The 115,343-nt window shown below is 46.3% G+C and carries 97 protein-coding genes and 7 pseudogenes (2 of these 104 cut by a window edge); 29 read left to right on the forward strand and 75 right to left on the reverse strand.

Annotation, left to right across the window (positions count from 1 at the left end; genetic code table 11):
* A protein-coding gene (locus tag NST16_RS14000) for a glycosyltransferase family protein (protein ID WP_340887204.1) crosses the window boundary here: on the forward strand, positions 1-548 show its 3' portion. The gene continues 124 nt to the left of window position 1, outside the view; only the last 548 of its 672 coding nucleotides appear in the window; the start codon falls outside the window, past its left edge; its stop codon occupies positions 546-548.
* 104 nt (positions 549-652) lie between these two features.
* On the opposite strand, the gene NST16_RS20850 is transcribed toward NST16_RS14000, so the two are convergent.
* From NST16_RS20850 to NST16_RS14025, 4 genes are all read right to left on the reverse strand, one after another.
* Entirely contained in the window at positions 653-7,132 is a 6,480-nt protein-coding gene (locus NST16_RS20850; RefSeq protein WP_445684610.1) for an NTTRR-F1 domain, read from the reverse strand.
* A 308-nt stretch (positions 7,133-7,440) separates the two neighbouring features.
* Positions 7,441-8,877, reverse strand: a complete 1,437-nt coding sequence (locus NST16_RS14015; RefSeq protein WP_010333359.1) for an anion permease — start codon at positions 8,875-8,877, stop codon at positions 7,441-7,443.
* 124 nt (positions 8,878-9,001) lie between these two features.
* Positions 9,002-10,264, reverse strand: a complete 1,263-nt coding sequence (locus NST16_RS14020) for a pectate lyase (RefSeq protein ID WP_340887205.1) — start codon at positions 10,262-10,264, stop codon at positions 9,002-9,004.
* 198 nt (positions 10,265-10,462) lie between these two features.
* Positions 10,463-10,810 carry a general stress protein gene (locus NST16_RS14025; protein WP_010333357.1) on the reverse strand — a complete coding sequence of 116 codons (348 nt, stop codon included), beginning with the start codon at positions 10,808-10,810 and terminating at the stop codon, positions 10,463-10,465.
* A gap of 236 nt (positions 10,811-11,046) precedes the next feature.
* Between NST16_RS14025 and NST16_RS14030 the strand changes: the two genes are divergently transcribed.
* The 6 genes from NST16_RS14030 (at position 11,047) to NST16_RS14055 (ending at position 16,491) form a co-directional block, all read left to right on the forward strand.
* Positions 11,047-11,415 carry a DUF3212 family protein gene (locus NST16_RS14030; protein ID WP_010333356.1) on the forward strand — a complete coding sequence of 123 codons (369 nt, stop codon included), beginning with the start codon at positions 11,047-11,049 and terminating at the stop codon, positions 11,413-11,415.
* A gap of 118 nt (positions 11,416-11,533) precedes the next feature.
* Positions 11,534-12,484, forward strand: coding sequence for an ABC transporter substrate-binding protein (locus tag NST16_RS14035; RefSeq protein WP_340887206.1), 951 nt, complete (start codon positions 11,534-11,536; stop codon positions 12,482-12,484).
* A gap of 71 nt (positions 12,485-12,555) precedes the next feature.
* On the forward strand, positions 12,556-13,557 hold the full coding sequence (gene fecD, locus NST16_RS14040; protein WP_340887207.1) for a Fe(3+) dicitrate ABC transporter permease FecD: 1,002 nt from the start codon (positions 12,556-12,558) through the stop codon (positions 13,555-13,557).
* Positions 13,554-14,555 (forward strand): Fe(3+)-citrate ABC transporter permease YfmE, encoded by a 1,002-nt coding sequence (gene yfmE / locus NST16_RS14045; RefSeq protein ID WP_229148884.1) that lies wholly within the window; start codon positions 13,554-13,556, stop codon positions 14,553-14,555. The genes fecD and yfmE overlap by 4 nt, the downstream gene beginning before the upstream one ends.
* A gap of 12 nt (positions 14,556-14,567) precedes the next feature.
* Complete coding sequence (gene yfmF / locus NST16_RS14050; protein WP_010333352.1) at positions 14,568-15,365, forward strand: Fe(3+)-citrate ABC transporter ATP-binding protein YfmF; 798 nt, start codon at positions 14,568-14,570, stop codon at positions 15,363-15,365.
* Between the two features lie 106 nt (positions 15,366-15,471).
* Complete coding sequence (locus tag NST16_RS14055; protein ID WP_340887208.1) at positions 15,472-16,491, forward strand: NADP-dependent oxidoreductase; 1,020 nt, start codon at positions 15,472-15,474, stop codon at positions 16,489-16,491.
* A gap of 48 nt (positions 16,492-16,539) precedes the next feature.
* On the opposite strand, the gene NST16_RS14060 is transcribed toward NST16_RS14055, so the two are convergent.
* Together NST16_RS14060 and NST16_RS14065 are read right to left on the reverse strand one after the other, a co-directional pair.
* Positions 16,540-16,986 (reverse strand): GNAT family N-acetyltransferase, encoded by a 447-nt coding sequence (locus NST16_RS14060; RefSeq protein WP_340887209.1) that lies wholly within the window; start codon positions 16,984-16,986, stop codon positions 16,540-16,542.
* A 68-nt stretch (positions 16,987-17,054) separates the two neighbouring features.
* Entirely contained in the window at positions 17,055-18,188 is a 1,134-nt protein-coding gene (locus NST16_RS14065) for a DEAD/DEAH box helicase (RefSeq protein ID WP_268447735.1), read from the reverse strand.
* Between the two features lie 172 nt (positions 18,189-18,360).
* On the opposite strand from NST16_RS14065, the gene NST16_RS14070 reads away from it, so the two are divergent.
* Positions 18,361-19,917 (forward strand): ABC-F family ATP-binding cassette domain-containing protein, encoded by a 1,557-nt coding sequence (locus NST16_RS14070; RefSeq protein WP_168747177.1) that lies wholly within the window; start codon positions 18,361-18,363, stop codon positions 19,915-19,917.
* A gap of 118 nt (positions 19,918-20,035) precedes the next feature.
* On the opposite strand, the pseudogene NST16_RS14075 reads toward NST16_RS14070, so the two are convergent.
* Positions 20,036-20,189 (reverse strand): annotated as a pseudogene (locus NST16_RS14075) (hypothetical protein).
* A gap of 283 nt (positions 20,190-20,472) precedes the next feature.
* Here NST16_RS14075 and NST16_RS14080 point away from each other — a divergent pair.
* The gene (locus tag NST16_RS14080) at positions 20,473-21,018 is read left to right on the forward strand and encodes a GNAT family N-acetyltransferase (protein WP_268447736.1); all 546 of its coding nucleotides are present in this window, start codon (positions 20,473-20,475) and stop codon (positions 21,016-21,018) included.
* Positions 21,019-21,052: 34 nt separating this feature from the next.
* Here NST16_RS14080 and NST16_RS14085 read toward each other — a convergent pair whose 3' ends face one another.
* From NST16_RS14085 to yfmT, 6 genes and pseudogenes are all read right to left on the reverse strand, one after another.
* Complete coding sequence (locus NST16_RS14085; RefSeq protein WP_340887210.1) at positions 21,053-22,243, reverse strand: MFS transporter; 1,191 nt, start codon at positions 22,241-22,243, stop codon at positions 21,053-21,055.
* Positions 22,244-22,308: 65 nt separating this feature from the next.
* Positions 22,309-22,731, reverse strand: a complete 423-nt coding sequence (locus tag NST16_RS14090) for a MerR family transcriptional regulator (protein ID WP_095714401.1) — start codon at positions 22,729-22,731, stop codon at positions 22,309-22,311.
* A gap of 125 nt (positions 22,732-22,856) precedes the next feature.
* Positions 22,857-23,303 carry a YfmQ family protein gene (locus NST16_RS14095; protein ID WP_168747174.1) on the reverse strand — a complete coding sequence of 149 codons (447 nt, stop codon included), beginning with the start codon at positions 23,301-23,303 and terminating at the stop codon, positions 22,857-22,859.
* A 124-nt stretch (positions 23,304-23,427) separates the two neighbouring features.
* Positions 23,428-25,317, reverse strand: a complete 1,890-nt coding sequence (locus NST16_RS14100) for an ABC-F family ATP-binding cassette domain-containing protein (RefSeq protein WP_268447738.1) — start codon at positions 25,315-25,317, stop codon at positions 23,428-23,430.
* Between the two features lie 134 nt (positions 25,318-25,451).
* A pseudogene (locus tag NST16_RS20855) lies at positions 25,452-25,817 on the reverse strand (methyl-accepting chemotaxis protein); the annotation flags it as partial.
* 507 nt (positions 25,818-26,324) lie between these two features.
* A complete protein-coding gene (gene yfmT, locus NST16_RS14110) occupies positions 26,325-27,782 on the reverse strand; it encodes a benzaldehyde dehydrogenase (protein ID WP_010333340.1) in 1,458 nt (485 codons plus the stop codon).
* A 247-nt stretch (positions 27,783-28,029) separates the two neighbouring features.
* On the opposite strand from yfmT, the gene NST16_RS14115 reads away from it, so the two are divergent.
* The 3 genes from NST16_RS14115 (at position 28,030) to NST16_RS14125 (ending at position 31,575) form a co-directional block, all read left to right on the forward strand.
* Positions 28,030-29,415 carry an amino acid permease gene (locus NST16_RS14115; protein ID WP_010333339.1) on the forward strand — a complete coding sequence of 462 codons (1,386 nt, stop codon included), beginning with the start codon at positions 28,030-28,032 and terminating at the stop codon, positions 29,413-29,415.
* Between the two features lie 103 nt (positions 29,416-29,518).
* Entirely contained in the window at positions 29,519-30,229 is a 711-nt protein-coding gene (locus NST16_RS14120; RefSeq protein ID WP_268446579.1) for a YjjG family noncanonical pyrimidine nucleotidase, read from the forward strand.
* 113 nt (positions 30,230-30,342) lie between these two features.
* The gene (locus tag NST16_RS14125; protein WP_010333336.1) at positions 30,343-31,575 is read left to right on the forward strand and encodes an MFS transporter; all 1,233 of its coding nucleotides are present in this window, start codon (positions 30,343-30,345) and stop codon (positions 31,573-31,575) included.
* Between the two features lie 29 nt (positions 31,576-31,604).
* Here the strand turns inward: NST16_RS14125 and NST16_RS14130 are convergent, their stop codons facing one another.
* The 7 genes from NST16_RS14130 to NST16_RS14160 all read right to left on the reverse strand — a co-directional run bounded on the left by NST16_RS14130 (position 31,605) and on the right by NST16_RS14160 (position 42,220).
* Entirely contained in the window at positions 31,605-32,540 is a 936-nt protein-coding gene (locus NST16_RS14130) for a putative nucleotide-diphospho-sugar transferase (protein ID WP_326226327.1), read from the reverse strand.
* A 14-nt stretch (positions 32,541-32,554) separates the two neighbouring features.
* The gene (locus NST16_RS14135; RefSeq protein ID WP_010333334.1) at positions 32,555-33,718 is read right to left on the reverse strand and encodes a glycosyltransferase family 2 protein; all 1,164 of its coding nucleotides are present in this window, start codon (positions 33,716-33,718) and stop codon (positions 32,555-32,557) included.
* A gap of 28 nt (positions 33,719-33,746) precedes the next feature.
* Positions 33,747-34,658 (reverse strand): putative nucleotide-diphospho-sugar transferase, encoded by a 912-nt coding sequence (locus NST16_RS14140; protein ID WP_340887211.1) that lies wholly within the window; start codon positions 34,656-34,658, stop codon positions 33,747-33,749.
* Positions 34,659-34,680: 22 nt separating this feature from the next.
* Entirely contained in the window at positions 34,681-35,649 is a 969-nt protein-coding gene (locus NST16_RS14145) for a GDP-mannose 4,6-dehydratase (RefSeq protein ID WP_340887212.1), read from the reverse strand.
* 6 nt (positions 35,650-35,655) lie between these two features.
* Positions 35,656-36,420: a glucose-1-phosphate cytidylyltransferase gene (locus NST16_RS14150; protein ID WP_010333331.1), complete on the reverse strand. Its 765-nt coding sequence runs from the start codon at positions 36,418-36,420 to the stop codon at positions 35,656-35,658.
* A gap of 240 nt (positions 36,421-36,660) precedes the next feature.
* The gene (gene ltaS1, locus NST16_RS14155) at positions 36,661-38,580 is read right to left on the reverse strand and encodes a lipoteichoic acid synthase LtaS1 (protein WP_024120525.1); all 1,920 of its coding nucleotides are present in this window, start codon (positions 38,578-38,580) and stop codon (positions 36,661-36,663) included.
* A 451-nt stretch (positions 38,581-39,031) separates the two neighbouring features.
* Positions 39,032-42,220: a bifunctional cytochrome P450/NADPH--P450 reductase gene (locus NST16_RS14160; protein WP_340887213.1), complete on the reverse strand. Its 3,189-nt coding sequence runs from the start codon at positions 42,218-42,220 to the stop codon at positions 39,032-39,034.
* Between the two features lie 149 nt (positions 42,221-42,369).
* On the opposite strand from NST16_RS14160, the gene NST16_RS14165 reads away from it, so the two are divergent.
* A complete protein-coding gene (locus tag NST16_RS14165) occupies positions 42,370-43,440 on the forward strand; it encodes a DUF3900 domain-containing protein (RefSeq protein ID WP_229148847.1) in 1,071 nt (356 codons plus the stop codon).
* Between the two features lie 33 nt (positions 43,441-43,473).
* Here the strand turns inward: NST16_RS14165 and NST16_RS14170 are convergent, their stop codons facing one another.
* On the reverse strand, positions 43,474-44,583 hold the full coding sequence (locus NST16_RS14170; RefSeq protein WP_340887214.1) for an FAD-dependent oxidoreductase: 1,110 nt from the start codon (positions 44,581-44,583) through the stop codon (positions 43,474-43,476).
* Positions 44,584-44,744: 161 nt separating this feature from the next.
* On the opposite strand from NST16_RS14170, the gene NST16_RS14175 reads away from it, so the two are divergent.
* Complete coding sequence (locus NST16_RS14175) at positions 44,745-45,248, forward strand: MarR family winged helix-turn-helix transcriptional regulator (protein WP_010333324.1); 504 nt, start codon at positions 44,745-44,747, stop codon at positions 45,246-45,248.
* A 187-nt stretch (positions 45,249-45,435) separates the two neighbouring features.
* Here the strand turns inward: NST16_RS14175 and NST16_RS14180 are convergent, their stop codons facing one another.
* The 3 genes from NST16_RS14180 to NST16_RS14190 all read right to left on the reverse strand — a co-directional run bounded on the left by NST16_RS14180 (position 45,436) and on the right by NST16_RS14190 (position 47,388).
* On the reverse strand, positions 45,436-46,080 hold the full coding sequence (locus NST16_RS14180) for a Bax inhibitor-1/YccA family protein (protein WP_010333322.1): 645 nt from the start codon (positions 46,078-46,080) through the stop codon (positions 45,436-45,438).
* Positions 46,081-46,195: 115 nt separating this feature from the next.
* Entirely contained in the window at positions 46,196-46,363 is a 168-nt protein-coding gene (locus NST16_RS14185; protein ID WP_010333321.1) for a YezD family protein, read from the reverse strand.
* A gap of 155 nt (positions 46,364-46,518) precedes the next feature.
* On the reverse strand, positions 46,519-47,388 hold the full coding sequence (locus NST16_RS14190; protein WP_340887215.1) for an STAS domain-containing protein: 870 nt from the start codon (positions 47,386-47,388) through the stop codon (positions 46,519-46,521).
* Between the two features lie 196 nt (positions 47,389-47,584).
* Between NST16_RS14190 and NST16_RS14195 the strand changes: the two genes are divergently transcribed.
* The 3 genes and pseudogenes from NST16_RS14195 (at position 47,585) to hmoA (ending at position 48,949) form a co-directional block, all read left to right on the forward strand.
* Positions 47,585-48,139, forward strand: a complete 555-nt coding sequence (locus NST16_RS14195) for a hypothetical protein (RefSeq protein ID WP_340887216.1) — start codon at positions 47,585-47,587, stop codon at positions 48,137-48,139.
* 108 nt (positions 48,140-48,247) lie between these two features.
* Positions 48,248-48,512 (forward strand): annotated as a pseudogene (locus NST16_RS14200) (VOC family protein); the annotation flags it as partial.
* 113 nt (positions 48,513-48,625) lie between these two features.
* Complete coding sequence (gene hmoA, locus NST16_RS14205) at positions 48,626-48,949, forward strand: heme-degrading oxygenase HmoA (protein ID WP_340887217.1); 324 nt, start codon at positions 48,626-48,628, stop codon at positions 48,947-48,949.
* A 39-nt stretch (positions 48,950-48,988) separates the two neighbouring features.
* On the opposite strand, the gene NST16_RS14210 is transcribed toward hmoA, so the two are convergent.
* The 28 genes from NST16_RS14210 to NST16_RS14345 all read right to left on the reverse strand — a co-directional run bounded on the left by NST16_RS14210 (position 48,989) and on the right by NST16_RS14345 (position 79,753).
* On the reverse strand, positions 48,989-49,684 hold the full coding sequence (locus NST16_RS14210) for a DUF421 domain-containing protein (protein WP_010333316.1): 696 nt from the start codon (positions 49,682-49,684) through the stop codon (positions 48,989-48,991).
* Positions 49,685-49,760: 76 nt separating this feature from the next.
* A complete protein-coding gene (lplD, locus tag NST16_RS14215) occupies positions 49,761-51,104 on the reverse strand; it encodes an alpha-galacturonidase LplD (RefSeq protein WP_340887219.1) in 1,344 nt (447 codons plus the stop codon).
* Positions 51,105-51,112: 8 nt separating this feature from the next.
* The gene (locus tag NST16_RS14220; RefSeq protein WP_010333314.1) at positions 51,113-52,000 is read right to left on the reverse strand and encodes a carbohydrate ABC transporter permease; all 888 of its coding nucleotides are present in this window, start codon (positions 51,998-52,000) and stop codon (positions 51,113-51,115) included.
* A 12-nt stretch (positions 52,001-52,012) separates the two neighbouring features.
* Positions 52,013-52,969 (reverse strand): ABC transporter permease, encoded by a 957-nt coding sequence (locus tag NST16_RS14225; RefSeq protein ID WP_010333313.1) that lies wholly within the window; start codon positions 52,967-52,969, stop codon positions 52,013-52,015.
* 54 nt (positions 52,970-53,023) lie between these two features.
* Positions 53,024-54,532, reverse strand: coding sequence for an extracellular solute-binding protein (locus NST16_RS14230; protein WP_340887221.1), 1,509 nt, complete (start codon positions 54,530-54,532; stop codon positions 53,024-53,026).
* Positions 54,533-54,653: 121 nt separating this feature from the next.
* A complete protein-coding gene (locus tag NST16_RS14235) occupies positions 54,654-57,227 on the reverse strand; it encodes an exo-rhamnogalacturonan lyase family protein (protein WP_340887223.1) in 2,574 nt (857 codons plus the stop codon).
* 44 nt (positions 57,228-57,271) lie between these two features.
* Entirely contained in the window at positions 57,272-59,266 is a 1,995-nt protein-coding gene (locus tag NST16_RS14240) for a beta-galactosidase (RefSeq protein WP_340887225.1), read from the reverse strand.
* Between the two features lie 5 nt (positions 59,267-59,271).
* Positions 59,272-59,925 (reverse strand): rhamnogalacturonan acetylesterase, encoded by a 654-nt coding sequence (locus NST16_RS14245; RefSeq protein ID WP_326192372.1) that lies wholly within the window; start codon positions 59,923-59,925, stop codon positions 59,272-59,274.
* Positions 59,926-59,928: 3 nt separating this feature from the next.
* Positions 59,929-60,939 carry an L-glyceraldehyde 3-phosphate reductase gene (gene mgrA, locus NST16_RS14250; RefSeq protein ID WP_340887226.1) on the reverse strand — a complete coding sequence of 337 codons (1,011 nt, stop codon included), beginning with the start codon at positions 60,937-60,939 and terminating at the stop codon, positions 59,929-59,931.
* 9 nt (positions 60,940-60,948) lie between these two features.
* Positions 60,949-62,787 carry a rhamnogalacturonan lyase gene (locus tag NST16_RS14255; protein ID WP_340887228.1) on the reverse strand — a complete coding sequence of 613 codons (1,839 nt, stop codon included), beginning with the start codon at positions 62,785-62,787 and terminating at the stop codon, positions 60,949-60,951.
* Between the two features lie 49 nt (positions 62,788-62,836).
* Positions 62,837-64,681: a rhamnogalacturonan lyase gene (locus NST16_RS14260; RefSeq protein WP_445684595.1), complete on the reverse strand. Its 1,845-nt coding sequence runs from the start codon at positions 64,679-64,681 to the stop codon at positions 62,837-62,839.
* Positions 64,682-64,820: 139 nt separating this feature from the next.
* Positions 64,821-65,450 (reverse strand): YesL family protein, encoded by a 630-nt coding sequence (locus tag NST16_RS14265; RefSeq protein ID WP_168747151.1) that lies wholly within the window; start codon positions 65,448-65,450, stop codon positions 64,821-64,823.
* A complete protein-coding gene (locus NST16_RS14270; protein ID WP_326196909.1) occupies positions 65,447-66,109 on the reverse strand; it encodes a YesU family protein in 663 nt (220 codons plus the stop codon). The genes NST16_RS14265 and NST16_RS14270 overlap by 4 nt, the downstream gene beginning before the upstream one ends.
* Entirely contained in the window at positions 66,102-66,800 is a 699-nt protein-coding gene (locus NST16_RS14275; RefSeq protein ID WP_340887231.1) for a rhamnogalacturonan acetylesterase, read from the reverse strand. Before NST16_RS14275 ends, NST16_RS14270 begins: the two co-directional genes overlap by 8 nt.
* Before the next feature lie 13 nt (positions 66,801-66,813).
* Positions 66,814-69,099 carry an AraC family transcriptional regulator gene (locus tag NST16_RS14280; protein ID WP_340887233.1) on the reverse strand — a complete coding sequence of 762 codons (2,286 nt, stop codon included), beginning with the start codon at positions 69,097-69,099 and terminating at the stop codon, positions 66,814-66,816.
* A gap of 22 nt (positions 69,100-69,121) precedes the next feature.
* Complete coding sequence (gene yesR, locus NST16_RS14285) at positions 69,122-70,156, reverse strand: rhamnogalacturonyl hydrolase YesR (protein ID WP_286058909.1); 1,035 nt, start codon at positions 70,154-70,156, stop codon at positions 69,122-69,124.
* A 15-nt stretch (positions 70,157-70,171) separates the two neighbouring features.
* Positions 70,172-71,062, reverse strand: a complete 891-nt coding sequence (locus tag NST16_RS14290) for a carbohydrate ABC transporter permease (protein WP_010333300.1) — start codon at positions 71,060-71,062, stop codon at positions 70,172-70,174.
* 3 nt (positions 71,063-71,065) lie between these two features.
* Positions 71,066-71,995, reverse strand: a complete 930-nt coding sequence (locus NST16_RS14295) for a carbohydrate ABC transporter permease (RefSeq protein ID WP_026014675.1) — start codon at positions 71,993-71,995, stop codon at positions 71,066-71,068.
* Positions 71,992-73,275, reverse strand: a complete 1,284-nt coding sequence (locus tag NST16_RS14300; RefSeq protein WP_168747144.1) for an ABC transporter substrate-binding protein — start codon at positions 73,273-73,275, stop codon at positions 71,992-71,994. Before NST16_RS14300 ends, NST16_RS14295 begins: the two co-directional genes overlap by 4 nt.
* Positions 73,276-73,379: 104 nt before the next feature.
* Positions 73,380-74,495, reverse strand: a complete 1,116-nt coding sequence (locus NST16_RS14305) for a response regulator transcription factor (protein ID WP_340887236.1) — start codon at positions 74,493-74,495, stop codon at positions 73,380-73,382.
* Positions 74,495-76,228 carry a cache domain-containing sensor histidine kinase gene (locus NST16_RS14310; protein WP_340887238.1) on the reverse strand — a complete coding sequence of 578 codons (1,734 nt, stop codon included), beginning with the start codon at positions 76,226-76,228 and terminating at the stop codon, positions 74,495-74,497. The genes NST16_RS14305 and NST16_RS14310 overlap by 1 nt, the downstream gene beginning before the upstream one ends.
* The gene (locus tag NST16_RS14315; protein WP_326227719.1) at positions 76,225-76,854 is read right to left on the reverse strand and encodes a YesL family protein; all 630 of its coding nucleotides are present in this window, start codon (positions 76,852-76,854) and stop codon (positions 76,225-76,227) included. The genes NST16_RS14310 and NST16_RS14315 overlap by 4 nt, the downstream gene beginning before the upstream one ends.
* A gap of 114 nt (positions 76,855-76,968) precedes the next feature.
* The gene (locus NST16_RS14320) at positions 76,969-77,250 is read right to left on the reverse strand and encodes a YesK-like family protein (protein ID WP_168747140.1); all 282 of its coding nucleotides are present in this window, start codon (positions 77,248-77,250) and stop codon (positions 76,969-76,971) included.
* A gap of 52 nt (positions 77,251-77,302) precedes the next feature.
* A complete protein-coding gene (locus tag NST16_RS14325; protein ID WP_168747139.1) occupies positions 77,303-77,848 on the reverse strand; it encodes a GNAT family N-acetyltransferase in 546 nt (181 codons plus the stop codon).
* Between the two features lie 122 nt (positions 77,849-77,970).
* The gene (gene cotJC, locus NST16_RS14330; RefSeq protein ID WP_010333292.1) at positions 77,971-78,540 is read right to left on the reverse strand and encodes a spore coat protein CotJC; all 570 of its coding nucleotides are present in this window, start codon (positions 78,538-78,540) and stop codon (positions 77,971-77,973) included.
* A 14-nt stretch (positions 78,541-78,554) separates the two neighbouring features.
* Positions 78,555-78,818, reverse strand: a complete 264-nt coding sequence (cotJB, locus tag NST16_RS14335) for a spore coat protein CotJB (protein WP_268471450.1) — start codon at positions 78,816-78,818, stop codon at positions 78,555-78,557.
* The gene (cotJA, locus tag NST16_RS14340) at positions 78,802-79,050 is read right to left on the reverse strand and encodes a spore coat-associated protein CotJA (protein WP_010333290.1); all 249 of its coding nucleotides are present in this window, start codon (positions 79,048-79,050) and stop codon (positions 78,802-78,804) included. The genes cotJB and cotJA overlap by 17 nt, the downstream gene beginning before the upstream one ends.
* A 73-nt stretch (positions 79,051-79,123) precedes the next feature.
* Positions 79,124-79,753 (reverse strand): TetR/AcrR family transcriptional regulator, encoded by a 630-nt coding sequence (locus tag NST16_RS14345; RefSeq protein ID WP_326227720.1) that lies wholly within the window; start codon positions 79,751-79,753, stop codon positions 79,124-79,126.
* A 251-nt stretch (positions 79,754-80,004) separates the two neighbouring features.
* Here NST16_RS14345 and NST16_RS14350 point away from each other — a divergent pair, with 251 nt between their 5' ends.
* The gene (locus NST16_RS14350) at positions 80,005-80,988 is read left to right on the forward strand and encodes an amidohydrolase family protein (protein ID WP_340887245.1); all 984 of its coding nucleotides are present in this window, start codon (positions 80,005-80,007) and stop codon (positions 80,986-80,988) included.
* Between the two features lie 57 nt (positions 80,989-81,045).
* On the opposite strand, the gene NST16_RS14355 is transcribed toward NST16_RS14350, so the two are convergent.
* From NST16_RS14355 to NST16_RS14405, 11 genes and pseudogenes are all read right to left on the reverse strand, one after another.
* Complete coding sequence (locus NST16_RS14355) at positions 81,046-81,894, reverse strand: NmrA family NAD(P)-binding protein (RefSeq protein ID WP_340887246.1); 849 nt, start codon at positions 81,892-81,894, stop codon at positions 81,046-81,048.
* The gene (locus NST16_RS14360) at positions 81,891-82,343 is read right to left on the reverse strand and encodes a nuclear transport factor 2 family protein (protein WP_168747136.1); all 453 of its coding nucleotides are present in this window, start codon (positions 82,341-82,343) and stop codon (positions 81,891-81,893) included. The genes NST16_RS14355 and NST16_RS14360 overlap by 4 nt, the downstream gene beginning before the upstream one ends.
* An 81-nt stretch (positions 82,344-82,424) precedes the next feature.
* On the reverse strand, positions 82,425-83,006 hold the full coding sequence (locus NST16_RS14365; protein WP_340887248.1) for a TetR/AcrR family transcriptional regulator: 582 nt from the start codon (positions 83,004-83,006) through the stop codon (positions 82,425-82,427).
* 110 nt (positions 83,007-83,116) lie between these two features.
* Positions 83,117-83,503, reverse strand: coding sequence for a spore coat protein (locus NST16_RS14370; protein WP_340887249.1), 387 nt, complete (start codon positions 83,501-83,503; stop codon positions 83,117-83,119).
* A 136-nt stretch (positions 83,504-83,639) separates the two neighbouring features.
* A complete protein-coding gene (locus NST16_RS14375) occupies positions 83,640-84,359 on the reverse strand; it encodes a YebC/PmpR family DNA-binding transcriptional regulator (RefSeq protein ID WP_010333282.1) in 720 nt (239 codons plus the stop codon).
* 169 nt (positions 84,360-84,528) lie between these two features.
* Entirely contained in the window at positions 84,529-84,708 is a 180-nt protein-coding gene (locus NST16_RS14380; protein WP_106021538.1) for a phosphatase RapH inhibitor, read from the reverse strand.
* A complete protein-coding gene (locus NST16_RS14385) occupies positions 84,698-85,840 on the reverse strand; it encodes a Rap family tetratricopeptide repeat protein (RefSeq protein ID WP_340887252.1) in 1,143 nt (380 codons plus the stop codon). The genes NST16_RS14380 and NST16_RS14385 overlap by 11 nt, the downstream gene beginning before the upstream one ends.
* A gap of 200 nt (positions 85,841-86,040) precedes the next feature.
* Positions 86,041-86,367, reverse strand: coding sequence for a lysozyme inhibitor LprI family protein (locus NST16_RS14390; protein WP_010333280.1), 327 nt, complete (start codon positions 86,365-86,367; stop codon positions 86,041-86,043).
* Between the two features lie 346 nt (positions 86,368-86,713).
* Entirely contained in the window at positions 86,714-87,151 is a 438-nt protein-coding gene (locus NST16_RS14395) for a hypothetical protein (protein WP_010333279.1), read from the reverse strand.
* A gap of 212 nt (positions 87,152-87,363) precedes the next feature.
* Positions 87,364-87,819 (reverse strand): annotated as a pseudogene (locus NST16_RS14400) (hypothetical protein); the annotation flags it as partial.
* 125 nt (positions 87,820-87,944) lie between these two features.
* Positions 87,945-88,163 (reverse strand): toll/interleukin-1 receptor domain-containing protein, encoded by a 219-nt coding sequence (locus NST16_RS14405; protein ID WP_340887253.1) that lies wholly within the window; start codon positions 88,161-88,163, stop codon positions 87,945-87,947.
* Positions 88,164-89,073: 910 nt separating this feature from the next.
* On the opposite strand from NST16_RS14405, the gene NST16_RS14410 reads away from it, so the two are divergent.
* The gene (locus tag NST16_RS14410; protein ID WP_340887255.1) at positions 89,074-89,196 is read left to right on the forward strand and encodes a helix-turn-helix domain-containing protein; all 123 of its coding nucleotides are present in this window, start codon (positions 89,074-89,076) and stop codon (positions 89,194-89,196) included.
* A gap of 174 nt (positions 89,197-89,370) precedes the next feature.
* On the opposite strand, the gene NST16_RS14415 is transcribed toward NST16_RS14410, so the two are convergent.
* Complete coding sequence (locus NST16_RS14415) at positions 89,371-90,270, reverse strand: restriction endonuclease (RefSeq protein ID WP_340887257.1); 900 nt, start codon at positions 90,268-90,270, stop codon at positions 89,371-89,373.
* A gap of 438 nt (positions 90,271-90,708) precedes the next feature.
* Entirely contained in the window at positions 90,709-92,583 is a 1,875-nt protein-coding gene (locus NST16_RS14420) for an ATP-binding protein (RefSeq protein ID WP_340887258.1), read from the reverse strand.
* 359 nt (positions 92,584-92,942) lie between these two features.
* Between NST16_RS14420 and NST16_RS14425 the strand changes: the two genes are divergently transcribed.
* Positions 92,943-93,962 carry a DUF3427 domain-containing protein gene (locus tag NST16_RS14425; RefSeq protein ID WP_340887260.1) on the forward strand — a complete coding sequence of 340 codons (1,020 nt, stop codon included), beginning with the start codon at positions 92,943-92,945 and terminating at the stop codon, positions 93,960-93,962.
* A gap of 123 nt (positions 93,963-94,085) precedes the next feature.
* Here NST16_RS14425 and NST16_RS20860 read toward each other — a convergent pair.
* Together NST16_RS20860 and NST16_RS14430 are read right to left on the reverse strand one after the other, a co-directional pair.
* Positions 94,086-94,220 (reverse strand): annotated as a pseudogene (locus NST16_RS20860) (hypothetical protein); the annotation flags it as partial.
* 762 nt (positions 94,221-94,982) lie between these two features.
* Positions 94,983-95,306, reverse strand: a pseudogene (locus tag NST16_RS14430) (nucleotide pyrophosphohydrolase).
* Between the two features lie 224 nt (positions 95,307-95,530).
* On the opposite strand from NST16_RS14430, the gene NST16_RS20865 reads away from it, so the two are divergent.
* The 5 genes from NST16_RS20865 to NST16_RS14450 all read left to right on the forward strand — a co-directional run bounded on the left by NST16_RS20865 (position 95,531) and on the right by NST16_RS14450 (position 96,793).
* Entirely contained in the window at positions 95,531-95,788 is a 258-nt protein-coding gene (locus NST16_RS20865; protein ID WP_445684611.1) for a recombinase family protein, read from the forward strand.
* Entirely contained in the window at positions 95,766-96,011 is a 246-nt protein-coding gene (locus NST16_RS14435) for a recombinase family protein (protein WP_340887261.1), read from the forward strand. The genes NST16_RS20865 and NST16_RS14435 overlap by 23 nt, the downstream gene beginning before the upstream one ends.
* Positions 96,012-96,054: 43 nt before the next feature.
* Positions 96,055-96,297 (forward strand): recombinase family protein, encoded by a 243-nt coding sequence (locus NST16_RS14440; RefSeq protein WP_340887263.1) that lies wholly within the window; start codon positions 96,055-96,057, stop codon positions 96,295-96,297.
* Positions 96,236-96,442 (forward strand): recombinase zinc beta ribbon domain-containing protein, encoded by a 207-nt coding sequence (locus tag NST16_RS14445; RefSeq protein WP_340888373.1) that lies wholly within the window; start codon positions 96,236-96,238, stop codon positions 96,440-96,442. The genes NST16_RS14440 and NST16_RS14445 overlap by 62 nt, the downstream gene beginning before the upstream one ends.
* A gap of 183 nt (positions 96,443-96,625) precedes the next feature.
* Entirely contained in the window at positions 96,626-96,793 is a 168-nt protein-coding gene (locus NST16_RS14450; protein ID WP_340887265.1) for a DUF4368 domain-containing protein, read from the forward strand.
* 4 nt (positions 96,794-96,797) lie between these two features.
* Here the strand turns inward: NST16_RS14450 and rlmD are convergent, their stop codons facing one another.
* The 3 genes from rlmD to srfP all read right to left on the reverse strand — a co-directional run bounded on the left by rlmD (position 96,798) and on the right by srfP (position 102,454).
* On the reverse strand, positions 96,798-98,180 hold the full coding sequence (rlmD, locus tag NST16_RS14455) for a 23S rRNA (uracil(1939)-C(5))-methyltransferase RlmD (protein WP_340887266.1): 1,383 nt from the start codon (positions 98,178-98,180) through the stop codon (positions 96,798-96,800).
* 57 nt (positions 98,181-98,237) lie between these two features.
* The gene (locus tag NST16_RS14460; RefSeq protein WP_010333270.1) at positions 98,238-99,149 is read right to left on the reverse strand and encodes a diacylglycerol kinase; all 912 of its coding nucleotides are present in this window, start codon (positions 99,147-99,149) and stop codon (positions 98,238-98,240) included.
* Positions 99,150-99,301: 152 nt separating this feature from the next.
* A complete protein-coding gene (srfP, locus tag NST16_RS14465) occupies positions 99,302-102,454 on the reverse strand; it encodes a surfactin resistance protein SrfP (protein ID WP_340888374.1) in 3,153 nt (1,050 codons plus the stop codon).
* A 130-nt stretch (positions 102,455-102,584) separates the two neighbouring features.
* Here srfP and NST16_RS14470 point away from each other — a divergent pair.
* Positions 102,585-103,449 (forward strand): annotated as a pseudogene (locus NST16_RS14470) (TetR/AcrR family transcriptional regulator); the annotation flags it as partial.
* A 30-nt stretch (positions 103,450-103,479) separates the two neighbouring features.
* Here the strand turns inward: NST16_RS14470 and gatB are convergent.
* The 3 genes from gatB to gatC are packed head-to-tail and all read right to left on the reverse strand — an operon-like array spanning position 103,480 to position 106,687.
* Positions 103,480-104,910 (reverse strand): Asp-tRNA(Asn)/Glu-tRNA(Gln) amidotransferase subunit GatB, encoded by a 1,431-nt coding sequence (gatB, locus tag NST16_RS14475; RefSeq protein ID WP_340887268.1) that lies wholly within the window; start codon positions 104,908-104,910, stop codon positions 103,480-103,482.
* Between the two features lie 13 nt (positions 104,911-104,923).
* Positions 104,924-106,381 carry an Asp-tRNA(Asn)/Glu-tRNA(Gln) amidotransferase subunit GatA gene (gatA, locus tag NST16_RS14480; RefSeq protein ID WP_340887269.1) on the reverse strand — a complete coding sequence of 486 codons (1,458 nt, stop codon included), beginning with the start codon at positions 106,379-106,381 and terminating at the stop codon, positions 104,924-104,926.
* 15 nt (positions 106,382-106,396) lie between these two features.
* Positions 106,397-106,687: an Asp-tRNA(Asn)/Glu-tRNA(Gln) amidotransferase subunit GatC gene (gatC, locus tag NST16_RS14485; RefSeq protein ID WP_003219442.1), complete on the reverse strand. Its 291-nt coding sequence runs from the start codon at positions 106,685-106,687 to the stop codon at positions 106,397-106,399.
* Positions 106,688-107,099: 412 nt separating this feature from the next.
* Here gatC and opuE point away from each other — a divergent pair, with 412 nt between their 5' ends.
* The 3 genes from opuE (at position 107,100) to NST16_RS14500 (ending at position 110,871) form a co-directional block, all read left to right on the forward strand.
* Positions 107,100-108,578, forward strand: coding sequence for a proline transporter OpuE (gene opuE, locus NST16_RS14490; protein WP_326201110.1), 1,479 nt, complete (start codon positions 107,100-107,102; stop codon positions 108,576-108,578).
* A 105-nt stretch (positions 108,579-108,683) separates the two neighbouring features.
* A complete protein-coding gene (locus NST16_RS14495; protein ID WP_081720754.1) occupies positions 108,684-109,382 on the forward strand; it encodes an MgtC/SapB family protein in 699 nt (232 codons plus the stop codon).
* A 109-nt stretch (positions 109,383-109,491) separates the two neighbouring features.
* Positions 109,492-110,871 (forward strand): alkaline phosphatase, encoded by a 1,380-nt coding sequence (locus NST16_RS14500; protein ID WP_340887273.1) that lies wholly within the window; start codon positions 109,492-109,494, stop codon positions 110,869-110,871.
* Between the two features lie 68 nt (positions 110,872-110,939).
* On the opposite strand, the gene NST16_RS14505 is transcribed toward NST16_RS14500, so the two are convergent.
* Together NST16_RS14505 and NST16_RS14510 are read right to left on the reverse strand one after the other, a co-directional pair.
* Positions 110,940-111,941, reverse strand: coding sequence for a phosphotransferase enzyme family protein (locus NST16_RS14505; protein ID WP_340887275.1), 1,002 nt, complete (start codon positions 111,939-111,941; stop codon positions 110,940-110,942).
* Positions 111,934-115,343, reverse strand: the 3' portion of a protein-coding gene (locus NST16_RS14510; protein ID WP_340887276.1) for an HAD-IIIC family phosphatase. It continues 3,010 nt past the right edge of the window; 3,410 of the gene's 6,420 nt are visible here — the last part of the coding sequence; the start codon falls outside the window, past its right edge; it ends in the stop codon at positions 111,934-111,936. The genes NST16_RS14505 and NST16_RS14510 overlap by 8 nt, the downstream gene beginning before the upstream one ends.

The raw sequence follows: 115,343 nt of genomic DNA on the forward strand, positions 1-115,343 counted from the left end.
TAATCGATATCCGAAAGGCTGACAGTATGACCTCCGGCTACCAGGCGGCAATGCATCAGTCAGACGCAAAATATAAAGTGTATGTACATCAGGATACATTTATCATCAATCGTTCATTTATTTACGATATCCTGCATGTCTTTCAGCAGAACGATGCGCTTGGCATGATAGGCGTCATAGGAGCTGAAGAAGTGCCGCAAAGCGGAATTTGGTGGGAGGCTTCTAAAAAAGCGGGAAAAGTCATTGAATATCGCAGTACGTATAGCTATTTGTCGTTTGATGAGATAGACGAGACCGTAAAAACAGTTGAAGCATTAGACGGTTTATTGCTGGCCACCCAGTACGATCTCCCGTGGCGGAAAGAGATCTTTGACGGCTGGCATTTGTATGATACTTCGCAATGCTTTGAGTTCAGGAAAAAGGGGTATTTGGTCGGCATCCCCCATCAGAAAGAGCCATGGGTCATACATGCATGCGGCAATGAGTTTGATTCTGACCAGTATTCTGATTACCTTGAAAAATTTTTGAGGGAGTACTTTCAAACATGATAAGTCTTCCATTGAGCACAACAAGAAACCTACTTTTTTATAAAGTAGGTTTCTTGTTTCATATGCTTGAATTTTAAAAAAGAAGTGACTCTCATTCTCTATTATTAAGGGAACCTAATAGCATTTATATCTAGGTTTAGTGCGGAGCTGCCACTCACATTACTTACTGTGGTAAAAATTATCCTAACCTCATAAGAAGTCGTGCCTGTGACTGTTGTAGCATCTACATACGTTGTAGCCATTGGAAATCTTGACGTAATGGCAACATTAACATTTCTTTGGACGGCGCGTGTGTCTATCAATACTCCGTTTCTATAAATTCTGGTTTGGAAAGTAAAGTTCGAGTTAGCTGTCGTTGTCACATCAACAGAAATGGCAAGATCTAATTTTATTAATTGGCCAGCGACTGTTGGCAGACTTAAAGTTCCAATTGACGTTTCAGTACCGTTAACAGCAACTGTAACTGGGCCTGCTACCTCATTGTAAAACAGCTGCGGATTTGCCCCGGTTGGTCCCGTTGATCCCGTTGGTCCGGTTGATCCCGTTGGACCGGTTACTCCTGTTGCACCTGTTGATCCCGTTGATCCGGTTGGTCCCGTTGATCCGGTTGATCCTGTTGGTCCTGTTTCTCCCGTTGATCCGGTTGATCCTGTTGCACCGGTCGGTCCTGTTTCTCCCGTTGATCCGGTTATTCCGGTTGCACCCGTCGCTCCTGTTGATCCCGTGACTCCCGTTGATCCTGTTGGTCCGGTTTCTCCTGTTGCTCCTGTTGATCCCGTCGCTCCTGTTGATCCCGTCGCTCCTGTTGATCCCGTCGCTCCTGTTGATCCCGTTGATCCTGTTGTTCCGGTTGCACCTGTTGGTCCTGTTGATCCCGTGACTCCCGTTGATCCGGTTGGTCCGGTTTCTCCTGTTGCACCTGTTGATCCCGTCGCTCCTGTTGATCCCGTCGCTCCTGTTGATCCCGTCGCTCCTGTTGATCCCGTCGCTCCTGTTGATCCCGTCGCTCCTGTTGATCCCGTCGCTCCTGTTGATCCCGTTGATCCGGTTGGTCCTGTTTCTCCCGTTGATCCGGTTGGTCCCGTTGATCCGGTTGTTCCAGTTGATCCCGTGACTCCCGTTGCTCCAGTTGTTCCAGTTGATCCCGTTGATCCGGTTGCACCTGTTGATCCCGTTGATCCGGTTGGTCCCGTTGATCCGGTTACTCCGGTTGGTCCCGTTGATCCGGTTGATCCCGTTGGACCGGTTTCTCCTGTTGCACCTGTTGATCCTGTTGGTCCTGTTTCTCCCGTTGATCCGGTTACTCCGGTTGGACCGGTTGATCCGGTTGATCCCGTCGCTCCTGTTGATCCGGTTACTCCGGTTGATCCCGTCGCTCCTGTTGATCCAGTGACTCCCGTTGATCCGGTTGGTCCGGTTGATCCTGTTGCTCCTGTTTCTCCCGTTGGTCCAGTTACTCCGGTTGGTCCGGTTGGTCCAGTTACTCCGGTTGGTCCGGTTGGACCTGTTGCTCCGGTTGATCCTGTTGCTCCTGTTGATCCCGTCGCTCCTGTTGATCCCGTTGATCCGGTTGATCCGGTTACTCCTGTTGCTCCGGTTACTCCGGTTGCACCTGTTGATCCCGTCGCTCCCGTTGATCCGGTTGATCCCGTCGCTCCCGTTGATCCGGTTGATCCCGTTGCTCCTGTTGTTCCGGTTGATCCCGTTGGACCGGTTTCTCCTGTTGCACCTGTTGATCCTGTTGGTCCTGTTTCTCCCGTTGATCCCGTTGATCCGGTTGGTCCCGTTGATCCGGTTACTCCGGTTGGTCCCGTTGATCCGGTTGATCCCGTTGGACCGGTTTCTCCTGTTGCACCTGTTGATCCTGTTGGTCCTGTTTCTCCCGTTGATCCGGTTACTCCGGTTGGACCGGTTGATCCGGTTGATCCCGTCGCTCCTGTTGATCCGGTTACTCCGGTTGATCCCGTCGCTCCTGTTGATCCAGTGACTCCCGTTGATCCGGTTGGTCCGGTTGATCCTGTTGCTCCTGTTTCTCCCGTTGGTCCAGTTACTCCGGTTGGTCCGGTTGGTCCAGTTACTCCGGTTGGTCCGGTTGGACCTGTTGCTCCGGTTGATCCTGTTGCTCCTGTTGATCCCGTCGCTCCTGTTGATCCCGTTGATCCGGTTGATCCGGTTACTCCTGTTGCTCCGGTTACTCCGGTTGCACCTGTTGATCCCGTCGCTCCCGTTGATCCGGTTGATCCCGTCGCTCCCGTTGATCCGGTTGATCCCGTTGCTCCTGTTGTTCCGGTTGATCCCGTTGGACCGGTTTCTCCTGTTGCACCTGTTGATCCTGTTGGTCCTGTTTCTCCCGTTGATCCCGTTGATCCGGTTACTCCTGTTGGACCGGTTGATCCGGTTGATCCTGTTGATCCGGTTACTCCGGTTGGTCCCGTTGCTCCGGTTGATCCTGTTGCACCTGTTGATCCTGTTGATCCTGTTGATCCCGTGACTCCCGTTGGACCTGTTGGTCCTGTTTCTCCCGTTGATCCGGTTACTCCGGTTGCACCTGTTGATCCCGTTGCCCCCGTTGACCCCGTTGCTCCAGTTTCTCCCGTCACTCCGGTTACTCCGGTCGCTCCCATTGATCCTGTTGCACCTGTTGATCCCGTCGCTCCTGTTGGTCCGGTTGATCCTGTTGCACCTGTTGATCCGGTTGATCCTGTTGATCCGGTTGCACCTGTTGATCCGGTTACTCCGGTTGGACCGGTTGATCCGGTTGATCCCGTTGATCCGGTTGATCCAGTCGCTCCCGTTGATCCTGTTGGACCTGTTGATCCCGTTGATCCTGTTGATCCCGTTGATCCTGTTGATCCCGTTGATCCTGTTGGTCCGGTTTCTCCTGTTGCTCCGGTTTCTCCTGTTGCACCTGTTGATCCCGTCGCTCCTGTTGATCCAGTGACTCCCGTTGATCCGGTTGGTCCCGTTGATCCGGTTGATCCGGTTGATCCTGTTGGTCCTGTTTCTCCCGTTGATCCGGTTGATCCTGTTGGTCCTGTTTCTCCCGTTGATCCGGTTATTCCGGTTGCACCCGTCGCTCCTGTTGATCCCGTGACTCCCGTTGATCCTGTTGGTCCGGTTTCTCCTGTTGCTCCTGTTGATCCCGTCGCTCCTGTTGATCCCGTCGCTCCTGTTGATCCCGTCGCTCCTGTTGATCCCGTTGATCCTGTTGTTCCGGTTGCACCTGTTGGTCCTGTTGATCCCGTGACTCCCGTTGATCCTGTTGGTCCTGTTTCTCCCGTTGATCCGGTTGATCCTGTTGCACCGGTCGGTCCTGTTTCTCCCGTTGATCCGGTTATTCCGGTTGCACCCGTCGCTCCTGTTGATCCCGTGACTCCCGTTGATCCTGTTGGTCCGGTTTCTCCTGTTGCTCCTGTTGATCCCGTCGCTCCTGTTGATCCCGTCGCTCCTGTTGATCCCGTCGCTCCTGTTGATCCCGTTGATCCTGTTGTTCCGGTTGCACCTGTTGGTCCTGTTGATCCCGTGACTCCCGTTGATCCTGTTGGTCCGGTTTCTCCTGTTGCACCTGTTGATCCCGTCGCTCCTGTTGATCCCGTCGCTCCTGTTGATCCCGTCGCTCCTGTTGATCCCGTCGCTCCTGTTGATCCCGTTGATCCGGTTGGTCCTGTTTCTCCCGTTGATCCGGTTGGTCCCGTTGATCCGGTTGTTCCAGTTGATCCCGTGACTCCCGTTGCTCCAGTTGTTCCAGTTGATCCCGTTGATCCGGTTGCACCTGTTGATCCCGTTGATCCGGTTGGTCCCGTTGATCCGGTTACTCCGGTTGGTCCCGTTGATCCGGTTGATCCCGTTGGACCGGTTTCTCCTGTTGCACCTGTTGATCCTGTTGGTCCTGTTTCTCCCGTTGATCCGGTTACTCCGGTTGGTCCGGTTGATCCGGTTGATCCCGTCGCTCCTGTTGATCCGGTTACTCCGGTTGATCCCGTCGCTCCTGTTGATCCAGTGACTCCCGTTGATCCGGTTGGTCCGGTTGATCCTGTTGCTCCTGTTTCTCCCGTTGGTCCAGTTACTCCGGTTGGTCCGGTTGGTCCAGTTACTCCGGTTGGTCCGGTTGGACCTGTTGCTCCGGTTGATCCTGTTGCTCCTGTTGATCCCGTCGCTCCTGTTGATCCCGTTGATCCGGTTGATCCGGTTACTCCTGTTGCTCCGGTTACTCCGGTTGCACCTGTTGATCCCGTCGCTCCCGTTGATCCGGTTGATCCCGTCGCTCCCGTTGATCCGGTTGATCCCGTTGCTCCTGTTGTTCCGGTTGATCCCGTTGGACCGGTTTCTCCTGTTGCACCTGTTGATCCTGTTGGTCCTGTTTCTCCCGTTGATCCCGTTGATCCGGTTACTCCTGTTGGACCGGTTGATCCGGTTGATCCGGTTACTCCGGTTGGTCCCGTTGCTCCGGTTGATCCAGTCGCTCCCGTTGATCCGGTTGGACCTGTTGATCCCGTTGATCCTGTTGATCCCGTTGATCCTGTTGATCCCGTTGATCCTGTTGGTCCGGTTTCTCCTGTTGCTCCGGTTTCTCCTGTTGCACCTGTTGATCCCGTCGCTCCTGTTGATCCAGTGACTCCCGTTGATCCGGTTGGTCCCGTTGATCCGGTTGATCCTGTTGGTCCTGTTTCTCCCGTTGATCCGGTTGATCCTGTTGCACCGGTCGGTCCTGTTTCTCCCGTTGATCCGGTTATTCCGGTTGCACCCGTCGCTCCTGTTGATCCCGTGACTCCCGTTGATCCTGTTGGACCTGTTGATCCCGTGACTCCCGTTGGACCGGTTGATCCCGTTGATCCGGTTGCTCCTGTTGCTCCTGTTGATCCCGTCGCTCCGGTTGATCCCGTGACCCCCGTTGCTCCGGTTGGTCCGGTTGGTCCGGTTGCTCCTGTTGCACCTGTTGATCCCGTGACTCCCGTTGCTCCGGTTGGTCCGGTTTCTCCCGTTGGTCCGGTTACTCCGGTTGGTCCCGTTGATCCTGTTGATCCTGTTGCACCTGTTGATCCCGTCGCTCCTGTTGCTCCGGTTGGTCCGGTTTCTCCCGTTGCTCCGGTTACTCCTGTTGCACCTGTTGGTCCTGTTAATCCCGTGACTCCCGTTGGACCTGTTGGTCCGGTTTCTCCTGTTGCACCTGTTGATCCCGTCGCTCCTGTTGATCCAGTGACTCCCGTTGCTCCGGTTGATCCTGTTGATCCTGTTTCTCCCGTTGGTCCAGTTACTCCGGTTGGTCCTGTTGATCCGGTTGATCCTGTTGCACCTGTTGATCCCGTCGCTCCTGTTGATCCAGTGACTCCCGTTGCTCCGGTTGGTCCTGTTGATCCCGTGACTCCGGTTGGTCCGGTTGATCCGGTTGATCCAGTCGCTCCCGTTGATCCTGTTGGACCTGTTGATCCAGTCGCTCCCGTTGATCCTGTTGGACCTGTTGATCCCGTGACTCCCGTTGGACCGGTTGATCCCGTTGATCCGGTTGCTCCTGTTGCTCCTGTTGATCCCGTCGCTCCGGTTGATCCCGTGACCCCCGTTGCTCCGGTTGGTCCGGTTGGTCCGGTTGCTCCTGTTGCACCTGTTGATCCCGTGACTCCCGTTGCTCCGGTTGGTCCGGTTTCTCCCGTTGGTCCGGTTACTCCGGTTGGTCCCGTTGATCCTGTTGATCCTGTTGCACCTGTTGATCCCGTCGCTCCTGTTGCTCCGGTTGGTCCGGTTTCTCCCGTTGGTCCGGTTACTCCGGTTGGTCCCGTTGATCCTGTTGATCCTGTTGCACCTGTTGATCCCGTCGCTCCTGTTGATCCCGTTTCTCCGGTTAGTCCAGTGACTCCCGTTACTCCGGTTGATCCCGTTGATCCTGTTGGTCCGGTTGATCCGGTTGATCCCGTTGACCCCGTTGCTCCAGTTTCTCCCGTCGCTCCCGTTGATCCGGTTGCACCCGTCGCTCCTGTTGATCCCGTGACTCCCGTTGATCCGGTTGCACCTGTTGGACCGGTTGATCCCGTGACTCCCGTTGATCCGGTTGCACCTGTTGGACCGGTTGATCCTGTTGCACCTGTTGGCCCGGTCGGTCCTGTTGCACCTGTTGGCCCGGTCGGTCCAATCCCCCCAGCAGACTCTATTAAAGAAACATCATCAATTAGAACAGACCCAAAAGTAGTTTTACTTATTACCACTACTGCGTTTACTGCTTCAGCGGGGGTTTCAATTGTTCTATATATTTCATTCCATGTATTAAATGAGACATTTGGCAATTTTCCAGTAGCAATGATAAATTTCTGTCCGCCTTCAATTTGTTCTCCTTCACTGTTAACGAATAAAATTTGTATAGTGACTTGAGGACTTGGATTGTTCCCCGTTTTCCCAAGCGAAACAGTGAATATAAGAGATTGTCCAGAAACGACAGGCACGATCTGCCCTAAAAAAGCATAAGGCTGGCTGCTGATAAACTGTGCGGAATAGCTTCCAGAATGGGCAAAAGTATTAATAACGGACGTATTTGCAAAAGCCCACCCCGTCAGATTGCCGGTTTCAAAACCTCCATTTACAATCACATTATTCACCCTACATCATTCCCCGCCCTCTTTTCTTAGTTCCAGCTATTATATGCAGGAAAACTATCATCGGTCTGTAAGGTCACTAGCAAAAATAAAAAAAGGTGATTGTCCCTGCATCACCTTTTTTCACTGTATTTGCGGAAAACCTGTTGCATGAAAAACACGAATTGCCGCATCTAAGCTAGATATGCTGAAAGTACGCCGGACATTTCTCACTAGGTTAAGCAATCCTGCCATTCATCATCTGTTACTCACGCCCTGAAGTAATGCGATCAAACATAAAAAAAGGCAGACCGCGTCTGCCTTTTTTCTTTCTACCATATCCCTAATAATTTCCACCATAACCCGCCGATCACAAGCCATGTGACAATATGAACGATCGACAGGATAAATCCGATAGACCACCATTTGCCTTGCGAAATGTAGCCTGCTCCGAAGAAGACCGGAGCCGCTCCAGAACCGTAGTGGGTTGTTGACCCGAACAGATTGCTGAAGAATGCGAGGCTCAGCGCTGCTAAAAGCGGCGGTGCCCCCGCTGCCACGACCACAGCCAAAAATGCTGAATACATCGCACTGATGTGAGCCGTCGCACTTGCAAAGAAGTAGTGAGAGTAATAATACACAACAATTAAAATTAAAAATGCCACAATCCAAGAGAATCCTGATACAGATGATTTCATGGCGTTGCTGAACCAAGAAACCATGCCTAATTCATTCAGAAAGTTGGCCAGCATAACGAGCGCCGCAAACCAAGTGAGCGTATCCCAAGCGCCCTGTTCTTTCTTGATATCATCCCAAGTCAGAACCTGTGATAATAAAAGAACTGACAACCCAATCAATGCGGTTGTGGTTGCGTCGATGTTGAAGCTGCCGCCAAAAATCCAAAGAACAAGCACTAAAAGAAACACAATAACCATAGAAAGCTCTGATTTTTTAAATGGTCCCATTTCTTTCAGTTTTTCGGTTGCGATTTTCGCTGCGTCCGGTGTTTCTTTAATTTCCGGCGGATACAGCTTGTAAATCACAAGCGGCGTGATGATTAAACTTACAAGTCCCGGAACAATCGCGGCAATTGCCCAGCTTGTCCATGTTAAGTCCACCCCTGCGACATCATGGGCCAGCTTGGCAATCAGCGGGTTTGCCGCCATCGCCGTCAGGAACATAGCAGATGTAATCAAGTTTCCCTGAAAACCGGTTTTTAATAAGAAAGCACCGATTTTTCTTTCTGTTCCATCTGCCGGGCTTGATCCGAATGTTTCGGATAATGATCTGATAATAGGAAATATAATGCCTCCTGCACGCGCCGTATTACTTGGAATAGCAGGTGATAATATTAAATCACTGAACAGCAGTGAATAAGAAAGTCCAAGGGTTTTCTTCCCGAATTTCTGAACGAATACATACGAAATTCTCGCACCTAGTCCGGTCTTGATAAATCCCCGGGAAATAAAGAATGCGATGACGATAAGCCAGATGGTCTTATTCCCGAATCCGCTTAATGTATCCTCAATTGATAATGTTCCAGTTAGTGCAGTAACCGCCAATGCAAAAATTGCAATTGCACCCATTGGCAAGGGCTTGGAGATAAAGCCGATAATTGTCGCGACGAAAATCGCAAACAAATGCCATGCTTTAGGTTCAAGTCCGGACGGAGCGGGAATAAACCAGATGATTAGTCCCACAGCGACAGTAATAAGCAATGGAACAAGCTTAACTGCTGACTGTTTTCCTGCGTCTTTTTCTGAAGCCATAAATAGGTCTCCTCCTATATACTTGTTTTCCGATCCCCTTTCCCATTCTACTCCTTAACTAAGTTAATAAACATTTTAATTAATTAAAAAACACAAAGGTGAGCACCTTTGTGTTTTTTTCTAATTAATTTAGTTTACCCGCGCCTGCTTGAGATGTAACATTTGATTTCACATTGGCGGAAGCATCAATTGTTCCGTGCAGAGATGGCGTCCATCCGACAGAGGAGCTCAGCCCGTTTGCAGCCGATGCGTTGATCTGCGTACCGTTCAGCAGTGTGCCGGAATCATATAAGGCCGTTCCTCCGCTGAATACGCTGATCGTTTTAGCAGCGGTCAATCCCGGAACGTCAATGGCATTGTTTTGTGCGTAAATTTTAGATGATTTTCCGATTCCCCAGGCATAGCTGAAAGCATAACTGGAAGAGCTTGTACTGCCTTCATAATAGTTGTTGTAAACGTGTACCTGTCCAAAACGGACTCTCGGTGCGCGCTGAACGATATTTTTGTAGCGGTTGTGATGCAGTGTGATTTTTAATTTGCCGTCATCAGAAGTTTTGCTGTCGCTTGATCCAAAAATGGAGCTTTTATCATGATCGTGATAGAAGTTATAAGACATTGTAATGTAGTTAGCGCCGTTAGAGGCATCAGTTTGGCCGTCATGGTGCTGATATTCTCTTCCAAAATATTTTGGAGAGGTGCTGTCTGGACGGGAACCGTCATTAAATGTACAGTGATCGATCCATACATGTGTACCGCCGTTTATTGTGATGTTGTCATATTGTGAGTTCCAGTTTCCTGAACTTCCGTCAGTCGGATCCCATTGCGGAAAATAGTCGTATGCGTCTTGGAATTCGATATTGCGGATAATGACGTTATCGCTCTTGATCTGGAAGTTTCCGCCCAGAATTTTAGCATTTGACCCTGAACCGACGATCGTCGTATTTGCAGGGATGTCCACCATCACGCGTGCTTTTTGGTTTTTCTGTGAGCGTGCTCTGGCCTCTTCCTGTGTTCCGGAAGGTTCTTTTTTTCCCCATGTGCTTGGGTCATAGGCCTTCAAATATTTGTTCAGATCGTACTCTGGATCTTTATAATCATTCAGACCAAGCGGCTTCAGATTGTCATCGACATTCATGTCAATCGTTCCCTTGATATAAATGATTTTTGGCGTTGTGTTTGTGTCCTTGCCCAAAGCTGAAACGAGCTGATTCCTGTTGCTGACTGTGTACACGTGGGATGACGAGGCTTTTGATCCGCCTGTTGTGCCGGTCGAGTAGGCTCCCCAGCCATCATTCGATCCTAACGTCTGATGGCCCAAATCCGCTGCGTTCGCCCCAACCGGAGTCAAACCTAATAACAAAGCCGTAGCTAACATCACTTTTTTCATTCAGTATGAACCCCCATTTTCTATTTTGTGAGAATTTGTTCCATTTTCTCACAAAAATATAATAGCAAATTCATGGACATCCATAACCGAAAATGTACCGCCTATTATTGCGGTATCCTGCAAAAAAACACCGCAAAGACCGCAAAAATAAAAAACCCCCAAAGGACGATAATCGCCTTTTGGGGTTACAATCCTGCATTATGCCCAAGATTTTACTTTTTCGTTGTCTGTCACAAAGAGAAGGACTTTCCCTTCATCGAGCCGTTTTTCAAACTGAGCCGCTTCGTCTTCTGAAAAACCGATTTCATGAATTTTATTGCGAAGCTCGTCCCCTTTTTTGTTAAACATGTTCCCTACCGCGTGTTTGAAACCTGTTTCTTTGGCTCCGATCGTGTTGGCATTGGTGTTGTCTGCCAGTCGTTCCGTTCTGTCATCGTCGTGAGTTAAGACGTATACATCCTCTTTTGCGACACCCATTTGCTGTAGTTTTTCTACATCCTTCATGAGCTGTTCGTCGTTTGTATATTCTCTTACAACTGGTTTCATTTCTAATTCCTCCTTCATCATTTCTATGTTATGTTTATACCCGATCCTGTTTCTATGAAACAGCATCCAGAGCATTAGGCATAAAAACAGGAAGAATGGTAGTAGATATTTATTTTCTGATCATGGTAAAGTGATAGGAACATAGTATTTTCAGAATAGTCTTAAATCAAAACCGCTGCACGGAGTGTCCGATTTTGAATCGCCATCTTTATCCGTACAAGCAGGAGGTATGTCCAATGCAATACTTTTCACCAAAACAGCAATACAATGCGTGGGTTGTGAGTGATTTAGTAAAACAGGTCTTCCATCAGCGTGTCGGCTATTCAGCAGGCATTCATCAGCTTGCCATCTTCGCCGAGAAAACATTTCACATCGATATTGACTTTGTTTTCTCTATTGTTATGAATATCGGAGACATTGAATTTGCGATCTCTGAAGAAATAGAAAAAAAATTGTCCGGCTATCTCAGCGTTCTCCTTCCCCATGTCAGCAGAGATATGCTTGAAGCCTCTAAAGCCAACGCCAGTTCGTTTTTATCCCACAGACACGGCGATGCTGTGTACGATTTATTTGTGCCAGATGACGCTTACATCAAAAAAACATAAAGCAGAGGGCTTCTGTTTCTTTATTTAAAAAATATTGACATAGAAAGCCATACTATTATAGTGTTTATTTGTGATAATGATTCTCATTATTAAATTCAGAAAAAAAGGAAGAAAACAAATGCGCACCTATCCTAATAAGTTTATTGCCATCATCAGTGTTTTATTAATCGCTTGTTTCCTTATATCCGGCTGTTCATCAAGTCAGGATAACAGCGGCAGTAAAGCCGGAAGCAAATCTAAGGATTCAAGAGTCATTCAGCACGAAGACGGGAAAACAACAGTGACCGGCACACCTAAAAGAGTCGTTGTGCTTGAGCTTTCATTCCTGGATGCTGTCTACAATCTCGGCATCACGCCGGTCGGCATCGCCGATGACAACAAAAAAGACATGATTCAAAAGCTGGTTGGCAGCTCGATTGATTATACATCAGTAGGCACGCGAAGCGAACCGAATCTTGAGGTCATCAGCTCCTTGAAGCCTGATTTAATCATCGCTGACGCTGAACGCCATAAAAACATTTACAAACAGCTGAAACAAATTGCGCCGACCGTTGAATTAAAAAGCCGGGAAGCGACTTATGATGAAACAATGGACAGCTTCAAAACCATTTCTAAAGCATTAAATAAAGAAAAAGAAGGAAAAGAAAAACTCGCCGACCATACAAAGGTCATTAACGGTCTGAAAGCGGAGCTTCCGAAAGATGAAGACCGCAGCATCGTTCTCGGAGTGGCAAGAGCCGATTCCTTCCAGCTTCATACGTCATCTTCTTATGACGGAGAAATCTTCAGCATGCTCGGCTTTACGCACGCCGTGAAGTCAGATAACGCGTATCAAGAGGTCAGCCTCGAGCAGTTAAGCAAAATCGATCCTGATATTTTGTTTATTTCAGCCAACGAGGGTCAAACAATCGTAGATGAGTGGAAAAAGAATCCGCTCTGGAAAAACCTAAAAGCGGTGAAAAACGGACAAATCTACGATGCAGACCGCGACATTTGGACAAGATTCAGAGGAATCAAATCCAGTGAAACAAGCGCCAAAGACGTGCTCAAAAAAGTGTATAATAAGTAGGACAAAAGAGAAGCGAGGAGAATCCTTGCTTCTTCGTTTTTGCAAACAGACGCAGTAAGGAAGTGAGACTGTTGTATTACTCAGCCAAACGGCGCTCATCATCAAGATTAATGGTTTTTATCATTGCACTGATCATCCTTATTTTCGGGCTTGGGCTGAATCTCTCAGTAGGCGCCTCAGACATCGGCATCATTGATGCTTTGACATATCTTTTTGTATGGGACGGATCAAAAGAACAGCTTATCATCTCTACTCTTCGCCTCCCTCGCACATTAATCGGTGTTTTCGTCGGCGCCAGCCTGGCTGTAGCTGGGGTGCTGATGCAGGCCATGACAAGAAACCCTCTGGCTTCACCTCAAATTTTCGGTGTGAATGCGGGTGCATCGCTGTTTGTCGTTGCTTCTCTCGTCATTCTGCCGGCATCGTCCTACTCATCGGTCGTGTTTGCTTTTGCAGGTGCGGCGGCAGGCGGCGCAATTGTGTATATGATTGCCTCTTCCGGTGGAATGACACCTGTCAAACTGGCACTGTCTGGAATGGCGGTGCATTTGTTCCTGTCCTCCATGACACAGGCGATTATTATTTTAAATGAGTCGGGAGAGGATGTGCTGTATTGGATGACGGGTGCGATTGACGGCAGCAACTGGCAGGACGTCATGACCATTGCCCCGTTTTCTGTCATCGGCATCGGGCTTGCCCTTGTGTTTTCAGGTCCCGTTTCTGTTCTCGGACTTGGTGATGAAACGGCAAAAGGACTCGGGCAAAACATGAATGGCATGCGGATTCTGATCAGCTTTATCATTTTAATTCTTTCCGGCGCTTCTGTGGCGGTTGCCGGCCCAATCGGCTTTGTCGGGCTGCTCGTCCCGCATATCGTCCGCAAGCTGATCGGAGAAAATTACAAGTATGTGCTGCCGTTTTCGGCGCTGTTCGGCGCCATCTTATTGGTGTTCGCAGATGTCCTGGCCAGATGGATTGCATTCCCTTATGAATCCCCGGTCGGCATTGTCACCGCCATTATCGGCACACCATTTTTCTTATATTTAGCAAGGAAAGGGCGAAATCTGAAATGAAGAAATCAACCAGAAAACAAAAACGCCCCTTGCTGGCCATCCTCATATTGGCTGTCATCTTGCTAGTGCTGTCCGTGATCAGCATCGGCTTCGGGGCATTGTATATTTCACCTGATGCGGTGGTTACGAATTTGTTAGGGATGGATCATTCCTTCGAGTTTATTATTCAGCAGTACCGGCTCCCCCGCATTATACTGGCGATTTTGGCAGGCGCCGGACTGGCCGCTGCCGGAGCCATTTTGCAGGGTGTCATCCGAAATCCCCTTGCGTCTCCTGACGTTGTCGGAATTTCAAAAGGGTCCGGACTGGCCGCCATGGCCGTTATTCTCATTTTCCCTGAGTCTCCGGTCTACGTGCTGCCGTTCTCCGCATTTGCCGGAGCAGCCATTATTGCGGTAATATTATTAATGATAGCCCGCAAAAAAAGCATTCAGCCTTCTTCCTTGGCTTTATCAGGTATTGCCTTAGGCGCGGTCTGCCACGCCGGCATGCAATATATGATGGTCAAATTTCCGGGGGACGTCAATGCAGCGCTCATTTGGCTGACAGGCAGCCTCTGGGGGAGAAACTGGGAAGAAGTCAAGCTCCTTGCGCCATGGCTTCTTGTCCTTTTGCCGATTGTCTGCATCCTCATTCCGAAGCTGGATTTGATGTCACTCGGAGATGAGCTAGCGCAGGGTCTCGGCGAAAACGCAAACAGGCTGAGATTCATTCTGATTTTCACCGCAGTTGCGCTGGCTGGGAGCTGTGTAGCCGTCGTCGGATCAATCGGTTTTATCGGGCTGCTCGCTCCGCATATCGCCAGAAGGCTTGCCGGAGAAAAAGCTAAATATTTACTGCCTGCATCGGCATTAATCGGTGCTATTATATTACTAATCGCAGATACATTAGGACGCGGCATCATGCCTCCGGTTGAGATACCAGCCGGCATATTGACAGCTGTGATCGGCGCGCCTTATTTTTTATATTTATTGAAATTCGAAGCGAGGAAACAGTAGGGAGAGGATACCATGGGAAAACTGGCTGCAGACCAGCTCACTCTTTCATATGACAGCACAGTGATTATTGACGGAGTCGATTTAAAGATTGAAGAAGGAAAGATCACTGTGCTCATCGGCGCCAACGGCTGCGGAAAATCAACAATCCTCAAATCGCTTGCCAGGCTGATGGCTCCAAAAAGCGGCACGGTTCTATTAGAAGGAAAAGATATTCATCGCCAGCCGTCCAAAGAAGTGGCTAAAAAGCTGGCGATTCTTCCTCAGTCTCCTCAGGCGCCAGAAGGATTGACGGTACAGGAACTATGCTATTTCGGCAGACATCCTCATAAAAAACTGTTATCCAAGCATACGCAAGAGGATCACGATATGGTAGAGTGGGCGCTTGACGCAACCGGGATGAATGAGCTGAAGGATCGGACACTTGATGCCCTTTCAGGCGGTCAAAGACAAAGAGCCTGGATTTCCATGGCGCTTGCACAAGGCACTGATTTGCTCTTGCTCGATGAACCGACCACTTACTTGGACATTTCTCACCAAATTGAGGTGCTGGAGCTGCTGAAAAAGCTGAACCGGGATCATGGGCGCACAGTTGTCATGGTGCTTCACGACTTAAACCAAGCCGCTCAATATGCTGACTATCTGATCAGCGTACTGGACGGAAAAATCTACAATGCCGGAACACCGGAAGACGTCTTTACCCAGCCGTTTTTCCGGGAAGTCTTCGGCTTGGAATGCTGCATCATGAGAAGCCCGATCGACCAGAAGCCGATGTGCCTGCCGATGGGACTGTGCCCGAAACTACGGACGTGATGGAAAAGGAGAGGAAACCCTCTCCTTTTTTTTATGCGGCTTACTTTTTGTATTTCATCACTTGTCCGTGTTACATTGGTGTCAATCAAATGATAGGAGGATGAATATGACAACAGCTCAACAGCAGATTCAATTAGCCAGACGTCCGCAAGGGGTGCCTGTTCACGAAGACTTCCGCTTTGAAACGATATCCGTTCCTGAGCCGAGGCAAGGTGAGGTGCTTGTCAAAACACTCTATGTGTCAGTCGATCCTTACATGCGCGGGCGAATGCAAGACACGAAGTCATATGTAGAGCCATTTGCCTTAGACGAAGCGCTGTCAGGCGGTGTCATTGCTGAAGTCGTGTCAGACGGAGATAAGCTCAAACAAGGTGAAATCGTCATCGGAAACCTGAACTGGCAGGAATATTCCGCTGTCAGCGAGTCCGCCGTGCGAAAAATTGATACAAGTCTCGCTCCTGCTTCAGCGTATCTCGGCATTTTAGGAATGACCGGTTTGACGGCTTATTTTGGCCTATTGGACATCGGCCGCCCGAAGGAAGGCGAAACCGTGGTTGTCTCCGGAGCTGCAGGGGCTGTCGGTTCCGCTGTCGGACAGATCGCCAAAATCAAAGGCGCACACGTCGTCGGTATCGCAGGCTCTGATGATAAAATTGACTACTTAAAGAATGAACTGCAATTTGACGAAGCGATTAATTACAAAACCACAGATGATATTCAAAAAGCGCTCGCTGACGCTTGTCCGAACGGTGTCGATGTGTATTTTGACAATGTCGGCGGTCCGATTTCAGATGCGGTCATGAACCTCCTTAATGAGTTTGCCCGCATTCCGGTGTGCGGCGCCATTTCTTCCTACAACGCGGAAAACGAAGCGGATGACATGGGCCCTCGCGTCCAATCCAAGCTAATCAAAACGAAGGCGCTGATGCAAGGGTTTATCGTAAGCGACTACTCCGATCGTTTTTCTGAGGGAGCAAAACAGCTAGCCGAATGGCTGAAGGATGGTAAACTTCATTACGAGGAAACCATCACTGAAGGCTTCGACAACATTCCTGACGCGTTTCTCGGCTTATTTAAGGGAGAAAATAAAGGAAAACAGCTAATCAAGGTCAGCGATCCGAGCTGAAGATGAAAATGGGAGGGCTTTTTGCCCTCCTTTTGGGTTTATATGAGGTCAGCTACGAAGAATTAGCGTAAGAAAACCATCTTCATCTGGTTCCGTATCCTCCAAAGTGAAACCTGCTGCTTGAAAGCAAGCTAAACTGATTTGATTGTCTTCTTCAATGCATGCCACCCATTCCCGTACGCTAGTAAAATCAGGTTCGGTCAGCAGTTTTTGCAATATCCGTTTTCCGTACCCTTGAAGCCGGTACATAGGATTAACGATCAATCCAATATACGTCTGCTCCTCCCCGAACTCAATAACGGCCATCCCTGCTGGCAGCTGTCCATCATATGCCATGATGACAGTATCCTGTTTATCTTTATTTACCCGTGCATACCACTCATCTAATGGCAGCATGCCATCCATTCTCCGCCTGGTATCTTCATGTTCAAACCAGTGTTCAAGGATTTTCAGCTCTGGCTCCTTCACTACTTGAAATCTGTCTATTGAAACCATCTTCCCACCCCCGCGCGAAACCTTTTCTATTATTTTACAACAAAAAAGAAGGGCTTTTGCCCTCCTTTTTATTTCGTCTTCAATTTTCCGCCGGCATACACAGCTTCACTCAGCTCCACGCCAAGCTTCTTCGCCATTTTCTTCAGCTTTGATTCCTCCAGTTTTGTAACGAGACTCAGCACGTTGCCCTCTTTTCCGGCACGGCCTGTTCTCCCTGATCTGTGAACATAGCTGTCTTCATCAGGAATATCGGCGTGGATCACATACGGCAGGTTTTCAATATCCAAACCGCGCGCGGCAATGTCAGTTGCCAAAAGCAGCGGGAACTCGCCCTGCTCAAATGCTTTAATGATTTTCGCACGCTCCATTTTTTTCGCCTCACTGTGAAGGATGCCAAGGTCAACATGATGGTACGCCAGCTTTTCCGCGTACACACTCAGGTTGCCGATATCTCTCACAAACACAAGCGCCTGCATGCCTTGAAGCCTTGAAAGCTTTTGCAGCAGCTTCACTTTGTCGCGCTGGTCACAGATGATGTATTGATGCTTCACTTTTCCCGCTTCCGCCTTGCTGCGTTCTACCTTCAGAACCTCAGGCTCTTTCGTCATGTCGCGGAGCACATCTTCTGTTTCTTTCTTCAGTGTGGCAGAAAAACAAAGAAGCTGGCGGTCTCTTAATGTCGTTTTAATGATTTGCTTGATCGTTTCACGATGCTCCGGCAGGACAAGCTGATCGGTTTCATCAAGTACGATCGTTTTTACTTCATGCATCTTGAGCTTTTTCGCTTGAATCAGCTCAAACACCCTGCCCGGCGTCCCGACGATCAAATGCGGATGATTTTTCTTCAGCTTTTCGACCTGCTTCTTCACATTCGCCCCGCCGATTAAGGAAACTGCACGTAATTCTGATCCCATTTTCCAGTCCTGGATCACCTGAAAAATCTGCATCACCAGCTCACGTGAAGGTGCTAAAATCACAGCCTGCGGATGCTTCTGATCAGGTTTGATGCGCTCCAATACCGGCAGTGCGTAGGCAAGCGTCTTCCCCGTTCCTGTCGGCGATTCAGCGATGACATCCTTACCTTCCATGATGAGTTCGGCTGCCTGCTCCTGTACAGGAGTCGGCTCTTGGAAGCCTGAAGCGTTCCAATTCTCTTTGATAAATGATTGTGCATTATGTAAAAATGGCCAAGTTTGCGTCATTTTGTTCTCCTCGATTCTTAAAATCTATTCCATAGTATCTCAAAACAGCGCGCGGAACGCAATTTTTCTTTTTCTTTCCTATGCCTTTCAACAATCGCCTTCCTCCTTTATAATCAAAAGGGTGAATATTACACGCCGATTGTGCGTGTTTGATAACGATAGAGGTGTAAACATGAGTATTTTATCTGTAAAGGACTTAAGCCACGGCTTCGGTGACCGGGCCATTTTTAATAATGTATCTTTCCGTCTTTTAAAAGGCGAGCACGTCGGTCTGATCGGCGCAAACGGTGAAGGAAAATCGACCTTCATGAATATTATTACCGGAAAGCTTGAACCTGATGAAGGAAAAGTCGAATGGTCAAAAAATGTCCGTGTCGGCTACCTGGATCAGCATACCGTGCTGGAAAAAGGAAAATCCATCCGTGATGTGCTGAAAGACGCATTCCATTACTTATTTGCGATGGAAGAAGAAATGAACGAGATTTACAACAAAATGGGTGAAGCTGATCCTGACGAGCTTGAAAAGCTTCTTGAAGACGTCGGTGTGATTCAAGACGCGCTGACAAACAATGATTTTTATGTCATTGATTCCAAGGTAGAAGAAATCGCCCGCGGCCTCGGCTTGAGTGATATCGGACTTGACCGTGACGTTACTGATCTGAGCGGGGGTCAGCGCACAAAAGTGCTTCTCGCCAAGCTGCTTCTGGAAAAACCGGAAATCCTGCTTCTTGATGAGCCGACCAACTACCTTGATGAACAGCATATCGAATGGCTGAAACGCTACCTGCAGGAGTACGAGAATGCGTTCATCTTGATTTCCCATGACATTCCGTTCTTAAACAGTGTCATCAACCTGATTTATCATGTAGAAAATCAGGAGCTGACACGCTACGTTGGTGACTATCATCAGTTTATGGAAGTCTACGAGGTGAAGAAACAGCAGCTTGAAGCAGCCTACAAAAAGCAGCAGCAAGAAGTCGCAGAGCTGAAGGATTTTGTTGCCCGCAACAAAGCCCGCGTCAGCACGAGAAACATGGCGATGTCCCGCCAAAAGAAACTCGATAAGATGGATATGATCGAGCTTGCGGCAGAAAAGCCAAAACCGGAATTCCACTTCAAGCCGGCGAGAACGTCAGGCAAGCTGATTTTCGAAACGAAGGATCTCGTGATCGGTTACGATTCCCCGCTCTCCCGTCCGCTGAACCTCCGCATGGAGCGCGGCCAAAAAATTGCCCTCTACGGCGCAAACGGGATTGGGAAAACGACATTGCTGAAAAGCCTGCTTGGTGAGATTCAGCCGCTCGAAGGCTCTGTTGAACGAGGCGAGCACCTCTTTACCGGCTATTTCGAGCAAGAGGTCAAGGAAACAAACAACAATACGTGTATTGAAGAAGTTTGGAGCGAATTCCCTTCGTATACCCAGTATGAAATCCGCGCCGCTCTGGCAAAATGCGGACTGACAACAAAACATATCGAAAGCCGCGTCTCTGTCTTAAGCGGAGGCGAAAAAGCGAAGGTCAGACTGTGCAAGCTGATCAATTCGGAAACCAACCTGCTGGTGCTCGATGAGCCGACAAACCACTTGGATGTTGACGCCAAGGAAGAACTCAAACGCGCCCTTAAAGAATACAAAGGCTCCATTCTTCTTATTTCTCACGAGCCTGAATTCTATATGGACATCGCGACAGAAACATGGAACTGCGAGTCTTGGACGACGAAAGTGCTTTAAACCGAAGAAAACCCGCCTGCTGAAGGGCGGGTTTTTTACTGCCATTTTTTCTGAACGATTCTCAATAGCTCTCTGTCTTTTAAAATGAGCTGCAATGGCGAGGTGAATTCATCAAGTGTCAGCTCTCTTTTGGCAGACAGCTCAAAGTCTTCCTCATCAGCCCATGCGGTGAACCACTCGACAGAAAAGCTGTTTTTCATGACGCCGTGTATGTAATGATAGAGCACCTGTAAACACTTCTGATCATATTCGTCAGGCTTTGCCTTATCCATGGCAAACGCCCCCTCTTCAGCATGAACCATCACCTGATATGGCAATCGCAAATGAACGGATACATCCTCAGTTTCTTCAAGATAAATGCCCGCCGCGTCGATGCCTGACCGAAGCGGATGCCCTTTCCGTGAACGCCGTTCTTGCTGACCGAAAAAACCGGTTTCTAAAGGCGTTTTAGCCGTTAAATAGTAGATTGTGTCATAAAGGCTGTCCTTTCCTGCACCAATTCGATTATGATGCCATTATAACGAATAACACTTACTGATAGTGAAGGGGGATATCATGATCATCGGCAAAAAAGAATTCAATGTAAATGAACTTCAATACACCATTCGATCAGCTCGTGCAGAGGATGCACAGAAGCTGTCTGCATTAAGGCTGAAAATTGATGGAGAAACGGAATACATGGATCGGGAGAAGGCTGAGGATTTCATAGATGCACCCGGTTTTGAACAACAGATAAAGGAAGATACTGAGAAGAAGAGAAATTTATTTTTAGTTGCTGAAGTGCAGGACAGGCTCGCGGGGTTTTCCAGATGTGAGGGTACTGATTTAAAGCGATCCTCTCATAAAGTGGAGTTCGGTGTATGCGTGTTAAAAGAATTTTGGGGTTATGGCATCGGGAAGCATCTTTTACAGCAGTCTCTCTCTTGGGCGGACACCAACGGAATGAAAAAAACCTCACTGAATGTCCTGGAAACAAACGAAAGAGCCATTTCACTATATAAGACATACGGATTTGAAGCAGAAGGAATCTTAAAAAAGGAGAAATTGCTTTCTGACGGAAACTACTACAATACGGTTGTAATGGGAAGGTTCCATGATTAAAAAAGACACTGCATATGCGCAGTGTCTTTCGTTATTAATGCCCTGCTTTAATTCCAGCAAGATGTTTACGTCCCATGAGAAGAACAAGCATGCCGACAAAAACGACGATTCCGCCAACTGTATACGGCGTACTTGCGGTGAAGTGTTCTGACAGCATTCCCGCAATCCACGGAGCGAGCGCGCCGCCGATGAAGCGGACTGAGCTGTAGGCTGAGGACGCGATTGATCGTTCAACAGGCGTAGCCCCCATCACAGCGGTTGTCATGATCGTGTTGACCATACCAAGGACAGCACCAGCGACAACGATACATGTAATAATCAAAGTCTGATGGTCTGTCCAGATCCCCATGATGATGAGAATGACCGCAAAGGCGATAAAGAGAACAACCAAGGAACGCACTGTGCCCAGCGCTTTGTGCACGAGCGGCGCCGTAAAGACTGACGTAATCGCCAGCAGAAGGCCCCAGCCGAAGAAGACATATCCGAGACCGTGCTCATCTAAATCCAGAACGAACGGAGAATAAGCGAGCAAAATAAAAAATCCAAAGTTGTATAAGAAAGCCGATACCGCCATTGTCAGCAGGCCTTTATATTTGAGTGCCTTCATGGCGTCAAATACCCCAACGCGTTTCGCCGGTTTCGGCAATTTCGGCAGCATGATAGAAATCGCGATTAACGCAATAAACATCAGGACTGATACCCCGAAGAACGGCGCGCGCCATGAGATGCTTCCAAGCTCTCCGCCTGCAAGCGGTCCGACTGAAATCCCGAGTCCAAGCGCTGCCTCATACAAAATAATTGCTTGGGCGCTGCCGCCGACAGACACGCCGACAATGACCGCTAGCGCTGTTGAAATAAATAAAGCATTACCTAGTCCCCAGCCGCCGCGATAGCCGACAAGCTGAGCAATTGAGCTTGAACTTCCGCCAAGCGCTGCAAAGACAATAATAAAAATAAGTCCAAGAATTAACGTCCATTTTGCGCCGATCCTGCTGGAAATGGCTCCTGAGAAAAACATCATAAATCCGGTAACGAGCAAATAACTTGTAAATAAGAGTGATACTTCACTAGGTGAAGCATGTAATTGTGCGGCAATCGCCGGAAGAATAGGATCGACCAGCCCGATTCCCATAAAGGAAATCACACAGGCAAACGCGACAGCCCATACAGCTTTCGGCTGACTGAGCAAGCCCGTTTTCTGATTTACTTGTTTTGTCTTATCCATTTGACCTAACCTCCATCTTTATTCCATTAAAAGAAACGCTACAAAAATAGCGTTTGGCAAACTTTTCATTCGATTGATTGAATGGCACGCTCCGCTTTATCTTTCATGCCGTGCAGACGTTCCTTAAAGCTTTGGAATGTGCGGATTTTTTCATCAATCAAATTCAGCTGGTGATTCAGCGTTTCCTGAATTTCCTCCAGCTTCTCTTTCCGTTCCTTTGGATCCAGTGACAACAAATACCCCTCTTTGTTTAACTCTAGCTGGCGGCTGGTTTCCATGAAATGCTGAAGCTCCTGAAGGGAAAAGCCAAGCACTTCCTTTGTGCTGATCACTTTCTCAAGCTCTTCCATATCGTCCTCTGAATAAAGTCTTACGCCGCCGTCCGTCCGTTTCGGTGCTGGAATTAAGCCGATTTCTTCATAAAACCGAATGGTTCGCTTTGTCAGCCCGCTTCTTTTGGCAACTTGATCAATCTTCATCCATTCCAAGGTAAATCCCCCTTCGCCGTTTCTGTAACCATTATACACCTTTTACACCTTAACGTAAACGTTAAGTTTTGAAATGCAATAAAAAAGACGAGTACGTAAAGCACCCGTCCTTCATTAGCCTATTTTTAAGCTAAGCTCCCTGTCACTGACAAAGACTGCTTTTGCATGCTTTCAGAAAGCAATCGATACGCAATGACTTTCTTCTTATACTGTTTCACGACGTCGATATGGTCGTCGTAGCTGTACACAAACAGCTTTACATCTTTTTTGCCTTTTTTCGTATCTATCACAAGCGGTGTACCGCCGTTTTCAGGGTATAAATAACGCTCCTCGTCGCCTGGGTAAATATAATATTTCTCCAGGAAGACAGCTTCGTTAAATTGATCAATCATGTTCCTTTTCTCTTCACCCTCGAGACGCTTTCCATTTACAGAGAGAACAGCATCTTCGTTGTTCACCTTGGCGTGCACCTCGAATTTGCTAAGCAGCCATTCTATGACGCCTGTTGGAAGGCAGGTTAAAACGATTTTCACCAGACTCATGAGGATTAACATCACGATAGCCCATGTCATACTTCATCATCTCCGTTAGTTTTCCATGTGCCGCTGACACACAATTCCATCCTATCATAAGCTGGCTGTTTCGTTTTTGTACATTATGTGAAAAAAAGTGCGGCCTGCTGCAGGCCGCACTTTTTTAGCTTTCCAGCTCTTCTATCATGAGGGACAATTCTGTCCAGCGATCCATCGCTGCCTCAAGCTCTTCCGCTGTTTTTGCCTGCTCGGCCATCAGCTCTTGAATTTTCCCGAAATCACTGCCCGCCGCGGCGATATCCGCTTCGAGCTGTTCATGCTTTTCTTCAAGCTCGGCAATTTTATCTTCAATGCCGTCCCATTCAAGCTGATCTTTGTAAGAAAGCTTTTTCCGTTTTTTCTTCGGTTCCGCTTCAGCTGTTTTGACTTCAGCTGCGGGTTTTTCAGCCATTTTTCTTGCTTTGGCCTGCTCCATATAGTCACTGTAGGAGCCTTGGAAGCGAGAAATCACGCCATTCCCTTCAAATACAATCAAACGGTCTACGACGCGGTCAAGGAAGTAGCGGTCATGGGATACGGTGATGACAACGCCAGGGAACTGTTCAATATAATCCTCAAGCACGCTTAACGTTTCTGTATCCAAGTCGTTCGTCGGCTCATCGAGAAACAGCACATTCGGCTCCTGCATCAGAACCTGAAGCAAGTATAAGCGCCGCTTTTCTCCGCCGGACAGCTTGCGGATATAGGTTTGCTGCATGGAGCGCGGGAAGAGGAAGCGCTCAAGCATTTGTTCAGCGGTGACGATATCGCCGTCCTCTGTTTTCACGACTTCCGCTGTTTCTTTCATGTATTCAATCACCTTCAGCTCACCGTTCATTTCACTGTGATCCTGGGTATAGTAGCCGATTCGTACTGTCTGGCCGATCGTAATATGGCCGCCGTCAGGAGTGATTCGTCCGGCAAGGCTGTTTAACAGCGTTGTTTTTCCGATGCCGTTCGGCCCGATGATCCCGATTCGTTCACCCGGTATGACCAGTTCATTGAATCGATCGACGAGTACGTTTCCTCCGTAAGCGATCATCACGTTCTCCGCTTCGATTACTTGCTTTCCAAGGCGGTGGGAGCCAATCGCAAAGTCGAGCGAGCCGGCTGACTGAGGGCCTTTCTGCTCCTTAAGCGACTCTACCCTGCCGATTCTCGCCTTTTGTTTTGTGGAGCGTGCTTTCGCTCCGCGTCTGAGCCAGGCCAGTTCACGGCGCAGCAGATTTTGCCGCTTCGTTTCTTTTTGCTCAGCCTGCGCTTCCCGTTCCGCGCGCTTTTCCAAAAAGACTTCATAGTTGCCTTTGTAGGTATAGAGACTGCCCCGTTCAAGCTCATAAATGCGGTTTGTCACGCGGTTTAAGAAGTACCTGTCATGCGTCACCAGCATGACGGCGCCTGGATATTGCGCCAAATACCCTTCAAGCCATTCTATCGTTTCATTATCCAAATGGTTCGTCGGCTCGTCTAAAATCAGAAGATCAGCGGGTTGAATTAAGTTTTTCGCAATCGCCACCCGTTTTTTCTGTCCGCCTGAGAGCTCGTTCACAGGCTTTGTCACGTCAGTTACTCCCAGTTTCGATAATACCGTTTTCGCCAAGGTATTCGCATCCCACGCGTTGTTTGCATCCATTTTCGCCTGCGCCGCCAGCAGGTGTTTCTGGCGTTTTTCATCTTCCGGGTCTTCTCCCAGCTCATAGAGCGCCTTTTCGTATTCACGGAGCGTTCTCATGACAGCCGATTCACCTGAATAAATATGCTCCAGAATAGTTTGTCCAGCAGGCAGCTGCGGGTCCTGATGAAGAAATTCAACATGCACGCTGCCGGATTTGGCGATGTCGCCTTCTTCAACAGATTCCAAGCCGGCAATCACTTTCAGCAGCGTTGATTTTCCGGTGCCGTTCGGCCCGATTAATCCGATTCTCTCATTCTCTTCAATATGAAAGGAGATATGGTCAAATAACGTCTTATCTCCGTATGTTTTGTAAAGGTTCTCCGCTTTTAATATGCTCATGGTTCCTATCAATCCTCACGTAAGTTCATGTGTACATTTTAAATCAGCCGCTGGAATAAAACTAGTAAAAGAGCAGACAAATTTCATGGAAGTACCGGACAGAAAAAAAGACCGGGGACTCTGTCCCCAGTCTCTTACTCTTCTTCAAGCGCTTTTTCTGCCATTTTAGCGAGATGCTGCGCACTGCCTGAGATCTCCTGCATCGTGGCGGAAATCTGTTCAACAGCAGCAGCTTGTCCGTCAGTATGCTGATTAATCGATTCAATCGATTCTTCTAGCCCTTTTAACAGGCTGTGGATTTTTTTCGTGATCTGATCGATCTGGCCGACATTTTCTTTCGAATGCGTCGCAAGCTTTCTGATTTCATCTGCTACGACAGAAAAGCCTTTTCCGGACTCTCCTGCTCGTGCCGCTTCAATCGCAGCATTTAAACCGAGCAGATTGCTCTGATCAGAAATGCCTTTCACGGTTACTGAAATATCGGCGATTTCTCCCGCGCTTTCGCTTACCTTTTTCGCTTGTGAGGAAATGCCCGACATTTGCGAAGAGAATCCGTTAATGGAGTCAGAAATATCGGAAATGGCCGCAGCCGTTTGTTCAACGACAGCCGATAAGCTTTCCGCTACATCATGAAGCTTAGAGGACTCCTCAAGGCTCGTGCCGAGGCCCACTCCTCCAATCACTCTCCCGTTCTGGTCATGAAGCGGGATGGCGCGTGCGATCAATGGGAAACCGAACAATTCCTTCGGCACCATGCTCGTTTTTTTCTGATTGCTGCGGATCGCGTCTGTGATGATATCTCCTTCTTGCAGCGGATCTCCGGCTTTTACGTTAAGGGAGAAGGTTTTTGCCGGAATATTGACCAGCAATTTCTCTGTATCATAAATGCCGATTGTAATATCATCCTGAACCAGGCTGTTTAAATAAGGGGCTACTTTTACAAATGCGTCTAGAAGATCTGCTGTTTCATTTTCCGTTCTTATGCTCAATTCCAATCACTCCTTTTATTAGTAAGGGAAGCTGCGTTTTTCGTGCTGAACTGAAATCCATTTCATTGTCGTAAATTCTTCAAGACTCCATTCGCCATTTAATCGGCCGAGGCCAGATTGCTTTTCACCGCCGAATGCCACATTCGGTTCATCATTAATCGTCGTGTCATTCACGTGAATCATGCCTGTTTCAATGCGTTTCGCAAAAGCCACACCGCGTTCAAGGTTGGAGGTATGTACGGCTCCGCTTAAGCCAAACGGGGTATCGTTTGCAATATCCACCGCTTCGTCTTCTGAATCAAATGTCATGAAGGAGACGACTGGCCCGAACAGCTCTTCCTTGGCAATGCTCATAAACGGTTTCACGTCTTTTAAGATGGTCGGCTCCACGATCGTTCCGTTAAATCCGCCTAGCTTCACTGGAACAGCCCCTTCTTCAATCGCTTTCTCAACAGATTTCATTAACCCGTCAGTCTGCCTGCTGTTGATTAAAGGCCCGATAATCGTATCAGGGTCCATCGGGTCACCAACTTTCAGCGATTCCACTTTTGCCTGATACAGCTCAAGGAATTGATCATAAATTGATGAGTGAACCAGTACGCGATTGGCTGACATACAAATCTGTCCTTGATGGGTAAATCTGCTGAACACTGCCGCATTGACTGCATATTCGATATCCGCATCTTCAAGCACGATAAAGGCGCTGTTTCCGCCAAGCTCAAGAAGCGGCTTTTTAAAGTGCTTCATCGCAAGCTGGCCGATGTAACTGCCCACTTTCGTAGAGCCTGTAAATGAGATGATCCGCGGCACCGGGTGTTCGACAAAGCTGTCACCGATTTCTGCGATGTCAGTGACAACAACATTCAGCAGTCCTTCCGGAACGCCCGCATTTTCAAAAATCTTCGCAATCAGCGTACCGCCGCAAATCGGTGTTTCTTCGTGCGGCTTCAAAACGACGCCATTGCCTGCTCCCAGTGCCGGGGCTACTGATTTCATAGATAAAAAGAATGGGAAGTTAAAAGGACTGATGACACCGACAACGCCTGCCGGCACGCGATATAATCTGTTTTCCTTGCCGTCTATTGTAGAAGGAAGGATTTTTCCTTCCATGCGGACAGGGAACGTCGCCGCTTCTTTGATGATGTTTTTCACGAGTCCGATTTCAAAAGCTGCTTTCAGCCTTGTTCCGCCCAGCTCTTCCATAATCAAATAAATGATGGCTTCTTCATTCTCTTCAATATACGTAACGGCTTTTTCTAAGATTGCTCTTTTCTCGAATGGGTTGACCGCATCCCATTTTTTCTTTGCCAAAGCCGCCGCCCGGTACGCTTCATCTACATCATCAGCTGTCGCTTTTTGAAAGGATGTGATTGTTTTTTGAGTATAAGGATTTTTGTTTTCCAATACATTTGGGCTGCTGCCCTCCTGCCATTTTCCGCCAATAAATTGTTTGTTTAATTCTTCATATTGAAACATGGTCAGCATCTCCTTTTTACCAGCAAATCAAAATATGGCCAATCTATCATTTCTATCGGTTCACCATCAGCAAAATTCAATATCCCCTTTGTAAAAATTACTATATTATGATACGACAACGCTTTTTAGCTTCTATCGTTTAAAGCAGAAAAATATATGATTGACTGTGTCAAATTTCGACAATATAATACAACAAGAAATGTATATAATGATTAGAATATTTTGAAATCTTCAGGAGGAACTTTTCATGAGTTCATTATTTAGGAAAAAACCGCTTGAAACATTAAATGCGCAGAGCCAATCCAACAGCCTCGCTCGCACTTTAAGCGCATTTGATTTAACACTTCTCGGTATCGGGTGTGTCATCGGCACTGGGATCTTCGTTATTACAGGAACAGTGGCCGCGACCGGTGCCGGTCCCGCCCTGATCTTATCGTTTATTTTAGCGGGCCTTGCCTGTGCACTTGCCGCCTTCTGTTATGCTGAGTTTTCGTCTTCGATACCAATCTCGGGAAGCGTGTACTCATACTCCTATATCACACTTGGAGAGCTGCTCGCCTTTTTAATCGGTTGGGATCTCATGCTTGAATATGTCATTGCGCTGTCGGCGGTTGCCACGGGCTGGTCGTCATACTTTCAATCGCTGCTCGCCGGCTTCAACTATCATATTCCTGCTGCGCTGGCAGGAGCTCCGGGAAGTACGCCGGGTGCCGTGTTTAACCTTCCGGCTGCGGTCATTATTCTCATCATCACTGCAATTGTCAGCAGAGGCGTCAAAGAAAGCACACGCTTCAACAACGTGATTGTGTTGATGAAAATTGGAATCATTTTATTGTTCATTATTGTCGGCTTCGGTTATGTCAAACCTGATAACTGGACGCCTTTTATGCCGTTTGGAATGAAAGGCGTCATTGTCAGCGCGGCAACGGTTTTCTTCGCGTATCTCGGATTTGACGCGGTATCCAACGCTTCAGAAGAAGTGAAGCATCCGCAAAAAAACATGCCGATCGGCATCATTTCAGCTCTGGCCGTCTGTACCATTTTGTACATCACGGTATCGCTTGTTTTGACAGGGATGATGCCTTATGCCAAATTAAATGTCGGTGATCCGGTTTCCTTTGCGCTTAAATTCGTCGGCCAGGATGCGGTTGCGGGAATTATTTCTGTCGGTGCCATCATCGGAATTACAACAGTGATGCTCGCATTGCTGTATGCCCAGGTCCGTTTAACCTTTGCCATGAGCAGAGACGGTCTTTTGCCGGGATTGTTCGCAAAGATTCATCCGTCATTCAAAACGCCGTTCCGCAACACATGGCTGACAGGAATCGTCGCGGCGGGAATCGCAGGATTTATTAATCTTGGCACACTTGCGCACCTTGTAAACATGGGAACGCTTGCGGCATTTACAGTCATTTCGATCGCTGTTATTGTGTTAAGAAAGAAACATCCGGAAATCAAAGCTTCCTTCAGGGTGCCGTTCGTTCCCGTTGTGCCAATCATCAGCGCTGGAATATGCCTTTGGTTTATGTACAGCCTTCCAGGCATCACATGGCTTTCATTTGTTATCTGGATCGCCGTCGGAACGCTCGTTTATTTCCTTTATGCAAAAAAACACAGCTTATTAAACAAATAATGATAAGCCGTCGGTGCGGACATTTTAAACGTCCAATCCGCCGGCTTTTTTCGTTTTGGCGTGTGCTATACTTTGAGTACACATACAGAAAGGAAGACAAGCCTTGAAACCATACCGCACTTTATTATTTGATGTAGATAATACCATTTTGGATTTTACAGCAGCAGAAAAATCAGCGCTGCGCCTGCTGTTTGAAGATCAGAACATTCCTCTTACCGATGAAATGGAGTCCCGTTATCGAACAATTAATCAAGGCCTCTGGAGAGCCTTTGAAGGAGGAAACATGACTCGCGATGAAGTGATGACCACCCGCTTTTCCGCTTTGTTCAAGGAATATGGCTATGAAGCAGACGGAGTGCTGCTAGACCAGAAATATCGCAGCTTTCTTGAAGAAGGGCACCAGCTTATGGACGGGGCATTTGATCTCATCACAAAACTGGAACAGCATTTTGATTTGTATATCGTGACAAACGGCGTTTCCAGAACTCAATATAAGCGTCTCAGAGATTCAGGATTATTTCCGTTCTTCAAGGACATTTTCGTTTCTGAAGACACAGGTTTCCAAAAACCGATGAAAGAGTACTTCGACTATGTGTTCGAACGGATTCCCCATTTTTCAGCGGAGCACACCTTACTCATCGGCGATTCGCTAACAGCGGACATCAAAGGCGGACAGCTCGCCGGAATTGATACGTGCTGGCTTAACCCTGGCATGAATGTCAATGAAACAGAGGTTGTGCCGACGTATCACATCCGTAAGCTTGAAGAGCTATATCATATTCTCAAAATCGAAAACACAATCATCAACTGTTAAGCGGCAGGTGCTGCTTCCCTTCCAGAAGGAGTCTTTTTTCCTGTTGATAAATCCTTCACCTTATGAATAATATGGTGGTATGCACTGGTTATATATGTTAGGAGGAGAATCATTTGGCTATTGCCGCCCCGCTTAAAGAAAAACCTGTTCAAAAACCCGGCACCACCGTGTATCCGATCTTGATGATCATCGGAATCTGCCACATGCTCAACGATTCGCTGCAAGCTGTGATTCCGGCCATGTTTCCGATATTGGAACGCTCCATGAGCTTGACGTTCACACAGCTCGGCATCATCGCTTTCACGTTAAACATGGTGTCATCCGTCATGCAGCCTGTTGTCGGCTGGTATACGGATAAACGGCCGCGGCCGTACGCCCTGCCGATCGGCCTGACTGCCAGCATGCTCGGCATATTGGGCCTTGCATTTGCCCCGTCATTTGTGACGATCTTGTGCTGTGTGTTTTTTATCGGATTAGGCTCCGCTATTTTTCACCCGGAAGGCTCCCGTGTGGCTTATATGGCCGCCGGCACAAAACGCGGGCTTGCCCAGTCCATTTATCAGGTCGGAGGAAACTCAGGCCAAGCGATGGCACCCCTGATTACCGCGCTGATCCTTGTTCCGCTCGGACAATTCGGTGCTGTCTGGTTTACACTAGTTGCCGCGCTCGCAGTTATGTTTCTGCTTTATATTGCAAAATGGTACGCCGCTCGGCTCGGCAGTCTTGCCCAGAAGCAGGGCACCCAAAAGAGAGCCGCTGTACAAAACTCGTCTGTCACCAAGTCCGTCATATCTGCTCTTATTATTATTATCTTTTTGATTTTCGCGCGTTCTTGGTATACGAGTGCGATCGGCAACTTTTACACGTTTTATGCGATGAATACATATCACGTAAGCATTCAGCAGGCTCAGAGCTATATTTTCGTCTTTTTGCTGTTTGGCGCTGTCGGAACCTTTCTCGGCGGCCCGCTCGCAGACCGTTTCGGAAAACGATTCGTCATTCTCTGCTCGCTGCTGTGCTCTGCGCCGCTGGCGATTCTGCTTCCATTTGCCGGCCCGGTTCTGGCCTATGGCGTACTCGCTTTGATCGGCTTGGTTCTCATGTCGAGCTTTTCCGTAACGGTTGTGTATGCACAGGAGCTTGTCCCCGGAAAAATCGGCACGATGTCCGGTTTAACCGTCGGCCTTGCCTTCGGTATGGGAGCAATCGGCGCTGTGGCGCTTGGTGCTCTGATTGACGCCGCGGGACTGACCCCGACCATGATTGCCATCGCGTTTCTCCCGATTCTTGGCATCCTCGCGTTTCTTTTGCCGAGTGACCAGAAACTGAGAGAATGGCATAGCTGAAAAAACCCCTGCCGGGCGGCAGGGGTTTTTTAATCAAGCTGTATAAAATGAGTGTCCGGCACCGCGTGTTTCGGGATAAAGCCGTCGGCAAAGTCCGGAAATGCCGTCTGTATTTCGTCAATCCACCTTTTCAGATTTAACACATACGGCATATAAATCATTTCAATGGCCGCTTCGTCTTCAATGCGGTAATACCAGCAAAGATTAAATTCGTTCTCCGTCACCAACGTAAACCCGGAGAAATGATAGAAAATCAGCGGCGTTTCATCTAGATAAACGCGGCCGTTCTTTTGAGTCACCTTATAATTTTCTATATTCCAAAGCGCCGTATTGACTCCGGTTGATTTGACAACATGCACACCCTGATACTGCGCCGGCCACTTCTCCACATACCTTTGATCTCCGTACGTCTTTCTTTCCGTATTCATTTCCACCGTGCAATATTCAATGCAATCCTGTCTCCATTGCCATACCGCTTTATAAGCTTCTTCTGTATTCCGGGCGCCGACAAAGCCTGTGTTAAAACGTCCGGTTCGCTCATAATAAGACATGAACCGCGGCGAGTTGCGATGATCGGTCAAATACAGAGCAGCCGCCGGGTTTTCGGCAAAAATGCGCGCTGGATCAGAAAAGAAAAACAGATCGGTATCCATATGGGCATAATATTCGGCGTCATCCCACTGGCTCATGACATGGAACAAAAATGCGGGCTTCAGTGTCCAGCAATACTCATGGAACGTTCTGTTGCTTTTCGCTTCCAATAGCTCCGGATCTTCCATTTCATGAAGCTGCACAAAGGTGACATGCTCCCATGGCACGTGCTGAAGCAATTCATATGCCTTCTGATCAACACACAGCACATATAAATGAAAATCATCACAATGCTCATGGAGGGAATGAATCATAGGCATCAGTTTAAAGATGTGCGTCCTTGACACTATTGTTGAAAAATGAAATTGACTCACCATACCACATCCATTTATCTAAGATCCACGTGCAGTAAATCATTGACAAGCGCATACAGTGCATTAGAAAAATCGTTCACGCCAAGCTTCTTCTTCGCTTTTGGCAGAAGCTTTTTAACGGCTTGCAAATCAAAGTTTTTCGCAGTCACCCTCGGTGTTTTTTTCTGCCAATCCGGGTCCAGATTGCGATCCTTCACGACATGGAGCAGCTCAAGAAACAGATGCAGCAGCATGTCGTATTTCTTCGAGTCCAGCAGTTTGTGTATATCAGACATGATCCTGTTGGTCATGTCTGGAGGGAATGGGCCGTTAAAGGCAAGATGAACATCTAATGACTGAATGTTGTTATATTTGTCGCACATATAGGCAATGTTTGTTCTGATATCGTCTACTGACTGACAATTGCTTGGGTGCTCCTGATGAACGCTGACAATATCGCGATGCAGTCTGAACGTCAGTCCGGCCTGATGGAGCCTGATCCCAAGATCATAATCCTCGAACCCGTACCGTACAATGCCTTCGTCAAACAAACCGAGATCAGCCACATGCTTTCGTTTTACTGATGAATTGTTTGTGATAAAAAAACGCCACGGCATATGGTAGCCCTTTAAGTCATCGCCGTATTCATCCAGTATCCGCTTCAGCACGTCAATAAAATCGGTATCAAGGTCAAAGCTTTGATTTAAGAAGCTTTCGTTTTTGATATCCGCCTCTGACAGAAGCTTTTGTTTGTCTTTTTTCGGCATTTCATCATATAACTTTGCAAGCTGCTTCTTATGTTCATCTTCAAAGCGCTCATAATAATAGCTGTAGATCCTTTTCCAAAACAAACCGCACACGACAAGATTCTCTTCGTTTTCATGCGCTTTGATATGCTTTGCCACAAGATCCTTGGCAGCAAGCATATCGCTGTCATGGAATATCAGAATATCTCCTCTGGCATTGCGGACCGCCTGATTTCTTCCGTAGGCAATGCCCCTGTTTTCTTTAATCCGTACAAAAATCAGCGGAAAGTCCGCTTGAAACGATTTGAGCATCGAGAGCGTCCCGTCCTCAGAGCCATTATCCGCTACGATGACCTCAAACTCTTCAGCGCACTCCTGCTGGTTTAAGGACAGAAGACTGTTATAAAGGCGCTCCTTTGAATTATATGCAGGAATAATAACGCTTGCTTTCACTTCATTTTCACTTCCTGTATTTAATCATTTATTTGTTATCATCTTTTGAAGCAAAACCGTTAAATTCAGGGTCTAGCGCTTTGATATGCTGAATGATATGCGGCAGGGTCTGCTGGTACAGCTCATGCACAAACGGCAGGTCTGTGCGTGTTGTTTCGTGAATCTGTTTGATTTCATTGATGCTGACGATTCGATATCCGCTGAAATGATAGAAGATCAGCGGATTTCCATCTTCCAATACAATCCGGCCATCCTTCCAGGAAAACGTGTGCTGTCCGTAATTCCAATGGCCGATGTTCACACCTGGTGTCGTAATGTCACACACATTCGGAAACAGCTCAGACATATAATCCAAATAGCCCTGATCCCCGAATTTCCCTTCACCCGGCGCATTTTTACATTCCTCAAGACAGCGCTCCTTCCACCACTCCAAACAATCCGTCCCTGCTTTATCATGTTTAAAGCTGATAAAGCCAGAGTTATATCTGCCTAACAGACGCTGTAGCATATCAATTTGCTCTCTTTCAAACGAAGGAATAATGATATCGCCCCGGGAAAGCAGCACCGAGCAGTCCGGCTGATTCGTAAATATCGGTGACGGATCGGTGTAGAAAAATAAATCTCCGTCAATATACGTCACCCGTTCCAGCTCGGGATTGCTGTTCAGCACAGATTGCAGAAAGATCGGCTTCATCGTCCAGCAGTACTCGCTTTGATCCCTTGTATCCTTCAGCTTCAGGAGCGTTTCATTTTCAAGCGCTGCCACCGGCACAAGAGTCAGCTGCTTCATATTCAATTTCTGCAATACGCGGTGCGTGTCATCATCCATACAAAGCGTAAAAATGGGGCTGTCTTGATCGACTTGCGCTAAAGACTTAAATAAGGCGACTGCCTGATATAATCTTCCTTTTGATAAAACGGTGCAATAGGCGCTCGTCATGGTATGTTCACCTCATTTCGCATTACTTTTTGAAGAATTCTGTATACCACCCAATGGTTTTTTCAAGTCCTTCATCAATGGTGTAAGCAGGTGTCCAATTCAGCAGCTTTCTCGCTTTTTCTGCGGATAAATATTGGTGTTTGATTTCATTGCTTCCCTGGTTCAGCACCTTTGGCTTCAGATTGCTGTTCATTTTCTTTAATATTTTTTCGACTAATTCAAGCACAGTCAGCTGAATCTCATTGCTGAAGTTAAAGGCTTCCCCGGCGAGATTGAGTTCCTCCATTTTCTCCGCCAGAAGCAGATAAGCCTGAACAGCATCTTCAATATAGAAATAGTCGCGGACAAAGGTGCCGTCGCTGCGGATTTCGGGAGCTTCCCCGTTCAGCACGAGCTGAATTGTCTGCGGAATGATGCGGTTGAAGTTCAAATCCCCGCCGCCGTATAGATTTCCGCAGCGCGTAATACAGACCGGAAGGCCATAGGTGTGAAAATACGTATGGCTGATCAGATCCGCGCAGCTTTTCGATACGTCGTACGGATGCTTGCCTTGCAGCGGCATATCTTCATCGTACGGAAGGTTTTCTTGATCACCGTATGCCTTATCGCTTGACGCGACAATGACACGCTTGATTAACGGATGCTTCCGGCAGGCCTCAAGGATATTCCACGTGCCGAGAATATTCGCCTCAAAGGTGGAAACCGGGTTGCGGTTCGCAACGCCGACAATCGCTTGTGCAGCGAGGTGAAACACCGTATCGATTTCATACTCTCCAAGCGCGCGTTCAATCACGGGCAAATCTTCAAGAGCGCCCTGCACGATGTTCATTTTCTTCACATGTTCTCCCTGATAAAGATTGGACTGAGGCACATGATCTCTGACAAGCCCCGTCACGTTTGCGCCCTGTTCGATCAGCTCTTTCACCAAATAGCTTCCTAAAAGACCTGTACAACCCGTGACAAATACGTTTTTATTTTTCCAGAAACTCAAATCAGTTCACCATACCTTCCATACATGTTGTCCTTGATCCCACATCTTGTTGACTTCCAAAAGATTTTTATACGTATCGATTGCCGTCCAAAATCCGTAATGGCGATACACGGCAAGTTCACCGTCTTTCGCAAGGTTTTTCAGCGGTTCATCTTCGAACATGGCGTTCCCGTCCTTCGGCAAATAATCGAAAACCTTTGGATCGAGTACGAAAAATCCGCCATTGATGATGCCGTCACTCGATGTCTTTTCAGAAAAAGTTTTCGCTATACCATCCTCAACCGTCAAGGTGCCGAACTGCGAAACTTTATCAATCCCGGTGACAGTCGCAGCAGCACCCTTTGTCTGATGATAGCTGATGAGATGAAAAAGATTGATATTGGCCAGCCCGTCCCCATAGGTGAGCATAAACGTTTCATTGCCGATATAGTCCTTCGCCTGCAAGATTCTTCCGGCTGTCAGCGTATCTTCCCCTGTCTCCAAAAACGTAATTTTCCACGTTTCAGGCTGTCCCAGCATCTGCACCTCTCCTGTAGAGCTGTCGAGCGTGAGGCTGTTGTGCTTCCATTCGTAATTCAGAAAATATTCTTTGATTTTTTCTCCTTTGTAGCCTAAAAGCAGAATAAACTCGTTCACTCCGTAGTACTGATAGATTTTCATAATATGCCATAGAATCGGTTTTCCGCCTATCATGGCGAGCGGTTTAGGAAGTTCATTCGTGACCTCACTCATTCTCGTTCCTTTTCCGCCGCAGAGAATGACCGCTTTCATCTCTACCCCTCATCTCTATGAATATTGAGTTCGAAACCTTGGTACCTCCTTACAATCTATCAAGGCATTTCCCCGATAATTTGTCCGATTCCAATACCGGTTTCAAAATCTACTGTAATGATATGAGAGAGAGGCGGCCTTGGTGACCAAATGGAATCTATTTTTTCAACTTGGTTATGTAACCACACAAAAAAAGAGCCCTGAGCGCGGCAATACGCCCGCTCAAGGCTCTTCTTTGTCTTATTCGATATCTTTTTCCTTGCCGTAATGATAATCAGACGGATCAACGGCTTTAAAGTCACTGAGTTTGTGGAATCTCAGCAGGTCTTTGTAAAGGACACTGTCAGAAAGCTTCAGCTGCTGTGTCACTCTTGTTTTCAGGTTTTTCGTATCTTCATTCGCTTTTACTTCTTTACCTGTCTTCGTATCATAGATGATATTGTCGACAGATGTGTACTTCGGCGTTACGAAATCGCCGTTTCTAAACGCCACTGTGTCGTCGTGGTCTTTAGAGAATAAATCGGTACCGAAGTTGATATATTTCTCAGAATCAATACCTTGCAAGTGAAGAAGTGTCGGCATGACGTCAATTTCGCCGCCATACGTATGGTTCACTCCGCCTTTTTTGCCAGGGATGCGGATCATCAGAGGCACGCGCTGGTTTTGCGCGTTTTGATAATCTGTGATCTCTTTTCCGAGAATTTCTTTCATCGCGCGGTTATGGTTTTCAGAGATACCATTGTGGTCACCGTAAATCATGATGACTGAGTTGTCATACAGACCTGCTTCCTTCAGTTCCTTGAAGAATTGCTCAAGGGACTCGTCAAGGTAACGGGCAGTCTGGAAATAGCTGTCGACTGTATTATCGCCAGTCGTCGCTTTCTTAATCGTCGCGTCTTTTTCATCCAAGTTAAACGGATAATGGTTTGTCAAGGTAATCAAATGTGCGTAAAACGGCTTTTTCAGAGATTCAAGTTTTGGAATCGATTCTGTAAAGAACGGCTTATCCTTGAGCCCCATATTAATGATGTTTTCTTCTGACATGTCATACGTGCTTGCGTCGAAAAATTTGTCATAGCCGATATGTTTGTAAATCTGGTCGCGGTTCCAGAACGATTTGTAGTCACCATGCAGGACGGCGCTAGTATAGCCTTCCTTCTGATCCAAAATCGCAGGAAGCGACTGGTATGTGTTTTCGCCTTTTGTTACAAATGCGGAGCCTTCTGGAAGACCGAAGATCGAGTTATCCATTGTCAGCTCGGCATCAGATGTTTTCCCCTGTCCTGTCTGATGGAAGAAGTTATCGAAGTACGTGACGTCTTCGCCGCCGTGGGCCAGTTTATTTAAGAATGGCGTAACTTCTTCACCGTTCAGCTTGTAATCAATCAGGAACGACTGGAAGCTTTCCAGGTGAATCTTAATGATGTTTTTGCCTTTGGCAGACCCAAAGTACTCAGCGTTCGGCTTCGCGTAATGAGACGTCGTGTAATTCTCGACACTTGTCAGATCATCGCTGCTTGCATACGCTCTTTGCGTTTCTGTTTGAGCCGTCTGCACACCGTCATAAATGGTGTAATTGTAAAGACCTAAGTATTTTACGATATAATTGCGGTCAAACGTTCTTGTCAGCAGCTGCGGGCGGTCTTTTTCCGCAAAATGCAGGTTGATGAAAAATAGTGCGACCCCGGAAAGAATTACCAAAGACGCAAAACGTTTTTTCATTTTGAATCCTTTGAATTCAGGTCTCCAGATCAATACCGCAATCAAGATGATAATATCTAAGAAATAGAAAATATCATGACCGGCCATGATGCTGAAAATACCGTCGCCCATGTTTCCGACGTTGCCGGACTGTTTAATGTTCGGGAACGTTAAGAAATCATCAAAGAAACGATAGAATAAAATATTTGCATATAAAATGAACGTCATCACAAAATCAATAATCAGCATGATAATAGCCGATTTTCGCCCTTTCGCAAGCAATGCCAGTCCTAAAAAGAAGACGGCGCTTGAGAACGGGTTAAACACCAAAAGGATTTCTTGGGTTGTGCCTTTTACCCCAAGGTTAAACTCTGTTTTGTAGGATAAATACGTTTTTGCCCAAAACAGTATAACAGCCAACACAAAAAAGCTAAGTTTGTAAGAAAAAAGTTTCTTCATGGCAACCTCTACTTTCTTAAACACGTTAAGTCTTTATTTACTTTTACTTTCTCTTTTATCCTGTCTTCCAATTCCTTCTTTCCAAACAAAATCAAGGCATCACACAACAAATAAATATACCGCGCTATACCGGGATATTTACGTTTTGCACATACCATTTCTATTACACCTATTTCAAACCAAACACTGGACGAAAGAAGCCCTCAATTCGTTTCACTTTTTTCTCGGAAATAAAAAAGGTTTCTTTTGTCCTGCCCGCTTTTGGAAAAAAAGAAATAGATACCGAGTATAAGAATAACATAAACTAGCAAAAACGAAAAATAGGTCTTAAGGACAGCCCGCCCTTCAGGCGGACTGTGGTTATTGTATGCACAGACGTTTAGCGAGATCACATTTTTTAAAAAAAGACATAACAAAAGGACTGGATCTCTCCAGTCCTTTGTAAAAACAATCAAATCCCCGACCAGACATCCTTTGCATATATGCCTGTTTCCTGCAGATGTCTGAGCCAGCCTTGCGCTTCTTCTTCACTGGTGCCATGAACAGATTGATACGCGTTTTGCAGCGCGGCCTCCACATCAGGCGCCATCCTGCTGCCGTCACCGCATACATAAAGACGGCCGCCGCGGTCGAGGATCGAAATTAAGGTTTCCGCATGCTCCTCCATGAGGTGCTGAACGTACGTTTTCGGTATGCCTTCTTTACGGGAAAAAGCCGTGTGCACAGTAACAATTCCGTCTTGTTCAAACTGCTTAAGCTCATCTCGGTAAATAAAATCGCGGTCGTTTCTGCAGCCAAAATAAAGATGGGCTTCGCCGAGCGTTTTTCCCTCGCGTTTTAAAGCTGACCGGGCTTGCAGGAATCCGCGGAATGGCGCAACCCCTGTTCCAGGCCCCACCATGATGATTGGTGTTTCAGGGTCTTCCGGAAGCTGAAATCGGGATTCCGGCGTGCGGACAAACATCACGACATCATCTCCCGCCTTCCGCTCCGCTAAGTCATTCGATGCCACTCCACGATATTCGCCGCTGCCGCTCCAAGCCGGCCCACGCACAACGCCTACAGTTATCGCGGCTTGTTCCGGATTCACCCGCGGGGAGCTTGAAATCGAATAATACCGCGGTTTTAACGGGCGTAAAAGCTCTAAAAACCGTTCAAACGGCATTTCACATGATTCATATTGCTCGAGCAGATCCAGCATGGAAATCCGTTTTTTCAAAATTTGTTCCTGATAAACGCCCTCTTCCGTCATATCTTCCAATTCACGTTTATGAGGCGGACAGACGGTAAATGCGGCCAGCTCGCGTATTTGCGCCCTGGTTGCGGCTTCCTGCACCTCAACGCTGTAGCTGAGCAGATCATGCAGGCTGACAGGCCGATCCAAAGGCAGGTGCCCGGAGCTGCGCCCGCTTGCCGTCAGTGTAACTTGGTCCGTTCCTTTTAAGCCGAATCTGTGAAGAATCCGGCTGACATTTGTCCGGCTGTTCCTTGGAAGAATGCCAAGGTGATCGCCCTCCCGATATTCGACGCCAGAAGGCAGCGCAATTTCGATATGTCGGGTGCTGCGGCCACTGTCTGCGGACTGGAGTTCTCGATTTTCCGCAATGGATGCGTGAACCGCTTCATACGACCGGGCTAATGGGGATTCTCCCAGCCCCCTGACAAACTGAAGGCTCAGCGTACTTCGCTCCTTATCAGCGTTTTCATTAAGTTCGAGTCCGAAGGCTTTGATGGCGTCCGACCACATGCTTTTTTTCCACTGGTCAAGCTGTCCTTCAAAATCACCGCTGACATCGCCCTCTCCGCGTGCAGAAAAACGAGTCGCCCCTTTTTCCGCTAGCTGCTCGTCAATGGTTCGCGGAACGTACTGATACGTGCTTGCCCAGTTATGATCTCCGCAGCCAAACACCGCATAATGGACACCCTCCAGCTCACCTGGCTGTATTTCGTCAAGCCACTGCACAAACTGACCCGCATTGCTTGGCGGTTTTCCATTATAGGAAGAGGTGACGATCACAACAGCTCCCTCTTTCGGCAGCTTTCCAATCTGATCGTTCAAGGGCGCCACCTCAGTCCTTACCCCGTGAAGACTCGCTGTATCGGCAAGCTCCCGGGCGACGCCTTCCGCGGTGCCGGTATCTGAGCCATACAGTACGAGTAGCGGCCGGTTGTTGAGACCGATAACCGAAGCACTCTTCGTTTCCTGTTTGCTCTTTTGTTCATCGTCGTGCGCCGCTTTTTCCTCCGACGGGACGCCGGCATGAATCGCTTCCTGATTTCGCGTTTGAACTCGGATGTGAAAATCACCGGGCTTAAGTGTCAGCGTTTGTTTGATATCAAGCTCGTAATTCTCGTGATCAATCAAAGTAAAATATTTTAATACCATGCCCAGCACAAGCGTAGCCTCATGCAGGGCAAACTGCATGCCAATACAGGCTCTCTGTCCATTCCCAAACGGCTTGTAGGCATGATGAGGCACTTGGTCCTGATGTTCGAACCGTTCTGGACGAAATTCTTCAGCGTCCTCTCCCCATGCGTCTTGATCGCGGTGAAGCTGCGGAATCAAGACAGAAATTCTGTCCTTGGTTGTGATCGGATATTTTCCGCCAATGACCGTATCTTCCTTCGGATAAAGACTGAAAGCCGGAGCCGTCGGCCATAAGCGCAGTGATTCATTTAAAATCATCCGTATGTATTTCAGCTCGAGCACTTGTTTATAGGTCGGCGCTGCACCCGTCAGCACCCGGTCGACCTCTTCATACGCCTTTTTCAGTTTGTCAGGATGCTTCAATAAAAAGTAGATCGCAAACGACAGCAGGCCGCTCGTTGTTTCATGCCCGGCAATTAAAAATGTAATGATCTGAAAACGGATATTTTCATCATCAAGCTTCTCCCCGGTCTCCGGATCTTCCACCTTCAGCATCCGGGCGAGCAAATCTTTTTCATCCTGATCTCCATCCGCCTTGCGCTCCGCAATAATGCTGTCGACTAACGAAAACATCGTTTGAATATCGTGGTGGAATTGGCGCTTTGTTCTGACCATGAGTTTATCTTGAACATCGAGCCGCTGCATCTGGTGCATCGCTTCATCCAGCGCGCGCACCATGCTGTTGATAAACGGATGAGGCGTTTCTCTGTAGTAGCTGTTAAAACGATAGTTAAACCCGCATAACCCAATCGTGTCCAATGTCAGCCGGGTCATATCAGCGGGAACATCGACTGCTTCATTCGGATTGAGCCGAGCCCACTTTTGAATCAGCTGAACAGCGATATCAACCATTTTTTCATGATAATCCTTCATGGCCCGCTGGCTGAACGTCGGCATGAGAATGTTGTGCGCTTTTCTCCAGTTGGGCTCGTGCGTCCAGCTTGTAAACAATCCGTCACCCGAAAACGCGCGAACCTTTTCCAAAGCGCCTTCAATGCTTTTATCGAAACGCTCTTCATCACAAACTTCTTTCACGAATTCATGGCCGGACACCACAATTGTCGTACCCGCCGGTGTGTGAATTTGAAAAATAGGGCCTTGCTCTTCCGCCAATTTGATCAGTGACAGAGTCGGTTTATCTTTATCAATTAAAGGAAGATTGCCGAGCGGTCCAAACGTCTTCGGCTGAGGAATCGGGCTTGTTTCCTTCATCGAACCATTCCTTTCCGTATGTAATGCTTTCTATCTGACTACATTTCCCTTTCATGGTGACGATTATTCCATTTCTCTGATTGACGCCTGATCGTTGTTTTTTCTATACTTGAGAAGCTGTACAATACGCAAATAAGGTGAGTTCACATATGGATTTTGAAATTCGATTTTTATCCTTTTATGTCATACAGGTGGAAGGCAAGGATGAGCAGGCAAACAAGCAATTCAAGCACTTCCAGACCCTTGATACAGAGGAGTTTGAAGAAAGCGAGCTGAAGGACTTTCTTGACGGAGAGCTGAAAAAAATCGTCAAACGGAAAGCCGACCGCCATCCGCCATCCGAGCAGGTGCCGACGAAAATCGGCCACTTTATCGTCGAGCCCGGCCACGAGCTGGATTCCAACCCGAACTACAACTTGTTCAACCGCGCCCGCCTGGCGGAAACAAAAGAGGACTTTAACGAGCTGAGCGAACAGTTCGTCCGCACGTACCTCGACACGAGTGCGGTCCGCGGCGGTGTATTCTTAGTCGCTTCGGCTGTGCCGAGAAAATACTTCGACGAGTCATTTGTCTTCATTATGAAATGTGATTTTGAGCCGAAGGTCGCCCGCATCTCAGACGCGTCTTCCCTCATTAAAAAAGTCGAAATGGCCATTACGACAAAAAACATGAAGAGCATCCAATACCCGTTCATGCCGGAGGAAGGAATGATCGAGGAAGGCGAGCTGAAAATCCACCAGGCCTCGCACGCCCGCTATTTCGAGGATTTCCTGAAATTCGTTGAGTACGGTGAATCAATGCCGGAAATCATGAAAACCCAGGTCATGAACATGGTGCAGGAACACGTCTATGAGACATTTGAGGACAACAGCGAAGAGCTCAAGCAGTTTGAACAAGACATCGAAATCTGGGAAGCGAGCGAAAAACGGGAAATCCAAGAGCGTCTCGACACACATCAAGTGATCGAAGCCTCCGCCCAGATCATCGAGCACACTCCGGAGGCCGAGCTGAAAATGAAAGTCGGAGAAACCGAGATTAAAGGATTGCTAGCTGATTTTGGCGAATCGATTCATCTCGCAAAAGTGAACGGGCGCTATGTCGCGCTGATTGAAGCGGAGACGATTTCGTTTGAGAAGGGCAGTTCGCCGGTGGAGTTTTATAAACCGGAGGGGCTGCATGAAGTGATTGAGCGGATACGGAATAAAACAGAGCAAGAATAAAAAGTCCAGAATTCAATTCTGGACTTTTCCTTTTTAATATCCTTCCCTCAACACCGCATAGCACTCCCCAATCAGCTCTTCCGCTCCCGGCTCTCCTTTCAGCCCGCGGCGGACGATTTCTGAAGATAAGTCCTGCACTTTGAGCGCTCTTGGTGCTCTTCTTTCGTCGTATGCCTGAAACGCGGTTTCGAGGTCGTCATGCTTTTTGAGCTCTTCGGAAAGCACAATCGCATCTTCAATGGCCATGGCCGCTCCTTGTGCCAAGGTCGGCGCTCCGGCGTGGGCGGCGTCTCCTCCGATGACGACGCGGCCTTTGTACCATGGCTCCTGCACGGCGACCTGCTCCAGTTTATTAAAAATGATGGGGTGTTCTTTTGACATATGCTTTGTGACAAAATCAAGCCCCGGGAAGCCTGAGAGGATCTCTTTGAGTCTATCAAACCGGGTCTCTTCCTCATCCCAGTAATCGCTCGTGCAAGGCTGGAGGACGAAGACATAGCCGGCGTGTTCCGCCAATGGCACGACGCCAATTTGTGTCTCTCCGCTTCTGTACATCAATGTCGCGTCCTCAAATGTGTAGTCGGGAAGCTCGATATAAAAGCGCCACGCCCCCATGCCGAGAAACTCTTTTTCTATTTCTTTTTGCAGCATGGTATCCCGCACAATGGAATGAATGCCGTCAAAGCCCGCCAGAATGTCAGCCTGCATCTTTTCTCCATCATCACATACGGCAGTAACCGCTTCAGGCGTTTCTTCATAAGCCACAATCTTTTTCCCCCACAAAATCCTTGCGCCCGAAGCTTCGGCATGCTTGATGAGAATGTCATTTAACGTTTTTCTCAGGATATTATTGCGGCCCGGAAGCTTATCATCTAAGAAAGACTCACTGACTTTGAATAACAGATTCCCCTGCTTATCGAATGTTTTAAACCACGCTGTTTGAAATCCATGCTCGCAGCACTCTTCAAATACGCCCAGCTCCTTTAACACCGCCAGTGCGTTTTGCGGCTGGAGAATCCCCGCGCCGGTCTTGCGGTTTTCTGTAGCCGCTTCACATAAGGTGACGGAAAAACCTGCTTTCCTGAGAGAAATGGCTGCCGACAGCCCGCCAATTCCGCCTCCCACTATCAGTATATGTTTCATGTTGATAACCACCTTTTCAGTTCGCTGTATGTAGTTAGGCGCCTAACTACATTACCTTACTATGTCCGGCAAACAGCTGTCAATCACCTCCAACACAGGTTGCATTCTGATTTTCCCTCCATTATAATCGTGTCACGACAATCGTACGGGAGCATATCGTGATGGAATTAAAACATTTACCGAAATACAAGCATATAACAGAACACGCCGAGACGTATTCCAATGTGGACGCCGGCTCTCTTGAATTGTTTTTATCTTTGTTTGATATCTCGAAAAAAATGAATCATGTGATGGAGCATTATTTCGCCAGACGCGGATTGTCTGAAGGAAAATTTAAAATCCTGATGCTTTTGTTCGACGCAAAGGACCACACGTTAAGCCCGACGGAGCTCGCCAAGCAATCAAACGTCACGAAGGCAACGATTACCGGCCTGCTTGACGGACTGACGAGGGATGGATTTGTCCGGCGCAGGCATCACAACGAGGATAAACGAAAAATCAGCATTGAGCTGACAAAGGAAGGCAAAGAACGGCTGGAGCAATTTCTGCCCGGCCATTTCAGCAGGATTTCCGCAGTAATGGAGAACTACAGCAATGAGGAAAAAGACATGTTCGTGAATATGCTGAGTGATATGTTTGAAAAGCTAAGCGTGTTTAAAGACTAAAAAACCCGTCCGATCTGGACAGGCTACAGTACTTTTTTTAAGCACGGTGACAAATATGCCGTTGATCACAAACACAATGCCGCTCAGAACAGATGTAAAAATGCCGGACACCTTTGCCACGCCACTGTACATAAAAAAACGCCAACCGTTACAAAAAGCGCCTATCTCAATGACAGGCGCTTACTGATTAATCATCACTGCTTAAAATGCCAAAGAAGCGAAGCAGGTTGATGAACAAGTTGATAAAGTCAAGGTACAGCGATAATGCCATAACCGGAATTAAGTCCTCCGTAATATCGCGGTGTTTGATTTGGTTCAAATCATACAAGATGTAAAGGGAAAAGACGATGGTTCCAATAACGGAATACGCCATCATCGCCGCGGAATTCAGCGGGCTGAAGATGCTGAAAATGCCAACCGCAATTAGTGCGATGAGCGCTACGAGCAGAAACGACGACAGGAACGATAAATCCTTCTTCATTTTTGCGCCGATTGTACCGAGCACGGCAAAAATTAAAAATGTAGATCCGAACGCTTCAAGCACCACATAGGCGCCGGCAATTGAAGCGTAGTGGCTGACAATCGGAAATAGGGTAATGCCGGAAACGAAGGCGAATGTATAAACAAACGCATACCCGACCGCTTTTCTTCTGCGCATCCAGAAGGCGATAATGATCATCGCCACTTCAAGGATCGAAAGCGGCAGCATCAAAGCGACAGGAATAAACTGGCCGATGTACAGCCCGACGGTTGCGATCAGCAGTGTAAAGATAAACACTGTCAAAATGCGCTGCATGATCGAATGCTTACTCTCATGAACTGTAGCTTGCATGTCAAAAATCCTCCTAAGAAATGATCTTAAAGGTCTATTATATAAAAAATGGATGAAATATGTATATGTTTTAAGGAGAATTTAATGTCGAACAAAAACCTTTAAAACACCTCTTTTACTTCGATTCTTTGCTTTTCAGTGAGAAACGGTGCTTTTCCACCTTCTCAATCTGGGTGACCTGGGAATCATGTACGGTGATTTGAACGGTGCCGAAATCCAGTGTTTCCAACGAGCTGATGATTTTTTCAATCACTTTCGGATCAACGGTTGTTTTTGAAAGCAATGACCTTCCCCCCTGTTCAGTTTTAATTCATAGTATTCTTATAAGAATTATAATATTATGTTTTTTCCAATAAATCAATGGTGATTTCCATTCAAATCAAAAAGGCATATGATCACCCAATCAAGGGACGGTCATATGCCTCATCAGATTTCATCTTAGTTTTCTTCCAATTCCTCAACAATACAGCGGACGCCCATGTTTTCAAGCGCCTGCTTCAACGAGCCGTATGTTTCATATTCACTGAAATCAAGCCCTAATTGAATCGATGTTTGGGCGACATCCGGCCGAATACCTGAAAAAACGGCTTTGACGCCAAGTAAGAAAAGTGTTTTCGACAGGTTGTACAATTGCTGCGCAACCATTGTATCCACAATCGGGACGCCGGAAAGATCGACTACAAGGTTTGTAATTTTTCTCTCAATGCATCGGACCGGCACTGTCTCTAAAATTACCTGCGCACGTTTTGTGTCGACAGAGCCAATCAGCGGCAATATGCCGATTCCATCCGCAATGGAAATCACCGGACAGCCTAATTCACTGATTAATTCCTGCTGAGAAGTGAGCCTCATCAGCATAAATTTTTGATACTGCTCGGAAAACTCAATAATCAGCTTATCGAAAGACTGATTCACAATACGGTTCCAGCGGTCAGCATCCTCATTTGTGACGATATCCCGATGCTCTTTTATAAACGTAACAACAGCATCCCAGAATGCGATTCTTGAATTTGATATGGCTTCAACGACCTCATGCACCGGAACATCTTGCTCTACTCTTTTTTTCGCAACATTCAGCGCCCATTTTGCCATATTGTCTTGAAATTCAGTTTGTTCCTCCAGGAATGCACTTGCAATTGTTATATTAGTAAACGTATGTTGCTCCGTCAAAAGCTTTTTCGTATCTTCACTTAAATGCTCGGCGGAATATAATTCGCCCTGCAGCTGTCTCCGTAAACTGAACCATTTCTCAGTAATGTCAGCCGTATGGTCTATGATATATTGATATAGTTTTTGATCGATATTCACGGTCTGTCTCCTTTTTCGTAATAGAAGCTCTTATATTATAAAATTATAAATCGAAATTGTGAATGGGACTAGGGAAAAATAGATTGATTCTGCACACTGAGCGCATGCCAATTCTATCCATAGGCAGATTCACCAATATAAGCCCACTTTCATATCCTGTCAAATGTACAGTTTACTTGAGAAAGGACGTTATGATATGTATTATGATCCATATATGTATGATGGGCCGATCTATGATCCATGGTCCCCAGTAGAATATGATTACCGCTACCCAGTTGGATATCCAGGGCCTGGTATTGGCGGAGGCGCCGTACCTGGATTTGGCGGAGGTGCTGGGCCTGGTATCGGCGGAGGTGCTGGGCCTGGTATCGGCGGAGGCGCCGTGCCGGGAATTGGCGGAGGTGCTGGGCCTGGTATTGGCGGAGGTGCCGTGCCTGGTATCGGCGGAGGCGCCGTGCCGGGTGTTGGTGGAGGAGCGCCGCAAGGGCCTCCGCCTCATAAAAAGCCGGCAAAACCGCAAAAGCCTCAGGGCTTGCATGGGGCAGCTTATTTAGTTGAACCCGTTCTCATTCAGCCTTGTCTCTTCCGATTTACCTATGTTTGGTTAACCAACGGCAGCTCATTTTGGTTCTTCCCAATCATTCTTGGAAGAGAATCCGTCGGCGGCTTTTATTGGGATGCCTCACACCATCGCTGGTTTTATTACGCCTTGGACACAAAACATATAGATGTCGTAAGCTGTTCATATTAATGGTCAATCAGCCGGTTCTTCCGGCTGATTTTTCTGTGTTCCATTAGCTTTAACAGGTTAAGATATACATATTTATTGAATTGGAGGTCTCCCTATGATCAACAAATCGACATTGTGGCGGACCATCCGATGGACCAAACGCAAGCTGGCTGGAGGTCGCGCCTGCAGGGGCACAGAGTCGTTTAGTCATTTATCCGAAAGCGATGATGAAAGGAGCCGAACACAAGAAGGCTTCTATTGTCTTTGAGTGTGAAGGCATCTTTGGTTCATATGATTGAATGAGGGCAAACAGTGTAGAATTCTCAGTGAGCCGAACCAAATGGAGTGGGGCACCTTTGTTCAATTTCAGGACGAGGACGGCAATGAGTTTTGATTGAAAGCATAAGTGCGGCGGCGGAGAAAATGCTCCGCCGTGCTCTTTTTTTGACATTGAGAATGAATTTCATTTACAATAACGGATATATGAGTGTGATTGGGGAGAGATAAATGTTTGTTCAGTTGAGAAAAATGACGGTAAAAGAGGGCCATGCTGATCAGGTGATTGACCGTTTCAGCGCTGAAGGAATCATTGAAAAACAGGAAGGCTTAATTGATGTGACCGTGCTTGAGAAAAACGTCCGCCGCGGCGATGAGGAAGTCGTTGTCATGATCCGCTGGGAATCCGAGGATCACTGGAAGCAGTGGGAAAAAAGCGATGCGCATATCGCCGGGCATAAAGCGAACAAAGGCAAGCCAAAGCCTGACTATATGATTGGCACTGAAGTGAGCATGTATCACGTGAGAGCTGTCAAACAAGGGACTCATCAATAACGGGAAAAAGAGCTTGGGCTGTGCCGCAAGCTCTTTTTTTCATGAAAATCTGCTTTCTTCAAATGTGACGGCGTACAGCGGTTTATTAGCATGCCATTCAGCAAATAACACATCCTCAGTCTTTTCAATTCCCTGCTTTTTCAGCGTTTGCCGCAGCCATTGTTCGTCTACCCCCGCTTCTTGCAGGTTGTCATACACAATCTCTCCATCAAGAATTAACGTGGTGGGCAAAGACACATCTTGCGGCGGAAGATTCATATCTTTTCTCGTCGGATTGCCAAAATCGGATTTCTGAAGAACGCTGACCATCCCGTTTGTTTCTAATATGGCATATTCCACTTCCTGTATGGAAAAGCAGCCTGCCTGCCTTAAAAGGCTCTGCAGCTGATTAATGTCGAGCTTGTTTTTCTTTAGCATCTCATATTTCAGCTTCCCTCTATGAATGACAATACTCGGTTCACCTTCCAGGAACTTTCTGGAGCCCTTTATTTTTTGGGTAATGAATTCAATCAGATAAATCAGCAATCCCCATAGCAGTGAAGCAAAAATGATCTCTTTGATCTTAATTTCATGATCATACACTGCATTTCCGACCAGTTCCCCTAAAATCAAAGCAGAAATAAAGTCAAACGGAGTGATTTGAGAGAATTGGGTTTTTCCGAGAAACTTCAAAATGACAAATAAAATACCCAAACCGCAAACTAATTCTGCCGCTACACTGAGATAATCTCCCATGTTGATAGCACCTACTTCTTAAGAGCTACTATCATTATGGTCAACTGCATTATTTCTAAACGGTCACTGTCTGCTATTATAAAATCGGCTGATGCTTTGACAGCATATCGTCAAAAAGCTGCTCCGCATCATGGCGGTCGAGTGTGACAAGCGGGTCATTGAGAAACGCTTGAAAAGCGAGACCGCGGTCCTTTGTTAACCCCGCTTCCGCCACTGCCTCCTGATTGGATACGTGTCGTGCCGCCAGCAGTTCCACACCCTTCGGCAGCGCTCCGGAAACAATCGGCTGGACACGGTTGCGGGTAATAAATGCGTTTGTTTCCACGATCGCATCTAATGGCAGATGAGCGACCTGGCCTTGATTCGGCAGATTCACATTTGTTACAAGTTCGCCCAGCCCGAGGAGTGCCGCCATGATGTTCACGCCCTCTTCTCCTGATGCTTTCCTCTCAACACCCCGTTTTTGCTGTGCCATGTAATCCGTTTCTTTTTGTTTCCGGTCTCTGTCCTGTTTTCTGAAGGATATGGGTGTGAGGTGAAACTTCCATGTCTCAGGCTGTTTGAGATAACAACCGGGGAAAAACTCAGCCAGATGCCTGTCACCCGCAGCGGGGATGGCACCGTATGTTTCAAATAAATCAAATGCAATATGGTGTGCAGAGCGAAATACGCTGTCCTTCCAGCTTTCTCCCTCCAGCTCATAGCCGGATTCGGCATAATGCGCACAGAAATCATGGAAAACAGGCAGCAGATCAATATGCCGGTAAGAAGCTGCTGTCACCCATGTAAAATGGTTAATGCCCAGCACATGAACATGAATGTCTTCACGCCGCTTCACCTCTAGTCCAAGCCTATTTGTAACCATCTCCGCCAGCAGTTTTTGCGTGCCGAATACTTCGTGGCAGCAGCCGAACGCTTTTATACCGGGAAACACTTTATACAGCGTTCTCGTGCACACAGACATTGGGTTTGTATAATTGATGACCCATGATTCGGGGGCATAGTCTCTTATTGCCCGGGCAATTTCTGCAAACATCGGAACGGCCCGCAAACCTCTCATGATTCCCCCAGGTCCGACAGTATCACCAACCGATTGATAGATGCCGTATCGCTCAGGCAGATGAACGTCCGATTCCATGTCATCCAAGGTACCCGGCAAAATCGAAATAATGATGATATCTGCACCGGATAATACCTTTTTCAAAGTAGAAACCGCCTCATACCTCCATCTGCCGTCCCCGCTGTGATTGCCGATGATTTCATTTTTCTTTGCCGCTTCAAAATTCAGATCATAGAGCGCCACCGTGCCTGACATTCGTTCATCAAGGGACAAATCGCTCATCAAGCTTCGAGCCCAGCCTTGGGAGCCTCCGCCGATATACGCGATTTTGATCTGATCTAACGTACTGATATGAAACACTCCCTTTCTCAGCCTTTCACAGAACCGATCAGCATGCCTTTGGCAAAATGTTTTTGTAAAAATGGATAAACCGCCAGTATCGGTATGGTCGCGATGACGATGACAGCAAGCTTAATTCCCTGCTCCGGCGGAATGGTATTTTGCATCGTATCGCCATTGGTCGCCGTTAAGTCCGATAAAATCGTGACCTGGCGAAGCACCATTTGCAGCGGCCATTTTGCACTGTCATTGATATATAAGAGAGCATGGAAAAAATCATTCCAAATCCCGACCGCATAAAACAGCGCAAAAGTGGCAATGACCGGCTTTGACAGCGGCAAGGCGATCCGCCAAAAGACGCCGATTTCTGAACAGCCGTCAATTTTTGCTGATTCCTCAAGCTCCCGCGGCAGCTGCTGAAAGAAGTTTTTGATAATTATGAGGTTAAACGGATTGATCGCCATCGGCAGAATCAGCGCCCAATAGGAATCCAGCAACCCAAGTGATTTGACGACAAGGTACGTCGGAATCATCCCCCCGGAAAACAGCATCGAGAAAATCACCAGGTTTAACAGCAGATTCCGTCCTTTCACATGCCGCTTCGCCAGCGGATACGCCATCGTAAAAGTGAAAAACAATTGCACGGCTGTCCCGACAACAGTGATGAAGATGGATACGCCCATGCTTCTGATAAACGTCGGTGTCGAAAACACGTACCGATAAGCGTCAAGGGTAAAGGTTTCCGGGAAAATAAAGAAACTGCGCTGAGCCAGCTCAGCTTCTGTCGCAAAGGAACCTGCGATAATATACAAAAACGGCAAAATGGTAATCGCGCCGACGCCGCCGAGAAACAGAATGTTGCAGACATCAAATACCCGTCCGGCTTTTGTGTTGTGCATCGTGTGTATGTCAGCCATACTCTCCCTCCTCTAAAACAATCCTTCCTGATCGAACTTTTTCGCGATGTAATTGGCACCGAAAATTAAGATAATCCCGACAACCGATTTAAACAAACCGACAGCCGTGCTGTAGCTGTATGCGCCTTGGGTAATCCCCATCATGTAAACATACGTGTCGAAGATGTCGGCCACGCTGCGGTTGAGCGAGTTTGTCATCAAATACACCTGTTCAAAACCGATATTTAAAAAGCTTCCGATCCGTAAAATTAAAAGTACAATGATGGTGCTCCTGATTGCCGGAAGCGTAATATGCCACATCCGCCTGAACCGGCCGGCCCCATCCATGATCGCCGCCTCATATTGCTCCTGATCCACCGTTGCCAAAGCGGCGAGAAATAAAATCGTTCCCCAGCCTGTCTCCTTCCATATGCTTTGCATGACAATCATCGGCCGGAACCAGTCAGCGTCTGATAAGAAAGAAACCTGATTCCCCGTCAGGCTCATGACCATTTTGTTGATGACGCCTGTATCGACTGTAAAGAAAACAAAGGTGATGCTGACCACGATTGTCCATGAGACAAAATGGGGCACGTAAATAAGGGTCTGAACGCACCTTTTATACACAGCCTTCCTCAGCTCATTCAACAGCAAAGCCAAAATGAGCGGCGCAGGAAAGGCAAAGAGCAGATCAAGGCTTGCCAGCATGAGCGTGTTGCGCAGCAGCCGGAAAAAATCCGGATTCATAAAAAAGTCTTTAAAATAATCAAGACCGACCCATTCGCTTTTCCAGAAGCCTAGATATGGCGAATAATCCTTAAATGCAATGAGAACGCCCCACATCGGCAGGTATTTGAAAACCAAAAAATAAAGCAGACCGGGAATAAGAAGAAGATAAAGCCATTTGTCTCTTTTGAGCGCAGCCATCCAGCTGATGCCTTTCTCAGCGGTGAGAACAGGTGCGTTTCCCTTCTTCGGCACCGTTTCCATATCTGTTCTCCTTTCGTGATACCGGCGCGCCCGCCGAACGGCAGGCGCATCGGTTTATTTTGACGTTTGATACAATTTGTTTAAGTCCTTCATCAGTTCATTGCCGCCGCTGTTTTCCCAAAGCTTCACCGCATCCTTGAAGCCTTTTTCATCGATTTCTCCGATAATAAATTGCGTTCTCGCATCAAGAATGATGTTGTCAAGCTGGGCTCCTTTTTGGGTATAGACACCGGAGACAAGCGACTCCGCCGGGTTAAAGACGGCTATTTTTTCTCCTTTCGTGATGATGTCCTTGCGATGCTGGAAGAGCTTTGTTTTCTGATCTTCGATGTAGTACTCGCTTTTCGGGATGGACATGCTGAACTGGGCTAAGCCTTCATGCTCATACAGGAGGGATTTGTTGCTTTTTTCAAGAGAGGTGAATACGCCGTCCTTCAGCTCATAATTTCGGTCCTCCACTCCGTTGTTGGTCAGAATCTGTGCTTCCTTATCGTTCAGCTTATCAAGGAAGGACAGTACCTCTTTCAGCTCTTTTTCCGTTTTCACGCTTGATTTTGGTATCGCAATCATGCCTGAATATCCTGATGTCGGGAAGGTGCGCTTGCCTTTTGGTCCTTCTACTGTGCCGACGATATCAATGACATCCTTGTTCGACTCATCCGCTTCTTCCATGGCACTTTGAATTTGCGACGCTCTGGAGCCTGTATCAACGATGACACCCGCTTTTCCTTTTACAACCGGGTCATTCCACTTCGCCGAATCCATAACAGCAAAATCCTTGTTGATCAACCCTTCATCATACAGCTTCTTAAAGAAGGTGAGCGCCTCCATATATTCCTTCGTTGTAAAATCAGGCACGAGCTTCCCGTTTTCAACGCCGTAGCGATTCGGGGCGCCGAACCAAATTTGCAGAACATCCCACGGGCTTCCGTTGCCAAGCCCCATCCATTTCGGCACGACCATGCCGTACGTATCGTCCTTGCCGTTTCCGTCAGGATCTTTTTCCTTAAAGGCCTTCAGCACTTCATAAAAATCATCTAGCGTTTCCGGCATATCGAGTCCGACGTTTTTGAGCCAGTCGGTTCTGATGATCATACAGGCTCTGATCAAGTCTCTCGATCTGTAGACCCCGTACACCTCGCCATTTATTGAGCTGTTCTTAAGTATCTTTTCATCAGCCTGGCTTACATTCTTGTAGTCTTTTAAATAAGGAGACAGCTCCCAAAAAGCGCCCGCTTTGACAGACTTGATAAAGCCGGCTGACTTATCTTTAATCACAATCGCATGAGGCATCTCTCCAGAGGCCATGACGATGTTAAATTTATCGTTGTAGGATGAATCAGGCACCCATGTGACCTTAATATTTTTGCCTGTGTATTTCTCTAACGCTTTTAATGATGGGCTTTTATCACTCGGGCTTTCCGGTGACAGCAGCGGCGCCATGATGTTGATCGTGTTTTTTGAATCGCTCGCTGAATTGGATGTTTCTGAATTGCTGCACCCGGCTATCATCATGGCAGCGAGCGGTAGAGCGAGCCATTTTTTTCGTATTCTTTTTTTCATGATGCGTCAGTCCCCCTTTTTCTCCTTTTCATTTCACCTTTGCCACCCCTAATATAAAGCGCTTACATAAATTCCTGCAATCTTCATTTTTTGCATCATTTTTCCTATAGAATGAAGGCTGTTATCCTTTTTTGCAGGATGTATCTTTTTTTGCAGGGAGGTATTCACCTATTAATTCAAGTGCCGCAATGACATTTAAACACCATTGAGATATAGTGTTTGTCGTTACCCACGGAAGCTCTTCAAGCTGAGTCCATGTCTCGATTGGCACGGGTTTGATAGGAAGCGGCGTATGGCTCAGTTTATGGTCGAGCAAAAGATTCCACGCTTTTTCGGCGAGGTAATGGTCTTGTTTTTTTCTCGCAGCATAGGCTGTCATACCAGCCGCAAACAATGGCCAGTGAAAGTGCCCGTCATGGAGCACACCTCCGCTTTTTTTGCGTTTTTCTTCATCACTGAATGTGTAAAACTCGCCAAATTCACTCAGCATTTCCTCCCATTCGCGGTCATCGAGAAGCTCAGCCAGCTCCATCCACACTTGCGGCGCGCCAAACGCAATGATCATATGATAACCGCCCGCGATGCCGTCTCCCATATGATGAAGCATAGACGTCGCCGGATCATATTCAAACGTCGGACCTGATAATAAGCGAAGCGGCAGGCGTTTCAGACAGCTGATGCCCGTTTGGATTTTCCTCAGATATTCAGGATTCTCAGTCCGCTCCCATTCCGCCAGCCAGTTCGAGCAAAACGCCGCCCAATCCGGCCCCGTTCTGACGTGAGTCGGGTGCTCTCCTTTCTCGTAGAAGGCACGCATCGGATCGGTGTTTACTAGGGCGGCATCGGCGTCCTTCACTTCTGTCAAAAGATCTCCCGTGCGCTCATCCCCCGTCAGATAATAGTAGAATTTATAAAGGCCGGCCATGCTGATTCTCGCTTCCTTGCAGCCGCATCCCCAGTGCACCACGTTATGTCGGGAGCCAAGCCCCGCATATTCTCCGAGATGAAAACAGTCGGTTTCACTTGTATGGCGGGTCATTGCTTCTGCCATTCGGAACAGATCCTCTCTGCCGGAGCGGAAAAACGCCTGCCACAGCCATAAGGTCGGAACGAGTTCATTATTTTGCCACGCGTATCCGCCGAGATCATACCGCCACATATGCCGGATCGGGTCATACGTATGCATGACGTCCCCATAGTTCCAGAACCCGTACCATCTGCGCTGCTCCACTTCTTTTTGATAAAACAAGAAGGCGGCGTCCAGCTGTTCTTCCAGCTCTTTTTTGACCGGATCGGCCGTATCGATCACACTCCAAACGCCAAGCGCTTTTGACTCGTAATAAACGTCCGGCTCACAAATGAGCAATGGCGGTGCCTGCCATTTGTCCGCTAACGCATTCAGCACGTCATCTGACGGCATCTGAGAGAAGCATGACAAGCTGATGTCGTTTGTGTTGGCAATGCCTGTCGGATCAGAACGCATCTCATCAAACCCTTCGTACGCGCTGACGACATGGGTGTTCCCTGTATAATGCCTGAAATCCATTGCTTCCGCGTCTGGCGGCCAGAGCCAGACGGTCATGTTCGGTTGATCACCGGCAAGACCTGTTATCTCAAGTGATGACGGATATTTTTCAAAAAAATACCGCAGACCGAGCGCTACCCCTCCATTTTCGCCGCCCGCATAGCAAAGCCCCTTCGCCCGCTTGCCATGCAGCACGTCAACCCACGAATATTCCTTGCCGGTCCGTTTTGCCAGACGGTAATGATCGCTGGAGTCCTGAACGAGTTTCATATCATTCCAAACTGCGTTCTGCACGCCGTGTGCAAACCATTCCTTGTGCTCTTCACTTGGAGAAATCGGTTCGCCATTGATGTGCCGCTGATAAAGAGGATACCGTTCACTCCATTTGCGGGTGCCAAACAGCTGGGCGGGTTCTTTATAAACGCCTTTGTCCCCCGCAAAACGGAAATGGCGGTTGTACGGCTCTCCCTGTAAAAAGAGGTCAAACTGCATGCCAAGCCCTTTGATGAACTCTCGTTTGAAATTCCTGTCGATCAGCTGAGTGTGCATGATATTCATCTCTGAAAGCCCGGCATAAAATGTGAATCTGATGATAAAGGGCAGCCACTCTTCTTTTGTCTTTTGGAGTAGATGAACCCCCTCCATCTTGATGACTGCTTTTACAGGACCTCTCTGTTCAATGACCACACGTTTGATAAGACTGACCGATGTTTCATGAAAAAAAACCTTTTCCGCCGCCATCTCCTTTCTCGTTTCCTTTATTGCGATCAGCCGCCCGCCTGCGGCGATCGGCTTTCCGTTCATCACCAGCGATTGAATGATGTCGGAGCCCGTTTTATTCACAGTGCAGACAAGCGCTCCGGTATCCACTTGGATTGCATCCTTTGACTCGTGGATCATGAGCTTTTTCGCTGGCGGCTGGGTCTCTTCTTTTTGCAGGGTAAAGCTTGTATCGGTTTGTTGACTGAACACAGCCGCGTGCTTCGTCCATTTGATGCTCCCGTCCGGCCAATAGGCCGACGGCTCGCTTTGCACATAGCCGCTTTCACCCTTTGCATTGATAAGCGCCAGACAGTCTCCCTTTTTCAATTCTCCTTTTTTCCAAGGCACCCCCCACGTTACACCGCTTTTCAGCTGAGGTTGTTCTGATAGCCATTTAATCTTTTTCATCGGTTCTCTCCTTCCATATAAAAAAGCTGATTCAATGCAAAGAATCAGCTGCGATTATCAAACTGAATCACACGGTATTCGTGTGGTCCGACTGACAGTCTCCCGGCTCCGACTGAACGATTGGCCAAAAGGTCGGTCCCCTCTTTTGGAAGCGTCACACTTCCGCCTTTTCCATTCATATTAACGATGATCCAAACGAGGCCGTTTTCTCCTTTTCTCGGGGCAACAATCGTGCCGGGGGTGACATCGGATCTGATAGAAACTGCTGCTTCTCCCGCATAATGCCTGACGAGTGCTTCCAGCATCGCATCTCCTTTTTTGCCTGATGGAAGCGAGCCGAGCAAGACGATTTTCCCTTTGCCGTGCTCTCGTTCTGACAGAAAGGCATGGCCGGCACCAGGCCCGGATTCAACTGTGCCGAGAGTATTTCCGCTCCCTGCATCAAACACCGCGCTCCACAGTCCGAGCGGCGCCGTCATGCCAAACGCTTTTCCTGTATTTGCATCCTCGTTCATCGGGAACGTAAACAGCGTTTTGATTCCGGCTGTTTTCTCCAGTTCTCCAAGGCCATAATCGGTATGAACCGTATGCTCGCCCGTACGCCCTCCCGTCAGTGGCCCGGCAATCCATATGCCGCCCTCTTCAGCAAATGCGGAAGCTTTTTTGATAAAAGCAGAGGACAGATAAGGCACAAATGGCGTAAACAGCACACGATAGCCCTCCAGCGGAAAGCCTTCCGGAACGAGATCACGATGAATGCCCGTGTTGAGGATGCGCTCGTAAAAGTGTGTGATAAGCGTTCGGTGCTGGAGTCCCCGGTGAGGTTCTGTTTTCAGAAACACTTTCGCCCTGTCGGAATAGGTCATCGCAACATCAGCCTGCACGGGCACAGTAGAAAGAATGATCGGTTCGATTTTCTTTCTTGCCCGCTCAACCGCCAAAACGTTTTGATAACCGATCGTCGGCTCTCCCCATGCACTAAGGACGGAACCGTGTGAAATCTCGCTGCCTGAACGCTGCTGGCGCCACAGCCAGTAGCAAAATCCCTCGCTCCCCAAGGCGTAAGAAGACACGGCTTCAGCTTGTAAATACCCATCGGCGTGCGGCATGGCACAGCTTTCGAGCGATGCTGCATACGACGGACTTGTTTCCAAAATCCAAAACGGGCGGTCTTTTTTGAAATGCCTCCAAATATCACAATTTAATAAAAATGCAGATGCATTATCCTGGGAAGCGTACGTATCATAGGAAGCAAAATCGAGATTCTGAAACATCCGCTCATTGTCTGTGCTGAACATGACCGAGCCGTTATGAGTGATCGGCGCATCCGAATAACTGCGAATGATTTTCGCCTGTTCATCCGCAAAATGAGCGATCATCTCCATCGAAAACAGCTGATACATCGTGCGCAATGAAGCGTGATGCAAAAACGGGGCCGGACCCGGCTGCGGCACCTGCTCAAAGGTTTGATAGGTTTCGCTCCACACATCGGTCCCCCACGCTTCATTTAACCGTTCAATCACACCGTAACGGTTTCTGAGCCATTCATGCCATAAGCTTAGGCACGTCTCACACATGCATTCAGCCACATGACATTTAAATTCATTATCGAGCTGCCAGCCGATCAGCCCCGGCAGGTGTCCCAGCTCTTTGGCGATGCTTGTGGTGATGATGGCGGCTCTTTTTCGGAAATATGGGTTATTTGTACACGCATGCTGACGGGAGCCGTGCCCCATCACCTCTCTTTTTTCGTTAATGTGCATTCGCTCCGGCCGTCCGTGCGAGAGCCAAATAGGCGGTGTCGGCGTCGGTGTGCACATAATCGTTTCGATGCCGTTGTCATACATCCTTTTGATCATTTCCTTAAAAAAGCTCACGTCAATGTTTCCTTCTTCCGGCTCGATCACAGACCAGGCGAATTCACCAATTCGCACAACATTGATGCCGACCTCCCGCATCCTGTCAATGTCCTGCTGAATCGTGTCTTCATCCCATAATTCAGGATAATAGCATGCGCCGTGATATAGTTTTTTCCCCAAGTCCTTCACCCTTCTTTGACGATAGATTCTGTTAATGGCAGTCCGAGCTCCTTCATGCCTTTCGCTACGAGTTTTGCCATTTCATTTGCGCCTTTTTTTGTAAAGTGCGTGTAATCGTCAATCCCCTCAGAAACCATAAAATAGGTGTATACTTTTTCTTCGCCCTTCTCAGTAAAGAAAGCGAGGCTTTTTTCCATTAGATCAATAAGCTGGACATTTTCCTCAGCAGCCGTCTGCTTCATGGCAATGCAATAATCAGGAAAGTCGTTCAAAAACACGCCGTTTTCATAATGAAAGCGGGCTACTGGGGTAATGAGAAGCGGATGGGCGCCTTTTTCCCGCGCGCCTGCGATATATTGCTTTAAATATTGTTTATAGGTGGTATAGGGCTCAGTGTAGCGCTCAGGTTTGTTTTTCGACGCGTCATTATGGCCCATCTGCACAAACAGCCAATCATCCGGCTCGATCACATCAAGGATCGCCTGAAGCCTGCCTTCCTCCACAAAGGTTTTTGAGCTTCTGCCGCCGATCGCTTTATTGATCACCTGAGTATGCTCCGGCAGATGCGAACCGAGAAACTGCCCCCAGCCCCCTTGATTTGTCCTTTCTCCATACGTTTGGACAGTCGAATCACCAGCAAGATAAATATGATTTGCCATACCTCATTCCCCCTCGTTTTTTTCACTTAATATTAACTCAATGGCAGAAAGCTCCTCGTTTGAAAAGTCCGCTGATTGCAAGGCTTGAACGTTTTCCTCTATTTGTTGCGCCCGGCTTGCTCCAATTAAAACGGAGGTCATCCGGGCATCCTTCAAAAGCCATGAGAGCGCCATTTGCGGGAGCGATTGTCCCCGTTCTTTCGCAATCTTATTCAGCCTTTGCGCCTTACTGACCGCCCTTTCGGTTATGTGCTCCGTCTGAAGGAATGGACTGTTCGCATCCTTTGCTCTTGATGTTTCCGGGATGCCTGAAACGTACTTTGTCGTGAGAAGCCCTTGAGCAAGCGGCGCAAACGCGATGCAGCCGGCTCCCTTTTTGTCCAGCACATCAAGCAACCCTTTTTCCGGATCTCGGTGAAACATTGAATATTGCGTCTGATGAATGGCGAGCCGAACGCCGAGTTGATGTAAAAGTTCGGCCGCGCGCTCAGTCTCTTCAGGACTGTAGTTTGACAGTCCGACATACAAAGCTTTTCCTTGGCTCACAAAGCCCGCCAGCGTCTCCATCGTTTCCTCAAGCGGCATTTCAGGATCAGGACGGTGCGAATAGAAGAGATCCACATAATCAAGCCCCAGCCGCTTTAAGCTTTGATTCAAGCTGGCAGTCAAATGTTTTTTCGAACCGCCATTGCCATACGGCCCTTTCCACATGTCATAGCCGGCTTTAGTGCTGATGATGAGTTCATCACGGTAAGGCGCAAAATCCGTTTTCAGCATGCGCCCGAGCATCTCCTCAGCGGAGCCGGGCGGCGGGCCGTAATTGTTGGCCAGATCAAAATGGACAATGCCTGCATCAAATGCAGCTCTCAACATGGACCGCGCGTTTTCCGGAGAATAGGCATCGCCGAACTGATGCCAGAGGCCGAGAGAGATAGCGGGAAGTCTTAATCCGCTTCGCCCGGCTTTGTGATAGGTCATTTTGTCATAGCGTTCAGTCTTTGCTTCGTATCCCATACATTCCTCCTAAAGCGGGGTCTCCGCTTTGTTTCCCGCTATGTACAGAGCGGGTTTCGGCGGTTTTTTCATCCCTGTTCCGAGATAAAAGCTTGTATGCGGCGGCTGGTTGTACGCTGTATTCTGCCAAGCGATCCCGAGCCTGTAAACCGGATCGTGCATCAGCGTGTAAATACGGTGATGGGTAAAATGTGTCGTTGTATAGATACGGAGCGCACTGCTGTCTTCGGTTCTCCAAATGACCTCTTCCCGCCAGTCTCCGAACAGGTTGGCCTGAAGAACCGGGTTTCCTTTTGTCCCGTTGTTGGACAGCACATCTTCCGGCTGAAAAATCGTTTTTAAACAGCGGTTTTCAGCATCCCACTTTTCAATCTTTGGTTTGCCGATCGTTCCATTCCAATCATGATCCAAAAGCTCCCTGACCAAGTCTCCGTCCCACCAGATGGCGAAATTGGCTGAAGCAGGCGCTTTGTCGCTGATTTTTTCTCCTTTGCTCGTATAGAGCCCATATGACATTCCATCATTGCCCGGCGGATCGATTCCCCAGACAAGCGACCCCTTATACAGAGGGTCAATATGAGCAGCCATTCCTCTGCCGACATCTGTTCCGGCATGGACGCCCCATAACACCTCACCTGTTCCGGCATCACGCAGCGACAACCCATACGGCTTGCTTGCGTCCTCATGAACCTGAAACACTTCAAGCCCTTTGCGTGACGGATCAAGATCACCGACGTGCATGGCGTCTCCGTGTCCGAGTGCCGTCGTGTACAGACCAGTTCCGTCATGATCGACCGCCATGGCGCCGTAAATAATTTCATCTTTTCCATCTCCATCAACATCAGCCACGCTCAAGCTGTGGTTTCCCTGTCCCGCGTATGCTTCATGCCCCGGCTGATTTGAATCAAACGTCCAGCGTTTTTTCAGCCTGCCGTTCCGGAAATCATAAGCGACGAGTACTGTTCTCGTATAATAGCCCCGTGCCATCACCAGGCTCGGCCGCTCTCCATCCAAATAAGCGATTCCGGCGAGAAAACGGTCCATGCGGTTGCCGTAGCCGTCTCCCCAATCCTCCAGTTTTCCCCGAGGCGGTTCATAATCGACAGTCGTGAGCGCTTCACCGGTTTCCCCTTTAAACACTGTCAAATATTCCGGACCTGACAGAATTCGGCCCTGCTCATTTCTGTAATCAGCATGCTCGTCACCGATGATGTTTCCTTTGCCGTCTATTGTGCCGTCGGCTGTTTTCATAGCGATTTCTGCTTTTCCGTCACCGTCTAAGTCATAGACCATAAACTGCGTATAATGGGCACCCGCTCTGATGTTTCTGCCGAGGTTGATGCGCCACAGAAAAGTGCCGTCCAGTTTATAGGCGTCAATGAGAACGTCTCCGGTATATCCATGGTGAGCGTTATCTTTTGAGTTGGACGGGTCCCATTTCAGGATGATTTCATATTCTCCGTCCCCATCCACATCTCCGACGCTCGCATCATTGGCGCTGTACGTGTACGGCTTTCCGTCCGGCGTGATACCGCCTTCCGGTTTGTTAAGCGGCACCTCTAGGACATTTTCCCGCCAAACGGGGGCTTCCTTCGAAAGCCTTTCTTCACGGCCTTTATAAACAGCCGCCACTTGATAGAGAGAGTCCTCCGTTCCCTTTTCATCCAGAAAATTGGTACTGTCCTCAATCGGTTTGCCAGTGATCCGATCTCCATCCCGATAAAGGTGAAAAGCCGTCGTCTCATGATCCGTTCCGAGAAAACGCCAGCTGACAAACACGCCCTGCTCCGTCTTGACCGCAATTAAGCCTCTGGTCAAGTACTCCATCTGCCTCTTTTTTGGTTTCATTTTAAATGGGAACGGGCCAAGCGTGCGGCCCGTTCCTTCCCCCCTTCTGTTAAGGCGTATACATATTCGGTTTAGACTGTGCCGCCATGCCGTCTCCTAAAAAGAAGCTTGTATGCGGCGGCTGGTTATACGCGACATTTTGCCAGGCGATGCCGAGCCGGTAAACAGGGTCATGCATCAGCGTGTACAGCCTGTGCTCGGTCGGGATGGTGGTGGTGTAGATGCGGAGCGCACTGCTGTCCTCGGTTCTCCACACAGCCTCCTCCCGCCAGTCACCGAGCAGATCAGCCTGAAGCGCCGGTGTTGCTTTTGTGCCGTTGTTGGCGGCCACGCCTGAAGCAGTCAGCATATTTTTCGATGCGCCGTTTTGATAATCCCACTTATCGATTCGGTTGCTGTCCAGCTGTTCCCGCAGCAGGTCACCGTCCCACCAGATGCCGAAATTGGTTGACGACGGCACACTGCTGCCGATTTTGGCGCCTTTTGATGTGTAAAGAGAACCGTTCGCCCAAACCTCCTGTCCCGAATAGCGCGGATCAATATCAGCGGCCATCCCCCGGCCTACATCCTTGCCGGCGTGAACACCCCAAATGATTTTTCCTGTCGCGGCATCCCGGAAGGATAAGCCATATTGCGCGTTTTTGTCCTCATGAACCTGAAATACTTCAAGCCCCGGCCGGCTCGGATCAAGATCCCCGGTATGGAGGGCATCACCGTGGCCTAAGCCTGTCGAGTACATGCCTTTGCCGTCATGGTCAACAGCCATTGAGCCGAAGATGATTTCATCCTTTCCGTCTCCGTCAACATCCGCAATGCTTAGATTGTGATTGCCCTGTCCGGCGAACGCTTGATTTCCCGACTGAGAGGAATCCAGCGTCCAGAGTTTTGACGGTTTTCCGTCTCTGAAGTTATACGCAACAAGCATGGTTTTGGCATAATAGCCTCTAGTCATAATCAGACTCGGCCGCTGCCCGTCGAGATACGCAATGCCCGCAAGAAAACGATCGACACGGTTGCCGTAGCTGTCGCCCCAATCCGATACGTTCCCTCGTGCCGGTTCAAAGTTTGAAGTGACAAGCTCTTTCCCCGTTTCACCTTGAAAGACAGTCAGGTACTCAGGACCAGAAAGCACACGCCCCTGCTCATTTCTGTAATCGGCATTCGCATTTCCGATCACTTTTCCCGTGCCGTCTTTTGTTCCGTCAGCGGTCTTCATCGCCACTTCCGCTTTTCCGTCACCATCCAGGTCATACACCATAAACTGAGTGTAGTGTGCGCCTGCTCTGATGTTTTTGCCGAGACCGATTCGCCATAATCTTGTTCCGTCCAGCTTATACGCATCAACAAACACTTCACCCGTATAGCCGTCCTGTGAATTATCCTTTGAATTGGACGGGTCCCATTTGAGGATCAGCTCATACTGCCCATCGCCATCCACATCACCCGTACTGGCATCATTGGCACTGTAGGTATAGGCTTCGCCCTTTGGCGTCGTGCCGCCAGCCGGTTTATCAAGTGGAACGGAGTGATACGGCTGTGCCCATACAGAGGCTTTTTCAGAAGCTGCCTGCTCGGTACCGTTTACAACAGCCCGAATGGAATACGTTGAGCCCGCAGATCCGTTTTTATCGATATAATTCGTGGATTTGACAGGCGAAGCATTCAGCTTTTGTCCGTCTCTGTACACATTAAACGCCACGGATGCGTTTTCTGTCCCAAGAAACCGCCAGCTGACAAAAATGCCGCCTTCCGTCTTGACTGCCACAAGGCCCCGGTTCAGCGCTTCCATCTGCCGCGCCGCTCCTTCTGCTTTGACAGGAAACACAGAACCCCCCATCATCAACAACACCAACAGTGTGAGAGTGGTAAACATGCTTTTTCTTCGTCTAATCATCAGACAGCTCCTTATCATCGATCTGTAAGCGCTTACTTAAATTGGATTTTATGCGCTTAAGAAGCTGTCTTCAATGTCACTTTTTTGCATAAACGTTTTTGGTTGGCTGCACTTTTTTGCCGGTTTGTCATTTTTTTGTTTACCCGGCCTGATGACGGTGCCGGGCCTCTGTTTTTTGAAACCCTCTGTAAGCAAAAAACATCGACACGAGCCCAAATAAACTAGGGCCGTAAAATGGGATCAGACCCGGAAGCGTATACAGCAAGTAAAGCACAAATCCGCAGCCGATCAACATGCAGCCGGTGGTCAGCGGCCGCATGGCGCCAAACAGCAGCGCTTGCGGAATATATTGGCGAAGCGGAAGCTCGTAATGCACATAAAGAGGGAACACATACATGAGCGCGACGGTGTACAAAAGCCCCGCCAAGAGTGTGCAGCTCGTCACAGTAAAGGACAGCCAATCCGCACTTGCCGAAAAATAATAATAATTGGCGGACAACATAAGCAAAAGAGCAATAAACGCAAGTCCAATCACATTGACCTTCAGAAACTCTTTTTTGTAGGTATCCAGAAATAACGCAAATACCGGGACATCTTTATGCCCCATCAGCCATTTCCGTATGACGGCACACATCGCGGCTGTGCTCGGCGCCCATCCGAAAAGAACGCCGCCCAAAAGTGTAAACAACAGCCACAGCCCGTTCAGCCACGCGATTTTCACAACCGCTTCACAGCCTGCATAAAGCGCATCCGTCACAGTCGTCTTCATCCTCTCACCGCTTGGTGCACAGACAAATCACGATAAGCGGCTTTCATCGGCGCCATTTGCCTCAGCCCGATTTTTCCTTTCGTTAACACAGGCCCGAATGTGCTTCCGTCATCCTGCCACTCCAGAATGGGCAGATCATTGATCGAAAAATGCACATATCCTTTATCCTTAATGAGCTTCATATGATACGGGGAAACAGCGTCGTCCGGAGAAGGCAGCGGATCAGCTCCCAGTGCAGCGAGGTGGAAACCGCGGCTTTTTCTTAGATTGCAGGTGCGAAACGCTCTTTCCTCCGGGTATTTTCTGCGGAAATACGACAGATGGAGCGCATTGATGTCTCCGGAATGGTATTCGGGGTACTTTCCTGTTCTTTTCTTGAGTCGCGAGTCAAATAAGTCCTCGCCTCCGATGCCGGCAGCCGCGAAAAACAGCATACACAGCCCCGGCTGTTCAATCGGGTAAAAATCCCACTTCACAATGATGCCATCGGGAAATGTTTCTGGGCACCAATAAACAAAGTGCACTTCGTCCTCTACATGTGACAGGTGCATACGCTGATCTTCGAACGAGACGTGCCCGCCTCCCTCCATCCGCCAGTCTTTCACATCGCTTGCTGAACGGAGCGGATTGCGGTACAGGCACGCGCCTTCTTTATACATGTTTTTTCCCCTCCCGGCTTACGAGATGATCCTTCAGCGGAAAGCCGATTTCTTCGATGCCCTCGGCAACGAGCTTCGCAACCTCCATGGCCCCTTCTTCTGAAAAATGCGTATTATCCTCAATGCCGTCTGGATAATTCGGATGTTCATCCGGCTGAAACCACATAAACAAACGCTTTGACTCCTCCGGGCCGTATGCTTCATAAAGCGCCTTCGTTTTCGTTAGCAAATCAATGACCGGCACATCAAGCTCCTTCGCTAACGCTCTCATCGCATCCGGATACTCACCGAGCGTGTGCTCAATCCTTCCGTTTTGATCAAAGCGGCGCCGCTGCACCGATGTAACGAACACAGGCTGCGCGCCTTTTTCACGCGCTGTGTCCGCAAACAAAGTGAGAAATTGCTGATACGTCGAGTATGGTTTCGTTCCCCGCGGTTTCTGGTCATTGTGGCCGAATTGGATAAACAAATAATCACCTTGGGATATACGCTCAGCAATCGTCTGAAGCCTTCCTTCCTCAACAAATGAATTGGTGCTTGCTCCCCCTTTGGCGTGATTGCACACCTTCACCTGTTCAGTGAACAATTGACCGAAAACCTGCCCCCAGCCTGCCATCGGCGCTTCATGCGGCGGACAGTCGCTTACGGTGGAATCCCCTGATAAGAATACCTGAATCGTTTTTTCCATCACATGTCCTCTCCTTTCACGGCGTTTCCTGATACATTTGCCTGAAGACTCCCGGCGGCATGCCGACCTGCTTTTTAAAAATCCGGTTGAAATAATTGTGGCGATAGCCGACTTCTTCTGACACATCATGAATTTTTTTATTTGTATTGACCAGCAGTTCTTTTGCTTTTTCGATTCTGATGCGGGTCACATAATCAATAAAATTAACGCCCGTCACTTGCTTAAATGCCTTGCTCAAGGTGTAAGAATTCATGCCCAGCGCATCCGCGCAGCTTTCAAGAGAAAGATCCGCCATATACTGCTCATGAATCATCGCAATCACACGTTCCGCCACCTGTTTTTGCTGTCTGTTTTTCCTGCCTTCAAGCTTGGCGAGGTACGGGGTGACAACCGCATCCATCAGCCAGGCAGCCGCTTGGACAGGCTCATGCAGCTCAGATATTTCGCGAAGCATATCCCTGTTGCCGAACAGCTCGCTCGGGTGAAGGCCGGAATGCAGAATATCCTCCTGGATGCGGGAAAACAGCTGTATCAGCGCAGAATGCACTTGTCTGTCGCTGACCGCCTTTTCAGCCATTTCAGCCATACATAAGCGAATCAGCTCCTCTGCTTCCGCTTTTCTTTCCAGCCGAATGGCCTGAACGATTTGTTTTTCAAGTTCAAAAGGATAGTAGGGTGCGGATGGCTCAGCCTGAAAAACATCATCCTGCAAATCGATGATCTGATGGCGATTGGCAAAACATCTGCGGGACTTGCCGCTTTTCACATCCTTAAACAAAGATGGGATATCCTTAATACGGGCCGATTGCCTGCTCATTGTTCCGGTCAGGCTTAGTCCCGTGACAGCACCAAATATGTGGGCCAGCTCTGAAAGATGCGCCTTCAGATCCGAGCCGCTCGTTTTCATCACAAGCACGGTGACGGAAAGGCGGCCAATATCAAGAATTAAAGGTTGAAAACGCCGGTTTGCCGCGAGCTCCTCATGTAAATTGGTCAGTGTAAACACAGCAAGCTGTTCATCGTCGGCATAGAACATGCTTTTATCACAGCGAAGCCCTGTCACCTGAAGATCAAGCACGTGAAATATGTTTTCCCCGATGTCCCATCCCGCATCCTCCATCCGCGATCTGAGGCTTTCCTCTGTGTCATAGTAAAAGTCACCCTGAAGCAGGTGCTGCAAAAAACTCTTTTTCATATGGGGCGTCTGCCGGAGCAGCTGCTCATGAAGCCTCCGGCTCTCAAGGGAAAGATCATTCCATCTCTTTTCAATCCACTTAAATTCGTCCTGACCTGACGCCTGCCATGCTTGTTTCTCTCCTCCCGTAAACAGTCCGAGCAGATGCTGAATCGGGCGATAGATTTTCCTCGAAGCGTACCACGTCATGCACACAGCCAAGCCGATACAAACGACAAGCATCACAATAATCACCTTTGATAAAAACACCATTGGCGCTGTGATAGCTGAAAGAGGCGCCGCAGAAACAAAGGTCCACTTCTGGTGCATTCGCTTCATTTCTCCATAGGAGACGGAATACACCGTGCCATTCCAATCCATCTGAAAATGGCCTTTCTGGCGAGGCTGTTTTTTCACCTCATTCATTAAAGCATTTTCAAAATCCTTTTCTCCTCCATGGAAAAGCACCTCCCGCTTTTGATCAAGAAGTAGCGCGCTGCCTTCAGGGTAAGGAGACAAACTTTGCAGAAGCGCCTCCATTTCTTTCGGATCTACCGTCAGCATGATCGCGCCAAACGGTTTCTCAGCCGCACCCGGAATGAGCTGAATCAGCGCGGCGTCTTTTCCCGATCGGCTCCAATAAATACTCCGATCGGAGTCGAGAAGCGAGCGGTATTTGTGAAGCATATCCTGTTCTGTCAGTGCGCTGTATTCGGGGCTCAGCACAAGAGGCCGGGGGCTGTTCAGAAAGATAGAAGCCTGCTGAATCAGCGGCTGTTGATCCCGCAAAAGAAACAGCTTTTTCGTTAATTGATAGGAGAATGTAAAGTCTTTCTCCAAATCCTTCTCGGCCAATCCGTTCATCAGCGAGGAATCGTATGCCATTTGGGCAAGCGTCAGCTCAAGCCCTTCCAGCTTCTCATCCATCCGGCTGACTTCACGCGCCACCTGTGTTTCATGCGACTTTTGCAGCTCTTTCTCCACCTTATCGATAGACAAAAAGTAGATGGCCCCGCCTGTCAGCAGTCCGGGAATACAGGCAATCAGCAAAATGAAAACAAAGTTTCTTTTGAAATACGTTCCCTTCCAGCGTGAAACCCGTTCTTTCTGTTGAGGCTGTTTTTTCATCCCTTTCCCCCCGCCGCCGTCTTTACTGATACACGCGTTTTTTCGTTCTCAGCACATCAGCGAGAAATGTGAGTGCAAGTCCCTGTCCCCAGCCTTGTATTCGTTTGTAAGGCACTTGTTTGTATCCTTCCGCATTTTTCATGACGGCTGTGCCCGCGGATACTTTACTGACCCGACCGTCCTCTTCCACCGCATCCAAAATAGCGGCAAGTGATTTCTGTACGTATTTTGTATAGAGCTTCCCGCTCGACAGCAAAGCAGAGGCAATGCCCGCCGATGCGGAAACCTCCAAATACGAATCCGGATCATCCAAAATGGTATGCCACAGCCCTGAATCGTCCTGAAGCCGGACAAGCGCGCTTAACTGGTCTCTAAGCGATCCGTCAATGATCATAAAAGAAGGATGCGTCACCTCGATGAGCGGGAGCGCTTTTGCCATCGTAAGCGCAGCCCAGCCATTCGCCCGTCCCCAATAAATCCCCGACAGGTGGTTTTGCGCTTTGTTGTCCCAGGCATGGTAATACAGATTGGTCACGGGGTCCTGCAGCACGTCCTCATGTCCATGAAACTGGCGCAGGCCGTCCTCAAAATAATCCTCCCGCTCCATCACACGGCCGATTCTCAGCATAAACAGTCCCGCCATCATCAGCGTATCCGCCCATGCCTGCTCAGGAAACACATAATCCGACGAGTTCACCGTATGCTGAAGAATACCTTCCCCAAAGCGGGGCGCGTGATGAAGCACATATTCCGCCATCTCGCCAGCCGTTTCCAAATAGACGTTATCTCCCGTCACCTGATGCAGAAACAAAAGCGTATGCCCGATCGATACACCGTTGATCGATAGCGGCGGCAGCCCATCCTCAAGCTGTTCATCCACCCACGTTTTTAACAGTTTGATATACTCCTCGTTTTCCGTCGCTTCATACGCCTCTGCCACGCCGTAAAACGCGACGCCGCCCGGCCAATCCCACGCAAAATCCATTTGAAATGTCCGTTTCACAATTCTGTCCATAACGGATGTGACCTTTTCTTCATCAAAGATAAGCTGTGCCATCTGCAACACTCCTTTTTATTTTAATCCGGTCGTACTGATGCCCTGAACGATATATTTTTGAAACAGAAAGAATACGAGAATCACAGGCAGTAAAGAGACGGCCGACATGGCAAACATCGCACCCCAGTTTGAAGCTGATTCCGTATCGAGGAAAAGCTTCAGCGCAAGAGAAACAGGATAAAGCTCCGGCTTATTCAAATAGAGCAGCGGCTGAATCAGCTCCTCCCACTTCCAATAGAAAGAAAAAATCGCAGACGTTGCAAGCGCCGGTGCAATGAGCGGCAGAATGATCCGCCAAAAACAGGCAAAGCGCCCGCACCCGTCGATTCTCGCTGCTTCATCCAGCTCCTCAGGGATCGTTCGGATAAACTGGATCATCAGAAAGATAAAAAACGCATGCCCGAAAAATTGCGGAACGACAATCGGTTTAAAAGAATTCAGCCAGTCTAATTTCGCAAACATAATGTACTGCGGAATCATCAGCACTTCATGCGGCAGCATTAACGTCCCCATCATGCAGGCGAACCAAAATGCTTTTCCTTTAAACGGAATACGCGCGAAGCCGTAGGCAATGACAGCCGATGACAGGACGGCTCCGATTGTAGACAGCCCGACAATGATCGCCGAGTTTTTAATAAAGGTCAAAAACGGCTGACCCGCAATGCCCTTCCACCCTTCAGCATAGTTGCTGAGAATAAAAGGATCTGGTATGAGAGAATGAGAGGTTGTGAAAATACTGGAGCTTTCTTTAAAAGAACTGACAAACAGCCAAATGACGGGATACAGCAATAACACTGCCAGTGACGCCGTAAGAACATGGAACAGAATGCGTTTTGGCCTGATGCGCCCGGCTTTTTTCCCTTCAAACACCGGGGCTTGCCTGACAGGCTGGTTGACCGGCTCCATCCGTTATTCCTCCTTTGATTCGTAGTGAACCCAATATGATGATGTTTTAAATAAAATCAGCGTAATCAGCCCGACAATGATCAGCATGATCCACGCCATCGCCGAGGCGTAGCCCATTTGAAAATAGTTAAACGCCCGCTGGAACAAATAGAGTGAATACAATAGCGTTCCGTCAAGCGGCCCGCCCTCGCCTTTTGAGATGATATAGGCTGGGGTAAAGGTCATAAAAGCAGAAATCGTCTGCATGACCAGGTTAAAGAAAATAATCGGCGTCAGCATCGGCAGCGTGATCTTAAAGAAGCGCTGCACGCGGGTTGCGCCGTCCACGCTGGCCGCCTCCAAGTATGATGCCGGAATGTTTTTCAGCCCGGCCAGAAAAATCAGCATGGATGACCCGAACTGCCAGACAGACAAGAGAATCAGCGTCCATAACGCGCTTGTCGGGTCCTGGTACCAGAGAATTTTTTGATCGATCCCGACGAAAAACAGCAGCGCATTGATGACCCCGTCATTGCCGAAAATATTGCGCCACATAATGGCAACAGCCACACTTCCGCCGATGATCGAAGGCAGATAAAACAGCGTCCTGTAGATGGCTGTTCCCTTTGCCGCGTTGTTTAAAATGACGGCAATAAAAAGCGCGAAGCCGAGGCGGAGCGGAACCCCGGCAAGTACGTACGTGAAAGTGACCTTCAGCGACTGCCAATACTTTTCGTCACCCGTAAACATTTCCTTATAGTTATCGAGCCCGATCCACTTCGGCGCCGTAAACAGGTCGTAGCTTGTAAAGGACAGAAACAGAGACGCGCCCATTGGAATCACCGTAAAACAGAAGAAGCCGATAATAAACGGAGAAATAAAAGCATATCCCGCCAGATTGTCTTTTCTCTTACTCCGGCTTATTTTCATTCTGTCAGCCCCATTTCCCGTCAATTATTCCTCTCTAAAATGTCGTTGGCCTGCTTCCGGAACGTTTTGGCGGCTTTTTCCGGCGATACCTTCTGATACAGAATCTGATCAGACGTATCCTTCAGCAGCTTAATAACCTCAGCGCTTCCCACCGGCTCCGGCGGATCGGCTTTGCTGATGTTTTTCGACGCGGCTTCCACATATTCCACAATGTTGGCCTCTTCCTCATTCAGCTCCGGTTTTATCGCATCTGCCACCTTGTCGGATACCGGAACGCCCCGCTCGCCTTTAATCAGCTGGTTCGCTTCTTTATTATTTACGAAGAAATCTATGAACTTCGCGGCCTCTTTTTTATGCTCAGAGCTTTTCGGAATGGAAAACAGCATACTCGGCTTCAGCGTCAGTGCCTTTTCCTTCATTTGTTCAGGCGGCAGATAGAGAGACAGCGGTGAGTCTGTCAGCCGGGCAAAGCCCAAATATTGATTGGAGTAGTTCCATGTAATGGCTGATTTGCCTTTGACAATAAAGTCATCTTCCATCCCTTTAATTTGGGCGCTTTCGTCCGGCGTTGGCGATGTTTTTGCTTTGACCAGCCTCAGCTGCCGCTCAAAATAGTCGACAAACAGCTTGTCATCCTGATACGCAAGGCCCGTGCCGTCCTCTTTATAAAAACGCTCACCCTTCGTGCGCAAATAATACGGGAAGAAAATATCAGGCGGATGCATTCCGTTAGATCCGTATACGCCGGCTTTTTCCTGCAGCTCATACGCCAGCTTCTCATAATCCTTCCACGTCCAGTTTTCCTGATGAATTGAAACACCGGCTTTCTTCAGCAGATCATCATTGGCAATCACTGAAAGCACGTTAACCCCAAGTGTAAATCCGTAAAGCTTTCCGTCAATCTTTCCGCCGGAAAGCATATTCTCATCGATTGAACTGACGTCAATTGTTCCGTCCTTCATATATGGCGTTAAATCCTCAAGCTGATTTTTCTTTCCGTATTGCGCTAAATATGCCGTATCCATTTGAATGACATCAGGCAACTGGCCCGCGGCAGACATTGGCGCAAGCTTCTTCCAATAGTCATCCCAGTTCGCAAATTCCGCTTCAATATGGACATGCGGATTCTTTTTCTCATATAATTCAATGACCTTTGTTGTATAGTCATGCCGCGGCTGTCCGCCCCACCATGCGATTCTGAGCGTCATGTCCTCTTTTTTCCCTGACGCCTCTTCACCCGCAGAACATCCGCTGAAGAAAAAGACGCATACAAGTGACAGCAGCACGTAATAAACCTTCTTCAAATCAATCCCCCCCTTTAATGTAAGTGCTTACATTTTATTTTAAAGGGTTGTGACGAGGCGAAACACTCAAAAAACAGTGGCGAAAGTTAAAAAAACAGAGATGGCTATCCTGCGGAAGCGCCTCCCTGTTTTCTTCTGAATTCTGACGGTGTCAGACCGGTATATTTTTTAAAGACAAGACTGAAATACTTCGGATTATCACCGAACCCGATTTCTTCCGCGATTTCTGATACACTCACATCCCGCCTCAGCTTCATCTGCTTCATCGCATGCTCAAGACGCACCCGTGTAACATATTGAGAAAACTTTTCCCCTGTCTCCTGCTTAAAGATTTTCCCCAGATAATCAGGGTTCATAAACAGCATATCTTTTGCTGCCCATTTCAGAGAGAGATTCGGATTGCCGAGCTCGTCGGCGACAAGCCTGGTGATTTTAGAAATCAATTCACTCCGCTTTTGGTCACCGGCCGTTTCAGTTGCTTCGCGGAACAGCTGTCCTGCGTCACGCAGCTCCCCCGTCCGGCTGATGATTACCCGGCAGCCTGCCAAGCCGTCTTCCGCCTTGTTTTCCAGATCGGACGTGCCCTCCTCCACGGCAAACACCGCACGTCCTCCGCTGCAGCAAAAAGCTGTCAGCGCGGAACCAAACGCCTCTCTGGCGGCAGAATCTCCAGGCTGAGTATTCTCTGCGATGATAAGGCGAATCATCTTTCCTGCAAGCGAAGGCGGCGGAGACAGTTGGGTGACACCGGCGATCAAACCTTCCAGGTATTGATCAGCCGCAAAGGAACGGATATGATTCAGCTCATGTTTCAGGTGGGCGGCTTTCTTCTTCCGCACATCATGCTGCTTCAGCTCGGCGATGATCTCCTCTAATGAACGGATAATCTGCTGTTCATTGCAGGGCTTCAGCAAATAATGCCTTACCCCGTATTTCATCGCTTCCTTCGCGTACTCAAACTCCCCAAAACCAGACAGGACGATAAATTGCACAGACGGGCAGACGGCTGACACCTTTTTGATCAGCTCAAGCCCGTCCATACCGGGCATTTTTACATCAGTGATAACGATATGCGGCTGCTTGTTTATAATCTTCTCATACGCTTCAATTCCGTTCTGCGCTTTGCCGACTAAAGAAGCGCCAAGCGTCTCCCACTCAATGATCCCTGCCATTCCGTCAAGAATGATCCTCTCATCATCAGCAAGCAGTATTTTGTACATCACACCACCTCATTTCGGCACGGTATAGTCAGCAAAATCGCCGTTCCCTTCCCTTTCTCACTTTGAATGCGTAAGCCATACGGCTCCCCGAACATCAGTCGGATGCGTTCATGAATATTCCAGAGCCCGATCCCTCTTCCGCCCGTTTTTTCAAGAATACGTTCGTTCATGCCAGGCCCGTTATCTTCGACAGTAATACAGACGCAGTCCTCCGTTTTTTTCGCTTGAATGCGGATGGCGCATGGCCGAGTAAAAGGCTCAAGCGCGTACTGAATCGCATTCTCCGCCAGCGGCTGGAGTGTCAGCTTCGGAATTCGGCAATGCTTTACCTCTTCGGCGATGTCCAGTGTGAAGTTCAAGCGCTCTTCAAACCGAAACCGCTGAATCGTCATATAGTGAAGCACAATATCCGCCTCCTCCTGAAGGGTCACTGTATCTTCTTTGATATGAATGCTGTTTCGCAGGAGAAAACCGAGCGACTCTACCATTTGAGAAATTTGCTTCTGCTGATTCGCTTTCGCCAGCCAATTGATGGACTCAAGCGTGTTATACAAAAAATGCGGGTTAATCTGGGCTTGCAGCGCCTTCAATTCTGTTTCTTTAATAATAAGCTGCTTTTCCACATTTTCTTCCATCAGCTCATTGATCCGCTTCATCATTACGGTAAAATGGCGGTTCAGCGTTCCCGCCTCATCCTGTGTGTGTTCCGGCAGTGACAGCGACACGCCCGCCTCAATCCCGCCGTGCTGCACCGATTTCATTGCGGATACAAGCTGCTCGATCGGCTCTGTGATGCTGTTGGCAATCTTCCGTCCGAAAAGCAAAACCACACTAAAAAACAAAAGAAAGCACGTACCGATCACCGTTTTCATAAAGGAAATTTTCGCGAACATCTGATCAAAGGGGATGACATTGTAGTAGCTCCAGTTTTGATAGGATGATTGAAGGAAAGAAATAAAATAACGTTTGCCATTCTTTTTTACCAAGTCATAACCAGGATGCCGCAGCGTCTGCTTTGTCATCTCAGGCGTAAGCACCGATGCACCGGCCGAATATACCAGATTGCCGTCCTTGTCTGCGATCATCATATCTCCGACCGAATCGCCCCAATCCTTCGGCAAATCACGAATCATCTGTTTCACATTCACTTGAATCAGCACCATCCCCAAGCCATTTAAACTCAGCTGATGAAACGATCTGATTTGCCGCGCTGAAATCAGGACAGGATCTGAACTGCCTAGGGTCATCCAAAGATTTCTGCCTTTTTGCGCTTTCGCCCGTTCAAATACCTCTTCCTGCTGCTGCTTCATAAGGTCCGATGAACTGCTTCCGGCGGAATACTCTGAGCCGCGGGTATCAATCAAATGAATCGAATCAATGTACTTTTCATCGCCGGCATATTGCGCAAGCTGATCCCACAGCTCCTGCTTCATTTGATACTGGTCATACGTATCATCACGGTTTTGCATGCTGAGAATGCGCTGAATGTGTTCATCGGTAATAATTTCATACGATACATCTTCAATTTTCTTCAGCTCGTCTTCAATCCGTTCAGAAGACATCCGCAGCACCTCCGAGGATTTGCGGTAAATCTGTTCATCATAGACATGAAAAGCGTACTGCACCCCGCTGTACACAAACAAAAAGGACACGGCCATAATCAATGACAGAAACACAAACAGCTTATCCTTAATCTTCATCCGCCTGTACCAGCCCGCGACTCTTCCTTTCATGCCGCCTTTTCTTTCTCCTGACGCTGATCTATTGACATAAATGCTTTTAAGGACAGCTTCGTTAACAACAAGCTCAGCGCGCTGCCGCTGAAAAACAGCAAAAACGTCACATGAAACAGCACAAGAAACAACATTCCGACCGCACCCGCTGCCATCATCAGCGTCACCAATGGCCGGCTGAAGGCAATCAAAAAGCTGATGCTCAGCACCTGTCTGAGCTTTACGTCAAAATGAGAAAAGACCGGAAACACATATAACAGCACAAACGCGAAAATCAATCCGATGCTCATAAACACATTCACCAGCACAGGCTGATTCATCTGAGCGGCAATCCGTATATCCGCAAACAAAAACAAGCCGGCCGTCACCAGAATGAGCCCCAACAGCTGAGCTGCCCCCCACTCCTTCTTAAACGTCCGGATAAAGACAGAAAACACCGGGACATCCGTGTTCCCCTTCGCCCACTCTCTCGCCACCGAAAACATCGCGGCCGTAGCAGGCATCAACCCAAACACAACGAGCCCGGCAAGAGAAAACAAGACCCACAGCACATTGACATAAGCCAGTCTCATTACCCATGTACAAAAACGATTCAGCCCATTTGTCAGGCTATGTATCATCAACATCACCTTCCTACTACAGAAAACGCTTTCATTGTAAAGTAATATGTATTTCTCCACTCGAAAGAAAATTCCTGCCACCCCGTAAAAAATTCGACATCATTTGAGACGGCAAATGCCTTACCTTCTCTTGATTTGCCTTTTCAACAGCCGGAACACCGTCTCGATCAAGTACCCGGCAAACGCTCCGACTATCACATGAATCCCAAGCATGCCCAGCGCCATGCCATCCCAGCCGCCGACAAAAAAGATGCTGCACCAAATTGTGATCACACCGAGAACAATCAGCACGGCCAGTAAGCATTCCGGCCATTTTCTTTGCGGCATCCTCAAGCGCAGAAAAATAGATACACAAGCAGAAATACAAGCCGTCGCAATGGCCATCACATAAAAAAAGAACATCCGCCCTGTCCTCCCTTTTCAAAAAGGCAAAAAAGCCCCCTAAAAAGGACGCTTATTCTGACTTGTTCAGTTCTTTCTCAAACAAATGAAACCCCGAGGCATCTGATCCCTTGAATTCATATCCCATTCGCCTGTAAAAGGAATGCAAGGCGTCGTTATCAGCAACACAATCAAGACGGATCCGCTTCTTCCCCGGATACTCAACACCCGTCTCCGTCCATGTGAGAATCTCGGCCCCAAGCCCATTTCCCGCAAACCGGCGGCTGACCGCCAGACGGTGCAAATAAATGGACTCTTCGTGCCCCTCGTCTCCCCAAAGCGTTCTGTCCCATTCGCTCGGCTCAGGCAGAAGCATCACTACACCCGCCAGCTCTTGATCTTTTTGAAACACAAATACATGTCCGCTTTCAATCGAGCCAACAATATCATGTGAGTCATGTCCCTCCAGCAGCCCGCTCCACTGGTCAGAGCCCCGGTCCCGCAGCCATTCAGCCGTACGGACGAGCAGTCCCGTTATTTGCTCTGCATCCTCACGGTCTGCCAGGCCGGCGTAAAAATCATTTGCAACTGTTTCTTTCGTAATCTTAAAAGATGACATAAAGGCCCCCCGATCAAAACTAACTTACATGCATACCTCCATTATAATGCAAGCAAACGACAAAAAAACAGAATATTTTGTCTGTATGTAAAAGGACGCATGAAAGGGAGCCCCCATTGCTGTTAAAAGAGTTTCTTCTTATCCCGTTCTTCTTTTAAAATCTCAACCGCTTCCCTAAAGCGCATAGAATGTATAATTTCACGTTCACGCAAAAACCGCAGGGAATCGTTCAAATCAGGATCATCCGAAATATCAATCAGCCACTGATACGTCGCCCGCGCTTTTTCTTCTGCTGCGATATCTTCATACAAATCCGCAATCGGATCGCCCTTCGCCTGAATATAGCTTGCCGTAAAAGGCACCCCCGCCGCATTATGATAAAAAAGCGCGCCGTCATGATTCGCGTAATGATCACCAAGCCCGGCTTCTCGCAGCTGCTCCGGCGTCGCATCTTTCGTCAGCTTATACACCATCGTCGCAATCATTTCCAGATGGGCAAACTCCTCCGTGCCGATATCTGTTAAAAGGCCGATGACCTTATCAGGAATGGTATACCGCTGGTTCAAATACCGGAGAGCCGCGGCCAGCTCGCCGTCCGCTCCGCCATACTGCTCAATCAAATATTTCGCCAGCGTCGGATTGCACGTGCTGACCTTGACAGGATATTGCAGCTTCTTTTCATACACCCACATTCAGGCATTCCTCCTTATACTTGCCACGGCCAAGGCCCTTGATTCCAATCCCACTCCTCGCCCGCGGGGCTATTGCCGTACTGCAAAAGCGGTCCGTAAGATGATTCGAATTGCCTTTTTAAATGCCTTGCATAGCCGGAATATTGATTGAATTGCTTCAGCGCGTCTTCATCATGAGGATGTGTATCTAAATACAGGCTCAGCTCAACAAGCACAAAATCAGCTGCTTGAATCTGCTCAAGCTGGCGGTAATATTCCGCATCAACCTTTTTTGTCATGTGCGTCTCCCCCTCGATAAGGATTTTCATAAAAATCATAGAGATCCTTCCAAAGGGTGCCTTTCCTTAAAGCCTCCATCGGCGAAAACTGCTCCATATGCTCAGGCTGAAAGGTCATATAGAGATTAGGGGGCGTTCTGTAATATTTCTTCCCTATGGGCGGACAGGGATCAAAACGGCTGTGAAAGGGCGTGTATGATTTAACAGGTGTAAATGGCTGCATCTCCTTCATTCTGGCTCCTCCTTTCTCAATAACAATGACCTTAATAGGTATGAGACAGGAGGCGTCATTATGACTGAAATTCTTAATAAGGAAGCTTGATTTGTTTTTCTATCCCCGCTATCCGGAGCGGTCCCAAGAGCGTTAAACGTGTTAATTGATTCGCCATAAATAAAGGACTGTACTTCATGCCGCTCTCCAGCCAGGAACAAATCACCCCGATATGGGCGGAAGTGATATAGCTGACCAGTATCTCTTTCGGGATCTGAAGCTGTTTCTCAGATTCTTCAATAGATGAAAGCAATTCCTCGTAAATTCGTTTCTGAACGAATTCCGCCATCAAACTTCTGAATTGAGGAAGCCCTCTGTCACTCAGCATCACTTGAAAGTACTCGGCGTGTTCATGAATGTACTCAAAGAGCTTCACAAATGAAACAGGCGGATGATCCTCATTAATAATGACCGGTTCCACCGGCGTCTCTGGTTTAACCTGCCGAATTAAATCATCGAGAACCTCCGTCATGCTTTGAAACAGAAAATCCTGTTTATCCCGATAGTGCAAATAAAAAGTGCCGCGGGTCAGATCCGCTTTTTCAGTAATTTCCTGAATCGTAATCGAATTGGCTTCTTTTTCTTTCAACAGTGCGATTAATGCGTCTCTTAAAAATTTGTTCGTTCTTTTGACTCTCGGATCTACTTTATTTTTTTTAGACATTTTTTACCTCCTTGTCTAACTTTTATTTTCTTCTGGACAAATCATCTGCTGATGTCTTCTTCTAAACGTTTGCACGTTCTCTGTTTATTGACCTTTTCCCAAAATCTACTGTACCATGAACTTACATCTTGTACATGATGTAAAGTAATAAACACATTGTTCATTACCTATTGAAACGAAGCTTCGTGACGTAAAATGAGTGCACTCCATCTGATCTACACCAGACATGAAAAAGAGAGGAGCCTTTTGACATGAATGGAAAAATCGCATTAGAAGAGCACTGGGAATCTCCTGATTTTCCGGCAACAGGAAGTCACAATTTTACTGACGATGAATATTTCAGCGCTGTCCAACAACGCTTGCAGGAATTCGAAAAACGGATCGAAGACATGGATAAAAACGGCATCCAAACGTCAATTCTCTCATTGACACAGCCTGGTATTGAGGGCATCACCGATCCTGACAGAGCTGTAAAACTCGCAAAGCAAATGAACGATCACGCTGCGGAATTCTTCGTTTCCAAACATCCAGACCGTTTTAAAGCATTTGCGGCGGTTCCGCTTCAAGATCCTGAAGAAGCAGCGAAGGAGCTGGAGCGGGCAGTAAACGAAATCGGCTTTGTCGGTGCCTTGGTCAACGGCTACAGTAATATAGGAGACGAAAATACCGCTCAATATTTAGACGAGCCACAGGTACGCCCTTTCTGGGAGAAAGCTGCACAGCTTCAGGTTCCCGTCTATCTGCATCCGCGTATTCCGCTGCCAAATCAGCAGCGTATTTATGAAGGCTACGAAGGCCTCCTCGGCTCAGCATGGGGCTTTGGCGTTGAAACAGCAACACACGCCATCCGCCTGATTCTCAGCGGCCTGTTTGACGAATATCCGGATTTGACCGTAATTCTCGGACACTTAGGCGAGGGTCTGCCGTTTACGCTGCCGCGCGTCGAGCACAGACTGCGCCATCAGCGCCCTGAGACCCATGGAAACCATAAAAAAGCGCCGACTGAATACCTCCGCAAAAACTTTTACCTCACAACAAGCGGCGTATTCAGAACACAGGCATTAATTGATACATTGTTAGAGGTCGGCTCAGACCGCATCTTATTCTCGGTGGACTACCCGTATGAATCGATGGAAGAAATCTCTTCCTGGTTTGACCAGTGTCCAATCAGTGAAACGGACCGAATGAAAATCGGCACCGAAAACGCGGCAAGTCTTTTTAAACTCAATAGATAAAAAGAAGACCTTCGGCAGAGCCGAAGGTCTTTCTAGATCGTTCAGTCTAAAATGAGATCAGCGTTTCCAGTATGCAGCATGAGCAGCCGCAAACTCAGTCAGCGAACGGGGTTCTTTTCCTGTCACACGCTTCACTGTATCCGTTACCCGATGTTCCGCACCATGGCTGATCGCTTCATCTAATTCCGCCATAAAGCGCGCGTAATCCGCAGGCAAACCCGCTGTTTCCATCCTGTTTTTCAGCTCGGAAGAAGAAATGCTGACATGCGTCACCGGACGTCCCGCCATGGCTCCGATGATCTCCGCCGCCTCAGCGTAGCTCAGCACCTCAGGTCCCGTTAGCATATGATGAGTATTATGAGGCACAATGTCAATCAAAGCACGCACTGCTGTTTCCGCAATATCATCGGCATCAATAAAACCAAGTTTTCCCTCACCCGCCGCCGTGATAATGTGCCCCTCAGTTTGAATGGACATGCGATGCTGGACATTGATGAAGTTTTGCATGAAGTATGACGGCCGCAGCACCGCCCATTCCGGAAACCCGCGTACTGCACGATGCAATGCCCCAAACACAGGACCATCCTCAGAAACAGCGGACGCGCTGAGCATCACCACACGTTCAGCACCGAGCCGCTTTGCTTCCTTTAAAAATGGAAGCACATAAGGAGACGGATCAAACACACCAACCGGCGCAACGAGGTAAATCCGCTTCACCCGCTCCAATGCAGGCGTAAAGCTGGATTCATCCTTCCAATCAAAATATACATACTCCGCATTGCTAATCTCGCCCTTTTTCCTGCTCGCGATGCGAACGCTGTAACCCTGCTCAATTAACCGTTTAGCAATCCGGCTCCCTGTCGTGCCGGTTCCTCCCGTAATTAGAATCTGATCGTGACTCATCATTTTTCATCCTCCTCTGTTTGTATAAATGTTTCAATGGTTTCTCCAAACGTCTTATTGACGACAAGCGGATTCCAATAATCCTTATAATGCAAAATGCTGCCGTCCTTCGTTTCAATCACACTGATATAGGTTTGCCGGTAAGGCAGCCCAGTCGCGATCGCATAGCCTTCACATTGAAACTCCGCAATGATCGTGTTTGTATCAGCCGAGCGATACACTGTCGGAGCAGTAAACGCAGAAATATGAATGTTATCAGGAAAATCCTTAATATAATCGTAAATGGCCGCCTTTCCTTCAATTCTTTCCGGAAATCCCTCTGGCGCATAGGGAAACTCCAATACGGCATGTTCATCCCACAGCTCTGTCCAGCTCTCCATATCCTTTTCAAGCATATATTGCATAAATTTATTCAGTGTGTCACATGCTTTTTCGTATTCCGTCATCATCATGGATCATCACCTCGTATTTTATTTTAGACCATTCAGTCCGAAAAATGCGTCAAAGGGCTAAGCACCCTTTATCAAAAAAAGTCAATCAAGGACAGATAAACTCACTTCAACATAATCCTGAAGCTGGTCAAAATCAGCAGAAACCTTAGCGATAAACGTCAGAGACAGCCTGCTCTGGTTTAAATAACGGGCAAGCGCCGATATATCAAGATGCTTCTTCAATTCTCCTTCAGCCTGTGCCCTTCTCAGCGCCTGATAAAAGGCCGTCTCAAGCTGTTTCGTCTGTCCTTCAAAGTACCGGGCAAGGGCCGAATCATGCGGGATTTGTTCAATAGCGCTGTTGATGATAAAACACGCCTTTGAACGTTCAGGATCTTTCAGGGCATTCACACCCTCCTGAAAAATATCACGAATGGCTTCTTTGACAGATCCCGGCGCCTCGAGCCTTTCCACAACAGCCGCGTTTTTTCCTTCAAGATACGTTTTCACAGCGGACAAAAACAAATCCCGCTTCGTTCCATACGTATCATACAAACTCTGGCGCGCAATACCTAAATGAGAAAGCAGCTCTTGCAGCGACGTGCCTTCGTAGCCGTACTCTCCAAAAACCTCTATCGCTCTGCGCAAAACAAGCGCGGTATCGAATTCTTTATTTCTACCCAAACGAATATCACCTCCTACAAGAAGATATTACCTTTTCCAGACTGAACAGTCAAGAAAAAGAAAAACAAAAAACACCCTTGATCAGCAAGAGTGTCCGTTTTTCACGCTTTTTATTTATGGCCGTCTTTTCCCCAGTTCCCCATTTGGTGGTGATGGTGCCCATAGTTACCATCATGATGCCCATAATTTCCATCCTGATGGTGTCCGTAATGTCCATCAGGGTAATGGTGGTGATGTCCATCATTATCATAATGCATTCCGTAGCTCGGATAACCCATTGAGCTCGGATAGCCTCCGCTTGGGTAGCCGCCGAATCCTCCAGACATGCCATAACCCGGGCTGCCTGCGCCTCCATAACCTGGATGGCCCATCCCTGTATACATGCCATGGCCCGGATAGCCCGCGCCTCCGTACATTCCGAATCCCGGACCGCCTGCACCATAGCCTGGGTAAGCGCCAAAACCGGGTCCGCAGCAGAAGTGTCTTGTATCAGTCATATCCAATCTCTCCTTCACATAGGTTACAGTCCAGCGTATGAGAAGGTCTTACAGCGCGTATAGACACCCGCCTATAAACTGCTAAAACAATTTCCCGGACAATAAAAAAAGCAGACCATGACAGTCTGCTCATTTTTTATTCACCAAGATCTACGTTATGATACACCTGCTGAACGTCTTCCAAGTCCTCTAACGCGTCAATCAGCTTTTCGAACTGTTCCTTCGCATCCTCAGGAAGTGTCACTTCGCTCTGCGCAAGCATAGTCAGCTCCGCTACCGTAAATTCCTCAACACCTGCGTTTTTAAACGCCTCCTGCACCGCATGGAATTGATCCGGCTCCGCATAGACGATCACGCTGTCATCCTCTTCTAAAATATCGCGGACATCGACATCCGCTTCCATGAGAATTTCAAGCGCTTCATCAGCCGTTTTGCCTTCCACACCGATAACAGCCGTCGCGTCAAACATATAAGCGACAGATCCGCTCACACCCATGTTCCCGCCATTTTTTCCGAACGCCGCACGCACTTCCGGCGCCGTACGGTTCACATTATTCGTCAGCGCATCAACGATAATCATTGATCCGTTCGGCCCGAAGCCCTCATAACGAAGCTCATCATAATTTTCTTCCGCTCCGCCCTTCGCCTTCTCGATCGCACGTTCAATGATATTTTTCGGCACGCTGTAAGTCTTCGCGCGCTCAAGCACAACCTTCAGCGCCTGGTTGGATTCCGGATCAGGCTCGCCCTGCTTCGCCGCCACGTAAATCTCACGGCCAAACTTTGCGTAAACCCGACTCGTATTTGCGTCCTTAGACGCCTTCTTTTCTTTAATATTGTTCCACTTACGGCCCATGATGCTCCACTCTCTTTCATATATATCAATCTAAATACTGTTATTCACTTTACCCATTATACCTCAAATGGTTTGGTTGTTTCGAGTGTCTTGCGTTAGAAATAGAAGGAAGGCGGTAGTTTAAAAGTACGAGACGACACAAACTTCCAATAAAGCAAGAAAAAAAGCCCTAACTAAGGGCTTTCTTATCCTGATCAGTCATGACATGATGAGGGGAATGATCGATATACGTCGTGTTTCGATCCGTTGATTCCTTAAAACCGCCGGACTGTGTCAAGAAAGGAACTGCAATGCTTCCGCAAATAAGGGGAACAGCAAGACACATCATCACTTTTTTCTTAATAAGCATATAAACACTCTCCCTTTTGAATATCTTCTTGCGCTTTCAGCACTTTCCGATAAAACGCAGCAGCGTGCTCAAAATGACAGCGGCTTTCAAAAACAGCGGCAGCGCTGCGGGCACATGCTTCAATGTAAGCGTGCAAGTTCTTTTTTTCGAAATAGCTTAAAAGATCATGAATTTTGCGTTCGTCAACAATCTCTTTGTACACTGCCTGTAAGAACAGATACAATTCTTTATAAAATTTGTGGGCTCCCGCATTTGGATGGGTTGTGATATGTTCTAATCCTTCTTCTATTAGCTGAAACGCCTGCTGTTTTTGTCCAGCTTTGCATAATGTCCAGCTTAACCCAAACAAGACTTTCGGCAGCAAATCAGGGACCGACTCTCTGCTTACTTTCGCCGCTTTTTGGAAGTACTCAATGGCCAAATCATATCTTCCTGACCTGTCATAACTGTTGGCGATGTTCAATAAAGAGATGCCAATGAATCGGTCGTTTTGAATATCCATTGCCAGCTTCAGCGCCTTTCTTAAATGCGGGAGCGCTTTATCATAGCATCTGAAGTCATCATAATTTCCCGCTATGACAAACAAGCTTTGTATTCTTCTCATGCTATATAACGGATGGTCTTGATAAATGTCTAAGGCTTGAAGGATATGATGCATCGACACATGGGTTTGCTTCATATGGTAATACGCTTCTGCCACTTTAAAATGAAATTCCGCTTTCTCAATTTCATCTGACAAAAACGGCAGTTCCTTCTCCGCCTCGCGATAAAAACCGATCGCTTCCACATATTCTTTTTGATCAAATTCATACATGCCGCGAAAAAATAAAGAGTAGTATTTCAAAAGGCCTGTGAGTTTTTTCTGAGGAGTTTCAATCGTTTCCAGAAGCTCTGTCACTGTAGGGCGATTCCCATATGTTTGTCCCGGCTCCAAATAATCCAGCATCAGCTGGTGCCGAAAACACATGAGAGAATAATAGATCAGCAAATCCTGATCCTCTTCCATCTGCTGAATGTCCTTCTCCACCTCCGCTTTCAGCACCTCAGCATCCGGAACACTGAACTGGCGAATCATCTTGTACCATTCATTAATCTTAACACCAACACGCGAAGACGGTATGGCTTGCTTCACTCGCTTCCCTCCTTCTCTGTGAGATATGTCATATTCTATCAATCCCAAATTTTGAAAACAATATGAAAGGAAGAAATTGTTTTTTCATCCTGTCAATTTGTTTTTCTCCGCAAAAAAGGACCCCATGGAAGGGTCCCGTGTCACTTATTTCCTATACGTTTTCACCGATCGTAACAGAGCTCTTTCGTCTGTTTTGCAAGCTATTCCGTTTGGACGACTCGGGATAAAGAACCGACGCCCTCATCATATCTTTTCTGAACTGTAGCATTTCTATCCTTCATCCATTGGCGCTGTTCACTTTTTAGGCCCACCATGACTGAAGCAGAAAGCTGCTTTTGCAAACCTCCGAATATCTCATTCATCGATCCGTCCCACATTTGATAGTTATAGCCGTAATCCTCAATCATTTGATAATCATAGTGTTTTTCTATCTGCTGACAGTTTGGCAAGATAATCTGATTTTGTGCTTTCCGATGCCTGCTAAGGGCTCTGTGTACCAGTTGTATCAGATGATTCGGTTTTCGCATTCTGCTCTTGCTCTGTCGGCTTCGTATAACTCACTTTATTCACGGTTTCTTCCTGATCCCTATCAGAAGCTCAGCTGTCAGAACACGCTGATATATATTCGTAAAATAGATAAAAACAGCGCACCCAATTTATATGTAATTGTCTCTGCTCATCCTTCTGTTCCCCAATGATCGCTAAATTAATTTATAGGTTTTTATATCTTTATTTATCTAAAATCAGATATTAGAACAATATGTTTCTTTTAAATAAACTTTAAAATAGAATTCAAACGCCAAAATGGTAAACTAGGTGATCGTATTAATGTAATTAAAAAAGCTCTCCTTCTTAAAAAGGAGAGCTTTTTCTTCATCTAGTCCATTTACTAGAATATACTGTTTGCATATAGTCTGAATGATCCCAATTATTATAAAGTTTTAGTTTCACTCTAGTCGATGCAGATTTTTTTGCAATGTTTGTGAATGTAACATTTAATTTTCTACCATATGATGCATTTCCAGAAGCTGTATCGATTGTTTTCCAAGAACCGTTTGTATAACGCTGCAGATATAATTTGCAATAAGCAGCACTTTCCCAAGTTCCTGTTCTTCCCATTTCAACTGTAGTATAAACATTCTTATAGTTTTCTGATGTGTGAATATAAGATTTTGATTCTACAGTTGCATGAAAAGTAAAACTCGTAGTTTTACTAACAGCCTTGGCTGAATGACCCGATCCAATGAATACTAGTCCAAATGCCATCACACCCGCAAGAACTAGTGTCATCAAGTGATTTACTCTTTTCATTATCAAATACCTCCATCAAACCAATCAAAATTGTAAAATACAGGACTGTTATACATTATAAACCATGAAACCAAGAATTAAAATATATTTTATAAAATATTTTCTAGTAATCAAAACTAAGCTTTAAATTCTATTATTCAGCTGAAGTGGCATTTGGTTAATTTACTCACCTCGAAACATAAGAACTTGACTCTAAGTTATAGCCTTGGAGTCTAATCAACCACGATAAAATCCTGAACCTTCACCTGTTCCTCAGGCAAATCAAACTGATAAAGCATCTTCTTAGAATGGATATCAAACACACCCACATACCCGCCAATGCCTTTTTTATGTTCTTCCTGGGCAACAACATACAGTTGACTCCCCTTAAACTTTGCATCCATATAAGGGAAATTTAAGCCGTATGTGTGAAAAGAAAAGTCCTTCCCATACTCAAGCAGGTTCGCTTCCCCCTCTTTGTCTTCGTACGTCACATAAAAACTGCCGCTTTCTTTGTCATAGTACACGGTATCAGCATATTCAAGATCATCAGGATAAGAAATATACTTCGTCTTCCATGTCCCTTTTTCAATCACAGTCAGTTCATGCTGCGAGCTCGCGACAATAAATTCCTCCGAGTCTGCGAATGTATCAGCGTATGAGGCTAAGCTCAGGGTTTCTATGATTTCCATACATACCTCTGTAACATTGATGGTATCTGTCCCCTTTTCCCTTCCTTATCAGGTAGTGAAAGTGTAATTAGAGAAAATCTCTCTCTTTTTTTCATCTTTTCTGTAATCGCATAATCAATCTCTTACTCCAAATAACCATCATCAACATAATTAGGGATAACGAAGAATACCGCAGCACAAGAGTCCTCCATCCCCTTCAACAATGCTCTATGAAGTGCTTCACCAGCAGCCATGGCATCCTCATCAAGCCATGGTTCAAAACCTAATAAATAATGATATTCTCGTACAGCTGGTTTATCGATCCCCTTGTGACTTAAGAAAATCTTCTGTGGAAAATTCAAAATTATATCCTACTTTAATATGTGAAAATTTATATTAGGTAATCCAGTTTTTAGATCGTTATCTTAAGACGGGGCGGCTTTTATAATTCCTTTCAACCAACTAACATCATTAAACTCAGAATAGTTATCCTCTATAATTAACCATTTGAACTTTACTTTATACTCTTTCATTTTCTTAAATAACTAATCGGTGGTTAGTTTAAATAGTAGGTATTGTAGAAATTTATGATTAGCCCCTTATCTTTTTTCCAAGGCTGAGGGTCGTCATTGTGAAATTCAATTAGAACTTCATTTTCTTCTTAAGAGTATATGTAGTGTCTTCATTTTATTATCTCCGTTTTGATTTAACAAAGAAGTTATTAATTCAAATAATATTTCTGTACTAATATGCTTATTGAATTGAATCATATTTGGGTGCCCGCAAGTACCATTGCGTTAAAGCTTAACAGTTGAAATTTGACATGTAAAATCTCTAAATGATTTAAATTTAGAATAGCTTTATATATCTTGCTCTTGTTTATGAAGGATCCGCTATATGACTCTGACTCTAAATCGTCCAAAAATTCCAGATTTTCTATTGTCACATCCATTAGATTATTACTAAAGTTTTCTTTAACAAGGAATTTGATAAATTGCTTATCAGTTACATTTATTTGAGAGATGGAATTTTCAAACACTAAGGTTTGCATGAACTTCATTTTTACTAAGAAATATCCACAATACCTTTTCAGTATTTATTAAATAAAACTTATTTTTCACACCGGTCTTTAAAATAACGCGAATTTGTAGTCGACCTTATATTTTTTAATTTGTATTACTTTATATTGTTAAGAATTAGTCCTTATATCCTTATAATGAATTTGTCGAAAAGATCGACTTTAATACTTAAAAAGAAAAAGAGAGAATTATTATGTTTACAGTGGCACAAGTAGCAGAGTTTTTGCAAATGAGCAAAATTACGGTATATGATCTAATTAAGACCGAAAAGTTAAAAGCGTATAAGATTGATCATCATGTCGAGTATAATTCATAATCCACTCCGTTCGTTCCTCACTTCGTGGATGGGGGTCGCTAACGCTCCCCCCTTTATTCTTCTTCCTATAACACTCATTCTTTTAAGGAACATGAGCGCATCGAATTGCTCCGTGCACCTTGACCGAGCGTAGCGAAGGCAAGTGCACCAATTTAAATGGTGCTTAAAAATAAACTATTTTTCTTTGACTGTACCCTTTTTATCAAAAGTCCATCTTGAAATATCCTGATCAAATATTACTTTTTCCTGAGACTCATCTAAATATTTCAATAGGAGCAATGCAATTTTACCACCTGCATCTACCACACTTGTACCTTCTACGCTATAACACATGAATGAATAGTCGAATCCTTTCGTTCCTATTAATGTATCGTTAACATAAATATATTTCACTTCATCAAACATATATTGTCCAGTGGTTTCTTGTCCATTAATTCTTGAAAATCCATTTATTATAGGACTTAGGACACTTTCGTAAGTAGAAACTGCATTTCCCTTCGCATCGTAAAAATAATTAGCCCGAGTATCAGCTTCTTGCTGTAATGTGTCTTTTCCATTTAATGCTTCTTTTAACTTTTCAGTATCGTTTTCATCGTAAATAAAGGATATCTGCGGGGTATCAAACAGTAAAGTTTTGATTGTTATATGAATTTCCTTAATTCTGCCTTCCCAATCTGTTTCCTCAAATTCTCTTAATACTGCAAGTTTAATGTTTTCATCATCTGCAAAATGAACAGCTTCTCTTGTATACCCTTGAGTTGTCACCACAATTGCTTCATCCGGCTTGATCTGATGAACCGCACCATGAAAATCTCTTATTATACTAATGCCAACAGTATTGGCATAATCTTTACACTCAATCAAAACCCTCTTTTTTACCCCAGCCTTCTCAATGACGATATCGATTTGGTGCTTAGTTTTTTTCCCCACCCCAGACAGACGCATATCATGTATAACAACGTCCTGGGTCTCCAACACCTTGTAAACAATAGCTGCTAACTTCTCGTACTTTGTACCGTTTTTCAGCTTTTCTTTTACAACATACTGATCATATATCAAATTCATGCGACTCATTGCTACACCTCTAGTCTTTAAGTTTTTTATACTTTTAAAGAAAGGGCAAGTGTTGCACTTACCCTTTTTAAATATTAACCAGCAAACATCCTTGTTATATCATTAGTAAATACACAATAAAGGCACTTTAATCCACTATTCTTAGGGGAAGCAGGATGATTACATTAGCAAGATGTTCATCCTGACTTACATGCCAATATTGACATTCATGAATGAAAGCATCCTTAATATTAAGAGTGTACTTAAAAATAAAGTATTCGTAATTGTAAAGGTGGTTATGACTAATTAGTCTTGTTCGTAGACAACAATCAGAACATCCTACGTATCCAACTTTAAATCCATTTAAATCATTACCCAGAACGTAACGCCAGTTCTATTGGGTGACTTACAACACTCTTAACAATTTCAGGTGTGAACTTCCTCGGTAAAGCGAACATATTACAGCTGTTCCTTCTCTGCAAGGCTATTTATTGCTACTCCCAATGCTAGACCCCATTGGGAGCGTAACTGGCTAAGCACTGTATCATTATTATCAAAGAAGGACTCGGACTTAGCATAGCTCAACAATAAAAGCATAAAGGCGCGGCGTATCTTTTGTTGTTCAACAGTTTTCGTTCCTTCGTAAATATCAGACTCCTCATCCATTGTCTCTATGCTTCCACATAAAGGCTCAAAAATTTCCTTGTAGAATGGGTGATTAATATTTAAGTTGACAACAATATGTCCTAATAGATGCTTAGTTTCAAAGAAAATGGACTCAGGATACTCTACAGGTACAATACTGTACGGCTTTTCCTCTAACTCCTTTCTTCGTTCCTCAACAGTTTTATCTTCGACCCCCGTTTTGGATGCTGAAGCTGCCAACTTATCAAATTCTTTATTGGCAGTCTCTTGTGAGACATCTGATCCTCTTTTTCCTTTGGCCATAATCTTATCCGCCTCAGCCATTGCATCTTCAGCCCCAGCAAAAATACCTGACTTTTTCGCTTCTAGACGTTTATGTTCACGGCGATCACGCTGAATCTCTTCTCTTAATGATTTGACAGCCTCAGAAATAATATCTCTGATTTTGTCACGTAGCGCAGTTACTGGCTCTGCACCACGTTTTATATAACGGACATGAAAATAGTTATCAAGTTCCGGCGGGAAGGATATCTCACATCCCCACCATCTATCGATATCGAGAGACCTAGCCTGACCTCTTTTTCCAATAATATAAGGTACATGGCCATATAAAACTTCACGATTTGCTCTAAGAATAGAGACTCCTTCATTCTCATGAATTTTTCGGTCTGTAGCAAATTTACCGCCACCAGACTGGTCTTTAATACGCCATTCTTTTGGCAATAGGGTCATTGTTATTTCAACATTAGCGAACTCACCAGGTTTGCCCTGTACCTCAATAGGAATTTTAACAGTTTTACCCCAAAGCCTTGCTTTCATTTTCGTTTTAGGGTCTTCTAGGCTCTTTGGATCCACTTCAAACCGTGTTGGCCCTAATCGATATAAAGGATCATGAAGATAAACCTTTTCCTCATTGATGGTGATGTTAATACCACCATAAATAAACTTTCTAAAAGTTCTACCAATGTAGCTGGATAAACCCTTAGTTTGTTGATCAGCTGCTAAAGCTTTTTCATTAATCTGATCGTATTGCAATCGGTCACAATCTTTTAAAATAATAATTGTGCCGGTACTATTTTCGAGAAATTTACTGTATTCCGCGGGCGGCTCCTTATAAACCGGAAATGGAATATATGCCTTCGCTGGATCTTTGATCACATCCAAGTCTAAGTAGGTATGATAGAATGCGCCATCTTTTTTATCACGGGAGTATAATTCTAGACGCCTTGCAAGTGAGATACCGCCCAGGGTTAAGCCAACACCAAATCGGCCAATACCCAACCCTCCTTTTTTACGAGGGCGTGGACTGTCACCTAGGATCAGTGCACGACTAATTACGTTGTAATCCATTCCTTTGCCGTTATCGATTACAGCAATTTCGTCCATGACTTCTGTAGCTTTTTTGCTATTTTTACCTTTTGAGTTAATTGTCTTCGTCAATATATGAATGTTATTCGCCTCAGCTTCAACAGCATTGTCAATTATCTCACCAAGCCCAGTTGAAATCTCATATTCCGCATAACGCAGTGACTCATACATGTTTCCTGCTTTTACTAATGATGCTCCTTTTTCCTCTAATAGCGGTACAACATCATCCGTAAAAAGTTTCTGTTGACCATACTGTTCAATAGGTAATTCCATCTGTCCTGCGATAACTTTTTCTTTTTCTTTTTCTTTTTCTTTGCTCATATTACTTCACTTCTCCTTTGTAATGGTATGCGAGCCAATACAAAGTGCCCTACAACACAAATAGACCTGCTTATTTAGGCAGATCACATAGCGTTATATGGGCAAAAAGGTAGTATGGTAGCTTCACCTTAGCTATTATTCTATGATGTATATATAAATGAAAGTAGTTTAGTTGTGGTTAGCTTTCATCCTTAACCGTTTTTGACCCATAGCCCCAATGGGGTGCTATGAGACCTGTGTCGGACTCGCTAAGAATAATTTACCACCATTTTCAATAGTTGTAAACCCACAAATTAAAAAATTCTTTTTTGCGTGAAAACCTTTTATACTTAAATTAAAGGAAATTTAAGGAGGTAAAAATGGTTAAACCTTTACAATTATATAAAATTTATGACAGGAAAATGGTACATGACATTTTCGACCCCTTTTCTTCTTTTCATTATGGCACAGGGACATGGGGCGGCCAGGGAATAGTTAAAATTCCAAACCGAAATAAAGACTATGTTTTCTTTGTTACTTTTGGCAGAAAGCAGGGTGAGCATCAGTTTAAAGAGGAAATTACCGAGGAAGGAATTTTAACTTGGCAGTCGCAGCCGAGTCAAAGATTAAATGACCAAGATATTTTAAACTTTATTACCCACGATCATGTTACCAATAAAATTTATTTGTTTTTACGGACCCGGAGCTTGAACCCTAACACAAAAAAAGCTGAACCCTATACTTACCTGGGACAGCTTGCATATATAACGCATGATGATACAAAAGAACGGCCTGTTCATTTTACTTGGCAAATTCTTGATTGGCACATCAACGAAGAAACTTTACGTAGAATGGATGTAGCTATAACACCAACCGAGAATGACCGAATGTTAAATAGTAACAAATCCAATATCAATCTAGTACTGGCTGGTCCGCCATACAGCAAGAATGACCTTAATGTAAGTTCCACGAGTTTTCAAGCCAGGCATATTAACTTTTCTGTAAATGAAACAATAAAAAAATCCATTGGACTTTCAGGGGAATTATTAATTTTGGAAAATGAAAAGCAATTCCTAATAGAAAATGGTCGTAAGGATTTAGCCGAAAAAGTTCTGCATACTTCAGTAGTTGAAGGAGATGGCGTAGGTTTTGATATACAGTCTTACTTTTTAGATGGTAAGCCAAAATTTATTGAAGTTAAAACAACAGTTGGTGGTATAAACACACCTTTCATTGTAACCGCCAACGAGTTGGCATTTTCAAGGGCTAATTCTGACAGTTATGAATTACATCGAGTTTATAATTTCAAACCAATTTCTAAATCAGGGTATTATTACTTGCTTAAAGGGGATATTGCGATTAATAAAAACCTTATTCCACAACAATTTATGGCTTATTAAGCCATACCAGAAAGTCTCCTATTTTGGAGACTTTTTTCACAAGTAGCTATTATACATTAACTTGTCCACTTTACCGTTCTGATATTTAATAACCTTGCTTTTCCAATCATAGATCCCTTTAGCTTAATGAATAATGTGATGATGTGTTGGACAAAGGATCATAGTATTAGCGGGTGAGTTATTTTTTATAATGGAAAACTCTTCTATATGGTGTCCCTCAACAACTGAAATCCCATAAACCTCCAAACTTTCATTACCGCAGACTTGGCATTTGTAATTGACTTTGCCTTTAAATCATTAATTATATTTTTATTATATTTCTGATCTTCTTTAGCCCTTCTTTAACTTCAATAGATGCGGAACTATCTAGAGAATTGATTTAGGTAGAGAATTGAGCATCATCCATACTTTCGAAAAAATTCTCTATTTCTCTTTCGCCTTGCGTAAATAATGCAGCTGCAAATTGATCATTTGTATGTTTTAAGTTTTTATTGTTTAAGAAATTAATTGGACTCAATTGTACCAAGTTCATTAAGCACATTATTTAGTTTTTTATCTTCAATGTAGTAAAAGCCCTAAGGGAAAAAGGTGCTTTTATATCCAAAAAATAATGTAAGGTCCTGCATACCAACTTTTATTTTTTAAAATCTATTATAAAAAAGATATTCCCATGTCTCCCCGCTTTTATTGGTACCCCAAGCTTCTTTTGCAATTAAATCATTATGTATCTTGCTAAAGACTTGACCAAAATAATAATAATTCTTATTATGGTAACTTAATATATAGTCACCAGGTTTTAATCTTTCCCATGTGGAAATATTCCTTTCTTCAGGTGTTGCTCCTCACATTCTAATCTCATCTACCGCTCCATTACTTAAAAGCATTTGAAGCTCAGGTTTCTTTAGTAAAGAATGATGCTTTCCAATGTAAAAAGAATTTTTAATTGTATCTTCTAAGTGTCTTTGAGCTCCTGGATCCGCTGGCTGTAAAGTATAATAAACCTATAGCATTTATCCCTCCCTAAAGTTCTGAATACTTTTTATTGGAACCATATGATTTCCCGATGGGATATTTAACTTCGTTCTTCTTTAATTTATCTAGTATTATTTCCTCTACATTCAACTGATCAGCTATAAGGATGCTATATATTAAAACATCTGCTAATTCTTCTTTTATAATTTCTTTATATAGCCTTAGACCCTCCTCACTGGTTTTTCATTGAAAATTCTCTAATAGCTCACCTGCTTCTATGTTCAAAGAAATAACTAAGTCTTTAATATTATGAAACTGCCCCCAGTTGCGGGCTTCTCTAAAGTCCAGTATCTTTTCTATAACCTTATCCATCGCTTTCCACTTCCTTCAATTCGCACTTGATAATCATATCGGTATATACGAGTTTCAACTAACAATGTAGGTTCAGAAAAACCAAAAGCTAATGATTTTAAACTACATTTGAAAATAATTTTGACCTATATGATTTTTATACAGATATTCACACTGGGACTACAGATAATCGCGAGGGTTTAGAACAAGCTTATCAAAGACGCCGAGAGTAAGCAGTTTAATTTATTGTTGCAAAGGAATTAAGCAGATTAGGTCGTAATGTAGAACTACTTTATCAATTAAAGCGTGTTGCAGAGACAAAAGGAGTTCGCTTAATTACTTTGACGGGAAAGTTGATACACAGGACTTTTCAAAACAAGCTATGTACGGTCTTTATGCTTGGATTTATTGAGAGTCAAAGTCAGAGAATAAGTGATCGTATTAAATCTTATCAAATGAAATCCCAAAAGTGGGAAATTCATGGGGAGTATCCCTCCTTATGATTATAACCTGCATGAGGGAAATCTACTAATTAGAGATAATTACACAGTAGAAGTTGTAAGGTGTATTTTTAAAAAGTATCTAGAAGGTTGGGGACATGAGAAAATAGCAAGGTATCTCACCAATAAAGATATTCCTACACCTTCACAAGTTATTAATAAGGCTATATTGGCAAGGTTCTACAGTAAAGAAAATTTTAGAACCCCCACTATGTTAGAGCCTTGAACAAGGTAGAGAGACAACTACAAACGTAACAAACAAGGTGCGTATGATAAACGAACAAATAGATTGGATCATTATTCCGGACACTCATGAAGCTATTATTTCAAGAGATTTATTTGTGCAAGTGCAAGGCTTACTTAAACAAAAGGCTAAAAGAGGTAGAGGTGGGCTAGAGATAAAATCACCTTTTCACCAATATTGCATATTGTTCAGAGTGTGGAAATGGAATATGGTATCGATCGAACCGAAAAGGATATATATGTGGAACTTACGCAAAGCATGGAAATAAAGCTTGTTCTAACCATGCTATTAAAGAGCAATTACTGGTTGACATTATTCTTGATGATCTCAAAAAAATGGCGAACAAATTAGATCAATCCGATCTAGAAAGCAGTATTGAAAAAAAGGTGAAAGCTTCTGCTAAAAATAAATGAGTCACGGCTGGAAGCAATTGATAAACGAATTAACAGACAGATGGATATAAAGAGAAACGCTTACAAAAGTTTATTAGTGAAGACATCTCCAAACAAGACTATAATGATTTTTAGGTATTGTCCAAGATCAGCTTCAACAATTAAAATTAGATCGATCAGAAATAGAAAAAGAGATGGCAGAAAATGATACTAAAAGTAAAATTTTCTACCATCATAAGACAACTTAAGAGCTTTTTAAACTTCTATACCTTAACATCAGAAATTTTACCAAGTTTCGTTGATAAAATTGAAGTAACGAATAAACAGGATGTTAAAATTTTTTACAAGTTTTCACAGGTTGAGGTCCTATAACCACTCAATCATTTTTTAAAACTAACTGTGAAATGCACTCCACATGATTCGTATGCGGAAACATATCCACAGGCTGCACTTCGAGCGTCTGATACCCGCCATCCACAAGCACCCGCAAATCTCTCGCCAGCGTGCCAGGGTTACACGACACATACACCACCCGCTTCGGTTTCATCTCCACAATTGTCCGCAGGAGGGCTTCGTCGCAGCCTTTTCTTGGCGGGTCGACGACTAGCGTATCGGCCGTGATGCCTTCTTCATACCATTTTGGAATCACGGTTTCCGCTTCTCCAACCGCGAACTCAGCGTTGGTGGTGCCGTTCAGCTCAGCATTGCGTTTCGCATCTTCAATTGCTTCCGGCACAATCTCTACTCCGAACACTTTTTTCGCCTGCTTTGCCAGGAAGAGAGAAATCGTTCCGATGCCGCAGTAGGCGTCGATGACAGTTTCTTCTCCTTTCAGCTCCGCGTACTCAAGTGCTTTGTCGTACAGCACTTTTGTTTGCTCTGGGTTGACCTGATAGAACGATCTGGCGGAGATGGCGAATTTGACGTCTCCGATGAGGTCGTAGATGTATTCTTCGCCCCAGATGACGTTTGTTTCGTTGCCGAAGATCACGTTTGTTTTGTTTGGGTTGATGTTTTGCACGATTGATTTGACGTGCGGAAATTGCGCTGTGATGTCTTCGATAATCTTCGCTTTGTGCGGGAAGTCGTTTGTTCTTGTGATGAAGACGATCATCATTTCACCTGTGACGACGCCGTATCTGACCATGATGTGGCGGAGCCAGCCTTTGTGGCGTTCTTCGTTGTAGGCTTTGACACCGTATGCGGCACAAATGTCTTTGACGGCTTGGACAGCTTCGTCGTTTTTAGATTGCTGGATCAGGCAGGCGCTCATGTCGATGATGTCATGGCTTCTTTGCTGATAGAATCCGGCGACGAGTCCGCCTTCCCGTTCTCCTACCGGCACCTGTGCTTTGTTTCTGTAGTTCCATGGGTCTTGCATGCCGAGTGTCGGGTGCACGGTGACGTTGGACAGGTCCAGCTTGCCGATCCGTTCTAAGACGTCTTTGACTTGTTTTTGTTTAAACAAGAGCTGGCCTTCGTAGGTCATGTGCTGAAGCTGGCAGCCTCCGCATTGCTTGTAAATTGGGCATGGAGCGTCCGTTCTATGCGGGCTTTCTTCCTTCAACTCGATCAGGCGGCCGAAGGCAAAGCCTTTTTTGACACGTGTCACTTTGATTTGGGCTTTTTCCTCAGGCAGGGCGTTCGGCACGAAGATCGGGAAGCCCTGCACCTTCGCAACGCCCGCTCCTTCGTGAGTCAAATCCTCAAATGTCACGTCGTAGTATTCATTTTTTTCTACTGGGGGTTTCATTTTCATGTATGTTCACCTCTTGTTTTAAGCGAAAGAAAAACTTGGCCTATTAAAGCCAAGTTTTTAGTCATCCAGCTGTTCCGCTTTCTCCTTCGGCATGACAACGTGAATGTGTCGATACAGATTCACGAATTCGCCCGGCAGCATGCCGCCGTACTCACCGTCCAGGTTCAGCTGCATCTTTTCTGATACATTGACTTTCACGCGGTTCGCTTTTGTATAAATAATGTGCTGGTCGTTGATGTGTTCGCCGCGGAGCGCCATCGATGCGACTCTGATAAATTCAGCAAGGTTTGCTTTCTTTAATATCATCAAATCAAACATGCCGTCATTCAGGCTGGAATCCGGGGCGAGTTTTTCGAACCCGCCGACGGAATTTGTCAGCGTGACCAAAAACAGCATGATTTCACCTTGAAACAGCTTGCCGTCATATTCAATCTCGACTTCTGTCGGACGAAGTGAAGGCAGCATTTCCATACCCTTTAAATAATAAGCAAGCTGGCCGAGCATGGTTTTGAGTTTGCTTGGGACGTCGTACGTCAGCTCCGTCAGGCGGCCTCCGCCGGCGATATTGATAAAATACTGGCCGTTGACCTGTCCGATGTCAATCGGGCGGGCAACACCGTTAATCACCGTATCCGCCGCTTTTAAAATATCCTCTCGCGGAATGCCGAGCGCTCTGGCGAAGTCATTTGTTGTGCCGACAGGAATCACGCCGAGTGTCGGACGATTGTCTAATGGGGCAAGCCCGTTGACGACCTCGTTGATCGTTCCGTCTCCACCTGCCGCAATGATCAGGTCAAACTCACGCAATGCCGCTTCCTTGGCAGCGTGCGTTGCGTCTCCCGCGCATGTTGTGGCATGGGTGGAGGTTTCATAGCCGGCTTGTTCAAATTTTTGCAGGACCTGGGCAAGATGCTTTTTAAAGACCTCCCGTCCCGAAGTCGGATTGTATATTATGCGTGCACGTTTCATTATCTCATCATCCTACTTAAGAGTATCCGATCCATTTTTACACTAACAACCTTTAATTATACTATGAGTTAAAAAAATCGCAACAAAATGTACATAATCTTACAGAAGGAAACACAGAAAAGCCCCAGCATAGCTGAGGCTTTTTGTCATTTTTACTCTTCTTCTGTTCCCGGTTTTTTCTTGCGGAACTTCGCCAATACTTCGTATACGATTGGCACGATTAAGAGCGTCAGAAGCGTCGAACTGATTAAACCGCCGATAACCGTTACGCCGAGTCCTTTTGAAATGACCTGGCTTCCGCCTTCGAAGCCGAGAGCTAATGGAATCAAGGCGCCGATTGTCGCGATGGCTGTCATCAGGATCGGACGGAGTCGTGTGGAGCCGGCTTCTAAGAGCGCTTCTCTTGTAGACAGTCCTTCCGCTTCCTTATGAATCACGCGGTCAATTAAGACAATGGCGTTTGTAACAACGATACCGATCAGCATCAGCATACCGATCATCGCGTTCAGACTGATTGTCTCACCTGATACGTAAAGTCCGACCAGGGCACCGATGATTGTAAACGGCAGTGAGAACAGAATCGCAAATGGTGCTAATGCTCCGCCGAATGTAATCACAAGCACGAGGTAGACGATCGCAATCGCCGCAAGCATCGCTAATCCAAGCTTCGTAAAGGAATCCGCGATATCTGCGGAAACACCGCCTGTATCGATTGTTACGTTGTCAGGCATGTCAAGCTTATCAATTTTCTTCTGGACATCAACGGATACAGCTGTGACGTTGTCTGATGTAACCTCACCTGTGACATCAGCATACACTTTTCCGTCACGTTTAGACACCGTATCAGATGTTGTGCCTTCTTTTACTTTTGCCACATCACCGATTTTGACTTCTTTCCCGGTCGCTGATGTGATCTTTTTGTTCTCTAAATCTTTAACACTCTTATACTCGTCTTTTTCGGTTTTAATGTTCACGTCAAGCTCTTTGCCGTCTTTTTTCACGGTTGTGAGCGGGTCCTGTGCTGTCTCTGACATTAGGGCCTTAGTAATTTGAGAAGCAGTTAAACCGAGTTTGCTCAGCTTTTCTTGGTCAGCCACAAATGTGTACTCATCATATGTGCTGGAAAGGCCTGAGTTTACGTTCTTCAGATCCTTTTCATCCTTCATGACCTTCTCAATGTCTTTGACAGTGTCTTTAATGTCATTTTCTGAATCGCCATACACATAGTATGTCAATTCATTGTTATTGCCTGAAGAGCTGAAGTCCTGTGACTTCCATTCTCCGCGGTCAGACTGCTTTTTGATTTCTTTCAGCACGTTGTCTTTTTCTTTATCAAAGTTCGGCGTGTCGCTGTCATATTTGATATAGAACAATGCGCTGTTTGAATCTCCTCCGGCAAGCGGGCTGCCAGAGCCTAATGAATACTGAACCGTATCGACATGCTTGCGGTCAAGCAGGATTTTTTCTGCTTTTTCAGCTTCATCTTCCGCTTCTTTTTTCGTTTCACCCGGTTCAGGGCTGTATGTGATCTGCATCGTTTTTTCTTCCTCTGACGGAAGGTAGCTGGCACCGATTAACGGTACAAGGAACAAGCTTCCGAGCAGCATCAGAACGGCGATGATAGACGTGATCCATTTGTGGCTCAGCGCCCAGTTCAATACTTTTTTATAGATGTTTGCGAGTCTGCCAGGTTTGTGTTCTTTCGCTTTTACAGGCGCTCCCGTTAATGATTTTTTGAACAGGCTGTGTGCGAGCATTGGCACGAGCGTGATCGAAATCAACAGGGATGCGGCAAGCGCGAATACAATCGTTAAGGCGAAAGGAATAAACAATTCACCAATTTGTCCGCCTACCAGTGCGAGCGGCAGGAATACCGCGATCGTCACAATAGTGGATGACAGGATCGGTTTAAACATTTCCTTCGTTGCTTCACGGACCAAGGCTTTTCCGCGCAGCGGTTCATCTTTCAGTCTCATGCGGCGGTAAATGTTTTCGATCACAACAATGGAGTCATCAACAACCCGTCCGATGGCAACGGTCATTGCACCGAGCGTCATGATATTCAGTGTGATATCAAGCTGTTGCAGCACGAAGAGTGCGATCAGCAATGATAATGGAATAGAAATAATTGAAATTAATGTTGATTTGATATCTCTTAAGAATAAGAGAATAATCACAATCGCAAAAATAGCACCGAAGATGGCTTTGCTTAACATTGTTTCAACTGACTGTGTGATCGGCTCTGCCATGTCGAGTGTTGCGCTGTAGTTGAAGCCTTTATGGTCTTCTTTGAACTGCTTCAGTTCATCTTTGACATTGTCGGCAACCTCTACCGTGTTGGCATCGTTTGCTTTAATGATGTTGATGCCGATGCTGTCTTTTCCATTTGTGCGGGAAATTGATTCAGCTTTTTTGACATCTTTAATCGTTGCAATGTCAGATAGCTTGACCGTCGGCACGTCTGTGCTTACGCTTTGCTGCGCCTGTGCTGCTGCTTGCGGGCTTTGAGCCGCTTGTGCACTTTGTGCTGCTGCTGCGGCGTTGCTGCCTGCACTAGAAGCAGATGCCGTTGGAATTCTCATATTCTTCAAATCTTTAATGGTTTCAATATCGCCGCTGACGACGACAGATTTTTCTTTATTTCCGAATGTGTACAATCCAAGCGGCGTTGTCACATCTGACCCCTGAATCACTTGCTTAACTGTATCTTCATCAAGGCCGTATTCTTTCAGTTTGTCTTCTTTGAAAGAGAATTCAACCTCTTCCACCTGCTGGCCTGATACTTGGACTGAAGCAACGCCTTCTATTCCTTCAAGCTTAGAAACGAGGCTGTCCTCCACTTGTTTTGTCAGCTTTTGCAGATTATCTGAATCACTGGACACGCTCAGCGTCAGAATTGGGAAGGAGTTCAAACTGTAGCGTGAAATGTCCGGGTCTTTCGCGTCATCAGGCAGGCTGACGTTTTCTAATGCTTCAGCCGCTTCTGTTTTCGCTTTGTCCATATCTTTCTCATAATCATATTCAATCATAACCGACGATGCATTTTCATAGGACGTCGACGTAACAACGCTCACGCCGTCCAAATTCTGCACCGCTTGTTCAACCGGTTTCGTTACTTCATCAGCGACTTGGCTAGGCGTCGCTCCCGGATATGTCGTGCTGATTGTCAGGTAGGGCATGTTTACATCAGGAATGGATTCTTGCTTCATATTCATACCCGCGTACAAGCCGGCTGCCGTTACAATAATCGTCATCAGCCATACGGCGAATTTGTTTTTCAGAACGAAATTAATAACGTGATTCATCATATCCTCCATTGTGTTTTTATTGACTGACTGGTCATTCTATATAATACTAAACGGTATAACGCAACATCGTCAACTCATATACCAGAAAATTTTTCTAAATTTTTCAAGGATTAAGGGGAAGCACATCATGAATGAGAAAAAAGAGAGAATCATAAAAACAAGCATTCGTTTATTTGCGAAAAAAGGATACGCTTCGACGACCATCCAGGAAATCGCCAGCGAATGCGGCATCTCAAAAGGCGCTTTTTATCTGCATTTCAAATCAAAAGAAGCGCTGCTATTGTCTGCCTGTGAATATTACATTGGCATGTCTATGAAAAAAATGAAACAAATAGAAGAGAATCTCGCCGGACAGCCGCCTAAGGATGTGCTGAAAAAACAAATCAGCGCTCAGTTTGAGGATTTTCGCGATCATAAGGATTTTATTGTTCTGTTGCTTACTGAAAATATCATCCCGGAAAACCAGGAAGTGAAGCAATACTTTTACAAAGTCACAGCCGAGACAGATAAACTGTATCGGAACGCTTTGCTTGCGACTTATGGCAAGGAAACTGAGAATTACCTCTCAGACCTCTCCATCATGGCAAGAGGCATTGTGCACTCCTATATGAATGTGATGGTGTTTAATGAAGAAATCAAAATTGATGCAGACAACATATCTGAATTTATCATGGAAAGACTGGATGATCTTGTACAGGGGCTAAGCCGTTCCAGCCTGAATCCGCTCATGCCAAAAGATATTTACAGCCTAATGCCCGCGAATAAAGGTCAGATCCTTCAGGACATTCAAAAAGTGAAAGAAAACAGCGCATTGCCTGAGGACATCATCGTTTCGCTCGATGTGATCGAGGAGGAGCTGTCGCAGGAAAAGCCACGCAAGCCGATTATCAAAGGCCTGCTGTCAAATTTGACCGGAAGTGATTTCGAAGAAGTTGAAAAGCTTCGCGCTTTGATCTCTATCTTTATTTCTATTTGATCATAAAAAAGCAGCTCCCTCTGCAATGAGGAGAGCTGCTTTTTCATTAGCGTTTTTTAATTTCTTCAAGCAGGATTTTGTTAGCCATCGGCGGGTTGGCTTGTCCTTTGGACGCTTTCATAATTTGTCCGACAAGGAAGCCGATCGCGCGGTCTTTCCCGTTTTTAAAGTCTTCAATTGACTGAGGATTATTGTCAAGCGCCTCTGTGACAAGCTTCAGAAGCACACCTTCGTCAGAAATCTGCACAAGGCCTTTTTCTTTCACAATCTTCTCAGCGTCGCCGCCTTTTTCAATTAATTCCTTGAACACTTTCTTCGCGATTTTAGAAGAAATCGTTCCTTTTTCAATCAATTGAATCATGCCGGCAAGGCCTTCCGGTGTCAGCGCCACATCAGAAAGCTCTTTTTGCTCAGCGTTCAGATAAGCTGACACCTCACCCATGAGCCAGTTTGATGCTTGTTTTGCTTCAGCACCTTTTTGAACTGTTTCTTCGAAGAAGTCTGCCATTTCTTTTGTCAGTGTCAGAACCATCGCATCATATGCAGGCAAGCCAAGCTCATCGATATAACGCTTGCGGCGTTCATCCGGAAGCTCAGGAATGCTTGCTTTTACGCGCTGCTTCCATTCATCGTCAATGTAAAGCTCGACAAGGTCAGGCTCAGGGAAATAACGATAATCGTCAGAACCCTCTTTGACACGCATAAGAATGGTTTTCTTCGTTGCTTCATCGTAACGGCGAGTTTCCTGCTGGATGACGCCGCCGGAGAGAAGAACCTGCTCCTGGCGTTTTTCTTCATGCTCAAGGCCTTTTTGAACAAACGCAAAGGAGTTCAAGTTTTTCAATTCTGTTTTTGTGCCGAATTCCTCTTGGCCGATCGGACGAAGAGAGATATTGGCGTCACACCGAAGTGAGCCTTCTTCCATTTTACAATCAGAAACGCCTGTATATTGGATGATGGACTTCAGCTTTTCAAGATACGCGTACGCTTCTTCCGGCGTGCGGATATCCGGCTCTGATACGATCTCAACAAGCGGCGTTCCTTGGCGGTTGAAGTCAACAAGAGAATAGCCGTCGCCTGTATGCGTCAGTTTTCCTGCATCTTCTTCAAGGTGAAGACGTGTGATGCCGATGCGTTTTGTTTTTCCGCCGACTTCAATTTCGATCCAGCCGTTTTCGCCGATTGGCTTATCAAATTGAGAAATCTGATACGCTTTCGGGTTGTCCGGATAGAAATAGTTTTTGCGGTCAAACTTCGTATCCGTTGCGATCTCACAGTTGAGCGCCATAGCTGCTTTCATTGCGAATTCCACGGCTTCTTTGTTTAGTACAGGCAGGACACCCGGATATCCGAGGTCGATGACGCTTGTCTGTGTATTCGCCTCCGCGCCGAATGGCGTCGGAGAGCTTGAGAAAATTTTTGAATTCGTTTTTAATTCAACGTGGACTTCAAGTCCGATTACCGTTTCAAAGTTCAATTCATTTCACCCCTTACAATTCAGGTTTTGCTTTATGATGGTCTGTCGCTTGTTCAAATGCATGAGCGACGCGGTATACAGTGCTTTCGTCAAAGTGTTTTCCGATGATTTGCAGGCCGAGCGGAAGTCCGTCTGCAAATCCGCATGGCACGCTGATTCCCGGAACGCCGGCAAGGTTGACCGGAATTGTTAGGATATCGTTAGCGTACATTGTGAGCGGGTCTTTCGTGTTTTCACCGATTTTAAATGCAGGTGTCGGTGTAGTTGGTCCAACAATGACATCATATTTCTCAAATACGTCTTCGAAGTCTTTCTTAATTAAAGTACGCACTTTTTGCGCCTTTTTATAGTACGCGTCATAGTAGCCTGAGCTTAAAGCGAATGTTCCAAGCATGATGCGGCGTTTCACTTCATTTCCGAAGCCTTCAGCGCGCGTTTGCTTGTATAGGTCGATCAGGTTTTCCGCGTTGTCTGTGCGGTATCCGTAGCGGATGCCGTCAAAGCGTGCGAGGTTGGCAGACGCTTCAGAAGATGACAGCAGGTAATACGTCGCAAGCGCGTATTTACTGTGCGGAAGAGATACTTCTTCCCATGTAGCGCCAAGACCTTCTAGAACGTTGAGCGCTGCAAGAACAGATTCTCTCGCTTCTTTGCCGACGCCTTCGCCAAGATATTCTTTTGGAACAGCGATTTTCAATCCTTTGATATCACCAGTTAATGAAGAAAGAAAATCTGAAACGTCTACATTTGCGCTTGTAGAGTCCATTTTATCAACACCTGAAATGGCCTGCAGCAAGAATGCATTGTCCTCAACCGTACGTGTAATCGGCCCGATTTGGTCTAATGAAGACGCAAATGCGACCAATCCATAACGGGATACGCGTCCGTATGTAGGCTTTAATCCGACAACGCCGCAGAAAGAGGCCGGCTGACGGATGGAACCGCCTGTGTCAGATCCAAGAGAGAACGGAACTTCTCCCGCAGCAACCGCAGCCGCAGATCCGCCGCTTGAACCGCCGGGAACCGTATCTAAGTTCCAAGGGTTTTTCGTCAGCTTGTAAGCTGAGTTTTCTGTTGATGATCCCATGGCGAACTCGTCCATGTTCAGTTTTCCGATTGTGACCGCTTCAGCGTCTTGAAGGCGCTGAACGACAGTAGCATCGTAAATCGGATCGAAGTTTTCGAGAATTTTGCTGGAGCAAGTTGTGCGCAGCCCTTTTGTTACGATATTATCTTTTACGCCGATCGGCATCCCAAAGAGAAGACCATGCTCAGAACGGCTGTCAACCGCCTCATCGAGCTCCTTTGCGTATGCGCGCGCTTTTTCTTCATCTAATGCCAAAAAGGCTTGTACCTTATCATCAACCGCTTGAATGCGTTTATAAGATTCATCGACCAGGTCAGAAATCTTAATCTCTTTTTTATGTATGAGCTGTTTTAATTCTGTGATTTTGTGATCAAATAATGACATTCTTGTGTCCCTCCTTTAGTCCAGAATTGATGGCACACGAATATAGCCGTCTTTGTGGTCAGGCGCATTTTTCATGACATCCTCAACCGGAAGACCTTTACCCGCTTCATCTTCTCTCATGACATTTTTCATTTTCAGCACGTGAGTTGTAGGCTCCACATTGTCTGTGTTGACCTCGTTCAGCTCCTCGGCAAATGAAATGATGCTGTCAAGCTGTTCAGTGAACATTTTTGCTTCTTCTTCCGTAATCGCAAGTCTCGCAAGATGCGCAACGTGCTTTACTTCTTCTATTGAAATTCGTGACATATGATCCACCTCCACATATTTCTCCGTTAAGTCATATAATACTGATCATATCAAAAACAAGCCCTTTAAAGCAACAAAACGCCTTGGGGCGGGCCTGTGTTTTCGAGACAATACCCTATATATTTTATACTAAAAAGAGCCGGAGGAGAAACGAAATATTTTTCTGAAAATTTTTACTTTAATTATTTTTGAAAGCGTTTTAATCTCTATTCCCTTCTTGGTTTGCCCCGATATTTCCCGCTGGGCGGCCATGTTTCATCACTTGAATGGGTGGGAATACTTTGTTAGGTTAAGTTACCAAGTGCACCTGCAAAAGAATGTCTTTTGTGCCGCACTTGCGCCAGGCTGCTTAACTGGCACCATCAATTTGAGAGGTGATGCAAAATTATTAGAAATGAAGAGAGGGTAAAACGTGAGTATTGAAATTATTATTTCTTTAGCAATTTACTTTATTGCCATGCTGTTAATCGGCTGGTATGCATTTAAGAAAACCACTGATATTAACGATTACATGCTTGGAGGAAGAGGTCTCGGGCCGTTTGTTACTGCTTTGTCTGCCGGAGCGGCGGATATGAGCGGATGGATGCTGATGGGTGTTCCCGGCGCGATGTTCGCGACAGGGCTGTCAACCTTATGGCTTGCTTTAGGTCTTACCATCGGGGCGTACTCAAACTACTTGCTGCTGGCTCCAAGGCTGCGTGCTTATACGGAAGCAGCGGATGACGCGATTACGATTCCTGATTTCTTTGATAAACGGTTCCAGCATTCTTCATCACTGCTGAAAATCGTATCAGCTTTGGTCATTATGATCTTTTTCACATTGTATACCTCTTCCGGTATGGTATCTGGAGGACGGCTGTTTGAATCTGCTTTTGGCGCGGATTACAAACTGGGCTTGTTTCTGACTACCGCGGTTGTCGTGTTATATACACTATTTGGCGGTTTCCTTGCTGTCAGTCTGACTGACTTCGTGCAGGGTGCGATCATGTTTGCAGCACTAGTGCTTGTGCCGATCGTTGCTTTTACCCATGTGGGCGGCGTTGCTCCGACTTTCCATGAAATCAGCGCTGTTAACCCAAATCTGTTGGATATCTTTAAAGGCGCGAGCGTCATTAGCATTATTTCCTATTTAGCCTGGGGCTTGGGTTACTACGGCCAGCCTCATATTATCGTCCGATTTATGGCGATTAAAAACATTAAAGATTTAAAGCCTGCACGCCGAATCGGCATGAGCTGGATGGTTATTTCAGTGCTCGGTTCCGTGCTGACCGGTTTAATCGGTGTTGCTTATGCCCATAAATTCGGTGTTGCTGTAAAGGATCCGGAGATGATATTCATTATCTTCTCTAAAATCTTGTTCCACCCTTTAATCACTGGTTTCTTGTTGTCAGCTATTTTGGCTGCCATCATGAGTTCCATCTCCTCACAGCTCTTGGTAACAGCAAGTGCTGTAACAGAGGATTTATACCGGACGTTTTTCAGACGAAAAGCTTCCGATAAAGAATTGGTCATGATCGGACGTCTGTCCGTCTTAGTGATAGCTGTTATTGCGGTTCTCTTATCATTGAATCCGAGCAGCACCATTCTTGATTTGGTCGGATACGCGTGGGCCGGCTTCGGTTCAGCTTTCGGGCCTGCGATTCTGCTCAGCCTGTATTGGAAGCGGATGAACGAATGGGGCGCTCTTGCTGCGATGATTGTCGGGGCTGCGACCGTGTTGATCTGGATTACAACCGGCCTGGCAAAATCAACCGGCGTATACGAAATCATCCCTGGGTTTATCCTCAGTATGATTGCCGGCATCACCGTCAGCATGATCACAAAGCGGCCTGCAAAAGCCTCTTACCGATTATTCGGTGTTATGGAAAAACTGTTAAAGCGCAAAAAATAATCAAAAAGCCATCAAGCGCTGCTTGGTGGCTTTTGTGCCCTTGTTTTGCGATAAATACTGTGAGAAAATCATATTTATTTAAAAACACCATAGATAAGGGGGAAGTTGCTGTTGAGCTGGTATATTGATCCTGATATTTTATTAAAATTGGGCATTGCCACTTTAATTGGCATGGTCATCGGGCTGGAGCGCGAGCTGAAGAATAAGCCGCTCGGGTTAAAAACCTGTATTGTTATCGCCGTCAGCTCATGCATGCTGACGATCGTCAGCATTAACGCGGCATATCATTTCCCTAAATACTACCGCATCATGATGGATCCGCTGCGTTTGCCGGCGCAAATCATCTCCGGTGTCGGGTTTATCGGAGCGGGTGTTATTTTGCGAAAGAGCAACGATGTCATTTCCGGCTTAACCACATCGGCTATGATTTGGGGGGCGGCCGGGCTCGGACTTGCAACCGGAGCGGGATTTTATAAAGAAGCCTTTGCTAGCCTTCTGTTCATCCTGATCAGCGTTGAATTTCTGCCGTGGGCAGTCAGAAAAATCGGTCCAGACCGTCTGCAGGAAAAAGACATCCGCATCAGAATGTCACTTTCCGATAAAAACAAAATGACAGAGATTTTAAAAGAAATGAAAAGAAGAAACATTAAGACACACTCCGTCCGAATCGATGACCTTCATGAAAAAGAATTTCCGATTATGGAAGTCAAGGTCCGTGTCCATAAAAACAGATACACGACCGATGTCTACTATGATATAAAAGACATTGAAGGTGTAGTCGGCGTAAAGTGCGATACATTATAAAAGCCAATGGGGCATTATGTCCCATTGGCTTTTTGTGTGGAAAAAAACGTTGAAGTCTCTATTATATTCAAATAAAATACATATTAGTAAAATAATATAATAAAAGGAGATGTTTCTTATTTCAACCCGGTTCACAGTAACTGTCACCCTCATTTTAACTGCTTTCTTATGTATTTTTGCTGTAACAGCATTCACCTCCCCTTCTACTTCTCAATCATCTAAGAGCAGCCAGAGCAAGAGTCCCAAAAATATTATCTTTATCGTCGGAGACGGAATGGGTATGCCTATGATTAACAGCTATAGAACATTAAAAAGCGAAAAGCTGAACACTCCCGTACAGACAGCATGGGATTCTTATTTAACTGGAATGCAGATGACACACCCAAATGATCCTAGAGACAACATCACTGATTCATCTGCTGCTGCAACCGCGATGGCCACCGGAACGAAAACATATAATGACGCCATTGCTGTAGACAACAAACATCAGCAGCTCAAGAGCGTAACAGAAGCTGCCAAAGAGAAAAAGATGTCCGTCGGCTTCGTCGTGACTTCGGACTTAACCGACGCCACTCCCGCTGCTTTTGGCGTACATAACGTCTCACGGAAAAATTACACTGAAATCGCCGATCAATTCTATGATGATCGCGTTAACGGCTCCCATAAAGCTGATATTTTACTGGGCGGCGGAGCAAAATATTTCATCCGTAAGGATCGAAACCTTGCTGAGGAATTCCAAAAAGACGGCTATCATTATGTGACAACAAAGCAAGACCTGAAAAATAATCAGCACGGTAAGCTGCTTGGGCTGTTTGGAGAGATTGAATTGGATAAAGCGATTGACAGAGAGAACAGTACACCTTCTCTAAAAGACATGACAGAAGCCGCACTCAGACAGTTACAAAAGAACAAAAACGGTTTTTTTATGCTTCTGGAAGGAAGCAATATTGACAATGCAGCCCATGAAAATGATGTTGTAGGCGCTTTGAGCGAAATGGAAGACTTCGAGAAGGCCGTTCAATCGGCGCTTGATTTCGCAAAAAGAGATAAAGAAACATTGGTTATCATCACCGCTGATCACTCTACAGGCGGGTTCTCCTACGGCGCTGAAGGCATGACGCGCGAGACCGGCTATAAATGGAACCCTGCTTCGATCATCGCCGCAAAAAAAACGCCGGGCTATATGGCGGAAAAGATCGCTGAAGGGCAAGATGCCGAAAAGGTACTGAGCACTTATATTGATTTGGAACTGACGGAAAGTGAGATAAATCATGTGAAAAACGCAGCCTCACAATCGGATACAGCAGCTGTTCAAAAAAGTATTCAATTGATTTTTGATAAACGGTCTTTTTCAGGCTGGACGACATTAGCCCACACCGGTGAAGACGTACCAGTTTATGCTTATGGGCCGGGAAAGGAAAAATGGAAGGGACTCATCGACAATACGCAGCAGGCAAAAAACATTTTTGCTATTTTAGAACAAAAATAAAAAACTCCGGCGCACAGCCGGAGTTTTTTTTAGGAGCGCCGGTCCCGAACAGGGTCGGCGCATATTTCTTAAGTCAAAGCCGAAAAGTCAAATTCGGTTATCGGCGTTTGATTTTCGATATCGTTTCTGAATCCCTTTAGCATTTCTTTTTCTTCTTCTCCTATTGAATCAAGGTCAAACATTTGATGCAGCAATCCATAAATCAGCATATGGCGCAGGCGGAGAAAATCCGGGATTTTCTTGAGCCATACGGCATCAATTTCATTTTCCTCCCTGTAGCCTTTCATAAAATGCGTCATAAATTCTTCTGTAAAAGCAGTTTTATTTTCATATGGAATAACCGGATACCACAGCACATTGTAGAGAAGGATGCTTATATCATTGACAAACCAGTTATAGCCGATATCGTCAAAATCAAACGTAGTGATTTTCCCATGATCCCAATTAAAATTTCCATGGTGCAGATCAGCGTGAACCAAGCCGTAACTATCCCGACCCTTTGGCAACTGACGCAGCTCTTCCATTAAAGCATCTGCCTGCTGAAAAACCTTCGTCTGATCTTCAGGAACATACTTTCTGAGCTTTAGCTGTTCCTCTTCATCCCACTCCTGTCTTTTAAAAGCAGGATTGCTCAGCTTGTAGCTTTTTGTCAGACTGTGCATTTTCCCTGTATATCTGCCAAGCTCGAAAAATAGTTTTTCATTCCAGTCAGATTCGTCTACTTTATGCCCAGGCGCTTTCTCATATACTCTGAGTAAAAACGCTCCGCCATTTCCATCTGGCACTTCCTCAACATCTTTTCCATTTAGCGACGGAATCGGTTTGGCTACTGAGAGTCCTCCTTCAGCAAGGTGATGGAGCCACTCCATTTCTCCCATAATGTAATTAGGCGACCTGCGAATTGTGTGTGTAATCTTTAAAATATAAGATTCATTGTCTTTGGCAAACTCATACACATAGTTTTCCGCATCGGCTAAGAATTGCACCTGCTCTCTTGTAAATCCATATATAACGGCAGCTTCTGCCAGAACCTTTTCTTCATTGAATATTGCTTTAATATCTTTATGCATGCTGATTCTCCCTCTTCATATATTTAGATAATTCTCTTATCGTGTGTTTTTTTGCAAAATTCAAATCATTAACATACCAGCCCTTCTTTTCCATCTCTACTTCCATTTTGACAGCGAGAAGCGAATTTCCTCCTAAATCAAAGAAATCGTTGTCAATTCCTACATAATCCAAGTGGAGAATATCTTTCCAAATGTCCGCAAGTATTTTTTGCTGTTCTGTTTCCGGCCCGCTTTCTACTGCTCCGGCTCCTATATGTTCCTTCACTAATAGAGCTCGCAAATGCTCCGGCCGGTTTGTATCTAAGGCCACTAAATATGGAGAATGCAGGGATTGTTCAGCATGCAGCACTTCCCAATGAGCATTTGTGTTTTCAATGAAAGCTTGCGGCAATACATCACTTGCAGCTGTTTTCTCCGTTCCATCTGGCGCAGGCTGCCGAGAGGATGCCCATTCGATATGCCCGCTTCGATCCTCTACATCATACACAGAGATGTAATAAACCCGATCCGCTTCTTCTTTAAAACGATGCGCAGCCAAGAATTCAGAAAAGGCCCGGTTTCTACCTGAATCCTTAAACTCCAAGGATAGCGTCGCAAGCTGTTTTTCCCGTGCATATGAAGCCAGCCCTGACAGCACTTTATGTTCTATGCCTTTGCCTAATGCGCGGCAGCTGAGCAAAAATGTATCGATCTTTAATGAGTCTTCCATTAGGACTCCCATGATCGCACCAACAATGCCTTCATCACTAAATCTGTCCGCCGCTTCAACAATCCAGCCGATGTGTCCGTCCGTATCAAGCCGCTGGGCAAGCTTCTCCTCTCGGTAAACCGACGGATTCAAATTGAACTGATTGATTCTCGCACTCATTTGAGCAACACGCGGCAAATGCTCTTCTGTCATTTCAGTCAAAGCGACACGCAGCCCTAAGCCGGAGAGAAATTCTTCAAGTGAACGGGCCGTTTTGAGATCTATTTTTCTTTCTTGCGCGGCCAAGTACCGTTCCGTGCGTTTATGATCAGCTTCTGTCACTCTGAACCTGTCAAATGCCCAGATGTGTTTTAAAAACATTGGGATGGATTCCGTATCAGACGGCAGAAGCAAGGTTAGAACCTCAGGCAGGCGTTCGTTCATCTCAAGGCATTGAGCAGGATCATCATCTAAGAATATAAACCGATCCGCAGAGATGTTCAGCTCATCCGCCATTTCTTTAATATTTCTCGCTTTTTCATTCCAATTAACGCGAGATAGGACAAAGTCTTCCTTTTGCAAAATCATATCCGGATGACGTTCAAATACATCCCAGACGTCTTCTTCGTTGTTTCTGCTTGTCAGCACAAGAAGCAGACCCTCTTCTTGTTTTTTCTTTAAGAATCGCTGCAGCGCTTGATGAGCAGGAGTAACGGTGATCCCATCCGCCCCAGCTTCAGACACTGTACCGCTCCACAACGTGCCGTCACAATCGATGGCAGCCGCTTTAAATGGAGGTTTCAGCCATGCCGTAAGCTCGCGTGCCACCCGTGTACCCATCGCCGCATAAAACTCTTCAGTGAACGGTATTCGTGCCGCTCGTTCACTTTGCGGGTCAAAAATATCATCAAGCTGGTACGTTTGTTGGAGAGTGCGGAGATCAACCAGATGGATATCCTTTTCGTCAGCTAGCTGCGATACCCAATTTTGCTGTGCCTGCATGATGATGTCCCAGAGCCGCCCTTCTCCCATGTTTTCCAGTGGCAGCAATCCGATGAAATAAGGCACTTCCTTTTTCTTTCGCTTGATGATGGCAAGCAGTTCGTCTGAATTATATTGAAGGTGAGAAATTCTTTCTTCCAAAGAGAGCCCAGCATCTCCCGCCATGTCCTCAAGACGGATCAGGAGCAGATTAGCACCGTTTTTTTGGCGTGACAGCAGGCTTTCTTCATTAAGTAATTCTTGAAACACCTGCCCGTAAGGAGACAGCTTTACGTCAAAATGAATATCAAACTGTTCACCCCACCATTTTAGATAAGGCACAATCGGATCAGCTGTGAAATTGGAACAAACAGCTAATGGACACTCAATTGTTCGGTTTGCTTCTCTCTCCCTTTTTCGCTTTGCCTCTTCCTGTTCTTTTTGGCTGAGCACCGGAATGTCCTTTATGATTTTTTCGGGATCTTCTGCAGCTCTTTCGGCTAGAGAGATAAAATGAGAAACAAACGCCTGCATAGATTCATGAGTGAAAAGAGAACGGTTGTATTGAAGCACACATTTAAGCTCTCCCGTCACTTCTTTCACAACATCCATTTTCATATCAAGCTTTGAAATGCCCTTTGCAAATTCATATGTTTCAAATGTCAGTCCATCAGCCTCTATTTTTATATTCGGGTCATACTCATTGTGATAAATCAGCATGGTGTCAAAGAAAGGATTATGATTCGGCTTAATCACCGGCTGGAGTGCTTCCGCCATTTGATCATATGGATAATCCTGATGGTCATATGCTTCAAGCAATGTTTTCTTCGTGTATTGAAGGTTATCAGCAAACGATTCTTCTGGATTTAAATGAACTTTAATCGGAAGGAAGTTCGTAAACATACCGATTGTATGCTCAATATCCGCATGACGCCGGCCTGCCACCAATGAGCCGATCATCAGCTCCTGCTGGTCTGTATAGCGGGACAGGAGCATGGCATAAAGCTGGAACAGCATGACGTTGTTCGTCAGCTGCTGCGCCTCTCCGATTTTCTCAAGCTTTTCTAAAACGTGCGGAGGAATTGTAAACTTGATTGCCCTGCCTAAAAAGCTTTGTTCTTTACGCTCGTAATCAAGCGGCATATCCAGCACAGGCACTTCGCCCTCAAGCTGTTTCAGCCAATACTCTTTTTGGCGTTTAAACATTTCGCTTTTGAAAAATGACTGCTGCCACTCCGCGTAATCCTTGTACTGGACCATGCTACCGGGAAGCTGTTCTCCTCTGTATAATTGGGTAAATTCTTTGATAAAAATATTCATCGAGGCGCCGTCTGCCACAATATTATGCATATCAACCAGCAGCGCGTGCTTTTCTTCCTCAATTTTAACGAATTTTACCCGAATTAATGGGGAGACCTTAAGATCAAACGGCCGGATAAATGAACGGATTTCGTCATCAAGCTCGTCCATGTTCGCCTGTGTTTGTTCAATCGAAAAATCAAATTGCTGATGGATTCTTTGAACAGGCTCTCCATCCTTTATTTCAAACGTCGTACGAAGTGTTTCATGTCTTTCTATCAGTCGTTTAAACGTATCCTCGAAACGGGCGGCATCAATTTTCCCAAGGCATAAAAGAGCCATCGGCATGTTATACGTGGTAACCTGCCCGATTCTTTGATGAATTAAATACGTTCTCCGCTGTGCCGCTGACAGCCTGTAGACATCTTTTTTCT

Source organism: Bacillus sp. FSL K6-1005, from assembly GCF_038000225.1.
GTDB lineage: Bacteria > Bacillota > Bacilli > Bacillales > Bacillaceae > Bacillus > Bacillus mojavensis.

Bases quoted from the DNA above. Each gene is read 5' to 3' on its own strand.
- NST16_RS14425 (WP_340887260.1), top strand. From the start codon at position 92,943: ATGGTTAAACCTTTACAATTATATAAAATTTATGACAGGAAAATGGTA.
- NST16_RS14345 (WP_326227720.1), bottom strand. From the start codon at position 79,753: ATGTCTAAAAAAAATAAAGTAGATCCGAGAGTCAAAAGAACGAACAAA.
- NST16_RS14260 (WP_445684595.1), bottom strand. From the start codon at position 64,681: ATGATTAGACGAAGAAAAAGCATGTTTACCACTCTCACACTGTTGGTG.
- mgrA (WP_340887226.1), bottom strand. From the start codon at position 60,939: ATGGGATACGAAGCAAAGACTGAACGCTATGACAAAATGACCTATCAC.
- NST16_RS14415 (WP_340887257.1), bottom strand. From the start codon at position 90,270: ATGAGTCGCATGAATTTGATATATGATCAGTATGTTGTAAAAGAAAAG.
- yfmT (WP_010333340.1), bottom strand. From the start codon at position 27,782: ATGTTTCAATATGAAGAATTAAACAAACAATTTATTGGCGGAAAATGG.
- NST16_RS14210 (WP_010333316.1), bottom strand. From the start codon at position 49,684: ATGGGAGATTATCTCAGTGTAGCGGCAGAATTAGTTTGCGGTTTGGGT.
- NST16_RS14435 (WP_340887261.1), top strand. From the start codon at position 95,766: ATGGGGAGTATCCCTCCTTATGATTATAACCTGCATGAGGGAAATCTA.
- NST16_RS14375 (WP_010333282.1), bottom strand. From the start codon at position 84,359: ATGGGCCGTAAGTGGAACAATATTAAAGAAAAGAAGGCGTCTAAGGAC.
- NST16_RS14230 (WP_340887221.1), bottom strand. From the start codon at position 54,532: ATGAAAAAAAGAATACGAAAAAAATGGCTCGCTCTACCGCTCGCTGCC.
- NST16_RS14065 (WP_268447735.1), bottom strand. From the start codon at position 18,188: ATGACGCAAACTTGGCCATTTTTACATAATGCACAATCATTTATCAAA.
- cotJA (WP_010333290.1), bottom strand. From the start codon at position 79,050: ATGAAGGAGATGCAGCCATTTACACCTGTTAAATCATACACGCCCTTT.
- NST16_RS14115 (WP_010333339.1), top strand. From the start codon at position 28,030: ATGAGTTCATTATTTAGGAAAAAACCGCTTGAAACATTAAATGCGCAG.
- cotJC (WP_010333292.1), bottom strand. From the start codon at position 78,540: ATGTGGGTGTATGAAAAGAAGCTGCAATATCCTGTCAAGGTCAGCACG.
- NST16_RS14195 (WP_340887216.1), top strand. From the start codon at position 47,585: ATGTATTATGATCCATATATGTATGATGGGCCGATCTATGATCCATGG.
- rlmD (WP_340887266.1), bottom strand. From the start codon at position 98,180: ATGAAAATGAAACCCCCAGTAGAAAAAAATGAATACTACGACGTGACA.
- NST16_RS14305 (WP_340887236.1), bottom strand. From the start codon at position 74,495: ATGTACAAAATACTGCTTGCTGATGATGAGAGGATCATTCTTGACGGA.
- yfmE (WP_229148884.1), top strand. From the start codon at position 13,554: ATGAAGAAATCAACCAGAAAACAAAAACGCCCCTTGCTGGCCATCCTC.
- NST16_RS14440 (WP_340887263.1), top strand. From the start codon at position 96,055: ATGATAAACGAACAAATAGATTGGATCATTATTCCGGACACTCATGAA.
- NST16_RS14020 (WP_340887205.1), bottom strand. From the start codon at position 10,264: ATGAAAAAAGTGATGTTAGCTACGGCTTTGTTATTAGGTTTGACTCCG.
- NST16_RS14015 (WP_010333359.1), bottom strand. From the start codon at position 8,877: ATGGCTTCAGAAAAAGACGCAGGAAAACAGTCAGCAGTTAAGCTTGTT.
- NST16_RS14180 (WP_010333322.1), bottom strand. From the start codon at position 46,080: ATGCAAGCTACAGTTCATGAGAGTAAGCATTCGATCATGCAGCGCATT.
- gatA (WP_340887269.1), bottom strand. From the start codon at position 106,381: ATGTCATTATTTGATCACAAAATCACAGAATTAAAACAGCTCATACAT.
- NST16_RS14315 (WP_326227719.1), bottom strand. From the start codon at position 76,854: ATGTTGATGATACATAGCCTGACAAATGGGCTGAATCGTTTTTGTACA.
- NST16_RS14265 (WP_168747151.1), bottom strand. From the start codon at position 65,450: ATGAAGACGACTGTGACGGATGCGCTTTATGCAGGCTGTGAAGCGGTT.
- NST16_RS14320 (WP_168747140.1), bottom strand. From the start codon at position 77,250: ATGTTCTTTTTTTATGTGATGGCCATTGCGACGGCTTGTATTTCTGCT.
- NST16_RS14395 (WP_010333279.1), bottom strand. From the start codon at position 87,151: ATGAAAAGAGTAAATCACTTGATGACACTAGTTCTTGCGGGTGTGATG.
- NST16_RS14310 (WP_340887238.1), bottom strand. From the start codon at position 76,228: ATGAAAGGAAGAGTCGCGGGCTGGTACAGGCGGATGAAGATTAAGGAT.
- NST16_RS14060 (WP_340887209.1), bottom strand. From the start codon at position 16,986: ATGGTTTCAATAGACAGATTTCAAGTAGTGAAGGAGCCAGAGCTGAAA.
- NST16_RS14500 (WP_340887273.1), top strand. From the start codon at position 109,492: ATGTTTCTTATTTCAACCCGGTTCACAGTAACTGTCACCCTCATTTTA.
- yesR (WP_286058909.1), bottom strand. From the start codon at position 70,156: ATGGCACAGCTTATCTTTGATGAAGAAAAGGTCACATCCGTTATGGAC.
- NST16_RS14420 (WP_340887258.1), bottom strand. From the start codon at position 92,583: ATGAGCAAAGAAAAAGAAAAAGAAAAAGAAAAAGTTATCGCAGGACAG.
- NST16_RS14350 (WP_340887245.1), top strand. From the start codon at position 80,005: ATGAATGGAAAAATCGCATTAGAAGAGCACTGGGAATCTCCTGATTTT.
- NST16_RS14100 (WP_268447738.1), bottom strand. From the start codon at position 25,317: ATGAGCATATTAAAAGCGGAGAACCTTTACAAAACATACGGAGATAAG.
- NST16_RS14360 (WP_168747136.1), bottom strand. From the start codon at position 82,343: ATGATGATGACGGAATACGAAAAAGCATGTGACACACTGAATAAATTT.
- NST16_RS14370 (WP_340887249.1), bottom strand. From the start codon at position 83,503: ATGACTGATACAAGACACTTCTGCTGCGGACCCGGTTTTGGCGCTTAC.
- ltaS1 (WP_024120525.1), bottom strand. From the start codon at position 38,580: ATGAAGAAACTTTTTTCTTACAAACTTAGCTTTTTTGTGTTGGCTGTT.
- NST16_RS14380 (WP_106021538.1), bottom strand. From the start codon at position 84,708: ATGCTTATTAAGAAAAAAGTGATGATGTGTCTTGCTGTTCCCCTTATT.
- NST16_RS14270 (WP_326196909.1), bottom strand. From the start codon at position 66,109: ATGTATAAAGAAGGCGCGTGCCTGTACCGCAATCCGCTCCGTTCAGCA.
- NST16_RS14070 (WP_168747177.1), top strand. From the start codon at position 18,361: ATGAGTATTTTATCTGTAAAGGACTTAAGCCACGGCTTCGGTGACCGG.
- NST16_RS14355 (WP_340887246.1), bottom strand. From the start codon at position 81,894: ATGATGAGTCACGATCAGATTCTAATTACGGGAGGAACCGGCACGACA.
- NST16_RS14220 (WP_010333314.1), bottom strand. From the start codon at position 52,000: ATGGCTGACATACACACGATGCACAACACAAAAGCCGGACGGGTATTT.
- NST16_RS14095 (WP_168747174.1), bottom strand. From the start codon at position 23,303: ATGACATGGGCTATCGTGATGTTAATCCTCATGAGTCTGGTGAAAATC.
- NST16_RS14325 (WP_168747139.1), bottom strand. From the start codon at position 77,848: ATGTCATCTTTTAAGATTACGAAAGAAACAGTTGCAAATGATTTTTAC.
- NST16_RS14175 (WP_010333324.1), top strand. From the start codon at position 44,745: ATGGAATTAAAACATTTACCGAAATACAAGCATATAACAGAACACGCC.
- NST16_RS14505 (WP_340887275.1), bottom strand. From the start codon at position 111,941: ATGCATAAAGATATTAAAGCAATATTCAATGAAGAAAAGGTTCTGGCA.
- yfmF (WP_010333352.1), top strand. From the start codon at position 14,568: ATGGGAAAACTGGCTGCAGACCAGCTCACTCTTTCATATGACAGCACA.
- NST16_RS14450 (WP_340887265.1), top strand. From the start codon at position 96,626: ATGATACTAAAAGTAAAATTTTCTACCATCATAAGACAACTTAAGAGC.
- NST16_RS14280 (WP_340887233.1), bottom strand. From the start codon at position 69,099: ATGAAAAAACAGCCTCAACAGAAAGAACGGGTTTCACGCTGGAAGGGA.
- NST16_RS14140 (WP_340887211.1), bottom strand. From the start codon at position 34,658: ATGACGAGCGCCTATTGCACCGTTTTATCAAAAGGAAGATTATATCAG.
- NST16_RS14225 (WP_010333313.1), bottom strand. From the start codon at position 52,969: ATGGAAACGGTGCCGAAGAAGGGAAACGCACCTGTTCTCACCGCTGAG.
- hmoA (WP_340887217.1), top strand. From the start codon at position 48,626: ATGTTTGTTCAGTTGAGAAAAATGACGGTAAAAGAGGGCCATGCTGAT.
- cotJB (WP_268471450.1), bottom strand. From the start codon at position 78,818: ATGACAAAAAAGGTTGATGCGGAATATTACCGCCAGCTTGAGCAGATT.
- srfP (WP_340888374.1), bottom strand. From the start codon at position 102,454: ATGAATCACGTTATTAATTTCGTTCTGAAAAACAAATTCGCCGTATGG.
- NST16_RS14030 (WP_010333356.1), top strand. From the start codon at position 11,047: ATGCAATACTTTTCACCAAAACAGCAATACAATGCGTGGGTTGTGAGT.
- gatC (WP_003219442.1), bottom strand. From the start codon at position 106,687: ATGTCACGAATTTCAATAGAAGAAGTAAAGCACGTTGCGCATCTTGCG.
- NST16_RS14055 (WP_340887208.1), top strand. From the start codon at position 15,472: ATGACAACAGCTCAACAGCAGATTCAATTAGCCAGACGTCCGCAAGGG.
- NST16_RS14165 (WP_229148847.1), top strand. From the start codon at position 42,370: ATGGATTTTGAAATTCGATTTTTATCCTTTTATGTCATACAGGTGGAA.
- NST16_RS14460 (WP_010333270.1), bottom strand. From the start codon at position 99,149: ATGAAACGTGCACGCATAATATACAATCCGACTTCGGGACGGGAGGTC.
- NST16_RS14255 (WP_340887228.1), bottom strand. From the start codon at position 62,787: ATGAAACCAAAAAAGAGGCAGATGGAGTACTTGACCAGAGGCTTAATT.
- NST16_RS14080 (WP_268447736.1), top strand. From the start codon at position 20,473: ATGATCATCGGCAAAAAAGAATTCAATGTAAATGAACTTCAATACACC.
- NST16_RS14410 (WP_340887255.1), top strand. From the start codon at position 89,074: ATGTTTACAGTGGCACAAGTAGCAGAGTTTTTGCAAATGAGCAAAATT.
- NST16_RS14170 (WP_340887214.1), bottom strand. From the start codon at position 44,583: ATGAAACATATACTGATAGTGGGAGGCGGAATTGGCGGGCTGTCGGCA.
- NST16_RS14290 (WP_010333300.1), bottom strand. From the start codon at position 71,062: ATGGAGCCGGTCAACCAGCCTGTCAGGCAAGCCCCGGTGTTTGAAGGG.
- NST16_RS14235 (WP_340887223.1), bottom strand. From the start codon at position 57,227: ATGAAAAAGATTAAATGGCTATCAGAACAACCTCAGCTGAAAAGCGGT.
- NST16_RS14150 (WP_010333331.1), bottom strand. From the start codon at position 36,420: ATGAAAGCGGTCATTCTCTGCGGCGGAAAAGGAACGAGAATGAGTGAG.
- NST16_RS14245 (WP_326192372.1), bottom strand. From the start codon at position 59,925: ATGGCAAATCATATTTATCTTGCTGGTGATTCGACTGTCCAAACGTAT.
- NST16_RS14085 (WP_340887210.1), bottom strand. From the start codon at position 22,243: ATGGATAAGACAAAACAAGTAAATCAGAAAACGGGCTTGCTCAGTCAG.
- NST16_RS14035 (WP_340887206.1), top strand. From the start codon at position 11,534: ATGCGCACCTATCCTAATAAGTTTATTGCCATCATCAGTGTTTTATTA.
- NST16_RS14025 (WP_010333357.1), bottom strand. From the start codon at position 10,810: ATGAAACCAGTTGTAAGAGAATATACAAACGACGAACAGCTCATGAAG.
- NST16_RS14160 (WP_340887213.1), bottom strand. From the start codon at position 42,220: ATGAAGGAAACAAGCCCGATTCCTCAGCCGAAGACGTTTGGACCGCTC.
- NST16_RS14390 (WP_010333280.1), bottom strand. From the start codon at position 86,367: ATGCGAAAACCGAATCATCTGATACAACTGGTACACAGAGCCCTTAGC.